This window comes from Luteibacter sp. SG786 (assembly GCF_011759605.1).
Lineage (GTDB): Bacteria > Pseudomonadota > Gammaproteobacteria > Xanthomonadales > Rhodanobacteraceae > Luteibacter.
In genome coordinates this window covers 1-114,738 of record NZ_JAAOYX010000003.1, presented here as the reverse complement: position 1 = coordinate 114,738, position 114,738 = coordinate 1, and the positions used below count along the sequence as shown (strand labels likewise).

Here is a 114,738-nt window from a genome sequence, read left to right as displayed (position 1 = left end):
GCTTTCCCGTATCCGCCTAGGGTGACCACGCCATCGTGAAACCGGGGTGGAGAGCGATGCGTCGACCGGCAACGAACAGGCGTTGCCGGCGGCCGATCAAGGCCTCTTAGGCAAATTCAGCCCAGGCGTCAGCGTTTGCGGCCTTGCCGGTATCGACGGAACGCTGACCGAACTTCAGGTCGTGCGTGGTGCGCTCGGACTCCGTGCGTGCCTGCCGTACCTTCCCGTTGTCGTCCACGGTGAAGAACGCCACCTGGTTGTGCAGGGACGCCGCCTGGTCCTGCATCGACTTCGCGGCCGCCGCGGCTTCCTCGACGAGGGCCGCGTTTTCCTGCGTGACCTGGTCGATCTGTGCGATGGCGAGGTTGACCTGATCCACGCCCGACGATTGTTCCGCACTGGCTGCAGCGATTTCCGCGACGATGTCGGTCACCTTCTTGACGCTGTCGACGATGTCGCGCAGCGCAAGCGACGACTGCTGAACCAGCGCGGTGCCGGCTTCGACACGCTCGCCGCTTTCGTGGATGAGCCCCTTGATTTCCCGCGACGCGGCGGCGCTGGACTGCGCCAACCGGCGAACTTCCGCCGCCACCACGGCGAACCCGCGGCCCTGCTCTCCGGCGCGTGCCGCCTCCACCGCCGCGTTGAGCGCGAGCAGGTTGGTCTGGAAGGCGATGTCGTCGATGAGCCCCACGATGTCGCCGATGCGCCGGCTGGAATCGCCGATCTGCTGCATGGCGTCCATGGCCTGCGCGACCACGGCGCCACCCTTTTCCGCTTCCCCGCGCGCATGCCGCGACAAGCGGTCGGCCGCCAGGGCGTTGTCCGCGTTCTGGCGGACGGTAGCGGTCATTTCTTCCATCGACGCCGCCGTTTCCTCGAGACTGGAGGCCTGTTCCTGCGTGCGCTGCGACAGATCGTCGTTACCGCGTGCGATCTCGCCCGACGTGGTGGAGACGACGTGCGCACCCTCCTGCACTTCGGTAACGATGGATGCCAGCGTGGCGCGCATGCGCTCGAGCGAACCCAGCACGCTTTCGGATGCATGGGCCGCCGAGGCGTCCGCGCGCAGGTCGCCCCCGGCGATGCGGCTGGCGATCGCCATGGCATCGCGCGGCTCGCCACCCAGCGTGGCGCGAATGCTGCTCATCGAAAACCACACGATGAAGAGCGCCAGCAGGGCGATGAGGCCCGACTTCAGGAGGTTCGACTTCAACTGCGCTTCGAAGCTGGCGTCGATCTCCTGGAAGTACGCGCCGGAGGCGAAGTGCAGGTCCCAGGGCTTGTACCAGACGGAGTAGCTGATCTTGTCGCGCAGCTCTTTTGTCTTCGGCATGATCTGCGTGTAACGCGTCATGCCATGGCCGTCTTTTGTGTCCGCAACCATCATGGCTTCGTAATGGTGAAAGCCCTTGCCGTCGACATCGTTGCGGATGTCCTTGCCGATATCGCTATGGCGCAGCGGGTGGACGCGCATGCGCAAATCGGAATCGAACGCGAAGACATAGCCCGAGCCGTCGTCCCAGCGCATCGATTCGATATGCTGGAACGCCTCGGCCTTTGCCTTGTCCACGCTCATTTCGCCTTTTTCGGCTCGCACGCGGTAACTGTCGGCAATGGCCACCGCCGCCGCCACGTGCTGCGCCAGCGACTCTTGAAGCCGCTGCATCTGCATCCGGCGGCTTTCCACGCCGGACATGACCGTCTGTGCCACCAGGCCCAGCACGACCACAGTCATGACCATCCACACACGCGTATTGAGCCGCGTGCGGCCGAACCAATTCGTTACAGCCGACATTACCGTCACCCTCGTGTTGCCCCCGTGTGACTGTATCGGCAGCGATCAGCAAGACTTTACGAAGCCCCGTTTCACGGCGTGAAGAGCGTGTGCCGCCCCGCGCCCAGGATCCTCGTCGGCAGGCCTGGCAGAGTGACCGTGGCCTCGGCGCCTACCGGAACGATAACGTCCGCCCTCACCCTCCCGGCCGCTCTCCGCCATGCCACCGACGCTTCGCCATACGGCGTCATGACGGCGGCCGAGGCGTGGTCGAGGAAGGACGTGAAGGCCGGACGCACCTCGAAACGGCGCCAACCGGGCTCCAGAGGACGGAGCCCCGCCACATCGCCGTACAGCCAGTCATCGACCGTGCCGAGAAAATAATGCCCCCGCGACCGCGAAGCCAGTTTCCAGTGCTCCCAGAGGCTGGTGGCACCGTTGGCGCGCCAGAACCCCCAGCTGGGGAATGTCGTCTGCGTTGCCACGGCCCACGCCTCAGCCGCGTGGCCGGTGGCGGTCAGCACCGGAAGGATGATCTTCGTCGCCAGCGCACCCGTGTCCAGGTGATCGCCCCGCGCCTTCACATCCGCCGCGACGCCCGCAGCCACCTTGCTCCTCAGCTCGTCCGGCACGAGGCCGAAGGCGAGCGCCAGCAAGTTGTGCGCCTGTCTGTAACCCTTGTCGCCTTCGCCGCGATAACGGCCCGCTTCGCGATCGAGGAAGCACGCATTGAATGCCTCGCGCACGGCGTCCGCACGCTTGTCGAACCACGCTGCGCGCCCGGCGTTGCCCGTGAGCCGCAACATGTCGGCCGTGCGGCGCTCCATGCCGTACAGGTACGCAGTGGCGGCCACGTGTTTGTCCTCGGGTGCGTTTTCGCCGGCGGGGTCCGTCTCCGGGCTTACCCAGTCGCCGAGTTCCGTATCGGCGATGCCGCCGGGCGAGCGTGCATCCTCCATGGCCACGTAGCGGTCGATGCCGGCGATGTGTTCCTCCATGGGTTGCCTGTCGCCCGTCGCCATCCACAACGACCAGGGAATGAACACATAGGCGGAATGCCAGGTGGGGGCGCGGACATCGCCCCAACCGGGGTTCGGGGCGATCAGCAGCGGGGCGCCTTCGGCATTGCGTGCGTCGGAAATATCGCGCAGCCATTTGGCGAACAGACGTCCGGCGTCGAAGTTGCGAAGGAACATGTCCGCGCCGAGCATGCCGTCGCCCGTCCAACCGTTCTTTTCGTACATCGGCGTGTCGGTCGGAATGCCGTGCAGGTTGTTGAGCATGGTGTCCACGGCGGCCGCATGGATCCAGTCGAGTAGCGCGTTGGAACTCTCGAAGCGCCCCGTGACGGCCACATCGGTATGCACCGCCTGCGCCGTCACCGCTGCCGGCGACGGTTTCCCGCCCGGCCAGCCTTCCACTTGCACGTAGCGGAAGCCCTTGTACGAGAAACGGGGGTGCCAGCGCAGCGGGCGCCCCGCCAAGGTGAGCCTGTCCGTCTGGAATCCATCCTTGAAGTAGTGATGCTCGTCGCGTGCGTCCACCGTGCCGTCGGGCAACAGCTTCTCGCCATACCGGGCCACGATCGTGCTGCCCGCCGGACCATCCACATCGAACGTCGCCCACCCGGCAATGACCCGCGGGAAGGCGAACACGTAGACGCCCGGCCGCGGTTCGGTCACCGCCACGGGCGCGAACGACGCCACCACGCGGATCGGCTGCTCGGTCTGCGCCACCAGGCTGCCACGGGGAGCGGGAAGTTCGCTGGCCGCTTTCCACACCTGCGGGTTCGCGAATCGCGCATCGTAGGTTTCGCCGCCGTAGAGGTCGTCGCGGCGCGTCGGCCCTTCCGCCACGCGCCAACTGGTGTCGGTGCCGATCGTCTGGACGCGGCCGTTCGCATATTCGATGCGCAACAACGCGCGCACTCGCGGCCGTCCATGCCATGGCGCGCGCTCCCAATGCCACACGTCGCGGTTGGTGAGCCCATAGAAGCCGCGCCCGAGTTCTGCCGCCAGCACGTGCTCGCCGGTATCGAGTTTCACTTCGGTGCCCATCACTTCGACACGCTTGTCGTAATCGGTGAAGCCCGGCGACAGCACCGCGTCGCTTACCGGCTTTCCGTCGATCGACATATCGGCGTAGCCGCCGGCCGTGACGTAGAGCATGGCACGCGTCACCGTGTCGTCCACGCGGAAGGACTTCCGCAAGATCGGTGCCGGCAGTGAGTCGTCTCCCTTGCCTATCCAGCGCGCCGCCGACCATCCACCGGCGTCGAGCGCGGTGTCGAAGCGGGACGACGTGGCGGCCTCGCCTGCGGAGGTTCGCACGTCTGCCCGCCATTCGTAGCGTTCGCCGGGCAGCAAGGCGGGGCCGCCGTACGCGATGTCGAACGAACGCGCACTGTCGACCCATCCGCTGTCCCAGACGATGGTGCCGCGTCGCGACACGGCGATCCGATAGCCGGTCTGCCGCGTGCCGTTCGCGTCGTCGTGCACGATCCATGAAAAGCGTGGCCGGGCCACGTCGACGTAGGTCGGCGCATCCGCATGTTCCACACGAGGGGTATCGACGGACACGGAGGCGTTGGCGAGTGCCGGAACGAGACAGAGCGCAGCGACGAGAACGAGGCGGTGTGCGGTCAAGGGAGCGGCCCTGGCTTCGGCAAGAACCTCCGAGCATACCCGTGCCCGCCACGGAAGATGATCGCAGCGCTTCCCCGACGTGACATGACGTGGACGGCGCATGGACGCGCCCCTTCGTAAACAGGAAGGCCTCCTCCCCCCACGCGAGAACTCCCCATGGCCAATGCCGTCGAGAAAGACCCCTATGCCATGCGCGATCCGCGCACGCAGTATCCTCAGCCCGAATTCGCCAAGCAGCCGCAGCCGGCACCCGGCCTGGCGAAGGAGATGGTGCCGAAGCCCGACCACGGCGAAACGAGCTATCGCGGCAACGGCCGCCTGAAGGGCCGCAAGGCGCTGGTGACCGGCGGCGACTCCGGTATCGGCCGCGCGGCCGCGATCGCCTTTGCGCGCGAAGGCGCCGACGTGGTGATCAATTACCTTCCGTCCGAGCAGAAGGATGCCGATGAGGTCATCGCCTTGCTCAAGGGCGAAGGCCGCAAGATCGTCGGCATTCCCGGCGATCTGAAGGACGAAGCGTTCTGCAATGAACTGGTGGCCAGGGCGGTGAAGGAACTGGGCGGACTGGACATCCTCGCCAACGTCGCGGGGCGCCAGCAGTTCGCCAAGTCCATCGACGAACTGGACAGCGAGTCGTTCGAGGCGACCTTCCGCACCAATGTCTTCGCGCTGTTCTGGCTGAGCAAGGCGGCTCTGGCGCACATGCCCCCGGGCGCCGCTATCGTGAATACGGCCTCGATCCAGGCGTACGAGCCATCGGACATCCTGCTGGACTACGCCCCCACCAAGGCGGCCATCGTGGCGTTCACGAAATCGCTGGCGAAGCAGGTTGCCGAAAAAGGCATCCGGGTGAACGCCGTGGCTCCAGGCCCGGTCTGGACGCCGTTGCAGCCGAGCGGCGGCCAGCCGCAGGAAAAGGTGGTGGAGTTCGGGAAGAACGTGCCGCTGGGCCGTCCCGGCCAGCCGGTGGAATGCGCGCCGGTGTACGTGTTGCTGGCCAGCCAGGAAGCCAGCTTCATCACCGGCGAAACTTATGGCGTCACGGGTGGGCACATGCTCCCGTGACGCGGTGCGCTATCGCCGGTCTTCAACGACCGGCGATGCGCCCTATCGCGTGCATCAGGTCGGCGACGCCGTACGGCTTCACGATGACCTCCGTGCGTTCGTCGCGCTGCACGCCGTTCGCCGTGTGATCGCCGGTGGCGTAGAGCACAGGCAGACCGGGCTGCGCTTCCCGCAACTTCGCGGCCACCTCGACACCGTTCATGCCGGGCAGGCCCACATCGGCAAGGAGCACGTCTATTTCCTGCGCTTCATGCAGGCGAAGGGCCTCCTTGCCGTCCGCGGCTTCGAAGGCCACATGGCCCCGGCTTTCCAGCATCTCGCTGATCGACATGCGGATCAGCGTGTCGTCTTCCACCACCAGCACTCGCAGCGGGCGCGCTGCAGGCGGGCCCGGAACCGCGGCCAAGACATTGGCGGCCTTCCTCTCTTTCTCCGCAAGCACATGGCGAATGCGGCGAGCGAGCTGGTCGCGTGTATACGGCTTGCTCAGGAGCTCCACACCCTCGTCCAGGCGACCGCCATGCACGATGGCGTTTTCGGTATAGCCGGAGGTGAAGAGCACGGCGATGCCCGGCTGCCGTTCCACGGCCTTGCGGGCCAATTCCGGGCTGCGCAGCGAGCCAGGCATCACCACATCGGTGAACAGCACGTCGATGGCGATGCCGCTCTCGATGATCGACAGCGCGCTGGCCGCGTCGCGCGCCTTCAGCACCCGGTACCCGAGGTCGCTGAGCATGCTCACCACGGTGTCGCGCACGGCGTCGTCGTCTTCCACCACCAGCACGGTCTCGTCGCCGCCACGGAGGTCTTCATTCTCGACGTCCACGATCCGGTCTTCGCTCTGCGTCGATCGCGGCAGGTAGAGCTTCACCGTCGTGCCATGCCCGGGCTCGCTGTAGATCTTCACATGGCCGCCCGACTGCTTCACGAAGCCATAGACCATGGAAAGGCCCAGACCCGTGCCCTGCCCTTCGGGTTTCGTCGTGAAGAACGGCTCGAATACCTGGTCGATGATCTCCGGCGGGATGCCGGTTCCGGTATCGGTGACCGCGATCATCACGTACTGGCCCGGCCGGAGGTCGCCATGCGCCGAAGCGTAAGCCGAATCGAGCAAGGCGTTGCCGGCCTCGATGGTCAGCCTGCCCCGGCCTTCCATCGCGTCGCGGGCATTGATGGCGAGGTTCAGCAGCGCGTTTTCCACATTGCTGATGTCCACCAGCGTGTTCCACAAGCCGCCCGCGATGACGGTTTCCACTTCGATCTCTTCACCGAGCGTGCGGCGCAGCAGGTCGTCCATCTCGCGCACGAAACGGCCGATGTTCACCACCTTGGGCGCCAGGGGCTGCCGGCGCCCGAAGGCCAGCAGCTGGGCGGCGAGCTTCGAGCCACGGGTCACACCGGCCATGGCATTGGCGAGGCGCCGCTCGGCGCGCGGATTTCCAGCCACGTCGGCAGCGAGCAACTGGAGGTTGCCGCTGATGACCTGGAGCAGGTTGTTGAAGTCGTGGGCCACGCCGCCGGTAAGCTTGCCGATGGCGTCCATCTTCTGCGCCTGGCGCAGCTGGTCCTGGGTCAACCCCGCGGCGAATTCGACGGTAACGTCGCCCTTCGTGGCGGATGGCTCGGTGGAAGGTGGCAGCATCGGCCTCAAAGATGATGTTCAGTAAGGCACGGATTCTATCGTCGGACCGGCGCCCACTTTGTGTAGACGGCCTTCACGAAGCGTCGACACCCCGGTAGCGGCACGGTCGATCAGTCACTTGCACGGATCACTACATATGGCGTTGACCGCGCCTCTCGAGACCTATATCGTGTGTCGCGCTGGTGTCCGGAGAGGCGCGACTGCCCGTCGGACTTAATAGGGAATCCGGTGAAAATCCGGAACTGCCCCGCAGCGGTAAGTGGAAACGACCCCGTTCAATGCACTGGCCCTCCGCGGCTGGGAAGCGACGGGTAGGCAAGGCCTCCGGGCCCCGTCCACGAGTCCGAAGACCTGCCAGCAATCGGTGCCTTGTCGGCAGCGATTGCAGTGACGGCTTCCGCGGGGAGGCACGTCGCGGACCGGAGCCGCCCAGCGCGCTCCGTCCCGGCCCGTCCCGTGTTGCCGTCGCTTCGAGCCCCGTCCGAGGGAACGGGAGTTTGAACCTGGCCCCGGGGCACGCCACTCATGACCACGATGGATTCCGCAGCGCACGAGCGCACCGCGACGGCCGATGCCGTCATCACCCCTACCGCCGTCGCGACGAACGGGACACCTCCCGCCGCCGGCTACCACAACGACCCGCCGCCAGCCTTCGCCCTGACCCCGCCACACAATCCGGGCCAGATGCGCGTGACCAAGCGCAACGGCGGGCACGAGATCGTCGACGTGAACAAGATCGTGCGCGCGGTGACGCGCAGCGCCGATGGCCTCTACGCGGTCGATCCGATGCGCGTGGCGCTCAAGACGATCGGCGGGCTCTACGACGGCGCCAGCACGCAGGAACTGGACCAGCTCTCCATCCGCACTGCCGCGGCGCTGACCGCCGAGGAGCCGGAATACGGCCAGCTCGCCGCCCGGCTGCTCGCAGCCTTCATCGACAAGGAAGTGTCGGGGCAGGACATCCATTCCTTCTCGCAGTCGATCGCCACCGGGTTCGAACTGGGTATCCTCAACGACCGCCTGCGCGACTTCGTGCAGGTGAACGCGCGCAAGCTCAACGATGCGATCGACCTGACCGCATCGCGCCGTTTCGAGTACTTCGGGCTGCGCACGGTGTACGACCGCTACCTCCTTCGCCATCCGACGAAGCGTTTCGTGATCGAGACACCGCAGTACTTCTTCATGCGCATCGCCTGCGCGCTCGGTGGGAACGATGTGGCCGAGACGCTGGAGCTGTACCGCATGCTCTCTTCGCTGGAGTACCTGGCCAGCTCGCCGACGCTGTTCAACGCCGGCACGTCGCACGAGCAGCTGTCGTCGTGCTTCCTCCTGGATTCCCCGCAGGACGCCCTGGAATCGATCTACGCGAAGTACGGCGACGTGGCGCAACTGTCGAAGTTCGCCGGTGGCATCGGCCTCGCGTACTCGCGCATCCGCTCGCGCGGCTCCCTGATCAAGGGCACCAACGGGCACTCCAACGGCCTGGTGCCGTGGCTGAAGACGCTCGACGCTTCCGTGGCTGCCGTGAACCAGGGCGGAAAGCGCAAAGGCGCGGCCTGCGTGTACCTCGAATCCTGGCACGCGGACATCGAGGAATTCCTCGAACTGCGCGAGAACACCGGCGACGATGCGCGCCGCACGCATAATCTGAACCTCGCGAACTGGGTGCCCGACCTGTTCATGCGCCGCGTGGAAGCGGACGGCGACTGGTCGCTGTTCGATCCCAAGATCGTGCCGCACTTCGTGGACACCTGGGGCCCCGCGTTCGATGCCGCCTACGAGAAGGCAGAGGCCGACGGTCTGGCCGCGAAGACGATCAAGGCCCGCGAACTCTACGCGCGCATGCTGCGTTCGCTGGCCCAGACCGGCAACGGCTGGATGACCTTCAAGGACCGTTCGAACGCCACCAGCAACCAGACGGCGCTGCCGAAGAACGTGATCCACCTGTCGAACCTGTGCACCGAGATCCTCGAGGTGACCAACGAGAACGAGACGGCGGTGTGCAATCTCGGTTCGATCAATCTCGCCCGGCACGTGGTGGATGGACAGTTCGACTACGAAAAGCTTGCCACGACCGTGCGCACCGCGGTGCGCCAGCTCAACCGCGTGATCGACCTGAACTTCTATCCCATCGCGACGGCGAAGACGGCGAACATGAAGTGGCGCCCGGTGGGCCTTGGCGTCATGGGCCTGCAGGACGTGTTCTTCAAGCTGCGCCTGCCTTTCGACTCGGACGAGGCGCGCGCCCTGTCCACGCGGATCGCGGAAGAGATCTACTTCCACGCGCTGTCGATGTCCAACGAGATCGCGGAGCGTGACGGCCCGCACCCCGGTTTCGACGAAAGCCGCGCGGCAAACGGCGAACTCCAGTTCGACTACTGGCCCGCTGCGACACCCACCGGCAAGGACGACCGCTGGGCCCAACTGCGCGAGAAGATCAAGGCCAAGGGCCTGCGCAATTCGTTGCTGATCGCCATCGCGCCCACGGCCACCATCGCCTCCATCGCCGGCTGCTACGAGTGCATCGAGCCGCAGGTGTCCAACCTGTTCAAGCGCGAGACGCTGTCGGGCGACTTCCTGGTGGTGAACCGCTACCTCGTGGAAGAACTGAAGACGCTGGGCCTGTGGACGTCGGAGATCCGCGACCAGATCAAGCTGGCCGAAGGTTCGGTGCAGGGCATTTCGGTCATCCCCGCCGAACTGCGCAGTGTGTACCGCACCACCTGGGAACTGCCGCAGAAGGCGCTGATCGATCTCGCCGCGGCCCGCGGCGCCTACATCGACCAGAGCCAGTCGCTCAACCTGTTCATGGAGAACCCGAACATCGGGCAGCTTTCCTCGATGTACATGTATGCCTGGAAGGCGGGCATCAAGACTACGTACTACCTGCGCTCGCGCCCGGCCACGCGCATCGCGAAGACCACGGTGAGTTCGTCGGCCGCAGCGCCGACGCCGGTGGCACCGGTCGTCGACGCACAGGAACAGGCCGAGGCGGCCGTGTTCTGCTCGCTCGAGAACCCCGAGTACTGCGAAGCCTGCCAGTAACCGACCTGTAGGAGCGCGCGCAGGGCGCGCTCCTACCGAACCGATCTTAAGAGGTAATGCGATGTCCGTTTCTCCCGTCACCCGCGACACCCACATTCTCGACCCCGGCTTCGAGCTCACCCTGCGGCCGATGAAGTACCCGCAGTTCTACGAGATGTACCGCGCCGCCATCCGCAATACGTGGACGGTGGAAGAAGTGGATTTCTCGCTGGACGTGACCGACCTGAAAGCGAAGATGTCGGACGCGGACCGCCACCTGATCCATCGGCTCGTGGCGTTCTTCGCCACCGGCGACACCATCGTGTCGAACAACCTGGTGCTGAACCTGTACCAGCACGTGAACTCGCCGGAGGCGCGCATGTTCCTGTCGCGCCAGCTGTACGAGGAAGCGCTGCACGTGCAGTTCTATCTCACCCTGCTGGACACCTATATCCCCGAGCCTGCCGAGCGGAACAAGGCGTTCGCCGCCATCGAGAGCATTCCTTCGATCCGCCAGAAGGGCGAGTTCTGCTTCAAGTGGATCGACTCGATCCAGAACCTCAACCGCCTGGAAACGCGCGAGCACCGCCGGCAGTTCCTGCTCAACCTGATCTGCTTCGCCGCCTGCATCGAGGGACTGTTCTTCTTCGCCGCGTTCGCCTATGTCTATTACCTCCGTTCCCGTGGGCTGCTGCATGGCCTTGCCTCGGGCACCAACTGGGTGTTCCGCGACGAGTCGGGCCACATGGCGTTCGCGTTCGAGGTGGTGCGCACCGTGCGCGAGCAGGAACCCGACCTGTTCGACGCCGACATGCGCATGCAGGTAGAGGCCATGCTGGAAGACGCCATCGCCTGCGAGACGCAGTTCGCCCAGGACGTGCTGTCCGGCGGCGTGGCCGGCCTCTCCGTCGCCGACATGCGCCAGTACCTGGAGTACTGCGCCGACCAGCGCCTGGTGCAGCTGGACATGCCGAAGAAGTACGGCGCGAAGAACCCGTTCGACTTCATGGACCTGCAGGACGTGCAGGAACTCACCAACTTCTTCGAGCGCCGCGTGTCCTCGTACCAGGTGGGCGTGCAGGGAGAGGTAGCGTTCGATCAGGCGTTCTGAGCCCCGTGGCGCCCGGAGCGGTAGAATGGGCGCCATCATGACCGACAACGCCCCCATGCTCCCCATCGCCCGCCCGACCGAGGCTCGTGTCCTCGAGATCGTCTTTCCCGACCACACCAACCACCTCGGCACGCTGTTCGGCGGCCAGGCGCTGGCATGGATGGACAAGGCGGCCTTCCTCGCCGCCTCGCGCTACTCGCGCAAGGTGGTGGTCACGGCACGTTCCGAACAGGTGGATTTCCACGTCCCGGTACGGAAGGGCCAGATGGTGGAGCTGGTCGCCACGGTGGTATCGGTGGGGCGCACGTCGATGAAGGTCGACGTCGCCATGTTCACCGAGGAACTCCTGACCGGTGCCCGCGAGCTCTGCACACGCGGCACCTTCACGATGATCGCCCTCGACAGCGACCTGAAGCCGACCCCGGTGGATTCCGCCCCCCAGGCTTGAGCCGCCCCTGTAGCAGCGGCCATGGCGGCGAGGCAACGGTCCAAGCCGCCGCTGCGTGCCCGCTGTTGACTTAGAGCGCACTCGAAGGCGTAGGCTTTCGGTATGCCCGAGTCCAAGACCATTGCCGAGGCCGCCCTCGCCACCGGCCTCACGACGCACACACTGCGTTATTACGAACAGATCGGCCTCATCGACCCGGTACCGCGGCGTGGCGGACAGCGGGTCTATGGCGAAGCCGAGATGCGGTTCATCCACTTCGTGCTGAAGCTGCGCTGCACGGGAATGTCCATGCGCGACATTCAGGAGTACGTGCGCCTGCGGCGCCTGGGCGAAACGCCCGAAAGCATTCGCGAACGCGGCGACCTGCTGGCCAGGCACGCCACGAAGCTGCGCGCGCAACTGGTGGACCTGACCGAGACGATCGCGCGGCTCGACGAGAAGATCGCGCTCTATCGCTCGATCTACCCGGACGAACCCCTCCCCTCCCCCGCCGAACCGCCCGTCGCGGTGGCGCCGGCGGCCACCCCCTCGAACCGAAGGAAACACGCATGATCACCCGCAAACTCGGCAAGCATGGCCCCGAGGTTTCCATCCTCGGCCTCGGCTGCATGGGCATGAGCGAGTTCTACGGCGCAGGCGACGAAAAGGAATCGGTCGCCACGCTCGAACGCGCGCTGGAGCTCGGCATCACCTTCTGGGACACCTCCGACGCCTATGGACCGCACACGAACGAGGAACTGCTGGGGCGCACCTTGCAGGGCCGGCGAGACAAGGTGTTCCTCGCGACGAAGTTCGGCATCGTTCGCGATCCCAACGACCCGATGAAGCGCGGCATCAGCGGTCGTCCGGAATACGTGCGCGAGTCCGTCGAGGGCAGTCTCCGCCGCCTGAAGACCGATTACATCGACCTCTACTACCAGCACCGCGTGGATCGCACGGTTCCGATCGAGGAGACGGTGGGCGCGATGGCCCGCCTTGTCGAGGAAGGCAAGGTGCGCCACCTGGGCCTTTCCGAGGCATCCGCGGAATCGATTCGCAAGGCGGCACGCGTCCATCCGATTACCGCATTGCAAAGCGAATACTCGTTGTGGACCCGCGATCCGGAAACCACGGGCACGCTCGCGGCCTGCCGGGAGAACGGCGTGGCGCTCGTGGCGTATAGCCCCCTGGGCCGTGGCTTCCTCACCGGCGCGATCACGAAACCCGACGACTTCGCCGAAGACGATTACCGTCGCGTGAACCCACGCTTCACCGGCGAGAATTTCGCGAAGAACCTCGCCATCGTCGACAAGGTGAAGAAGTTCGCGTCGGACAAGGGCTGCACGCCCGGACAGCTGGCCCTCGCCTGGGTCATCGCCAAGGGCGACGACATCGTGCCGATCCCAGGTACGAAGCGGGTGAAGTATCTGGAGGAAAACGCTGGCGCGGTGGACGTGAAGCTCAGTGCTGCCGAGCTGGCCGATATCGATGCCGTGTTCCCGCCGGACGCCGCCGCCGGCGATCGGTACGCCGCGAACATGATGGGCTCGCTCAACGCGTAAGTCCTTGTCGGCGTAAGGCCTTATAATGGCGGTTTGTTCGCAGCAGCAAACCGCCATGTCGTCCCCTGAACATTCGCCGCTGGGCAAGTCCACCGTCTACGCCGACCGCTACGACGCCGGGCTGCTCTTTCCCATTCCGCGCCAAGGCAAGCGGGACGAGATCGGTGTCTCCGGCGCCGCCCTCCCGTTCCACGGCGTCGACATCTGGAACGGCTACGAGCTTTCGTGGCTCGACGCACGCGGCAAGCCCGTGGTGGCCGTGGCGGAATTCCGGTTTCCGGCGGGCACGCCGAACATCGTCGAGTCGAAGTCCTTCAAGCTCTACCTGAACGGCTTTGCACAAGAACGAATCGCCCATGCTGAGCTCGTGCGCGACACGCTGGTTCGCGACCTCTCCGCCGCCGCCGGCGGTCCGGTCGCCGTGACGCTTCGCTCCCCGGGGGAACTGGACGGCACCGTGCTCGGCGAACCGGAGGGCATCCTCCTCGACGCGCTGGAACTCGACGTCGACAGCTACGGCCCGCCCAGGCCCGACTTCCTCGGTACGCACGAAGGCCATGTGCGCGAGGTGCTGGTATCCCACCTGCTGCGTTCCAATTGCCCGGTCACGGGCCAGCCGGACTGGGGCAGCGTGCAGATCGCCTACACGGGCCGTCCGATGGACCGCGAAGGGCTCTTGCGCTACCTCGTCTCGTTCCGCGAGCACAGCGAATTTCACGAACAGTGTGTCGAACGCATTTTCATGGACGTGAGCGCGCGCTGCGCGCCCGAGGCGCTGTCGGTGTACGCACGCTATACGCGCCGTGGCGGCCTGGACATCAATCCGTTCCGTAGCACCGATCCGGCGTCCGTCCCCGGAAACCCGCGCGGAGCGCGGCAATGATGAACGAGGTGTTCATGCGCTCTTCATTGGTCTTGCCTTTAGTTGTGTAGCCTGTACCCTGCGGCGGCCGAGGGGGTTGCCCCTCCAACGCCTCGTTAGAACCCGACAAGCCATCCCGGAATCCAGAACATGAAGCTTTCCTTCCGCTCGTCCGCTCTCTGCACGGCCACCGTGGCCGGTCTGCTGGTCCTTACCGCCTGCGGCAAGAAGGAAGAGCAGCAGAACACCGCGCCCGCCGCCGCCTCCACGGCGCCGACGGCTCCCGCCGCGGCCCCCACGGCCACGGCTCCGGCCGCGACCGGCACCGCCGCTGCCGCCGCCACGCCGGCCGCACCCGCTCCTGCCGCGCAGCCGGCCGCCGCCCCGGCCGCTCCTGCCGTCGCCGACACGCTGAAGGTCGGTTCCGTCACGCTGGGCAGCGCCGTCGGTAGCGACAAGAAGGTGTCGAAGGAAAAGACCACCTTCTCCCCGACCGAGAAGACGATCTACGCCTCCGTAGCCACCGAAGGCACCACGGCCGGCGCCACGCTGAACGCCAAGTGGACCTACCAGGACGGCGAGACCACCACCACCGTGAGCGACATCAGCCAGTCGATCAGCACCGACGGCCCGGCGGTCACCACGTTCAAGATCCAGAATCCGAACGAATGGCCGGAAGGCAAGTACAAGGTCACCGTCTCGCTTAACGGCCAGGCCGTGGGCAACGAGGCCTTCGAGATCAAGAAAAAGTAAGGCCTTTCCAGGTCGACCGGGAAGGGCGCGGCGCGAGCCGCGCCCTTCTTCGTTGGGCAGTCCGAAGGAACGACGCTGCTAGAATCGGCCCCGACATGCTCATCGTGACCCGCTCCATCGCCATCCCCGACGCCGAACTGGTCGAACGCTTCACGCGTGCCGACGGGCCCGGCGGCCAGCACGTGAACCGCACGGAAAGCGCGGTGGAACTCCGCTTCGACGTCGCCGGATCGCCTTCGCTGCCCGACGACGTTCGCGCCCGGCTGCTCGCACGCCGCGACCGCCGCATGACCGACGCTGGCGTGCTCGTCATCCAGGCCCGTCGTTTCCGTGACCAGGCACGCAACCGGGAAGACGCCCGCGAACGCCTCGCCGACGTGCTGCGCGAAGGCACCGTGGTGGCCAGGAAGCGGGTGGCGACGAAACCCACGCGCGCGTCGAAGGAGCGCCGCCTGGCAGGCAAGGCCCAGCGCTCGCAGACGAAGAAGACGCGCTCGCGCGACTGGAGCCGGGAGTGAGTGCCGCTCCGCCGCCACTCCCCCCGCAGGCGCCATCACTGCCGGACTCGTGGTGGAAAAGCTTCTGCCGCTGGGCCATCGGCCTCAGCGGCTGGCGTGTCGTCGGCAACCTCCCCGACCTGCCGAAACTCATCCTGATCGGCGCGCCGCACTCGTCATACTGGGACGGCGTGTGGGGGCTGCTCATGAAATCCGCCCTGGGGCTCGATCTCGGCGTGATGATCAAGCGCGAGGTGCTCAACGGCCCCTTCGGGCCGATCGTCCGCCGCCTCGGCATGATCCCCATTGATCGCTCGGCGGCCACCAACGTGGTCGACCAGATGGTGGCCCGCTTCGCGAGCCACGAAAAGATGTGGCTGGGCATCACACCCGAGGGCACGCGCAAACCCGTGCAGCAGTGGAAGTCCGGCTTCCTGCGCATCGCGCGCGCCTCAGGCATCCCCATCCAGCCGATCTTCATCGACTACCCGACGAAGACCTTCACGGTAGGCCCGCTAGTGAACGCAGGCGACGACCCCGACGCCGACATGGCGCGCATCCGCGCCATGTTCAGCGGGTACCGCGGCAAGCATCGTGGTGTCTGACGAGGCGACCTGATGTTGCCGCGGCCTGCAAAGGAACGGTCAGCCTAGCCCTCGCCTGTGACGGATCGAGTACGTGCTCGTCGTTTGGTACATGTTCACTGCGAGAATTCGATACGAGCCCGGCCCAAGATCGGCGATATGCGACGAAATTCCGCTAGTCAGATTCTGCCAGGTGCCATCGACCAGTCTTCGAACACGTATTGAAGCGCCCGTAGCCGATGCCGTGAACGAGCTATGGCAGGTGGTATTCCAAGTGAAGACTTCCTTCGTCTCACCGCCCTGCAAACGTTCTTCGGCAGACCGCGGGAGAAGCCTGCAATTGACACCCATCTGCCGACGCAATGCGAGATTTCACCGCCCGCTCTATGGCCCCGTCTCCGACTGAACGCGGCCTTCCGGCAAGACATGCTGACGTCCCTATGTGTAACGGAGACGAGTATGCATATCGAGACCGGTACGATTGCGAGATCGCCTAGTGCGTCAACGCCCGGCTGGCGCCTTCAGAAGGAACGACCGAACGCATTCGGTTACCGCGACAACCCTATCGAGCGTGGCCGGCCGTCCGAGGTCGAGAAAGACCTGCCCGACCAGATACGTGGGCGGCTAAGGAACACCGACATCCACGCGATTGAATCCAGGCAACTTCACGACCTGGCCGCCAACCTCTTTTGGGAGGGCTACATATCCGAGGATGCGTTCGTCGAGCTCGCCATCTACGCGTATGACCACGCTGGAACACTGGACTTGTCGACCTGGCTCGATCGCGCACGCACGACCATCAAGGACCCCGGCTTCGCTCAATACCGTTGTGCCATTCGCATTTACGAAGCCACGATCGACGCTGTCGAAGGCCTCAGTGGACTGGTGGACTACTTGAGCGGACGCCTGTTGGACGCCCAGGCCTGATCACCGCTCCGAGTGCCCCGGCTCGTCGTAATCGCGATGCGTCAGCAATCCCGGACGGATGAGGTCGATGAAGGCGCGGGCCTCGGGGCTGAGGAACTTGCCCTTGCGCATGACGACGCCGTAGCTGCGTTGCGGAAAGTAGCGGCGCAGGTTGCGCACGACGAGCCGCTGCTTGTCCGCTTCCGTGATGCAGATGCCGGTGACGATGGAGATGCCGAGGCCCATCGCCACGTACTGCTTGATGACATCCCACCCGCCGACCTCGATGGCCACGGTATACGGCACGTGCCTCTGCTGGAACACCATGTCGACAAGGCGAAACGTGGTGAGGCGCTGAGGCGGCAGGATCAGACCATAGGGGGAAAGGTCTTCGAGGTGGATGTCGTCCTTGGCCGCCAGCGGGTGATCGGGCGGCATGATCAGCATCGGGTCGTAGTGGTAGACCGGCGCCCAGGCAATGTCCTGCGGAACGTCGAGCATCGAGCCGATGGCGATGTCGGCTTCGTCCGCGCGCAGTAGCGCCAGCCCGTCTTTCCCGGTGACATTCGCCAGCTGAAGGTGCACCGACGGGTAGCGCTCGCGATAGGCCTTCACCAGGTCCGGCAGCAGGTATTGGATCGTCGAGGAACCCGCGGCCACCGTGAGCTTGCCGCCCTGCCGTCCTCGCGTCTTCTCGTGGAACTCGCGGTCGAGGTTTTCGAAGCCCTCCACCAACGGCCGCGCGATCTCGTAGAGCGCTTCGCCCGCGTCGGTAAGTGTGACGCGGCGCCGCGTCCGCTCGAGCAGTGGCGCCCCCAGTTCCCGCTCCAGCGCCTTCAACTGCAGGCTCACCGAGGGCTGAGACAGGAATAGCGCTTCCGCCGCCCGGCTCAACGTGCCCAGTCGGGTCACATAGACGAAGGCGCGAAGCTGTTTGAGGCGATTGCCCTTGTAGTAGAACCGCCCGCTGTCCTCTGCAGAGGCACTGCGGCGGGGCGCTGTGGCCTCTTTAGACGCTCGATTCAGCTTTCGCGCGGGCACGGCAACTCCGTGGAATCAATAATTTACTTCAACTATTAATTTTGTTAATACATTTCTTTGAAACACATGCTTTGTCAAAAGCATAGCTCCCGGCCTAGCGTGGACGCCACACCCGTACCGGAGCACGTTTCATGGCCGTTCCCCAGAGTGCGCTCGACCCGACGTCCGGCGTCCGCCTCCACGCGGACAGCGAGGCCTACCGGGACATCCTGACGCCCGGCGCGCTTTCCTTCGTGGCCGGTCTGCACCGGCGCTTCGACTCGCGCCGTCGCGACCTGCTCGCGGAACGAGTGACGCGCCAGCAGCGCTACGACGCCGGCGAGCTGCCTGACTTCCGCGCCGACACCGTCGCCATCCGCGAAGGCGACTGGATCGTCGCCCCGATCCCCGCCGCACTGCAGGACCGCCGCGTGGAGATCACGGGCCCCGTCGAACGCAAGATGATCATCAACGCGCTGAACTCGGGTGCGAAGGTGTTCATGGCCGACTTCGAGGATTCCAGCGCCCCGACCTGGGCCAACCAGATCGACGGCCAGCGCAATCTGCGCGATGCCGTGGACGGCAGCATCGAATTCACGAGCGGCGAAGGAAAGGTGTACCGCGTTGGCGCCAACCCCGCCGTGCTGGTCGTTCGACCGCGTGGGTGGCACCTGCCGGAGCGCCACGTGACCGTCGACGGCGAGGTGGCGTCGGGCGCGCTGGTCGACTTCGGCTTGTTCGCTTTCCACAACGCCGCGGCGTTGCACGCACGGGATCGCGGGCCGTATTTCTACCTGCCGAAACTCCAGTCCATGGAGGAAGCGTCGCTCTGGAACGACGTCATGTCGCATGCCGAGTCGGCGCTTGGTCTGCCGAACGGCACGATGAAGGCCACCGTGCTCATCGAAACACTGCCCGCCGTATTCCAGATGCACGAGATCCTGCATGCGCTGCGCGACCGCGCCGTAGGCCTCAACTGCGGCCGCTGGGATTACATCTTCTCGTATCTCAAGACGTTCCGTGCCCACTCCGACCGCCTGCTCCCGGAGCGCGGCCAGGTGACGATGAACGTACCCTTCCTGAAGGCCTATTCGGAACTCCTGATCCGCACGTGCCACTGCCGAGGTGCGTTCGCCATGGGCGGCATGGCGGCGCAGATCCCCATCAAGGGCGACGAGGAAGCGAATGCCGCGGCCATGGCAAAGGTGCGCGCCGACAAGCTACGCGAAGTCACCGCGGGCCACGACGGCACCTGGGTGGCGCATCCCGCGCTGGTGCCCGTGGCACAGGCGGTCTTCGACCAGCACATGCCGACGCCGAACCAGCTCCATGTGTCGCGCGACGACGTCGAGGTTTCGCGCGACGCTCTGATCGCGCCGGCGATCGGCACGATCACGCGGCAGGGCTTCGACAACAATGTCGAGGTGTGCCTCCGCTACACGGCCGCGTGGCTCGACGGCCTCGGCTGCGTGCCGATCCACCACCTGATGGAGGACGCAGCCACGGCCGAGATCGCGCGCGCGCAGCTTTGGCAGTGGCTACACCACGGCCCGCTGGAATTCAGCGACCACGCGGACGTGAATTTCGCCCTGTTCGACCAGGCCCTCGCCGCCCATTGCCACCGCTTGCGCGAGAGCGGGCATCCGGGTGCGCGCCGTGCCGACGAAGCCGCCGCCCTCATCGCCGCGCTGACCCACGCCGACGAACTTCGCGACTTCCTCACCCTTCCCGCCTACGAACACCTGTCCTGACCCATCGGAGCCACGACCATGAAGATGCACACCGCCGAACAGATCGCGCTGGACTGGAAGAACAACGAACGCTGGAATGGCATACAGCGGCCTTACACCGCCGAGGACGTGGTGCGCCTGCGCGGCACCGTGCCGGTGGAGCACACGCTCGCTCGCCGCGGTGCCGAGCGCCTGTGGCGATCGCTCCAGGACAAGCCTTACGTCAACGCACTGGGTGCACTGACAGGCAATCAGGCGATGCAGCAGGTGAAGGCCGGCCTCGAGGCCATCTACCTGTCCGGCTGGCAGGTCGCGGCCGACGCGAACACGGCCGGCACGATGTATCCCGACCAGTCGCTGTATCCGGTCGACTCCGTGCCGAATGTCGTGCGCAAGATCAACAAGACCCTGCTGCGCGCAGACCAGATCCATCACGCGGAAGGCAAGGACGGCATCGACTGGCTGGTGCCCATCGTCGCCGATGCGGAAGCCGGTTTCGGCGGCGTGCTCAACGCCTACGAGCTGATGTCGCACATGATCGAGGCCGGAGCTGCCGGCGTTCATTTCGAAGACCAGCTCGCCAGCGCGAAGAAATGCGGCCACATGGGTGGCAAGGTGCTGGTGCCGACGCAGGAAGCGGTGCAGAAGCTCGTGGCCGCCCGCCTCGCCGCGGACGTAGCCGGCGTGCCGACGTTGATCGTCGCCCGCACCGACGCCATGGGTGCGGGGCTGGTGACCTCGGATGTGGACGATGCCGACAAGCCCTTCCTTACCGGCAAGCGCACCGTCGAAGGCTTCCACGAGTCGCGCCAGGGCATCGAGCAGGCCATCGCGCGTGGCCTCGCCTACGCACCGTATGCCGACCTGATCTGGTGCGAAACCGCCACGCCCGACATGGAGCAGGCGCGCCGTTTCGCCGAAGCCATCCATGCGAAATTCCCCGGGAAGAAGCTCGCATACAACTGTTCCCCGAGCTTCAACTGGAAGAAGAACCTCGACGAAACCACCATCGCGGAATTCCAGAAGCGGTTGGGCGCGATGGGGTACGCCTTCCAGTTCATCACCCTCGCCGGCTTCCATGCGCTCAACTACTCCATGTTCCAGCTTGCCCGCGGCTATCGCGACCGGCAGATGGCCGCATACGTGGAACTCCAGGAAGCGGAATTCGCGGCCGAGAAGGACGGCTACACCGCAGCGAAGCACCAACGCGAGGTTGGCACGGGCTACTTCGACACGGTGAACCAGGTCATCGCCGGCTCCTTGAGCTCGCTCTCGGCATTGAGCGGTTCCACGGAGGAGCAGCAGTTCCATCCGGCGTCGGCCGCCTGACGGAATGCACGGCGGCCCTCGCGAGCACGCGATCGCGGGCGGCAGACAAAGGAAATCGGCCAGCGCCATGGAAGGCGGGCCGATGCGCGGGAACGGGTGAAGCGCCGCTGGAAGAAGGCCGGGCCCCGGTGCTGGAGCGGGGGGAGGGAGGGGTATCCAGCACCGGGACGGGGCGGGCAGCCCATTAAGAGAACCGCCTGGTACAGAATTCTCCGCTCGCCCCCTCTATTTGTCAACTACTCAGTACATGAAATAAGTATTAACTCTCTGGAGGAAGGTCGACGCCCGCTTGCGCGATGTGGCGCCCTCCCTTGGAACTATGCAAGCTTGGGGCCTACTTGTTGCTCGGAAACCGGCCGTGAACACACCCGCCTTCGTGGATTTGCCATTGGAGCGGGCCCGCAGCATCGTCCAAGATGCGCGCTCGCATCGCACGCCGTCGCCTCACGTGACGACCTTCTTCGATCCCACCACCTTTACCGCCAGCCACGTGGTGCGCGATCCACAGTCTTCGGCGTGCGCCATCATCGACAGCGTGCTCGATTTCGACATGGCCTCGGGCCGTACCGCTACGGATTCGTCCTCGGTGTTGGTCCGGTACGTTCGGGACGAAGGCCTGGAAGTCCAGTGGTTGCTGGAAACACACGCGCATGCCGATCATCTGTCGGCCGCACCGTGGTTACAGGCGCAAGTCGGTGGAAAACTCGCCATCGGCGAGCACATCACCATCGTGCAGGACACCTTCGGCAAGGTCTTCAATGCCGGCACAACGTTCAAGCACGACGGCAGCCAGTTCGATCGTCTCTTCGCCGATGGTGCCTCCTTCACCATCGGTGGCCTGCAGGCCACCGCGTTGTACGTGCCCGGTCATACGCCGGCATGCGTGGCCTACGTGATCGGGGATGCGGTATTCCCCGGCGATACGCTGTTCATGCCGGACTACGGCACCGCGCGTTGCGACTTCCCCGGGGGCTCGGCACGTCAGCTCTACCATTCCATCCAGCGGCTGCTTGCGCTGCCGGACGAGACGCGGGTATTCCTCTGCCACGACTACAAGGCCGCCGGCCGCGACCAGTTCGCGTGGGAAACCACCATAAGCGCCGAGCGAACCGCCAACGTGCACGTACACGAAGGCGTGACCGAGGACATGTTCGTCGAAATGCGTGAGAAGCGGGACGCGACACTCCCCGTGCCCAGGCTGTTGCTGCCATCGGTGCAGGTGAACATGCGTGCGGGCCACCTGCCCGAACCGGAAGACAACGGGGTGCGCTACCTGAAGCTGCCGGTGGATATGCTATGACTCTTCCCACGCTGGCGTGGTACTGGCCACTCCTTGGAGGCGCGATGATCGGTACGGCAGCAGGCGCCTATCTGGTGCTGGCCGGCCGCATCGCAGGCATCTCCGGAATGATTGCCGGTGCCCTGGGTCTTCAGAAAGGTGGCGCACAAGGGCTGTCCGCCTTGTTCCTGGCCGGCTTGTTCCTCACTTCAGGCGTGGCGCTCGCGATCAAGCCCGTTCCGCTTCCCTCGCTCGCGGGTGGAGACACGCTGCTGTTGGTTCTCGCCGGGTTGCTGGTCGGCTATGGAACACGCCTCGGTTCCGGCTGTACCAGCGGACATGGCGTCTGTGGCCTGGGAAGGCTTTCGCCTCGCTCCATGGTTGCCACGGTCGTGTTCATGCTTGCTGGCATGGCCTCCGTTGCGCTGATACGAACGATCGCCGGAGTTGGGCGATGATCCGGCTGGTAGCGTTCCTGTGCGGCTCACTGTTCGGGCTTGGCCTGGTCGTTTCGGACATGGCCAACCCCGCTCGCGTGCTCGCCTTCCTTGACGTCACGGGCGCCTGGGATCCCTCGTTGGCCCTGGTGATGGCTGGCGCGCTCGTCCCCTCGGCAGCCGCGTATCGCTGGGTGCGAGCGCGCAATGCAACCTTGTTTGCCGGAGTGCTGCACCTTCCGCAAAGACAGCGGATCGACTGGAGCCTCATCGTCGGCGCTGCGATATTCGGCATCGGCTGGGGCCTGGCTGGCGTATGCCCGGGCCCAGCCGTCGCCCTCCTGGCAACGGGTCAGCCGTTTGCCATCGTCTTCATGGCCGCGATGCTGACCGGCATGCTGCTCTACCGGCAACACGGCACGGCGCGACCCATCATGCCGGAATCCCCTCGGCCACGGGATCGAGACGAAACCGCGAGCTGAAGGAACTCAGCATGACAATGTCACGGGCCGGATCGGACGTTCGATTCCGCCCGTGCAGCATGCGGTTGTTGTCGATCAGGACGAAGTCGCCGGTCTGCCAGCGGATGCCACGGGTGAGCGACCGCGCCACCTGTTTCAGGTCGTCGAGCACGGCCGGAGGGATCTCGCTGCCGTCTTCCCAGGTCACCAGGGTACTGAAGGAACCGTCGGCCTCGTCGTCCGTCGGCTTCTTGTAGGCATCGGTGAACATGTTCTGGCATACCCGCATCCTGCCGGTGTCGCCTATCGGCTGCACGGACGGTGCGACGAACTCGAACACCACCCTGTTTCCGGATGCTTCCGTCACGCGGAAGTCCTGCGTCCGACTGAGTGCCCCGACCACGTCCGGCCCCACCAGCGAACCGACCGTCTCGTTCTTGCTGAGGATCGCTTCGAATGCATCGGGCGGAACGAAATTGCGATACCTCACCCGTCGGGCCTTGAGCATATCCTGTGTTTCCGGACGCAGCCGCTCGAAAATGGCCGCCCCATCGGCCAGCAACGTTTCGCCGCCCGTGCCCTCGGAAGCCGCTTTCCGACAATAGAACCACAACAGGTCGGGCCTCAGCGGGCTGTTGCCGTATTCGAAATGGAGGCTCAGGCCCGCCTGTCCTACCGTGACGGTCTGCAGTTCGTTGCGGTCGCTGGCGGGCTTGCGGTCGCCGAACGGCGATACGAGAAACCCACGGCTGAAGCGGGAGGCGACGTCGTAGAACCCATCCGCGTCGAGCCCGAAGCCACGGAACAGGATGGCCCCGTGTGAGGCGAGGTTGTCCCATATCTCGTCGTCCGGTATGTCCGCCGCGCTGCGCCCCTGGCTGTGGAGCAGCAGCGGACGATCGTTGATGGTCTGGCTCATGGCGATTCTCCTGGATGCTTTACGGTTACGCGTAGCCGATGGAAGCCAACAGCTCGCAACGGCGTTCCACCACTTCGGAAAGGCTGTCGCCTTTCAGCACCGCCTTGAACTTGCCGTCGGCGCAATGAAGGCTGCGCTCCCTGCCCTCCTCCGCCACGAAGAATTCGACCAGCCAGGGCAGTTCGCCCAGCCGGCCGGCGTCGATGTCGAGGGACACCCCGTGCGGCACGAGCAGCCACGACGTTTCCGCGCGGCGCATGGAAGGCAGTTCGACGGGCCTGCCGCACTGGGCGAGGAAGGCCGCGCGATACAGATTGATTCCGTAGGCCTCTTCGAGCGCCCGCACAATGCCGATACCGCCGGGCCTGCTGGCGATTTCGCAGAAGACCATCTCCGTATCGGAATAGAACATCTCCAAGTGGAACGCGCCGTCCTGAAACGAGGGCAACAGCTGGAACACCTCGCGCATGGCGCGCTCGGCCCTGGCGTTGAGCCGCGCGTCATGGGAGAACTCGCTGCCGACGTATTTGAAGTCGGTGAAGGACAGGCAGAAGTTGATGTACTTGGAAACGACGAAGAAACGCACCTCGCCCCCAACGATCAGCCCGTCGACATGCAGCATGGGCAGGTCGACGAACGACTCCAGCATCTCGTCCTGTGCCACCTCCCCCATGGCCTCGAGGTTCTCGGCGATGGTCACCTCCATGCCGCCGGAGCCGAGGATCGGCTTTTTGACAACGCGTCCGCCACTCGCGTCGCCGAAGACGGCGGCCATGTCCTTGCGCTGGATGGGCGACCAATAACGGGGCAAGGTGAAATGCTCCGCCGTTTTCAGGAATTCCTTCATGAAGAACTTGTTGCGAAACGCACGTGCGCTCATGAACGACTGCCCGACGACGCCCAGCGCTTCGCGGATCTTCGCCGCGACGAGGATGTACTGCTCGTCCACGCAGACCACCCGTGCCACTTGGCCTGCCAGCCCGTCGGCTTCCAGCCTTTCCACAACACACCCGACCGTCATCTCGTCGACGATCAGCAGCGACATCAGCCCATCGCTTTGCACGTTGACCGCGGCGCCCACGGGCTTCACCACGTAAAGATGCGGCGTCGCCGGAAGCCGGAGCGGCTCCGCTCCGGCGATGAAAAGAACCACGTCCTTCATCACGCGGCCCCTCGCAGGCCGTCGTCCTCGAGATGTTCGAGATAACGCCGCCGTATGCGTGCCTCCTCGCCTTCCGAGGAGGCCATCGACGCCTTGAGGATCGCCGTCATGGTGAGCCTTCCGATTTCCACCGCCGACAGGGTTTCGACCTGACCGCGCGTGAGGGCGCCGCCCAGCTTCTCCACGAATGTATCGGGCCGGTTCTTGACGCGTGCCCCGAGGACGGAAGACCAGTCAGGGGACCGGGCATAGGCGGCGATATTGCTCCGGTCGACGAAATCGAAGCTGACCGAGATCGAACGCTCGACTGTCCTCACATGGTGCGCCCACCCCGTGCCCACGAAGAGGACCTGCCCCTCCGTCAGTTCCGCGGTCCAGGCCACGGCCTCGTCGCAGGTGGGGAAATCCTCGCGGTTCGGGCGCTCGGGATCCATGTATCCCACCACCGGGTTGTACACATGGCGATGGTCCGCGGGCGAATAGAGCGTGGCTCGCTTGCGTCCCTGCAACTGGGCTATCAGGGCGATGGTCCCGTTGTTGTCCACGTGCAGCGGCGTCAGCGAGCCAGGAAGGCTAACCAGCAACCACAAATGATTGAACAGGGAGTAGTAGTACGGCAGCGCGTGGTTCCAGGTTTCGATGGGCGCCGGCACGAGCGGTCGGAACTCGTCGAAGGTGGGATCCGTCGCGGTATGGACGAAGCGCAAGGTTCCGCAGTACAGGGGGAGTCCTCTCTGCACGAACTCGTCGTACGAACCTTCCAACCAGCGACCCTCGAAAAGCTCCTTCGCCCGGTCCGGAGCGCGAATGTAGTCGAGGTAGCGCGCGAAGTCCGTTTCCACGCTGACCAGACCGTCGTTCCGGTTCGTTATGAAATTAGGCGCCTTCGCAAAGGCGGAGAGGTGACCGAGGCGCTGCTCGAGATAATCGACGTCCTGCCAGCGGCGGTAGCCCGGCCAGTCCTGGATGTATCCGGAAACGACCCATGGGCTCTCGTGCAGGAGGTCGGGATTCTTCGCGAAGAGCCCTGCGAAGTCTTCGGCCGATACGGTGGGAATGTCCTTCTGTTTCATGCGAGCGCTCCGTCTATCGCGGGTAAGGAATGTGGAACCCTGGCGCGCACCAGCGCCGAGAGCACTTCGGCGGCGGCGCGGCTGGTCATGGCCTCGTAATCGAGCAACGGATTCACCTCCATCACGTCCGCCCCGACGATGCGGCGGCTGCGCGCCACGCTTCGGACCATGCTGCACAGCGTGTCGAGATCCAGGCCTCCGGGAACCGGATGGCCGGTACCGGGCGCCGTGCAGGGATCGAGCACGTCGATGTCGATGGATACGTAAACCGGCCGCTCGCCTTCCAGCCAGGAGGAAGGAATGGAAGGTGCATGACCTGGCGACGCCGGTCGAACCACCTCGAGCGCGGGCCATTGCAGCGATTCGTCGAAATACGTGATGCCGCGGTGGCCCACGACCAGCAGGCGGCCGACGTGCGGAAGCGAGGCGATCCGGCGCAGCACCTGTTTGTGGTTGTGCCAGTCCGCACCGTGCCATGGGCAGAAGTCGGTGTGTGCGTCGAACCAGACGATGTCGAAAGTGCCGGCGCGGTCGAGTGCCGACACGGCCGCATACGACACGGCGTGATCGCCGCCAAGCACGAGCGGCATGGCGCCCTGGCCCGCTATCCGGCGCACCCGCTCACCCGTGCGCTCGACGATCTCGGCCCAATCCGCCCCGTCGAATACATCCACGTCGCCAAGGTCGTGGCCGGCCACGTCTCGCAACGGCATGGCCGCGCTAGATCGGCGAATGGCTTCCGGGCCTGCACGCGTTCCCGATACATAGGCGTTGCCGAAGTCGCTCGGTACACCGACCACCCCCACATCGCCGGGTCCCAGCGACGTGGCATCGCCTCGCGGCCAGCCGAACAGCCCGTGCTCGCTCATACCGGATCCTTCGCAGCGCCGAGCGCCGTCAGCAACAGGTGCAAGGCCGTCATGGCTACGCCACCCCAGCAGGCTACGCCGGGATCGGCGCCGCACAGATCCACGGAAACGATGCGGTAACTGCGACCGATGGCCAGGAGCAACGCGTGAATCTCCGCATAGGTATGCGACGGCAACGAAGGGCTATCGGATGCCTTCGCAAGCGAGTCGATATCGATACCCACGTGCACGCGCCTCCGTTCCTGCGGCAGAACCTGTGACGTCGGCATCGCCGCCACGGCACCGTCGACAGCGACGCGAACGTAACGTTGTGCCCCGTCGATACCGTCCCCCTGCATGACCGCCGGTATGACGTCGACATAGCGTTCCACGTTCGGCAGCGACAGCGCGTGCCCCGGCAGCGATTCGGCCGTCAGGCGGGGAGCGTCGAACGCACGCGGTTCGCGTGGCGCCCGCCCGATGCGCATCACGTCAAGGGGGCCGGCGCGTTGGGCCAGCTCAATGACCGGATATGCCGTGGACGCATCGCCGCCGATCGACACGGGCAGCGCACCGTCGCGCGTGACTGTGGCGAGAACCTCGCTGGCTCGCGCGAAGACCGCGGCGTGCCGTTCGCCGTGGTTCACGACGATGTCGCCGGCATCCGCCAGCGAGACGCCCGTCAGCACGGGGCAGCGGCGATCCGCGTCGAACCAGCCGAGCGGACGCCCGGTGAGCCGGTCCAACCCGTAGAGGATCTGCAACGAGGCCTCGCGCAGCGCGGACGGCCCGCGGCGGGCACCTGCGGCCGTGTACGAACCGAAGTCCCAGGGCATGCCGAGGAAGACTATGTCCGCCTGCGCGGCGCGCAACTTCTGTGCCGGCGCGTCGAACATGCGAACGGGCGGATCCCACACGACACGCGCGGGGGGAACCGCCGCGCTGCCGGGCGTGGCGAGAAAACCCTTGGCCGCCAACTGGGCCATGGCACGCATCGCCGGTGCGGTGGGGTCGCTCGTTCCGCATACCTCGTGCGGACTCGTCGCCGTCGCGAAACGAAGAAGCAGGCGATGGAGCGAGCGTGGAATGCGGAGGCGCGTGCCATCGGACGAGAGAAAGATCGTGGCGGCCGAATCGTCCAGCTGCTCCACGGACATCCAGGGTGACAACACCAGGGGGACGTCGGGCGAGAAACTTGCGTCGGTATCCATCATGACGTTCAGGCGACCACGGTCGACCGGCCGCCGACGGCATGCAGCAGGCGCTCCTTCACCTGCCGCGACGTCGGGGAAAGCTCGGCCGCCAGGGCGGCGCGCAGTACGCAGGCCATCAGCTCCCGTCCAAGGTCGCACACGTCGCCATCGTCCAGGCGGCTTAGCACGTCGTCATCCTGCACGCGGCTGCGCACCAGGTCCGCATGCTTCCTCGCGAAAAGACCCAACTCCGAGCACCAGTCCATCGACGCGGCATAGGCGTCGATGTTCAGGCCGTTGACGATGTCGAAGCTGACGGTGATCGAGTCCGATCGTGTCACCACGTGGTGTGCCCAGTCCGGACCCCATACGAGGAGCTCGCCCGGGGCGAGCGAGCCTTTCCACGGTTGCGCCTCGCGCCACGTGGGAAAGTTCTCCTCGTCGGGATGCAAGGGGTCGAGATATCCCACCGCGGGATTGTGGAAATGGCGCTTGTCCTTCGGGGCAAAGAGGATCGCCTCCTTGTTTCCTTCGATCTGCGCGAGGTACGCGATGACCGCGTTGTTGTCCTGATGTAGCGGCGTCAGCGCGCCTGCCCGGCTCACATACAGCCACACATGGTTGCCGGACTGGTAGTAGTACGGAATGTGATCGTTGTAGACGGGAAGTCCGCCGGGCACGAGTGGCGAGATGTCGGCGAGCACCGGCTCTTTCGCATGCCTGACCAACTGGAGGTTGCCGCAGTACAGCGGCAGGTCCAGTTCCCGCAGGAGGGCGGGATCGCCCTTCGTCCAGCGGCCTTCGAAAAGCCCTTCGAGCTTTTCGGGATGACGCACATAGTCGAGGTAGGTGGCGAAATCCGTCTGCACCTGGCACATGCGCGAATGCGTGTTGGTGACGAACTGCGGCGCGCCTGCCGTTACCGGCAGATGGCCGAACAATTGCGAGAGCGTGTCGAGATTCCGCCAGCGCCGGTAAGCGGGCCATGTCTCCACGAACCCGGTGACATGGCATGGATGCTGTGCGAGGACGTCCGGGGTCTTTTCGATCAGCGCCGTGAACTCGTCGAGGGTAAAACTCGGGATCTTCCTGGCTTCCATGGGCCCACTCCAGTCTCGGTTCTCAAAGTCCATCCGCAATCGTCCACAGGAGCCTTGCTGCGATGGCGCTGGTGATGTCGTCGACGTCCAGCCGGGGATTCACTTCCACGACATCGGCCCCGACCACCCTGCGTGCGCCAACGATTGCCGCGAGAAATTCGCGCACCGTCGACGGCTCCATGCCATCCGGCACCGGCGCACTGGTGCCGGGCGCGTGGAAGGGGTCGATCGCATCGATATCGATCGACACGTACCAGTCCAGGTCGTGGGGCATGAGTTCGAGCAGTTCGGCGGTCGTCAGGTACCGTGCCGCTTCGGAGGTCACCACGGTGGCCTTGTCGCCCAGGTGCCGCTCGTCGCCCGCCGTAAGGCCGCGATACCCGATCTGCAGCACCCGTTTGACGCCTGGCAGTGTTTCGATACGGCGCAACACCTGTTTGTGACTGTGGCCCTGCCCTTCCACCCACGGGCTGAAATCGGTATGCGCATCGAACCAGACGACACCGATATCGCGCCGCTGCTGGAGGACCGACACCGGCGCGAAGGTGATCGAGTGGTCTCCGCCGATGATCAGTGGCCGGAAGCCGCCGTCCACGGCCTCGCACGTCGCCTCGGCAAGCCTTGACAGCACTGTCTCAGGATCCGCAGCACGGCACCCCGGCACGTCGCCGGCATCGACGCCTGCTCCCCGCGGCACCGGAAGCAGGCGGGCCGCCCTGCGCACCGACGCAGGGCCGCGAGCCGCGCCTCGCGACACGCCATTGCCGTGGTCGGCAGGTACGCCGATCACACAGAAGCCGCTGCCTCGGCCGGCCGTCGAAGCCGAACCCCAGCCGAACAACGTCGGATGCGCCCCTCCGTCCATCAGGCCACCCTCCGCAGGGTCGCCACATGCAGTGCCTGCAATGCGAGGTGGCAGGCGACGATCGCCACGACGGGCCCCAGCGGTGCCGACGGATCGAGCCCCGCAATCACGACACCGACGATGCGATGCCGGCCGCCGATGGTGTGGATGGCGTCGCGCACCTCGCGCAACGACATGCCCTTGCCCGAAGGCGGGGTCGAAACGTCGACCACACCCATGTCGATGGAGAGGAGCACGCGTTCCGCGATCGGCAGGTGCGCGACGAGATCGCCGGGATCGCCGGCGCGAAGTCGGGTCGCGGTGACTTCGGTGACCCCGGGCGGGGGTGCATACCCCGAAGCCTCCCGCAGCCCTGCGGTGACCACGGAGCGTACGCCGGCAACATGGGTCATGGCACGAGCCACGTCGTACACGGTGACCGACTCGCCCTCGCGCTCCGCAGCCGCGCCTCCCGCGGCAAAGTGGACGACGGACAGCGGATGCCGCCCGGCACAGCATGTGGCGACTGCATGGCTCACCGACGCGTCGCCCGCAAGGACGAGGGGCACGCCATCGACCGGCAGCAACTCGTCCAGTGTTTCGACGACACGCTCGAACACCGCACGCTGCGGTTCGCCGTGGACCCATGGGATATCGTCGGCATCGGCGATGCGCACGCCTTCGAGGATCCGTACGCCCGAGCCGGCGTCGAACCAGCCGGCCGGCTGTCGTGCGTCGAAGTCCACCATGTACGTGTAGTCCAGCGATTTCTGCCGGATGGCCAGCAGTCCTTCGCGGCCGTTTTCCGGGCCGCCCAGGTCGTACGGCACGCCAAGCACCACGACATCCGCACGCGCGCCGGATGCCGAGTACGACGGTGCATTGCAGAAGCGGAAGGGAGCCGGCCGCCGCCTCGGCTTCTCGGCCGGACGTTCCACCTCGACATCCCACAGCAGCCCATGCTCCACCAGTGCCCGCACACGTGCGGCCGCGCGCCCCTCGTCCGAACGGCCGAAGACGTCGGAGACGGTGCGTGGCACGTCGAACCGGGAGAGCATGCGGAAAGCGGCTATCGACACCTTGGCCCGAGCGCCCGTGGCGGTATTCACGACGACCGCGTGCGCGTCGTCGTGCGCCTCCAACATCAGATGCGGCGCGACGACGTAGCGCCTTTCGACGACGGATCCGCCTGCCGGTCGCTCGCTGACATCGCATTGCAACATGTCACGCCCCCTCCGCCACGGCCCGCGCCACGCGACGAAGACGACCGAGCATCCGACCGAGCGCCTTGCCGATATTCCAGAAGGTGAAGCCGGCGCCGAGGATGACAAGGATGCGCCAGCCCGTTTCGGCGACGGCATGAAGTACGTTCGACCACGTGGCGTCGGACGCGAGTTTGCTCCACGTCTCGTGAGCGAATTGCGGCAGGTTGGTCAGCACACTGAGCACGACCACGACGAACATCGTCTTCATGACATAGGCGATGAAGAGCGTCCCGAGGATGGTGTAGACCGCCAGCACACGCTTGGCCATCGGCTTCAACGTGCTTCGGCTCGTATGCGCACGCGGATGAAGGATCCGTTCGATCAGATCCTGCCACCATATCTCCTGCTGCTTCCGCAGGTTCACGATGCCGAAGAGATCGCTGACGAGCCAGTAGCCGTCCATGCGAAGGAATGGGTTGAAGGTGTTGGCGATGGATAGGTCGACGAAGATGAAGCCGAACAGGAAGATGGGATTGTTTGTCGCCAGATAGCCGATCAGCAGCGCGAAGAGCGCAAACGACTCGAAGTACACGCCGCCGATATCGACGATCGCCCGGTGTTTCCTTGGTAACTTCCAGGCATCCGAAACGTTCGTCCACAGAACGGTGTAGATCAGGTACACGCCCCATCCGATCGTCATGTTGCGGCAGCCGAAATGGGCGGCGGCGGTGGCGTGGCCGAATTCATGGCAGATGGTGGCGAGCGTGGAGATCAGCATGAGCAAGAGCACGCTGGCGATGCCAAGCTCGCCGAACTCGAAGTGCTGCCCTCGGAAGAGGAACCCGTACACGACCACGTGCATGGCCACGAACCCGACGAGGCCGAGGATCATCGCCGCGGGCCGGTAGAGAAAGGAAAGGCTCCGGGCCACCGGCTCGACGAGGCTCGACCGTATGATGGGGAGCTTCACGTGCAGGAAGGCCTTGTCGGACTGGCTGCTGGTGGCGCATCGCGGATCCTGGTCCGCGCGGATCACGATGCCCTTGGGCACCAGCGATTCCGTCACCAGGCGGGTCAGCCACGACTTATCCCTTTCGGGGCGATGCTTGTCGATGAACGACTGGATCGCCGCATCGGTATCGCGCTGTCCGTCAAATTCGCGCGCAAGCGCCATATAGTCGGCCGGCAGCGCGAAGCGCACTTCGCCGGCCCCACCCGCCCGGGGTATGAGGCACAGCTTCATGGGTTTCCCGGCATCCGAATCGAAGTCCGAGACTTCCAGGAGCGGGTTGATGACATGCGGGATGTCGTGGGTCATGTCGATGCTTGCCGGTGGAATGGGGCCAGGACAGTCGGGCTGCCTGGCCCCATCGTCATGCTCGGACCCCGCCGCTCTCGTCGAGTGGCGGGAAAAAAGTCACGACCTGCTGGATCAGCCGCCCGTCGGCTGGCTGGTCTTGTTGCAGCGGCCGTTACAGCGATCGGCGAGTTCGAGACGGTCTTCGAGTTCGATGATCTCGAATTCGTCGATGAGCAGTTCGCCGTTGTTGCTTTCGATGTTCGTATTCATGACGGATTTCTCCATGAGATGGGTCGTTGGTTTCGGAACACGAAAGCCGCGCCGGCGCCGGCACGCCCTTCGCTAACGCGAGGCCGCTCAGGCGCTCGTCGGCTTGCTCTGGCCGTCACAACGGCCGTTGCAGCGACCGGCGAGTTCAAGACGATCTTCCAGTTCGATGATCTCGAACTCGTCGATCAACAACGATTCGTTGCTGTGCTCGGTGCTATTGGTCACGTCGATTTCCTTTTGATGTTCCAATGAAGGCGACGGGCGAGCCGGCGCCGCGTGATGTGCGTGGTTTTCCACATCGCCGCCCCGCACATCGCAGGCGGCAATACCGATCCCTTGCGCCTCAGGCGGCCGACAACGACGCGTCGTGGAGGAGCGAGAGGCCCCCGCGCGACGCCAGCACACAGAGGAATCGCCAGACGCTGGCGCGACGCGCCGTGCCGAGTCCGTCCAGCCAATCGCGCGTGATGCCACGGCCCGCATCCTGGAGGAGGTCGGCGAACTCGCCTTCGTCCTCGGGCAGCCGGTAGCACTTCATGGAGTGCACGTCGACGAACACGCGCTCTCCGCGACTGGTAAGCGGCATGACCCGCGACAGGTCGAGCACGGCCCTTCCATGACGGTCGAGCACGGACGCCAGTCGCGCCTCCGCCACCGACAGCGGTTCCTCGTCGATTCCGCGCGGCAGCCTCCACTGATGGAACAGGTCGCCGCCGCACCACTCGCCCGCGGCATGCAACAGGGTTTCGGCCAGCACCCGGTAAAGACCGTGAACGGTGGCCTCCACGAAGTCCGTCGCTTCGTCACCGGTAAGCGGACGCCCAGGGTCCGCTACAGGGAAGACATGGCAAACCCGCTCCCCGTCGACGGTGGTGGCGACGACGGGAATGATGGGAGCGCCAAACCTCGCCGCCATGGCGATCAGTCCGTTCTTCACGCGAGCTTCGGTGCCGAGCATGTTCACGACGGACCGCCGATCGCCGCCACGGGGGCCGTCGAGTCCGGTGTTGCCGTCGATCGTGGACAGCACGCAGCCCCCACGCGCCAGGTGTCGCGCAAGCGCGAGCGAACCCGCCGCCTCTTCGACGCACACGTGCCGGAAGCACGTCCAGAGGGCGGCCTCGGGGCGGTCCAGGCGTGCCGACTCATAGTTGCCATAGGCATCCCGCGCCAGCGGCACCATGATCGGTATGCCGGCATGGGCGAGGTCCGAGGGGATGTCGCGCATATAGCCGAGGTGGAACGTCGCGATGATGGCGCCGCGTCCCCGAGCGAGGAGGCCTTTCACCGCATCGACCGGCAGTCGCTGCAGCCGCGGCGGTGGCGGTGTCACGTCCAGCTTCGACAGGTAGTGGTGGTGGTATTCCCAGCCGAGCCACAACTTGCTGATGGCCGCCTCGCGAGCGAGGCGCAGCACGGCCTCAGGTGCCATGTGCTCACCCAGCAGCGCCATGAGGTTCATGCGATACGAACGAAGCCCGTAGTGGGCAAGGTCGTCGTCGCTCAAGGCCAGAAGCCTCGCATGCACCTCCGACGGGTCGGCATCGTCGGAGGAAAGCAGGTCGTTCACCTGCCATACCGCGGGCGGCACCTGCGCCATCCTATCGTGGCCGTCGATGCGCGGCACGGCGCTCACGGCACGGGCTCCATTGCCGCGGCGGCCGCCTGCCGCTGGGTCGACTCGAAGTAGGCCACCATCTCCTGCTTCGCCGTGCGCCGGATGCCCGGGCAGGGTCGCTCACCCGAATCGATGCGGATCTTGGGGCAGTGCACGCCCTGGCACGCCGCGAGCATGTGGCAACTCTGGCATCCGGAGTCCCGCTCGAAGGCCGGCTCGGTCCACAAAGCCATCTTGTCGACGTCGAGATCGAGCGTGCCATCGGCCTTCAGCGTGCCCACGATGTTGTGGTCGGCCTTGTCGAGGTCGATAGTGCATTTCATGAGATCGCCGTGCGCACCGACGATGAAGTTGTACGGCCGCGCCGCGTAACACACTTCCTCGCCGGCACCGAGTCCGGGTTGCCATCCGCCGGTAACGTTGAGGCCCAGCGACCGCGCGAGCGCCGTCACTTTCGTGCGCACGGCCTGCGACTCGTCCACGCCGCATACGGCGAGGTTGGCATCGTTGGCACCGCCCCACTGGCCCACCGAGTGGAACGCCAGCACGAACCGGTCGTCGTTCGCGAAGCGCTCCTGCAGCATCGGCAGGAAGGCTTCCAGGCCCGGCGAGTTCTCCTTGTCGAAGTTCACGCGGATGACGACGGTGAAGCGGTCCGGCCGCTCGGCCAGGCGGCAGAGGTTGTGGAAGATCGTATCGAACGTCTTGCCGCCGTCCCGCGCGCCGCGATGGCGGTCGTGGTCCTCGGGCAGCCCGTCGAGGGTGATCTGGAAGTCGTTGATCCTGGCGGCCAGTAACCGGTCGGCCACGTCGTCGGTCAACAGGTAACCGTTGGTGGTCATGTGGGTGTGGTAGCGGAGTCCGGCCTCGTCCGCGATCTGGGTGAAGAACGGCCCCAGGTCGTCGATGGCCTCCATGCCGTACAACGGTTCGCCGCCGAACCAGGAAACACTGAGTTCCTTCAACGCACCGAGCCGGCTCCGCACAAGATTCTTGATGCCTTCACGCACCTCGGGGAGCATCGTCCCCCGGCGGAAATCCTCGTAACAGTAGGTACAGCGAAAGTTGCAGTCTTCCGAGGCAAGAAGGATCAGTTCGAGGCGATCGGTGCGGTGGTTCTCGGTGCCGAACGCATACTGCACGCGGCGCAGCTCGTCCGTCGCCATCGGCACGAGAAACCCGCGGTCGACGAGGTAGCGGCTTATCTTGCGGCCTTCGTCGGCGTCGGTCTTCTGGCTGATCAGTGCCCGCACCGCGTCGTGCTGTTCCGGGCGAAAGGCGTTCATGGAACCGCTGTAGGTATTCCACAACAGCAGCCATCCTTCTTCGGTGGTGGCCTGCACGTTGAAGCGCGAAGGCTTCAGTCGGATGGGCGGCTTCCTGGCAGAAGTGCCAATCGGCTCTTCGATCAGGCGAATGGGAATGCGGTCCAGCGGTGACTTAGAGAGAACGTCGCTATTCGTACCCACAACAACCTCCAATGTCCTGTGCACAAGAACGATGGCGCATTGAGGATCGCCCGGCCGCGGTACATTCCCGCGGCAGGTGTCCCATCCGGTGGATCCGGCATGGCTATGGAATTCACTGCGCGATGCCCCCGGCATCGCGTTTCACCCTTTACATCGAACGTATCGCGCTGGCCGGCTCGACTCGAGCCGCGCGTCGCGCGGGAACGAATGTCGAAGCCTGGCTCAAGGCAAGCACGCACACGACGCCGAGGAGCACGTCGGTCACGGGCAGGCGATCCATTTCATAGCGCTTGATGAGCGCGAAATTCAGGCCGACCGCAAGCACGATGCCCAGTACGGCGCCGGAGCCCACGATCAGGAGATTCTCGACCTGGAAATAACCGAGGATGTCGCGGCGCCGCGCACCGAGTGCGCGCCGAATGCCGATCTGCCGTTCGCGCTGATCGACCCAGAAGCTGGTGAGCCCGAACACCCCGGCCGCCGTCACGCACAGCAGGATCAGCGATACGCCGCCCATCAGCATGGCCATGCCGATGTCGGCCCGGTAGGCATCGTGACGGATGTCCGCGTAGCTCTGGATGCCGTCCTCCGCAATCACGCGCTGGCTGTTCGCCTGGTATAGCGCATCCGGCGCGGCACGCATCGCGGCGGCCAGACGGCCGGGTTTCGCCCTTACCGCGTATCGCGAGAACGTGGAATTCAGGCGCGTGGGCACGAGCACGGAGCTATAGGCAAAGCTGGTACTGAACGCGTTGGTACCCGGTGTCTGCAGCCTATCCACGATGCCGACGATCGACGCGGGCGCGCCGCCTCCGTCGAGGTAGACATTCTTGCCGAGGGCGCCGCCATCGGGGAAAAGCCGCCGGGCAATCTCCTGGCTGACGATGATCCGCGACGGCGTATTCGCGTCGCCCAGCGCCTTGTGCTCGACGTCAGCGGCTGTAAAAGCGCGACCCGCCACCAGCTTCACGCCGAGCGTCGGCAGGACGTTCTCGTCCGTGAAATAGAAACTGGCCTGGAGGTTCGCCTTGGGCTGATCGGGAGCAAGGCCGATGCCGCCGTTCCACGCCGCGGAGTTCAGCAAGGGCAGGGAATTGATCGGGGTAACCGATGCGACGTCCGGAAGCGCACGCAGCACGGCCAGATCTTCGCGCTGCATCGTGTCGAGGCGCTCTATAGCGTCCTTCCCATCCGCGTCGCCCTCGCTCACCCATTGCTGGGTGACCAGGAAGAGCCCGTCTTCGTCCAGTCCCGTGGCCCGCGCGATGCGTTCGATGCGTCCACCGATGATGAAGACCGAGTTGCAGACGATCGCCAGGGTCAGGGCGATCTGCAGCACGATGAGTGCGACACCGGCCTTATGTCGACGCAATGCGGAGATCATGGGATGCATGGTCATGTCACCGCCTCACTGCGATTTCAGCTGCCAGGTGGGCTGCACCAGCGTTGCCCGGAAGGTCGGATAGAGCCCGGCGAGCAAGGTGGATACCAACGCAAGCAGCAGAGTGAGCAACAGGAGGGCGAGGTCGACACGCGCAAGCGAAGCGATGTCGGCAGGCAGGAGCCAATGGACACACGCGACGCCCAACCCGGTCAGGGCCAGCCCGAGCAACCCGCCGGCGATGCCGATCATGCCGGCCTCGGTGAGAAACTGCGCATAGATCGCACCGCGTGGAGCACCGATGGCGCGGCGGACGCCGATCTCTCCGCTCCTGCGCAGGAACTTGGCCAGTAGCAGGCCCGAGGTGTTCACCAGACAGACGATGAGGAGACCGAGAGCGACCAGCAGGGAGACGCCCGTGTCCGCGGGTACGACGTGCTGGGCATCGAGCCATGCGGGGATGTCGCGCAGGCGGTTGTTGGGTGCCCATGTCGTCGCGCCGCTGTCCTGAAGCTGCCGCGCGTAGCCGTCGAGATAGGCGCGATAGGAGCGGACGGCGTCCGCGTCGTCGAGCTGGACGAGATAGGAAATCCAGACGCACGTGGATTCCTTCAGTCCCGCGATGCCCCCTTCGCTCGGACTCTTGCTGCACCCCGTGTTACCCGTGCTGGCCATGCCCGCGCCGACCGCCGTTTCGAACGGAAGGAACACATCTTCGCGGGTGGTGGTGAAGCCACCGGTGTTGACGATGTCGAAGAACCGCGGCTGCGGATCCCAATGGGCCAGCACACCGACGATGCGGTAACTCTTCCCCGCCACCTGCAACGTTTCCCCGACGCTGTTGCGCCCCTGGAAAAGCCGCCGATTGAGTGTGTCTCCGATGACGACGACATTCGCCCGCCGTTCGTCGTCCTGCCTGCTCCAGCCGGAACCGAAAGCGAACGGCACCTCCAGCATCGGAAAGAAATCGCTGCTTACCGCATGCCCGTCCACATTCACGGGATGGCTTCCGGCTCGCGTCGACTGCACGGCGGGTGACACCTTGTAGATGGCGGCCTGCATCGAACCGCGATGCTCGTTCAACAACGAGGTGGCGGTGCGATAGTCGAGCGCGGCAGGCGGCTCGCCGTCCTTTCCCCGCTCCGCCGGGCCCCACACATCCACCTGGGGAACGAAAAGACGGTGCGACTTCCACGGGATGGGGTCGCCGGAAACCGCGCGAAAGACGGAGAACGTCGTCATCGAAGCGGCCACACCGAAACCGATCGCGAGCACCATGAGCGCCGTCAACCCCGGACTGCGCCGAAAGCTACGTAAAGCAAGTTCCAGATAATAGGAAAACAAGCCCCGCCCCCTTGCCGTCATTGGCAATGCCGCTCACGAACCGTTGCATCGAAGGATGCACGGTACTGCCCGTCGTCACTTCGGACGCCACGCTTGCGGACCGCACTCGATGGCGATGGGCGAGTGTCGCGCTCATCGCGTGCCATCGCGGCCGCTTTGCGTGATGGGGGTTGTCTATAAGGGCGAGCACAACAGCGTGTCAATACGAAATTGCCCTGCGTCGCTCACATCGTAATTTCCTCGACGATGTCTGTGGTGCGCGTCACGATTCCGTTTCAGCGTCTTACGCTTGCAGCCAGCGTATCGAGCGTCGATGTGTAAGACCATCCTATGTAGGGGAACACCTACAAACGATTAAGTTCTGCCTTACACCATTTCGGCAACAGCGCAGGAAATCGCGACCTACCGATGAACGCGAATCCACATGCGAAGACATTCGTTACGTCCGCCGTTGCCGAAAATGCGCCTGACTTCGGCATCTCAGAACCGCCGGTAATGCAGCGCTTCTGCAAGATGCGGTTGCTCCACGCACCCTGCCCCGCCTTCGAGATCGGCGATGGTGCGCGCCACGCGCAGGATGCGGTGGTAGGCGCGAGCGGATGCACCGAGCTTGTCGAGTGCCTCCTGTAGCCAGTCGCGCTCCGCTGCGGGGAGTGCGCAGTCGCGTTCGAGGTTCACGACACTGAGTTCCGCGTTCGCCTGCCCCGCACGGAGCAGGGCCTTCTCGCGTGCGGCAATCACGCGCTGGCGCACCGTGGTGCTGTCGTCGTCGCGCGGGCCCCGCCCGGCGGAGAGTTCCGTGATCGGAACCCGGGGCACTTGCACGCAAAGATCGATGCGGTCCAGCAACGGCCCCGAGATGCGCGTGCGATAACGCAGCACCTGGTCCGGCGTGCAACGGCATTCGTGCAGGGGATCGCCCGCGTAGCCGCACGGGCATGGATTCATGGCCGCGACGAGCTGGAACTCCGCGGGAAACGTGGACTGCCGTGCGGCGCGTGAGATGACGATTTGTCCGGACTCCAACGGCTCGCGCAGCACTTCCAGTACGTGCCGGCTGAATTCCGGAAGCTCATCGAGGAAGAGCACGCCGTTGTGGGCCAGAGAGATCTCGCCGGGCCGCGGTGACGATCCGCCGCCGACCAGTGCAACGCCCGATGCCGTGTGGTGCGGCGCTCGGAACGGGCGGCGGCGCCAGCAGCGGGGGTCGATGTCCTCGCCGGACAGCGAACGGATGGCGCAGCTTTCCAGCGCCTCGGTTTCCGTCATCGGCGGCAGGATGCCAGGCAGGCGTTCCGCGAGCATGGTCTTGCCGGTGCCCGGCGGGCCTATCAGGAGCAGGTGGTGTCCGCCCGCGGCGGCGATCTCCAGTGCGCGCCGCGCCTGGAACTGGCCGCGGATGTCGTGCATGTCGGGGCCGCAGGCCGGCATGGCGTAGAAGTCGGCCGCCTCGGGACCGACAAGCTCGGCCTGCCCACGCAACCAGGCGCAGACCTCGGCCAGGCTGTCCGCCAGCAGCACGTCGCCCTCGCCGATCAGCGAGGCTTCGGCCGCGTTGGCGCGCGGCACCACGATGCGGCGGCCGCTGCGCCGCGCACGGATGAGAGCGGGAAGAATGCCGGGCACCGCCCTCAATTCGCCGGAGAGCGCCAGTTCCCCAAGGAATTCGCAATCGTCCAGCCGCTCGCGGGGCACCTGCGACCCGGCGGCGAGGATGCCGAGGGCAATGGCGAGGTCGAATCGCCCGCCGTCCTTCGGCAGTTCGGCCGGGGCCAGGTTCACCGTGACGCGGCGGTTCGGATATTCGAAGGCGGTGTTCTGGATGGCGACGCGGACACGGTCGCGCGCCTCGCGAACCGCCGCTTCAGGCAGGCCCACGATGGATGTGGAAGGCAGCCCACCGGAGAGGTGTACCTCGACGACCACCTGCGGCGCCGCGACACCTTCCTGAGCGCGCGAGAGGGTGACGGCGAGGCTCATGACGGCCGGTATCGTAACCGGTAACGGAATTCGATTACCGGGCCGGGATCACGGTCCTTGCTGGATCCGGTCTGCACACGCACTCCTTGCGCTCTCGGGAAAATAACCGCCCCCGACCGCTCTCGGGGTGAGGGTGACGGATCGGGGGCGGTCCCGGGACGTGTGAACGACCTACTGGCCGCGTTGCGCCGCGCTCATTTCGAGATCGGCAAGGCGCTTTTCCAGGAGTTCGAGCCGTTCGCGCGTGCGCGCCAGAACCTGGCTCTGAACATCGAATTCTTCGCGGGTTACGAGATCGAGGCGGCGGAGTCCTTGCGCCAGAATATCTTTGAAGTTGGCGTGCAGATCCTCACGCGCTTGCGCCAACCCTGGCGGAACCAACGATGCCAACCGCTGTGCGAGTTGATCGATACCCTGCACATCCATCTTGCGCACCTCGATGTCGTGAATGAATTCTATGTATTCGAATTGTAGGCGCTATAGGCCTACGCCCACACATTGTGTAGGGGTTTTCCTACAGACCCCCGTATGGAGACGGCGGGACCCGGATGGCACAATGGCTGTCCGCGCGTCGCGCACGAGGAGTAATACATGAAGCTGGTGGTCGCCATCATCAAGCCTTTCAAGCTGGACGACGTCCGCGAAGCCCTTGCCGATGTAGGGGTACAGGGGGTGACGGTGACGGAAGTGAAGGGCTTCGGGCGACAGAAAGGCCACACCGAGCTGTATCGGGGTGCCGAATACGTGGTCGACTTCCTGCCCAAGATCAAGCTGGAGGTGGCCGTGGCCGACGACCAGATCGAACGGGTGGTCGAGGCGATCCAGCAGGCCGCACGCACGGGCAAGATCGGCGACGGCAAGATCTTCGTAAGCCCGCTCGAGCAAGTCATCCGCATCCGCACCGGCGAACTGGACAACGACGCCCTCTGAACGGGCGCCTGCCGCTCAGGCAGCCTGCAAGGCCCGCTTGTAGCGGCGGTGGTGCAGGAGGATCCCTGCGTAATAGACCAGGTAATAGCCGACGGTAAGGCCGACGATCGCCATCGTCAGGGGGCTGTTGCCCGGCCCGGGGCCCTGGGTGGCTGCGGCGCCGCCCGCCATGGCCGGCGCCAGCATCAGGAAACGCCAGGCCAGGCGGCCGACCAGCAACGCGGTCAGCGCGCCGCCCATCCAGGGGTTGGGCACGTAGCAATCCGCGCCGTCGCCGCCCAGTTCGAACCGCGTGAGGCGCAGGCCGAGCAGCGCCGCCAGCGCGCCGCCGGCCAGCACGCCACCGAGGGCACCCTCGGCAAGGCGGATGTTCTGCAGGCCCGACAGCATCATCAGGCCTATGAGGACAGCGAAGATCGCCACGCGGACCGTCATCCGCCGGGTGCGGATGGGCTGCCGGCCGAAGCTGCCGCGTACCCGGCGATACACGGCGAAGGCCATCAACGGGGCGGCGAACACGAAGGAAAGGGCGGACGGAGCCAGCATGGCGAAACCTCTTGGGGTCGGTCGCTAGGAATGACTCCTAGGTTAGCGACACGGCGCGCCCGTTCGAGGGGCGGTTGTGATCCATCGCGGGTGACGCCTGTCACCCGCCCCGTTCACGACTTGGCCTTGCCCTGATTGGCGACGGCGGCCATCTTGGCCTCGATTTCGGCCTGATCGCCCAGGTAGTAGTGCTTCACCGGACGCAACTCGGCGTCGAACTCGTACACCAGCGGTATGCCGTTGGGGATGTTCAGCTCGGCGATGTCGTCGTCGGAAATGCCGTCGAAGAACTTGACCAGGGCACGCATCGAATTGCCGTGGGCGGCCATCAACACGTTGTTCCCCGCACGGATGGCCGGCGCCAGCACCTCGTGCCAGTACGGCAGCACGCGTTCCACCGTGTCCTTCAGGCATTCCGTCAGCGGCACGGCGATACCCTTGTAGCGGTCGTCGTCCGCGAAGGCCTTCGCGCCCGGTTCGAGGGCCGGCGGTGGCGTGTCGTAGCTGCGGCGCCAGATGTGCACCTGCTCGTTACCGTATTTCGCGGCGGTCTCGGCCTTGTTGAGGCCGGTAAGCGCGCCGTAGTGCCGCTCGTTGAGACGCCAGTCGGTCACCACCGGAATCCACATCAGGTCCATTTCGTCCTGCACGTGCCAGAGCGTGCGCACGGCGCGCTTCAGGTACGAGGTGTGGGCCAGATCGAAGGTGAAGCCGGCCTCCTTCAGGAGGCGCCCGGCTTCGCGGGCCTCGGCCACGCCTTGCTCGCTGAGGTCGACGTCGGCCCAGCCGCTGAAGCGGTTTTCGAGGTTCCAGGCCGACTGGCCGTGGCGGATCATCACGAGCTTGTACATGGCGGTAGGGCGCGGGCAGGGAAAAGGGGATGGTGGAGCGTCTTGGCGGGCGAGGTCAACATTGCTGCGGGAGTCGGCCGCCTTTGGCGGCCTGTAAGTCGCGGCCTGCGGCCGCTGCGAACCGTAAGGGAAACCCACTTACGGTTCACAAGCGCCGCCAGGCGCGCTCCCAGCGGCCGCAGGCCGCGACTCACTCAAATGCCCCTGCCGTCAGTCACGCTAAACCTATGCCGCTTTGGGTGCATCCTAAGGGCTCAATCCACCGCGGAGTCCCGCAATGCGTCGTACGCTCCTTTCTCTCTTCATCGCCTTCTCCGTCGCCGGCGCGGCCGTCGCCCAGGAGGACGTCAGCAAGGTCAACGGCAGCGCCACGGTGGACGCCGGGCAGCGCGCCGGGGACGTGCACACCGTCAATGGCTCCGTGCGCGTCGGCGACCGTGCCGTTGTGCAGAAGGCCAGCACGGTGAACGGTTCGGTCGAGATCGGCGAAGGCGCCACGGCCACCGGTGTCAAGACGGTCAACGGCGCGGTCACCCTGAACGACAAGGCCCGTGTATCCGGCGATGTGGAAAACGTAAACGGCAGGGTGCGCCTCGACGAGGGTGCGGACGTCGGCGGGCACCTCCACAACGTCAACGGCGAGATCCAGCTGGAGCGCGCGCATGTGGGCGGCGGCATCGAAACCACCAACGCCGACGTCACCATCGGCGAGGGCTCGAAGGTCGAGGGCGGGCTGCTCGTCAAGAAGCCGGGCTGGGGCCTCTTCGGCAATCACAACGATCGCGTGCCGAAGATCGTCATCGGCCCGCATGCCGTCGTGCAGGGCACGCTCACCTTCGAACGCGACGTGGAACTCTACGTCAGCGATTCGGCCACGGTCGGCAAGATCGAAGGCGCCACGCCGAAGAAATTCTCCGGCGCGACGCCCTGAGACAAATAAATCGGGGGGCCGATCAAACCCAGTCGCGCGGCTTCAGGTACTCCTGGAGCCGCGCTTCCGCGCTGTCCGCTTCCGGCGAATAGCCATACTCGAAGCGCACGCGGGGCGGCAGGCTCATCAGGATGGATTCGGTGCGGCCACCGGACTGCAGGCCGAACAGCGTGCCGCGGTCGTACACCAGATTGAATTCCACGTAGCGGCCACGGCGATACAGCTGGAATTCGCGCTCGCGTTCGCCGTACGGCATGTCACGGCGCCGTTCGACGATGGGCAGGTAAGCGTCGAGGAACCCCTCGCCGACGTCGCGCATGAAGTTCATGCAGCGCTCGAAGCCGCCTTCGTTGAGGTCGTCGTAGAACAGCCCGCCCACGCCGCGGGTCTCGCCACGATGCTTCAGGTAGAAGTATTCGTCGCACCAGTGCTTGTACCGCGCGTATACATCGTCGCCATAGGGCTGGCAGAGATCCCTCGCCACCGTGTGCCAATGGCGCACGTCGTCGTCGAAGGGATAGAAGGGCGTGAGGTCGAACCCACCACCGAACCACCAGACCGGATCGCTGCCTTCCTTCAACGCCTCGAAGTAGCGCACGTTGGCATGAGTGGTCGGGATGTACGGGTTGCGTGGATGCAGCACCAGCGACACGCCGGTGGCGATGAAACTGCCCCCGACCAGATCCGGACGGTGGGCCGTGGCGCTGGGCGGAAGCGGCGACCCCGTCACGTACGAGAAGTTGACCCCGCCCTGCTCGAAGACACCGCCATCGCGCAGTACGCGCGTTCTTCCGCCACCCCCGGCCGGCCGGGTCCACGCGTCTTCCTCGAAGCGTGCCACTCCGTCCGCCAACTCGACAGCCGCGCAGATGCGATCCTGCAAACCACGCAGGAACGAGGCGGCGAGTTCGGCTTGCTCGGACATGACGCATCCTTCAATAAGAGTGGACGCCCAAGCTTAGCAAGCACAACGAAGGGACGCCCGCGACGAAGCGGCGCGCCCTCAGGAGATGCGGGTGGCCATGCGCCGGTTGCCGGTCAAGGCCGCCCAGCGCATGCCGGTGTCGATCCACATGAGGTAGCCCGCCTCCATCAGCAGACGAGTGACGTAACGCCGGCCGAGCGGCAGACGCTCTTCGGCGGCGAGCGGCTCGGCGTCGAAGCCGAGGCGCCGGGCAAGGTAGAGGCAGCGGGCCAGATGGTAGCGGCTGGTCACCAGCCACACGGGCGGAAGCGCGGCGTCGCTGCGCTCCCGCAACAACTCGCGCGCGTGGCGCAGGTTTTCGAGGGAATCGACGGAAGCCTGTTCCAGTTGCAGCGGCACGGTTTCCGGCCACCCTTCGGCCTGTAGCCAGCGGCGGCCGGCCTCGGCCTCGCTGATGGATCCACCGCTGTAGCCGCCAAGAACGAGCACGCGATCCGCGAAACCGGCGAAGGCATCTGCGCGACCCCTGGCGAGCCTTCCGACGAAATCGGCTTCAGGCCGGTCGCTTACGAGACGGCGGCCGAATATCAGCATGGCGCGCCGGCCGGCGGCGCGCGCCGGTGCGCGCGCGGCAAGCCAGTACACGCGCCCCAGGTGCGCCGCATAGACCAGCCCGAGGCTGGCGGCGAACACCACGGCGGTGACGAAGGCCGCGACGAGGATGTCGCGATCGCTCAGGTAACGCCAGACGCCACGGCGGAGGATTTTCGGAGCGCGCAGACCGGACATGGAAGCATCCTCAAGGACGGCAGTATCGCCTGAACGTGTCGTGCGTGGCATTACGCCGTTCACGAGACGCTGCGGATCAAAAAGGATAGGCTCGCCGCATGCCTCATCTCATGACACCGTTAGCCATCAGCGCGTACACCGCCACCTCCGCCCTCGGCCGGGGCCTGCAAGCCCACGCCGACGCACTCGCCTCGTCGCGTGGCGGCCTCGTTCCGAACGATTTCAGTACCGCGCCGCTCGACTGCTGGATCGGGCGCGTTGCCGGCGTGGAGGACGAGCCGCTTCCACCCGAACTGGCGGAGTGGGATTGTCGCAACAACCGGCTTGCCTGGATCGCCCTGCGCCAGGACGGTTTCGCCGACGCGGTGCGCGCGGCACGCGAGCGCTATGGATCGGCACGCATCGCGGTGCTGCTGGGCACATCCACGGCCAGCATCGGCGCCACCGAGGAGGGGTATCGCCGGCTCGACCACGGCAGCATGCCCGCGGACCTTCATCGCCCTGTGCTGCATACCCCCCATTCGCTCGCAAGCTTCGTCGCGGCGGCTTTCGAACTCGATGGCCCGTGCCTCACGGTGGCCACGGCGTGCTCCTCCAGCGCCAAGGTGTTCGCGAACGCGGAACGCATGATCCGCCTCGGCCTCATCGACGCGGCGATCGTCGGCGGCACCGACAGCCTCTGCGACAGCGTGCTGTTCGGATTCAACTCGCTCGAACTCGTATCGCCCGAACCCTGCCGTCCTTTCGACGCCGGGCGCAACGGCATCTCGATCGGCGAGGCCGCGGGCTTCGCCATCCTCGAACGCATCGAAGCGGCGAAGGACGCCCCGCTGCTCATCGGCTACGGCGAGGCCAGCGACGCGCACCACATGTCCACGCCCCACCCCGAAGGCCTCGGCGCGGAACTCGCGCTGCGCGACGCGCTGGCCCGTGCGGGCATCGAGCCGGGCGACGTCGACTACATCAACCTGCATGGCACCGCGAGCCAGAAGAACGACGAAGTGGAAGCCGCGCTCGTCGCGCGCACCTTCCCCCCGACCACTCGGGCCAGTTCGACCAAGGGATTCACCGGCCACACCCTGGGCGCGGCCGGCGTACTGGAGGCCGCCATCACGCTGCTCGCCATGCGCGAGCGCCAGGTGCCGGCAAACCTCGGCGCGACCACGCCCGATCCCCTCTGCGGTCCGCAGATGGCGTGGCGTCCGGAGCCCGCGGAGATCCGCATCGCCCTCAGCAACTCCTTCGGATTCGGCGGCAACAACGCGTGCCTTGCCTTCGCCCGCGCGGAGCAACGCGCATGAGCCCCGCCCTGTCGGTCTGGATCAGCGGCATCGGTCTCTGGGCGCCCGGCGCCGGTGACTGGCATGCCTTCCGCGACATCGTCGCCGGCGGCGCCGCCCCGGGCGAAACCACGCGCCCGGTGGCCGAGGTGCTGCCGCCGAACGAGCGCCGCCGTGCCCCGGAAAGCGTGCTGCTCGCGGCGGCGGTCGCCGGCCAGGCCGTGCGGATGAGCGGTCGCGACGCCGCCACGTTGCCGTGCGTGTTCGCCTCCGCGCACGGCGACCAGGTCATCACCGACTACATGTGCGAGACCCTGGCCACCGCACCGCGCGAACTCTCGCCGACGAAGTTCCACAACTCGGTGCACAACGCGCCCGCGGGCTACTGGACGATAGCCACCGGATGCCATGCGGCCTCCAGCGCCGTGTCGGGCGGCGAGGAAGCCTTCGGCGCCGGGCTGCTGGAGGCTGCCACGCTCGCCGTGGCCGACGATCGCGACGTGCTGCTCGCAAGCTACGACATCGCCGGTACCGGACCGCTGGGAAGCATGACGAGCACTACCGGCCCGTTCGCCGTCGCGCTCGTCCTCTCGCCGCGTGCCGAGGGTGCCGCTGTGCGCCTGGACATCACGCCGGAGCGAGGCAACAGCGGCAGCGATCCCATGGGCGACGGCTGGTTGGACGGCCTGTCGGCAAGCAATCCCTCCGCCCGGGCCGTGCCGCTGATGCGTGCCCTGGCACTGACCCGGCCGGCGGCCTTGCGCATAGCCGCCGCGCGCGGCCTCGACCTGCACATCGACATGGGAGTCGCCGCATGAGCGCCGCCACGCCGCGCTATTGCATCCTCATTCCCTGCCTCAACGAGGAGCGCGCCATCGGTCGCGTGGTAAGCGAAGCGCTTGCGCTTGGCCTGCCGGTGATCGTGGTGGACGACGGTTCCGACGACCGCACTCCAGACATCGTGGGCACCATGCCCGCTACCCTGCTCCGCCACGACAGGCGCCGGGGCAAGGGCGAGGCCCTGCGCACGGGTTTCCGCGAAGCACGCCGCATGGGGTACGACGCCGTCGTGACCATGGACGGCGACGGTCAGCACCTCGCCGCCGACATTCCCGCCATCGTCGCCGCCGGCGAACGCTATCCCGGCTCCATCGTGATCGGCGCGCGCCTGCTCGACCGCGAACAGCAGCCGAACGGCCGCCGCCGCGCCAACGCCGTCGCCGACTGGGGCATTTCCTGGGCCTGCGCCCTTCCCATCGCCGATACGCAGAGCGGGCAGCGGCTGTATCCGCGGGAAATCCTCGACCTGGCGGATATCCCCGCCGAACATTTCGTCTTCGAAGCGGCCGTGTTGATCACGGCATGTCGGGAACGCGGCATCGGCGTGGTCTCGGTGCCCATCGCATCGCGCTACCAGGGGGAGTTCCGGCTCAGCCACTTCAGCCCCGTGCGCGACGTGACGCGGATCACCCTCTATACGATCGGCAGGATCTTCCACTATGGGAGCGTCCTCGCCAGTTATCGGCGATCGCGAGCGCGACCCACGATCGTGGAAGACCGCGCGACGGCAAGCCTGGCCGTAAACTGATCAGAAGCACACGAGGGGTGGAACCGATGGATCGCAAGCCGCACGACGCCGTCATCCTTGGCGGGGGCCTGGCCGGGCTCACGCTCGCCATGCAGCTCAAGGGGGCCTACCCCGACATGGACATCGTCGTGCTCGAACGGCAGGCCAGACCGCTGCCCGAGGCGGCGCACAAGGTCGGCGAATCCACCGTCGAGATCGCCGCGCACTACTTCGGCGACACGCTCGGCCTCCTGCCCCACCTGGAAGAAGCCCACATCCGCAAGTTCGGCTTCCGGTTCTTCTTTTCCGAAGGCTGCGACCGGCTCGAAGACGTCACCGAACTCGGCGTGAGTGCCGTACTGCCCACACCGAGCTACCAGATCGACCGCGGCATTCTCGAAAACTTCCTCGGCGACGAAGCACGCCGCCGCGGTATCGATTTCCGCGAAGGCGTCACCGTGCGCGGATTCGACATCGGCACCGACGACAATCTGCACACCGTGCGTTTCGCCAGCAACGAAGGCGATGCAAGCCTGCAGGCCCGCTGGTTGCTGGACGCATCCGGCCGCGCCGGCCTGATGCGCCGCAAGCTCGACCTCACCCGCGACAACGGCCACCACGCCAACGCTGTGTGGTTCCGCATCGGCGAGCGGCTGGCGATCGACGACTGGTGCGACGACCCCGAATGGAAAGACCGTTGCCATCCGCCCGAACGCTGGCGGTCGACGAACCATCTCGTGGGTCCGGGCTACTGGGTCTGGCTGATTCCGCTTTCGTCCGGCGCCCATTCGGTCGGCATCGTGGCCGATGCACAGATGCACCCGCTGGAGGGCATGAAAACCTTCGAGCGCGCGCTCGCATGGCTGGAAGAACACCAGCCCGTGGTCGCCCGGCACGTAGCCAGCCAACGCGAAAAGCTGCTCGACTTTGCCTTCTTCCGCCATTTCTCGTACGGCTGCGCGAGGATGTTCTCTTCCGACCGCTGGGCGCTCACCGGCGAAGCGGGCGCGTTCCTCGACCCGTTCTACTCGCCGGGCAGCGACTTCATCGCCATCGCCAACACCTACATCACGCTGCTGGTCGGGTTGGACCGGCGCGGTGAGGCCGTGGCCCCCTATGCGCGCCACTACGAACGGATGTTCTTCTCGTTCTACGAAGGCACGCTGCGCATGTATCGCGGGCAGTACAACCTGTTCGGCGATCCGGAAGTGTTGCCGGTGAAGGTGATCTGGGACTACGCCTACTATTGGGGCGTGCTATGCCAGATCGTGTTCCAGGATCGCCTGGGCGACGCGGCCTTCGTCACGCGCATGGCGCCGGAACTCGCGGAATCTGCCGAGTTGAACACGACCATGCAGACGTTCTTCCAGCGCTGGCACGCGGTGTCCGAACGGCGAAACGGCCGGAACATGATGGACCAGCGCGACCTTACCTGGTTCGCCGAAATGAACGCCACACTGCACGACAGCCTCAACGACGACACGCTTGCCCTTCGCCTGCGCAACAACGTACGCATGATGAAGGCACTCGCGTCCAGCATCGTGGAACAGGCGGCGGCCGACCATCCGTCCGTGGTCGAAGGCTACGAGCACCTGATGCAAGGCGAAGAACGGCTGGAGTTGTTCGCCCGGGTGGCGTGACCGCGAAGCGTCTCGATCCCTGAGACGGCACCGGCGGAGAATGTCTCCGTCGGCCCGGAGGGGCCGGTCAGGCTCCTCATCAGTCACCCTTTCCCGCTGCCCCTCCGGGCCGTCGATCACATCTGCGGATGGATGACGGCCGCACGGCCCGAGGCGATCTCGCGCCCTTCGTGGCAAATGCGGAACAGGTACTGGGCGCCGGCATCGTCCGCCAGCAGGCACTCGGCGTGGACATCCAGGGTGCCGGCAAGCGTGTCCACGCGCTCGACGGAAAGCTTCACGCCGCGCAGGCTCACCAGCATGCCCGGCCGCGGTTCCGTGCGGCCTTCGTTGCGCGCACGCAACGCGCCGTGCACTGCCATGGCCTGGGCGCCATATTCGGCAAGGTGCACCGCATGCAGCCCGTGCTCGCCGCGCAAGGGGTGCGAGCGCAGCACGTGGCTCGTGCTCACCGCGTGGATCGTCGAGGCGTCCCACGCCAGCACCCCATCGAGGAGGCACATGTCCCCTGCATGCGGCACGAGGTCAATGAAGTCGGTCTTGGCGAGCATGGGGAGCCATGAGAATCGATAGGCAGAAGTGGAAGCCGACACCCAAGGCCACGGTGAGGCCGATGGCGCGCAATACCGGGATCGACGACCAGGCGAGCATGCCGAACACAAGCAACGCGGCGATGACGCACACCACCGTGGCATGCAACGTACGCCGCTGCTCGGCCGGATCGCCCGTGTCGCGCTCGAAGAAAAGCGCGTAATGCAGGCCCAGACCCGCGGCGAGGATCAACGCCACGAGGTGGAAAAGCGACACGGGAATGCCCGCCATGCGCTCCACCGCCAGCACGAGGAAGGTAGCGAGCGTCATCGGCGCCAGCACGTGCCACGCGCGGCGGAAACTTCGCAGCGCCAGGGTGATCGTGACGAACAGGAGCAGCGTGGCCGCCAGCACCGCGTGCAAGATGCGCGTGCGGTAGGCGGCGACGAGCGACTCCGACGCCTCCTTCAGGTCCAGCAATCGCGCGCTGGGATCGGCCGACGCCACCGCGGCAGCCACCGCGGCCGCATCGTGCACGCCGCTCAGCGTCGACAATCCGACCCAATGGTCTCCCCGTGCCGAGAGCATCGCGGCGAGGCGCTGGCCCAACGGCGATCGCGCGAACATCTCCGGTGTCAGCAACGGCGCGGTGCGCGCGGTTTCCACATCGTCGACGAACGGAGCGAAGAGGTCCTTGCGGAACGGAAGGCCCCGAAGCGCCGCTGTCAGCGCGGCATCGAGCGTGGGACGGTCGGGCAGTTTCGCCTGGCGCGCACGCTGCGTCGCCAGATCGGGCAGGTAGATGGACGGCAGCTCGAAACCGTCCAGCGCCTTTGCGACCACCTGTTCGCGCAGGCGCGGCTCCAGCTTTGCCGATGCCGTCAACACGGCGTCCGCTGTCTTCGCCTGCACTACCAGGAGGTAACGCACGTCGGGCGCGCCGAGTTCGCCACGCAAGCGCGCGTCGGTCATCAGCAGGTCGCGCGGCAGGGGCGTGAGCGCCGAAAGATCGTTCTGCCAGAAGGGTCCGGGCGCGAAGGCGATCATCGCCACCACGGCGGCGGCGATAGGAATCGGCAACCAGCGCGGACGCGGCAGGGCATCCAGCCACGTGCGGAAGGCGGCCAGGCCAGGCATGCCGGCAACATCGCGGGCATGCTCCGGCAACAGGTAGGGCAGTGCGTAGCGGGTGCTGAAGCCCGCGGCCAGCAGGCCCGTGATCGTGAACACCGCCAGTTGCTTCAGACCGCCGACGCCGGACGCATAGAAGGCAAGGTAGGCGATGCACGCCGAGGCGATGGCCGTGAGCAGCAGAGGCCATAACCCACGCACGCTCGCGACGGCGGACTCGCCTTCCCGGCGATGGCTGAGCAGGCGGATCGGATATTCCTGCGCTACGCCGAGCAGGGTAAAGCCGAAGGCCAGCGTGATCCCGTGCACTTCGGGAAAGCAGACCGTCAGCATCGCGATGCCGGCCAGTCCGCCCGTCGCCACGGGCAAGGCACCTAGCAGGAGACTGCTCACGCTCCGGTAGGCGGCCAGCATCAGCACGATGAAGCCGATGGTCGAGATACGGCCGATCCAGTCGGCCTCGTCCCGCGTCTGCGCGTTCACCATCACCGTGAAATAGCCCGGTCCGGTGATCGTGAGGTGCGAGCCGCCGCTGCCCGGCAAGGCGGCGAACGCCGCCCGCAATTGCCCGATGGCCTGCTCCTGCGCACCGGGGTCGAAACCCGCACCGCGCGTCTGCGCCAGCAACAAGGCCTCACCGCGCGAAGAGAACCACACGCCTTCACGGATCTCCGGCGAGCGCACGGGCGTCCAGCGCTCGGCGAGCTTCAGCGTCTCAAGCGTGGGATCGCGCGGCAGCAGACCCTTCAGCAACGTGGCCGCCGGCGAACCCAGGTCGTCGAGGCGTTGCTGTAGCTGGTCGGCGAGGTAGGCCTCGTCGAACGACTCCGTATCCAGCGTCGGCGAGAGGAGGTAGCGGTAAGGCAGCAGCGCGCTGTCGAGCATGCCGACGTCGAAGTCGCCGTTCACCACCTGGGTGAACGCGGGGTCCTTGCGCAGCGCCTGCGCCAGCCCGCGGCTGAGCGAGGCCTTCGCGGCGTCGTCGCCGCCGTCGATGGCCACGAGCAGCAGGCGCGAGCCAGGGCCCTCGCCCACCTGCTCCATGAGCAGTTTCTGATCGGGTGTCGTGGGCGCCGGCATGAAACTGCGAAGGTCGGTGCCGACCTTCAGCTGCGTGGCGACCAGCACTCCGAGTAACGCGAGGACGGCGATCCAGGCGACGAGCAGACCCAGGCGCGCGCCCCTCACATCGCGCCGCCGCACTGCGCGATGAGGCCCTCGCGGGTGGGTTCCGCCGGCATCTTCGCGGCAAGGTCGCCCAGGAGGTCGATCGAGGTGTCGCCGTCGCTTTCGTCCATGCGCATGCAGCGGGCGAGCTGGCCGGTGCCGTAGACGTGGATGCCGGCAATCTGCTTCGCGATGCGGGCGTCGCGCGGGGTCAGCGTAAGGCGCCAGCGGTCGGCATCGCGGCCGAGCGTGACATCGAACGACTGGCCGAGGCGCGACGGGTCGCCCGCCAGGAGGGCGACGAAGCTGTCGAGGAGCACCTGCAGCTGCGGCGCTCGCTTCAGCGAGAAGCTGCGCGGCTTTTTGCCTTCGCGTTCCTGGGTCACCTCGCCGTCGGCGATGGTCGACACCTCCTTCGTGGGCGACTCGACGCGACGTTCCAGGCGGTCGCCGCCGAGCCAGGCCAGTTCGCCCGACACCACCAGCGGCTTATCCAGTACGCGCATGAAACGCGCTTCCGCGAACGGCGTGCGTGCAGGGGCCGGACGATTGAGGCTGGCGATCAGTGCGTTCGCGTCGTCCGCGTCAGGCGTCGGAGTGGCGAGGCAGGTGAGCGGCAGCAGCAGGCTCGTCAGCAGGGCCAGTTTCTTGCCAGAAGTCATAGAAATTGAACCAGTTGAAGGGATAAAGGCGGGCGTAATGCTCCACCCGGGCAGCGTACCTTGCCACGAGGGCTTCGAGCATGGCCGCGCGCTGACCGCGCGGAATGTCGATACCGTCGGAAAATGCCTCGAAGATCAGCCGGTAACGGTTGCCGCCGAGATAAATGCCCATGCACAGCACCACGGGAATCTTCAGCGCCGCCGCCAGCAGCCAGGGCCCGGCCGGAAACGGCGCGGGTTTGCCCAGGAACGGCACCCGGCACATGGTCTCGTTGCGGTGCCCCCGGTCGGCAAGGAGGGCCACCATGCCGCCCTGGGCGGCGCCTTCGGCCATGGCGAGCGCCACGGAGGCGCCACCGCGCGAGGCGTCGATGACCGCCGCGCCCACGTCGGGCGCAAGCGCCTCGAGCACCGCCGTGAGGGCCGGCGTCTTCTGTTTGTCGAGCACCACGCGCAGCGGAACGTCGGGACGGCGGCCACCCAGGGCGCGCAGCGCCTCGAAACTGCCCTGGTGGGAACCGACCAGCAGCACGCCGCGGCCTGCGTCGATGCAACGATCCAGCGCATCGAGGCCTTCCACCTCGACGACGAAGTCGCGTTCGCCGCGCGCCAGGAAGAAGAGGCGGTCGAGCAGCGTGGCAGCGAACATGTGGATGTGCCGGAACACGTCGTACGCCGTCACCGGCCGATGCAACACGCGGGCGAGGTAGGCACGCGAAGCGGCGCGTTCGTCGCGCCGGCGCAGGAAGAAATAGAAGGCGATGGGGTACAGGAGCACGCGCGCCACACCGCGCCCGAGGCGCAGGGCGATCGTACGGATCAGCCATATGGCGAACCAGCCGCCGCCCTCGCGCTGTTGCCAATGGCTCATGCGGCCTCCAGCGTGCCGCGCAGCAGCGTGTCGCCGCCCCGGCGCACCGTGAAACGGAACCGCGAATCGCCCGAGGCAACGAGTTCCAGCTCGGCGTCCTCATCGGGCAGGAGCGGCGCGACGAACTTCGCATCCACCACCTGGCGCACGGCAAGCCCTCGCCACGCCCGCAGGGCCTCGGCCGCGGCCTCCAGCAGCAGGACGCCGGCCACGATGGGCCGGCCGGGGAAATGGCCGGCAAAGCTCGGGTGCGCCCCCGCGAAACGCAGCGGACGCACGCAGGACGCGTGGTCGGATTCGGTCATCGACATCTCCGGGCGAAGCAAACCACGCCCTGGGAAAGTGCGGCCTGAACGGCGATCAGGCGGCGGCGCGATGCTGTTCGATATGCTCCGACAGCGTTCGCAGGCTCGTGAAGATGGTGCGATTGTCGGGATTGTCGGACTTCAGCTGGAAGCCGTAGCGCTTGGAGACGGCCAGCGCGATCTCCAGGGCATCGATGGAGTCGAGACCCAGATCGCCACCGAAAAGCGGGGCTTCCGGGTCGATTTCGTGGGGTTTCACCGATTCGAGGTTGAGGCTGGTGACGATGAGTTCGGCCAGTTCTTTTTGTGCTGCGGTCTGCGTTGCCATTGATGTTTCCAGGTCCTGGATATTCCTGCCTCCCCCCGGATGGCAGCGGCCGCGGAGTTTATCACAGGGGTCTTAGCGCCAGCTTCGCGGCCGTTCAGGCGGATGTATGCGGATCGTTCACGCCGCGCCGCGGGAACGGGACGATATGATGGCCCGACTGCGTTTGACGGAAGACTCGATGCTCCCAGGAAGCGAAATGCGCGAGGCCGCGCGCCAGACCACCCATACCGCGCCGAGCGTCGGTTACGTGCCGGGAACGGCGGCGCTTTCACCTTCCACGCTCGCCGCATTCGGATTCGGCACCCCCGGGCCGGGGCCGGACGATCCGCGCTGGTTACGTGTGGCGCTGGCGCCCTTGGGCGCGCCGACAAGCGAAATATGGGAGGTGAACGGCGAGGTGGTCGCGGGACGCGAGGGTGAGTTGCGCTGGTCTCGCGGTGGCGGCTGGCTGTTCGCCGCCGTGGAATGCCATGAAGAAGACCACGGCGGCACGGAGGGCGCGGCGCGTCACGCCTACCGCCTGCTGTCGGGATTCGTCGCCGGGGCGACGGAGCAGCACGTGCAGCGGATATGGAATTACCTCGGCGCGATCAACGAGGGCAAGGACGACGACGAGCGCTACAAGCACTTCTGCACGGGGCGCATCGGCGGCATGGGCGACGTGTTCGCGCAGGGTTTTCCCGCGGCGACCGCCATCGGCCACCATGCGGACCCTGGCCTTCTGCAGGTCTACCTGCTCGCCACCGATCGCCCGGGGACGCGCGTTGAAAATCCCCGCCAGGTGAGCGCCTGGCGCTATCCGCGCCAATACGGCCGCACACCGCCCAGTTTCGCCCGCGCCACACTGCTACCGGCCGGCGACGCACTCGCCATCTCGGGTACCGCGGCGGTGGTGGGCCATGCGTCCGCGCACGCCGGCGACATCGAGGCCCAGCTGGCCGAGACGCAGCGGAACCTCGACGCCCTGCTCGCCGCCGGCGGCATCGCCGGCGGATTCGGTGCCTCGGCGCCGCTGAAGGCCTACGTGCGCCACCCCGAGCATGCCGATGCCGTCCGGGCATTCGCGGAAAAACACTTCCCGGACGCACCGCTCGTCCTGCTGCACGGCGACATCTGCCGCGCCGAGCTGCTCGTCGAGATCGACGGCTGGCGCTATCGCGCCTGATCCGGTTTATGCGGGGGCTTCGTCGGGCGGTGCCAGCCCTCGATCGTCGTCTGCCGTGCCCGGGAAAGGGTCAACTCGCCGGCGGGCGCGTCCTTCGTGATCACCGAGCCCGCGCCGATGGTGGCGCCGGCACGAAGCGTCACGGGCGCCACCAGCGAGCTGTTGGAGCCGACGAAGACACCGTCCTCGATCGTGGTGCGGCTCTTGTTCACGCCGTCGTAGTTGCACGTGATGGTGCCCGCGCCGATGTTGACCTTGCTGCCTATCACCGTGTCGCCGAGGTAGGTGAGGTGGTTCGCTTTCGAGCCCTGCGCGATGGTCGCATTCTTCGTTTCGACGAAGTTGCCGATGTGCACGCCTTCGGCGAGGTCGGTGCCAGGGCGCAGGCGCGCGAACGGGCCGATCGTGCAGGGGCCATGGGTGACCACGCCGTCGAGATCGCAATGGGCTAGCACCACCGTGCCCGCGGCCAGCCTCGCGTTGCGCACGCGGGTGAAGGGGCCGATGCGCACGTCATCGCCCAGGGTCACTTCTCCCTCGAAGATCACGTTCACGTCCACCTCGACGTCGCGCCCGGCGGTCACCGTGCCGCGCACGTCGAGCCGGCGCGGGTCGGCCATGCGTACGCCTGCCAGGGCGAGTTCCCGCGCGCTGCGCTCGCGGAACAGGGCTTCCAGGTCGGCGAGCTGCCATGGATCGTTCGCCCCCGACGCCTCGGTGGCCTCGCAATCCACGCAGGCGGCCGGCATGCCTTCTCCCGCGGCCATTTCGAAAATGTCGGTGAGGTAGTACTCGCCTTGCGCGTTGTCGTTGCCCAGTCGCCGCGTCCAGTCCAGCAGCCTGGTGGCGTCGGCGGCGACGATCCCGGTGTTCACCAGATCGATGGCACGCTGCGCCGCGCTGGCGTCCTTTTCCTCGGCGATGTGGCGCACGTGACCCGCGGCGTCCAGCACCACGCGGCCATAGCCCTTCGGGTCGGCCAGCCGCGTGGCCAGCATCGACAGGCCCTCGCCGGCGGACACCAGGGTCGAGAGCGTGGCTGCCCGGATGAGCGGCACATCGCCGTAGAGCACGAGCACCCGGCCTTCGAGCCCGCCGTTCGCCTCCATCGCTTCCAGCGCCGTGCGCACGGCATGGCCGGTGCCCAGGCGCTCGCGCTGTTCGATCCAGTCGAGGGAGGCGTCGCCGGCGAAGGCCTGCCGCACCTGTTCGCCGTTGTGGCCGTACACCACGTGGATGCCCGCGGGCCCGAGCGACCGGGCCGCGTCGATCACGTGGGCCAGCAGCGGCCGCCCGGCGAGGGGCATCAGCACCTTTGCCTTCGCGGACTTCATCCGTTTGCCCTCGCCGGCGGCGAGGATGAGGACATGGAGAGGTGTGGCGGTCATGGATTCGGCAGCCTGCCTTGAGCGAGGGGCGCACTTTCGCGCGTTTGCCCCGCCCTGCCAAGTCGGCTACTCGTCCTTAGGCCGCTCGGTCAGGTGCTCCAGACTGGGCTTGTACGCTTCCACGAACGCGTTGCGCAGAATGCCCAGGATGGCCTCCACCGGCGAAACGTTCCTGTCACCGATCGTGCCCGAGATCGGTACGCGCGTGGCGAACTGGTCCTTGGACTGGTTCTTGAAGATCTTGGTGACGCCCTCCGCCACGGCCTCGTACGCGAGCTTGAGCGGATTCTTCTTTTCCTGCTCCACGTCCTGCTTCCAACTGAAGATCTTCAGTCCGTGGAACAGCGGCTTCGCATATCCCTCCAGACGACGGTCGCGCGCTTGCAGTTCCATGAAGAAGTCGCCTTCGCCGCCGGCGAAATCCAGCCCGCTGTAGGCACGCGCGAGATCGTTGGCCTTCACCAGCTTGATGTTGCGAACGCTGAGTTCGTAGCGGAAGTCGCCGGTCTCTTCCAGCGGATCGAACTCCGCGCGCGTTTCCAGCGGAGCGTCGCCCAGCACCTTGGCCGTGGCGTGCATGTGCGCCACGCGCGAGCCACCCTCGCCCTGCACGTTGGTGAGGTTCGTGGCGGTGCCGTTCACCTCGGTCATCTTCAGGTCCACCTTGGGACTGGAGACGAAATTGTGGAAGGTGACCGTGCCGTTCATGACGTTCAACTCTTCGATACGGGTCGGCACCAGTGCGCGCAACTGCGCACGCCAATCCACGCCCTTACCCGTCTGTGTGTCGCCCTCGCCGCGACCGTCGACGAAGTTCAGCACCGGCTCGTAGAAATCCACCTTGCCGCGCAGGCGACCGCGCGAGAGGGCCCGCCAGCTCAGCGAAATATCGGCCCGTGCCGTGTCGAAGAACGGCACGGGCACCTTGCCGTCCACCTTCTGGATCGTAAGGCGATCGATCGAGTAAGCCCCGCGCCACAGATGGATGTCGATGTCGGCGATATGGCCCGAATACGCACCCATGCGGGACAGCCGGCCGTTGAGGTAATCGAGCACGACATAAGGCAGCGCGATGCGGCCGACGATCAACACGACGGCAATGACACCAATGATCCAGAAGCTTCGACGGTAACGGGTTCGCATGGGGGACACCGTGGGCGGACTGGACGAGTGTGACGGCCGGGTGGTCGTCATTTCATGAATTCGGAAGTCTGGACATCCAAAGTCCTAGGAAAATGGTTCCAGACGAAAGTGTTGACAGCCGTTGACCAACCGACATACCTTCGACGACATGACGCAGCGCAACACCCATGGCCGCTTTGCCCTGAACCGACTTACGTCGGTTACCGGCAAGCTGCGTCTCGGCAGCGGCCTCCTTCTTATTAGCCTTGTACTTATTACCTGCGGAGGTGCGGGCTGAGGGCAAGTGTCCAGGTGAAATAAGAAGCAAACCTGAAGACTCCCAAAGAACCCCGCACCCGGTAACGGATGCGGGGTTTTTTATTGCCCGGCCCGCCTCATTCACGAGCGGAGCCAGACATGAATCCAGCAAACCAGGGCAGCACCGACGCCGTCGACAGCGACGTAGCCGGCCGCGTGCGCATCTTCGACACCACCTTGCGCGACGGCGAGCAGGCCCCCGGCTTCTCGATGGACCGGCGCGCCAAGCTGCGCATGGCCCATGCCCTGGAGGAACTCGGCGTCGACATCATCGAAGCCGGGTTCCCACAAGCCTCTCCCGACGATTTTGCCGCCGTGGCCGAGATCGCGAGGACGCTGAAAGCACCCACGATCGCCGCACTGGCCCGATGTCAGGATGCCGACATCGACAGTGCGGGCAAGGCGCTGCAAGGCGCCAGGCATTCACGGATACACCTGTTCCTCTCCACCTCCCCCCTGCATCGCGAGCACAAGCTCGGCAAGAGCCGGCAGGAAGTCATCGACATCGCCGCCTCCGCCATCCGGCGCGCCAAGGCCCTGGTCCACGAAGTCGAGTTCTCCGCCGAAGACGCCCTCCGCACCGAACCCGACTTCCTCGCCGAAGTCTTCTCCGTCGCCGTCGAAGCCGGCGCCTGCGTGCTCAACGCCCCCGACACCGTCGGCTACGTCACCCCGTCCGAGATCCACACCATGTTCACCTACCTGCGCCAGCACGTGCGCGGAGCGGACAAGGTGATGTTCTCGGCCCATTGCCACGACGATCTGGGCATGGCCGTCGCGAACAGTCTGGCCGCCATCTCCGCGGGCGCGCGGCAGGTGGAATGCACCATCAACGGCATCGGCGAACGCGCCGGCAACGCCGCGCTGGAAGAAGTGGTGATGGCGCTGCACACACGCCAGCCGCTGTTTGGCGTGGAGACCGGCATCGTCACGCAACGCCTGTTCCCCACCTCGCGACTGCTCGCCGAGGTCACGGGCCAGCCCGTGCCGCGCAACAAGGCCATCGTGGGCGACAACGCCTTCGCGCACGAGTCGGGCATCCATCAGCACGGCATGCTGAAGCATCGCGGCACCTACGAAATCATGCGGCCGCAGGACGTCGGGGCGAAAACCTCCCTGGTGCTCGGCAAGCATTCCGGCCGCCACGCGCTGCGCCAGCGCCTCGAGGAACTGGAGTTCGAGGTGGACGAAGCCACGCTCGACGCCGTCTTCGAGAGTTTCAAAACCCTTACAGACAGACAGCGCTCGATCACAAACGATGACCTCGTCGCGCTGATGGACAAACACCAGAACCCCCACCACACCGCCGCCGTCGCGGTCGAGTCCTGAAGGAGCACCCATGGAAGCCCCGACCCATCTCTGGCACAACGGCCGCATCAAGGCCTGGGCCGACGCCACCGTTCATGTGGGCGCGCATGCGCTGCACTATGGCTCCTCCGTATTCGAAGGCGTGCGCGTGTATGCCACGCCGGACGGCCCGCGCTACTTCCGCCTGGAGGAACACACCGAGCGCCTGTTCCATTCGGCGCGCGTGTATGACCTCTCGATGCCTTACGACGCCGCGACGATCAACCGCGCATGCCGCGAGGTCATCGTCGCCAACGGGCTGAAGTCGGCCTACGTCCGCCCCATCGTGTTCCGCAGCGGCTTCACTTTCAGCCTCGCGCCGTCGCTCGACACGGCAGTGGACGTCGCCGTCATCGCCCTGCCCTGGGGCGCCTATCACGGCGCCGATGCCATCGAGAAAGGCGTGGATGTGTGCGTGTCGTCCTGGAACCGCGCGGCGCCGAACACCTATCCCAGCGGCGCGAAGGCGGGCGGCAACTACCTCAACAGCCAGCTCATCGCGCGCGAAGCGGTGAACGGCGGCTACGCCGAAGGCATCGCCCTGGGCACCGACGGCCTGCTGAGCGAGGGTGCGGGAGAAAACCTCTTCGTGGTGCGCAAGGGCGTGATCCACACGCCCCCGGCCGCGTCGTCCATCCTCTGCGGCATCACCCGCGACACCGTGCTGACGCTCGCACGCGAACGCGGTTACGACGTGGTGGAGCAATCCCTGCCCCGCGAAATGCTGTACTTCGCCGACGAGGTCTTCATGACCGGTACGGCCGCGGAAGTCACCGCCGTGCGCTCGGTGGATCGCAAGCCGGTCGGCTCGGGCCACCCCGGTCCCATCACACGGCAATTGCAGCAGGACTTCTTCGGCCTGTTCGACGGCCGCACGGAGGACCGCTGGGGTTGGCTCACGCCTGTCGAGGAAGCTGCCGCCGGGAGGGCCGCCGCATGACGCCGCGCACCCTCTTCGACAAGCTGTGGGACGCCCACCAGGTCAAGGCCGAGACCGAGAGCACGCCGGGCGTGCTGTACATCGACCTGCACATGGTGCACGAGGTCACCTCGCCGCAGGCGTTCGACGAGCTTCGCGCCCGCGGACTGAAAGTGCGCCGCCCCGACCGCACGCTGGCCACGCTGGACCATTCCACGCCCACGCTGCCGCCGGACGCCGACGGCAAGCGCCCTTATTACACGCAGGAAGCCGAGGCGCAGGTTGCCCGGCTCGAAGCGAACGTCCGCGAATTCGGCATCGATCTCATGGGCTGGGACAGCCCGCAGCGCGGCATCGTGCACGTGGCGGGTCCCGAGGTAGGCGCGACGCAGCCGGGCATGACCATCGTCTGCGGCGACAGCCACACCGCCACGCACGGCGCCTTCGGTGCGCTGGCGTTCGGCATCGGCACCACCGAGGTCGGCCATGTACTGGCTACGCAGTGCCTGCTCCAGCGCAAGCCGAAGTCGTTCGCCATCCATGTCGACGGTGCACTGCAACCCGGCGTCACGGCGAAGGACCTGATCCTGCACATCATCGGCACGATCGGCATCGGTGGCGGTACCGGCCACGTGCTGGAGTACACCGGCGAGGCCATCCGCGCCATGTCGATGGAAGAGCGCATGACGGTGTGCAACATGTCCATCGAGGCCGGTGCTCGCGCAGGACTCATCGCGCCGGACGAAACCACGTTCGCGTGGCTGGCCGGGCGCGAGCGCGTGCCGAAGGGCCAGGCCTGGGAGCGCGCGGTCGCCCACTGGCGCACGCTTCCCACCGACGAGGGCGCCACATACGACCGCGAAGTCCGCATCGACGCCTCGTCGATCGAGCCGTCGGTCACCTATGGCACGCATCCCGGCATGGTGGTGCCTATCCATGCGCCGGTGCCTGCCGCCGCAGACGCCGTGGAGCAGCGCGCCCTCGACTACATGAAGGTCACCGCAGGCAAGCCGATGGCCGGCGAGGCCGTGGACGTCGTGTTCATCGGCAGCTGTACCAATGGTCGCCTGTCCGACCTGCGCGCCGCGGCCGGCATCCTGCGCGGCCGCCGCGTCGCCGGCGGCGTGCGCATGCTCGTGGTGCCCGGTTCCGAACAGGTGCGCCGCGAGGCCGAACGCGAAGGGCTGCACGAGGTTTTCCGCGCAGCGGGCGCCGAGTGGCGCGAGCCGGGTTGCTCGATGTGCATCGCCATGAACGGCGACCTCGCGCAGCCGGGCCAGCTCGTGGTCGCCACCAGCAACCGCAACTTCGAAGGCCGCCAGGGCAAGGGCGCACGCACCGTGCTGGCCAGTCCCCTCGTCGCCGCCGCCTCGGCCGTCGCCGGCCGCGTGGCCGATCCCCGCGAATACATGAACCAGGAAGCCGCCGCATGAGCACCACCAGCCGCCCGCTCGCCTACGTGCACTCCCGCACGGCGGTGCTGCGCAACGAAAACATCGACACCGACCGGATCATCCCGGCCCGTTTCCTCACCACCACCGAGCGCACGGGCCTGGGCAAGCACTGCTTCGAGGACTGGCGCTACGCCGCCGACGGCAGCGACGATCCTGCGTTTCCGCTCAACCAGCCGCAGGCGCGCGGTTGCAGCATCCTCGTGGCGGGCCGCAACTTCGGCTGCGGCTCGTCGCGCGAGCACGCGCCCTGGGCCCTGCTCGATTACGGCATTCGCGCGGTCATCTCCAGCGAGATCGCGGACATCTTCCGCGGCAACGCCCTGAAGAACGGTCTGGTCGCCATCGTGATAAGCGAAGCCGAGCATCGCTGGTTGATGGACAACCCCGGCGTGGAACTGCGCATCGACATCGCCGAAGGCACCATCCGCCTGCCCGACGGTGGCGTGGTCCGCTTCGACCTCGATGCCTTCTCACGGCATTGCCTGCTCAACGGCGTCGATCAGTTGGGCTTCCTCCTGCAGCAGCAGGCCGACATCGCGGCCTACGAACAGCGGACGGAGGAAGCGGCATGAAAGCTTCGATCGTCGTACTGCCCGGTGACGGCATCGGTCCCGAAGTGGCCTCCGCTGGCGTAGCGGTGTTGCGCGAAGTAGCGCAGCGCTTCGGCCACGATTTCGCCTTTGCCGAACACGCCATCGGTGGCGATGCCATCGATCGTTTCGGCGATCCGCTGCCGCCGGTGACGCGGGAAGCCCTGCTCGCGGCCGACGCGGTGCTGCTCGGCGCCGTGGGCGGGCCCAAATGGTCCGACCCGAACGCCCCGGTGCGCCCGGAACAGGGGCTGCTGGCGATGCGCAAGCTGCTCGGCGTGTTTGCCAACGTACGCCCGCTGAAGCTGCACCCTCGTACTGCCGCGTTGTCGCCTTTGAAGGCCGAGCGCACGAAGGGCGTGGATCTCGTGTTCATCCGCGAGCTCACCGGCGGCATCTATTTCGGTGCGAAAACCCGCAGCGACAACGATGCCACCGACGAATGCCGCTACAGCGTGGAAGAGGTGGAGCGCGTGGTCCGCCACGCCTTCGACCTGGCACGCACGCGCCGTCGCAAGGTCACCTCGGTGGACAAGGCGAACGTGCTCGAAACCTCTCGCCTGTGGCGCTCGGTCGCCACGCGCGTGGCCGCCGATTACCCGGACGTCGAACTGGAGCACCAGCTCGTCGACTCCATGGCGATGCACCTGCTCACCCGCCCGGCGGACTACGACGTGATCGTGACCGAGAACATGTTCGGCGACATCCTCACCGACGAAGCCTCGGTCCTGGCCGGTTCCCTCGGCCTGTCGCCGTCGGCATCCATCGGTGGCCCCGGCGCCGGTGTGTACGAACCCATCCACGGTTCGGCACCCGACATCGCCGGGCAGGCGCTCGCCAACCCGCTCGGCACCATCCTCTCCGCGGCGATGCTGCTGCGTCATTCGCTCGGCCTCGCCGACGAAGCGGCGGTCGTCGAAGCGGCCGTCGATCACGTGCTGGAGCACGCCAACCTCACCCGCGACCTGGGCGGCAGCGCCACCACGCATGCCGTCACGCGCGCCGTCCTCGATGCCTGTGCCGCCAAAGCGGAGGAAGCCGCATGAACGCGAAAAAGATCCCCATCCGCACGCTGCGCAGCGATGCGATCAAGACCGGACCGGACCGTGCCCCGGCACGAGCGATGCTGCGTGCTACCGGACTCGACGACGAAGCCATCGCCCGGCCGATGGTCGCCATCGTGCATAGCTGGTCGAACGTCTCGCCGTGCAACCTCAACCTGCGCGAGCTGGCGGAGGCCGCTGCCGAAGGTGTGCGCGCCGCGGGCGGCACGCCGGTGGAGTTCAACACCATCGCCGTGACCGACGGCATCGCCATGGGTACGCCGGGCATGCGGTCGTCCCTGGTGAGCCGCGAGATCATCACCGATTCCATCGAGCTCGCCGTCGACGGCCACTGCCTCGACGCGATGGTGGTGCTGTGCGGCTGCGACAAGACCATTCCGGCCGCCGCGATGGCGCTGGCCCGGCTGAACATCCCGGGTGTTGCGCTCTACGGCGGCAGCATCGCGCACGGCAGCCGCAACGGCTGCCCGATCACGGTGCAGGAGGTGTTCGAAGCCGTGGGCGCGCATGGCGCGGGCAAGATTGACGACGCCGAACTCGACGACGTGGAGCGCCACGCGTGCCCGGGTGCGGGTGCCTGCGGCGGCCAGTTCACCGCCAACACCATGGCGATGGTGCTGACCACGCTGGGCTTGACGCCGGTAGGTCTCAACGATATTCCCGCCACCGATCCGGCGAAGCGCGACGCGGCATACCGCTGCGGTGAACTGGCCATGGCCTGCCTGGAGGCCAACCGGCGTCCCCGCGACGTGATGACCCGCGCCGCCTTCGACAATGCCGCGCGCATGGTCGCGGCGACCGCCGGCTCCACCAACGCGGTGTTGCACCTCCTGGCCATCGCCAACGAAGCGCGCGTGCCTTTGTCCATAGAGGACTTCGAGCCCGCGTCCGCCCGCACGCCGGTCATTGCCGATCTGAAACCCGGCGGCCGCTTCAGCGCGGTGGAACTCACCGCTGCCGGCGGCACCGCCATCGTGGCACGCGAGTTGCGCGAAGCCGGCCTCATCGCCGACACGCAGACCGTCACGGGCCGCAGCCTGTTCGCCGAACTGGATGCCGCGCCTCCGGCAACCGGGGGACAACAGGTGGTGCGTCCCGTCGCCCACCCGTTCAAGCCGCGCGGTGGCTACAGCATCCTCTACGGCAACCTCTCGCCCGAAGGCTGCATCCTCAAGCTCGCAGGGCATGGCCGCACCAGCCATGCGGGGCCGGCGCGCGTGTTCGAGAGCGAGGAAGAGGCATTCGCCGCCGTGCAGGCCGGCCGCATCCGCGCGGGCGACGTCATGGTGATTCGCAACGAAGGGCCGGCCGGCGGTCCCGGGATGCGCGAGATGCTGGCGGTTACCGCCGCGCTGGTCGGCCGGGGCCTCGGCGACGATGTGGCACTCATTACCGACGGCCGCTTCAGCGGCGCCACGCATGGGTTCATGGTGGGACACGTCGCGCCGGAGGCGGCGCGCGGCGGCCCCATCGGCCTCCTCCGCGAAGGCGACGCGGTGTTCATCGACGCCACCACGCGCGAACTGCGCACCGACGCCGACCTGGCTTCGCGTCGTGCGGCATGGCGACCGACGGCGCCCAAGGTGACGCGCGGCGTTCTCGCCAAGTACGCCCGCCTCGTGGGTTCCGCGGCGGAAGGCGCCGTCACGCAAGCGTTCGACGACGCACCCGCCGTCGCGACGCGGACACGCCGCGAATTCGAAGACGAAGACCTCACCCAGGAGCTGATCGGCAACTGACCCCAACTGTGGGAGCCGCCATGGCGGCGAGAAGCCAACGGACGAATGTGGCCGTGAGGTCTCCTCCCTCGCCGCTATAGCGGCTCCTACATGACATCGCACATACCTTCCTAACGGAGACACCCCATGACCGATACCCAAGCCACCACCGCCCCGTTGCAGAACGCCCGCATTGCCGTGCTCGGCTACGGCAGCCAGGGCCGTGCCCACGCGCTCAACCTGAAAGATTCCGGCCTCGACGTCGTGGTCGGCCTGCGCCCGGGCGGCCCTTCGTGGCGACGCGCCTACCTCGACGGCTTCGCCGTTGCCGAGCCGGCCGATGCGGTGCGCGGCGCCGATCTCGTCGCGGTGCTCACCCCGGACATGACCCAGCCGGGCATCTACAAGGACGCCATCGAAGGCAACATGAAGCCGGGCGCCACCTTGCTGTTCGCGCATGGCTTCAACGTGCACTTCGGCCAGATCCAGCCGCGCACCGACATCGACGTGGTACTCGTGGCACCGAAGGGACCGGGTGCCCTGGTGCGTCGCGAATATGAAATCGGCCGCGGCGTGCCCTGCCTGTATGCCGTGCACCAGGACGCCACCGGCAAGGCGACCGAACGCGCCACGGCGTACGCGGCTGGCATCGGTGGCGCGCGCGCCATGCTGATCGAGACGGACTTCAAGGAAGAGACCGAAACCGATCTGTTCGGCGAGCAGGCCGTGCTCTGTGGCGGAGCCTCGGAACTGGTCATCAAGGGCTTCGAAACCCTGGTCGAAGCAGGCTACCGTCCGGAGATCGCCTATTACGAGGTGATGCACGAACTGAAGCTGATCGTCGACCTCTTCTACGAGGGCGGCATCGCGCGGATGCTCGAGTTCATTTCCGAAACCGCGCAATACGGTGACTACACTCGCGGTCCGCGGATCGTCGACGCGGACACCAAGGAACGCATGAAGGCGGTACTCAAGGAAATCCAGGACGGCACCTTCGCGCGCGAATGGACGGCCGAATACAACGCCGGCCTGCCGAACTACAAGGCATACAAGCAACGCGACCTCGAACATCCGATCGAAAAGGTGGGCGCGAAGCTGCGTGCGCGCATGCCCTGGCTCGCCGCGAACCAGCCGAAGCCCGCGCCGGAACCAGAGCCTGCAAAGGCTCCTTAACCGCCACGGAGCTTATTGTGTGGGAGCCGCTCAGCGGCGATGGGTGCTCGCGGCAAGCTTGCCCGCTGCCGCGGGATCGCCGCTGAAGCGGCTCCCACATAAAGCAACCGACGTCAAAGCCTTCCAGGCAAGGCAACTTCCTCAGCGCTTGAAGGGAATATAAACATCGTGAACGCCCAACTGGACACCGTCGGCGACATTAGCCCCACGTCGCCCCATCCCCTGGCCGGCCAGTCCCTGACCGGCGCCGACATCGTCGTGCAGGTGCTCGCCGACGAAGGCCTTGATGTCCTCTTCGGTTACTCCGGCGGTGCCATCCTTCCTGTGTATGACGCCGTCTTCCGCTACAACGGCGCGCATACGCGCGACGATGGCAGCGAGCCGATGCCGTTGATCGTTCCCGCCAACGAGCAGGGCGCCTGCTTCATGGCGGCAGGTTATGCGCGCGCGTCCGGACGTGTGGGCGTGGCGTTGGTTACCTCCGGTCCCGGTGCCACGAACGCGGTCACGCCCGTGAGGGATTCCATGGCCGATTCCATCCCGCTGGTGGTCATCTGCGGCCAGGTGCCCACCGCCGCAATCGGCACCGACGCATTCCAGGAAGCCCCGATCAGCACGATCATGGGCTCGTGCGCCAAGCATGTGTTCCTCGTCACCGATCCTTCCTCGCTGGAGGCCACCTTGCGCACGGCGTTTCACATCGCCCGCAGCGGTCGCCCCGGCCCGGTTGTCATCGACATTCCCAAGGACGTGCAGAACGCGGTGTCGATCTTCCACGGCAGCCACGAACTGCCCGTGCGCGGCTACCGTTCGCGCCTGCATGCCGTCGAATCGGCGACCATCCCCGACGACGAGTGCGCGCGGCTCTTCGATCTCCTGGGCCAGGCGAAGCGCCCCCTGATCTATGCCGGCGGCGGCGTCGTTTCCTCCGGCGCGGCCGAGGCCCTGCGCGACTTCGCACACGAGTTTGGCGTTCCGGTGGTGACCACCCTGATGGGGATCGGCGGCTTCGATACTACGGACCCGCTCGCGCTGAACATGCTCGGCATGCACGGCGCAGCGTATGCCAACTACGCCATGGACGACTGCGATTTCGTGCTCGCCCTGGGCGCCCGCTTCGATGACAGGGTGGTGGGCGTTCCGGACAAGTTCGCGCCACGTGCCCGTGCCATCGCGCAGATCGACATTGATCCGGCGGAAATCGGAAAGGTGAAGGCCGTGGACTGGCACCATGTGGGTACGCTGGACCAGTCGCTCGATCGTCTGACCACGTATGGACGAACGAAGGGTATCCGCGGCGATTACGCGGCGTGGCATGCGCATGTCGCCGCCCTGAAATCCCATCACGCGATGGATTTCTGCCGTGACGGCACGAGCATCCAGCCGTGCGCGGTTATCGAGGCCATCAACCGTATCACCGACGGCCGGGCCGTGATCAGCACGGGCGTCGGACAGCACCAGATGTGGGCCGCGCAATACTTCGACTTCCGCGAGCCGCGCCTCTGGCTCACTTCCGGATCCATGGGCACGATGGGCTTCGGCTTGCCGGCCGCGATCGGCGCGCAGTTCGCACGTCCCGACCGCATCGTCATCGACGTGGACGGCGACGCCAGCATCCGCATGAATATCGGCGAGCTGGAAACTGTCACCACCTACAATCTGCCGGTGAAGGTGGTGGTGCTGAACAACAGTGGCGACGGCATGGTGCGCCAGTGGCAGAAACTATTCTTCAAGGGGCGTTTCTCCGCATCGGACAAGAGCCTGCACAAGAAGGACTTCGTGCGCGCCGCCGAGGCGGACGGCTTTCCCTGGGCGCGTCGCCTCGACAACCCTGCCGATATCGACAGCGTCGTCGCCGATTTCCTGGCCTTCGAGGGCCCGGCCTTCCTGGAAGTGGTGATCGACCCCGACGCCGGCGTGTATCCGATGGTGGGCCCCGGCGCCAGCTACGCGGAAATGATCACCGGCGACTGGATACCCAGCCGCGAGCGCCCCGTGGCCCGGGCCGCCGCCGAACCAACGGGAATGTTCTGACGATGCGCCACCTGATCTCCATGCTGTTGCAGAACGAAGCCGGCGCGCTGGCCCGCGTCGCCGGCTTGTTCGCCTCGCGCGGTTACAACATCGAATCGCTGCTTGTCGCGCCTACGCGGGATGCCGACGTTTCGAGGCTCACCCTGGTGGTCGACGTGGACGAGGCTGCCGTCGAGCAGATCGTGAAGCAGTCCGCAAAGCTCGTCGACGTGATCGAGATCGCGGACCTCGGTGGCAGCGACGCAACGGCGCAAGCGTCCCTCGCTGCCTTCCAGGCGGCGCTGCGGCACGCGGACGACATCGTGGAACGCGTGCGGGGCGACGCGGCTTACCAGACCTTGTAGACCTGCCCGGTCTGGCGACCCTCGACCGACCGGGAAAACGCCAGCGCCGCGCGCGCCGCCGGTACCGGTTCGAAGCCGCGGAAGAACGGTCCGTAGCTTCCCATCGACTCCGCGAGAACATTCGGGCTTACAGCATTGATGCGGATGCCACGAGGCAGTTCGATGGCAGCCGCGCGCACGAAGGCCTCGACGGCACCGTTCACCAGGCTCGCACATGCCCCGGCGACGATAGGCTGCTCCGTGAGGATGCCAGTGATGAGGGTGAAGGAACCTCCGTCGCGCAGGCGTGGCGTACCCGCTTGCACCAGCCGGACCTGGCCCATGAGCTTGTCCTGCACGCCCGCCATGTACTTCGCTTCATCGAGGTCCGCCAGCGGTGCGAACGGGACCTTGCCTGCGGTGCACACCACGGCGTCGAGATCGCCCACGTCGCGGAACATCGTCTCGACGCTTCCGGCATCGCGCAGGTCCACGCGCACGTCGCCATGCGAACGTCCCGCGCGGACGATGTCGTGACGTGCACCGAGCTCCTCGGCCACGGCCTGGCCCAGCGTGCCGCCGGCACCGATGATCAGGATCTTCATGATCGCTTCCTTTGGTTTGCAGCCGGCAAGGATACGCCGCAGGGCACGAACGGGCGATGCGGCGTTTTCGGCTCACCCTGGCTTTACGGCGCGTACCCGGCTGCTTCACCTTGCCGTGCCTAGGTTGGACTCCACCCCGCAAGACCACGGAGCCCCCCATGCCGTATACACCGACCAATCCGCAGCCGCCGATCGCCGAACCCGGCAAGAATCGCCCCGAGGGCGAAATTCGCCAGCCCGGACACTACAAACCCGAGCGCGATGCCGACCCGGAGCCGCCGGTGGACGACGATCCGATCGAACCGCTGGAGCGCTGAACGCAAGGCGGGGCGACGTCGTCGCCCCGCATCGTCGTCCGTGCCGCGACCGCTGGGCTAGACTTCGCGGATGAGCCCCACGCCCCGCAAATCGCCCACCCGTCGCAAGAACCCCTCGACAAACCGCAAGCCCTCGGTAGCAGCGCCCGCACGTCCCGCCGATGCGTCGACCACTGCCGAGCGCGTGCTGGCCTTTCTGCTGCGCGGCCTGCCGGCGTCACGCCGCGAAAAGATCCATGCCTACCTCGTGCTCACTCGCATGGATCGTCCCATTGGGGCCCTGCTCCTCCTGTGGCCAACCTGGTGGGCCCTATGGCTGGCAGCGAAGGACTTTCCGCCCATCGGGCCCCTGGTGATCTTCACCCTCGGCGTGTTCGCCATGCGTTCCGCCGGATGCGCCATCAACGACTACGCCGACCGCAAGCTCGACCCCCAGGTGAGCCGCACGGCGGGACGACCGATCGCCAGCGGCAGGGTCAGTCCCCGCGAGGCGCTCTACGTCTTCGCGGCCCTGCTCGCGTTCTCCTTCGTGCTCGTGCTCTTCACCAATCGCCTCACCATCCTGCTGTCGTTCGCGGGCGCGGCCCTTGCGGCCCTCTATCCCTTCAGCAAGCGCTACACGAACTTGCCGCAGGTCGTGCTGGGTGCGGCGTTCGGATGGTCGATCCCGATGGCTTTCGCAGCGGTCACCGATACGGTGCCCCCGCTGGCATGGTTGCTGTTCATCGGCAATATCCTCTGGTCGGTGATCTACGACACCGAATACGCCATGGTCGACCGCGAGGAAGACATCAAGGCGGGCGCGAAATCCACGGCCATCCTGTTCGCCGACGCCGATCTGGTCATCGTGGGGGTGCTCATGGGCACCTTTCTGCTCACCATGCTGCTTGTGGGTACGCGTGCCGCACTGGCGTGGCCGTACTGGATCGCGCTGGCGGCGACCACCGGCCTCTTCGCCTACCAGCAGTGGATCATGCGCGACCGTGAGCGCGCCGCCTGCCTTGCCGCCTTCCGTCACAACAACTGGGTGGGTCTCGCCCTCTGGCTCGGCATCGTGCTCGCTCTCGCCTTGTGACAGTCGTCACGGCGTGAGCGGCCGATGACCATTTGCCTCGATTGAAATAGGGCCGTCATGAAAGTTCAGCGTTCCCGTCATCGCTAACGAATAAGTTCCTGCGGGTCGCGGACCCACGGAGTGGCCGCGGGCCGCCGCAAGCTTGCGTGGTCCGAGGGGAGGGTTCGCGCAGCCCTTTCCCCGGAAGACCATCGACATGCGTGACACCCTGCTCAGCCGCGCCGTGCGCGCGGCCCTCCTCGGCGCGTTCCTCGTTCCCGCCGCGGCCTATGCCCAGGACAGCAACCCCGAAAAGAAGACCACCGACCTCGACAATGTCGTCGTCACCGCGCGCTCGGGCGTGGAGACACGCACCAAGGCGGAAACGAGTTACTCCATCACCACCATCGACGAGGACCGCCTGCGCATGCAGGCGCCCACCAGCGTCACCGAGGCGGTGAAGTCGGTGCCCGGTTTCTGGGTGGAGTCGTCCGGCGGCGAGGCATCGGGCAACATCCGCGCGCGCGGCATTCCGGTGGACGGCTACGGCTCGGTCACCCTGCTCGAAGACGGCATTCCGGTACAGCACGACCCCGCGCTCGGCTATCTCAATGCCGACCAGGCGTTCCGACTCGACGAAACGATCGAGCGCGTCGAGGTCGTCCGCGGCGGCCCCTCGTCGGTGTTCTATTCCAACGCGCCTGCCGGTGCCATCAACTTCATTCCCCGCAAGGTTGGCGACACGCCCGAAGGCCTGGTGAAGTACACGGTGGGCAATTATTCGCTGAATCGCCTGGACTTCTGGTACGGCACGCCCGTGGGTGGCGGCTGGAAGCTCGGCGTGGGCGGCTTCTGGCGGGTGGACGACGGCGTGCGGCGCCCGCAGTACCACGCGGACGACGGCGGCCAGCTGCGTGCCACCCTGTCCAGGGAGCTCGAGCACGGCGACATCAGTTTCGACGTCAAGCACATGGACGACAAGGTGGCGCTCTACCTCGGCATTCCGATGCGCACCAATGCCAACGGCGACATCCGCGCGGTGCCGGGCTTCAACGGCAACTACGGCACGCTTGCGGGCCCGGAAACGAAACACCTCCTCATGCGGGAGGGCAACGGAGGCCTGTACGACTTCGACAATACCGAAGGCACGCACGTCAAGCGCACGCAAGTGTCGTTCAAGTTCGACCATGACCTCGGCGACGACTGGAAGCTGGCCGAATCCATGCGGTACAGCACCACCGACACGCAGCGCAACGGTGTGTTCCCGAACGCATTGCAAAGCGCCAGTTCGTTCCTTGCCCAGGATGCCAAGCGCCTGTCTGCCATCCCGGGCGCCACGGCGCTCCAGTTCCGGTATGTGGACAACCCGTCGCAGGTATTCAACGTGGCCAACCAGAACGGCAACGGCCTTGTGGTGACCGAGGGACTGCGCGGCGTGACGTTGCCGGTGGACGAGTTCATCAACGACACACGCGTGCTGCGCAAGTTCGAGTTCGGCGAGCAGAGCCACGACGTCACGTTCGGCTACTACCACGCGAACTTCCAGCAGGATTTCGACCGCTACTCGTCCACCGTGCTGACCGATGCCACGAACAATGCCCGCCTGCTCGACCTCGTGGGCGTGGATGCCAACGGCAATGTCCTTGGTTCGCTGACCGACCACGGCTTCTACCGTTACGGCTACGAATGGGAACACGCGAGCGGCAAGTCGAATACCAACGCCTTCTATGCATCCGACGAATGGCAGGTGACGCCGGAGCTGCGCATCGATGGCGGCCTTCGCTACGAAAAGGTGAACGTGAAGGGCTTCACCGAAGGCAAGCAGACGGTGAACCTCGGCGGCTCACCCGCGGCGGCAACGGTGCTCACGGGTAACGGTGTAATGACGCACTACGACCAGTCGTTCGACAAGACCGGCTGGACCCTCGGCGCGAACTGGCAGTTCTCGCCGCGCCAGGGATTGTTCGCGCGCTGGACCTCGGCGTTCCGCCTGCCAAACCTCAGCACCTACATCACGAACCCGACGGCCACGCCGCTGCTGCAAACCATGGACCTGGCCGAGACGGGCTGGAAATACAGCGACCGCTTCGTTGATCTGTACGCGACCGCGTTCTACACGAAGTACGACAACGTCAGCTTCACCAACAACGTCTTCGACCGCAACGGCAACACGTCCACGCCGCAGACGGGCTACGCCACCACCAAGACCTATGGTCTGGAACTCGAGGGCACGTTCTATCCCAGCAAGTGGTTCGACGTGCAGTTCAACGCCACCCTGCAGGACCCGAAGTACAAGGGCCTGAGCTACACCGATGTGGTCGCGAATGCACCGGTGCTTCGTGACTACGACGACAACCAGCTGATCCGTGTGCCCAAGGTCAGCTATCGCATCGTGCCGGGCGTGAACCTGCTCGAAGGCCGCCTGCGCGTGCAGGTGTCGTATGAGCATGAAGGCAAGCGCTATGTCGACACGGCGAACTCAGTGGTGCTGCCGTCGTACCACGTGGTCGGCGCCAGCGCCCGCTACGACGCCACCCAGCAACTGTCGCTGTTCCTTTACGCCGACAACATCACGAACTCGCTCGGTCTCACCGAGGGCAACCCCCGAGCCGGCGAGCTGGCGAGCTCGGATGCGGGAGCCAATACCTTTATCGCCCGGCCGCTGCTCGGCCGCTCGTTCCGTCTCGCCGCGATGTACCGTTTCTGATGCGCGCCCTACTCGGTTTCGCACTCGCGTGTCTGACCGCCGTGGCCGCTGCGGCGGAGCGTGCGCCGGACCTGGTCCTTCGTGGCGAACTCAGCGGTGCCGACCAGCACACATACCGGGAGGTTCCGTTCGACGTGCCAGCGGGTACGTCGCGGATCACGGTGGATGTCGATTACACCGGACGCGAAGACAAGACGGTGATGGACCTCGGCCTGCTCGGCCCCGGGCCGTTCGAGGCCCAGGACGGCTTCCGCGGCTGGAGTGGCGGCAGCAAGCACCGCTTCACCGTGTCGGCCACGGATGCCACGGCTTCTTTCCTGCCGGGGGCCATCCAGCCGGGCCGGTGGCGTCTTCTCTTCGGCATACCGAACATTCGCGCCGCCTCGCACGCCACTTATACGGCCAAGGTGTGGTTCTCGCACGAGGATGAGGGCTTCGGGCCGGAGCATGGGCTGACCGCACCGTTGGCGACGGAAGATCGCTGGTATCGCGGCGACCTGCACATGCATTCGGCGCATAGCGACGGCGGTTGCCTCAATCTGTCCAGGACCGCGAAGGTGCCGTGCCCGCTGTTCTTCACCGTGGCCTCGGCGGCGAAGCGCGGGCTGGACTTCATCGCCCCGTCCGACCACAACACCATGTCGCAGGTGTCGGAGTTGCGCGAGTTGCAACCGTACTTTGACACGATGCTGTTGATTACCGCCCGCGAGATCACCACGTTCGAAGGCCATGCCAACCTGTTCGGCGTGTCCCGCACCGTGGATTTCCGCGTGGGAAGCAAGGCGGTACCGGACTGGAACGCGTTGCTTGCCGATGTCGCCCGCGCGCACGGCGTCATTTCGATCAATCATCCCAACCGTCCCAATGACGAAACCTGCATGGGTTGCGGGTTCACGCCGAAGAGCCCTGTGGACATGCGCGGGTTCCAGGCGATCGAGGCGGTCAATGGCACGGACACCGAGCGTCCCGAAACCGGCATTCCCTTCTGGGAAAAGCAGTTGAACGCCGGCCTGCGCGTCACGGCCATCGGCGGCAGCGACAGCCACATCGGCACGGACGATCCGCGCGACGCCCTCGCCGGGACCATCGGCACGCCCACCACGGTGGTGCATGCGCGGGAGCTTTCCATGGAGGGCATCCTCGACGGCATCCGCGCGGGACATGTCTTCGTGGACGTGGAGGGAACACACGACCGCTCGCTCGATGTCCTCGCGAGCACGGGCGCAGCCAGAGCGGGCATGGGCGATGCACTCCAGGTGGCGAATGGCGCCACGATGCATGTCGTCGCGCGCACGGCCGCGGTGGAGGGACGGCATGTCGTCGTCACCGTGGATGGCAAGCCACTGGCTTCCGCGGAGAAGCCGATTCCGGCCAATGGCGAGGTTTCGTTCGACTGGACCGGCGACGGCAAACGTCATTGGCTGCGCGTAGACGTGCGCTCGCCGCAGGGCAAGCTTCTGATCCTGGGTAATCCTGTCTACGTGAATCACTGAGGCGCAAGTCGCTGGATTCCCGCCTTCGCGGGAACGACGGTAGGTCAGGCTTCGGCACCGGCACCCTCACCCACGTCGCCCCTGCGAAGGCAGGGGCCCAGCGACTTTCGACACGCCCCGTTGCCCCGGCGAGGGCGTTCGCGCCAGCGCCCACACATCGACGCGTGCGACCCCCGCGGCAAGAAGCACCCGCGCGCATTCCGCCAGCGTCGCGCCGGTCGTCATCACGTCGTCGACAATGGCCACGTGCTTCTGCACGGGTACGCGCTTCACCGCAAAAGCCGCACGGACGTTCGTCGCACGCGCGGCCGCGTCCAGTTCGGTCTGCGCCCCGGTGGCGCGCGCACGGCCGAGCACGTCGTGTGCCAGCGGCAGTCCCAGGTGCCTCGCCAGCGACCGGGCCAGCTCCTGTGCCTGGTTGTATCCGCGCTGGCGCAACCGGCTCACATGCAGCGGCACCGGCACGAGCAACCCGGGCATGACGGGCGGCACGCCCGAAGACAACCAGCAGGTGGCCAGCACACGCCCCGCGGCGAGGCTTCCGGAAAACTTGAAGCGGCTTTCGAGAGCGTCCAGCGGCCACGCATAGACAAAGGGAACCCACACATCGTGCCATGGCGGCGGCTTCGTCTGGCACTGCCCGCACAGGGGCGTAGTGGCTGGCAAGGGGAGCGCACAGCGACTGCAACTCACGACATTGGTTACCAGGGATCGACGACAGCCGTCGCACAACTCACGGCTACCGCTGCCGGGCCCCTCACAGACGATGCAGCGCGGCGGCAGGACGAAACGCCCTGCCGCCGCCAGCCAGGCCTTGAACGGGGACACACGTACGAGTCGGCGGGGCTCCCCCACGGCAGGCAGGTTGCCAATGCTGCGGCGTCCATCGCTCATGGGAAACCCTCCTTCGGAAACACCTCCGTACCCATCCTGGTACGCCTATGGCAACGAAGCGACAGGACGCTCAACCGCTGCTGCCGCCGCGTAGCCGTTTCGGCCACCAGCCTTCGCACGATACAGCGCGTCATCGGCACGTCGCACCAGGCCTTCCGCGTCGAGTTCACTGGAGGTAGCGATGCCAATGCTCACCGTCACGCGCTGATCGATGCCGAGATCGAACGCCAGCGCGGCTTCGTACACCGATCGGTTCATGCGACGCGCAACGACTTGTGCTCCATCCTCCGCCGTATTGGGCAGAAGCACCACGAATTCTTCGCCGCCGTAGCGTGCGATGAAGTCAGCGGGGCGACGAAGGGTACCCGCGAGAAGGCGGGCCACCGCTTTCAACGCCGCGTCCCCGTCAAGATGGCCACGACTGTCATTGAATATCTTGAACCTGTCAACGTCGATCATGAGTGCACTGACCGGCTTATGCTCGCGCATGGACTCGCGAAGCCGCTCCCGCAAGGCGCTCTCGAAGGCACGGCGATTCGGAATGCCCGTCAATTCATCCAGGAGAGACACGCGCTCTACCGCGGCAAGTGCCTCCGCGAGACGGTCGCGCGTAGCCGCGAACCAGAATTGGGTCTGCACCACGCGAATCACGTAAGTCAGCATGGCCAGTGCCAGCACGATTTGCCCGAGCACACCCTGCGACCCGCGAACCCCAACGCTCAGCGCAAATATCGCGGCAAGCAGTATGCCCGGAGCGAAGCTGGCTGCGAGACGTCGAGCCCAGATGCGATCGGCCAGTTCGAACGTGCCCGGGTTTCGATTGCCATGAAGAAGGCAGATCAGAAACATGAAGACCAAGGTCGGTAGCGCATCGGCAATGGCTCCAACGATCACCGATCCGGTCAGTTGCTCGACGTGATTGTGCAAGGCAGAAGCCAATGCATAGGCCCCCAGAAAGATCGTCACCGTACGGAACGACCGGTACTCACGCTCGTCCGTGGCCGCCAGCAAGCGAACCAGGAATGCCATGAACAGGAGCACGTTTTCCGCGTCGAAGGCGAGTGCGACCCACGGCTCGTATTGGCTCCTCAGGAATCCGCGGTCGTCCTGCAGGTCTCGCACGCCCAGATAGCAAAGGATCACGAGCAGGATGAGAAGCGCGCCGTCCACCAGACGACGTGACGTCGTCGTGGGTTCGTCGCGCGTCGCAACCGCGGCATAAAGCAGCGGCAGCCCATAGCTGACGAAATAGACATAGGTCGATATCAGGTTCTGTTCGGCATCGGAGTTGGCAATCGCATTCCCCATGCCGATCACCCATAAACCGAGCCCCAGGGCGAGACAGAAAACGGTGCGTCGATCGAAGGCGGACGTGCGCGAATAACCGAGGGCCGTCGCGCTCGCCATGAGCGCAGCCAAAAGCATGAGGTAATACGCCAATTCGGGCATTTGACGCCCGACGACCCAGGGCAAGCCGAATTGGACAATGGGAGGCACGAGCAGCAGCGCTCCGTAACCCACGTAGCGACGCGTTCCAAGACCGGATTCCATAGACGCCCCCGCCCCTTTCACTTGAGCCATCCTGCCACGGTCGACCGTGGCTGGACCGTCGTCGTCAGCCATGCTTGAACGGGGACGCATCCATGCGCCAGGAATGGGCCTCAGTCGCGCCGATACATGGCCGCGTCGACGATCGACCAGAGATGGATGATCCAGCCGAGCCAGATCACCCACAGCACCGCGGCGAGCACAAACATGATCAACGCCTTGAACACCCGCCCCTGCACCAACTGCCCCAGGCCGGGGATGAAGAAACTGCAGATCGCGGCAAGCACGTTGCCGGTGCTGCCTTGTCCGTCGCTCATGCGTGCACCTCCTCGGGATATCGCGCCTCCATCCTACGGCACGCGATGGCCCCGCACTGTAAACCTGAAGATCATCGTTAAGGTTGACAGTACGACAACGGGTTTTCACACTCGCGGCTTCGCCACGGGATAACCGCCATGACCGCAGCCCTTCGCCACGACTGGTCCAGAGAGGAAGTCGAGCGCCTTTTCGCCTTACCGTTCAACGACCTGCTGTTCCAGGCCCAGACCATCCACCGGCAGTACCACGACCCCAATGCCGTGCAGGTCTCGACCCTGCTCTCGATCAAGACCGGTGGGTGTCCCGAGGATTGTGCCTACTGTCCGCAGGCCGCCCGCTACGCCACCGGGGTGAAGGCCGAGAAGTTGATGAGCGTGGAGGCCGTGCTCGCCAAGGCACAGGCCGCCAAGGATGCGGGGGCAAGCCGTTTCTGCATGGGTGCCGCATGGCGTTCGCCGAAGGACCGCGACGTGGCGAAGGTGGCCAAAATCGTCAGTGCGGTGAAGTCGCTGGGACTGCAGACGTGCGCCACGCTGGGTATGCTCACCCAGCCGCAGGCCGACACGCTCAAGGCGGCCGGGCTGGACTTCTACAACCACAATCTGGACACGTCGCCCGACTTCTACGGCGAGATCATCCACACGCGCGAATACCAGGACCGTCTCGACACGCTGGAACACGTGCGCGAGGCCGGCCTGAGAACCTGCTGCGGCGGCATCGTCGGCATGGGCGAGTCGCGTGCCCAGCGCGCCGGGCTGCTCGCCACGCTGGCCAACCTGCCGGAACATCCGGAATCGGTGCCCATCAACCGTCTGGTGCAGGTGGCGGGAACGCCGCTGGCCGGCACCGAGGCCCTCGATCCTTTTGAGTTCGTGCGCAGCATCGCCGTGGCGCGCATTCTGATGCCCGCATCGGTGGTGCGCCTGTCGGCCGGACGCGAGACGATGGACGATGCCTTGCAGGCGCTGTGTTTCGCTGCCGGCGCCAATTCCATCTTCTACGGTGAAAAGCTGCTGACGACCGGCAACCCCGACGTGGAGCACGACCGCCGCCTCTTCGAGCGGCTCGGTCTGAAGCCGATGGACGTGGAGGTCGAGCCCGGCACGGTGCACGCCGATATCGTGGAACCGGCCGAGGCGTGAACCGGCCGGATCTCCTCGCCCGCCTGGAAAGCGCACGCGCTGCGCGGGAACAGGCGGGACTGCTCCGGCGCGCGCGCGTCTGCGACGCCCTTGGCGCACGGCGCATCGTGCGCGGCCGCGCGCTGGTGGACTTCTGCGGCAACGACTACCTCGGCCTCGCGGGACACCGTGACCTTGTCGCGGCGCTTTCGCGCACGGCGGCCGCGGAAGGCGTCGGCACGGGTGCGGCACACCTGGTGTCGGGCCACCGCGGCGAGCACGCGGCGCTGGAGGAGGAACTGGCCGAATGGACGGGGCGCGAGCGCGCGTTGCTGTTTTCCACCGGCGTCATGGCGAACCTGGGCGCGATGCAGGCGCTGCTCGGTGCGGGCGCGATGCCGGTGCCGGGGCGCGCTTCGACCCTGTGCGTGCAGGACCGACTGAATCACGCAAGCCTGATCGACGGCGCGCAACTGGCGGGCGCCGAACTGCGGCGTTACCCCCACGCCGACGCGGAAGGCGCGGCCCGGCAGCTCGACGCGCGCCCGGAACTTCCCGCCGTGGTCGCCACCGACGGCGTGTTCAGCATGGACGGCGATGTCGCGCCGCTCCCGGCCCTGGCCGCGGTGTGCCGCGCGCGCGGCGCACTTCTCTACGTGGACGACGCGCACGGCCTGGGCGTGCTGGGCGTGCAGGGCGCGGGATCCGTGAGTGCCGCCGGGCTGAGCACGGGCGACGTGCCCGTTCTGATGGGCACCCTGGGCAAGGCGCTCGGCTGCGCGGGCGCGTTCCTCGCCGGCGACGCCGCCGTGATCGAGGGCATCGCCCAGTTCGCGCGCACTTACGTGTACACCACGGCGATGCCCGCGGCGCTGGCGGCAGCCACGCGGGCCGCCCTGCGCCTGGTCCGCTTCGATCGCGAGGGGCGGCGGGAGAAACTGGCGGCCAATATCGCCCGCTTCCGCACCGGAGCGGCCCACCTGGGGCTGCCGCTCATGCCTTCCGCCACGCCGATCCAGCCGATGCCCATGGGCACGGCCGCCGCGGCCGTCGCCGCAGCCGCAGCGCTGGAAGACGCCGGGTTCCTGGTGGTGGCCATCCGGCCGCCCACGGTTCCCCAGGGCAGCGCCCGCCTGCGCATCACGCTCTCGGCGCAGCACACGCCGGACCGGATCGACGCCCTGCTGGATGCCCTGGCGCGCCTGCCCCGTCCTGTGGAAAGCGCGGTCGTATAATGGACGGTCGCACTACCCGAGCCAGCCCATGACGATCCTCAATATCTCCGCCTACAAGTTCGTCGGGCTCGACGACCTCGAAAGCCTGCGGGCGCGGATCGTCGAGCGCTGCGAGGCGTTGGCCTTGAAAGGCACGGTGCTGCTCGCCCCGGAAGGCATCAACCTGTTCCTCGCGGCACCGCGCGGTGCGGTGGAGGCCTTCCTCGTCTGGCTGCGCGAGGATCCTCGTTTCGCCGACATCGTGCCCAAGGAAAGCCTTTCGGACGAGGCGCCGTTCGCACGCATGCGCGTACGCCTGAAGAAGGAAATCATCACGATGCGGGCGCCGGCCATACGGCCCGCCGAAGGCCGCGCGCCGCACGTGCTGCCCACCGATCTGCGGCGTTGGCTAGACCAGGGCCACGACGACGCCGGCCGGCCCGTGGTGCTGCTCGACACGCGCAACGACTACGAAGTGGCCGCGGGCACGTTCGAGAACACGGTGGCCTACGGGCTTTCCAGCTTCACCGGCTTTCCCGCCGCCGTGGCCGCCGATCGCGAGCGCTTCGAAGGCAAGACGGTGGTCTCGTTCTGCACCGGGGGCATCCGCTGCGAGAAGGCCGCGATCCACATGCGCGAGATCGGCATCGACAACGTGTTCCAGCTCGAAGGCGGCATCCTCAAGTATTTCGAGGAAGTGGGCGGCGCGCATTGGCGTGGCGACTGCTTCGTATTCGACGGGCGGGGCGCGCTCGATCCCACCCTCGCGCCGAGCGACGTGGCATGAGCGGGCTGCACATCGAAACGCACGGCAGCGGTCCGGTGCCGCTGGTGATGATCCATGGCTGGGCCATGCACGGCGGCATCCTCGCTCCCCTCGTCGAAGCACTGGCGGACCGCTGCACGATGTACGTCGTGGATCTGCCCGGCCACGGCTATTCCTGCCAGTCCTCCATTCCGCTCGAACCGCAGGCGTGTGCGCGCGCCATCGCCGATGCGACCCCTCCGGCCGTCTGGCTTGGCTGGTCGCTGGGCGGTCTTGTCGCGATGACGGCCGCGCTCGACGTGCCGGACGCCGTGCGCGCTGTCGTACCGGTCTGCGCCACGCCGCGTTTCATACGTGGCGACGACTGGCCGTACGGCAACGACGCGACCATGGTGCGCCAGCTGGCCGCGGACCTGGAGGCGGACTACAAGGCCACGGTGGAACGCTTCATCGCGCTCGAGGCCATGGGCAGCGCGGACCCTCGCGCCGAGGCCCGACGCCTGAAGGAGGAAGCCTTCGCGCGCGGCGAACCCGATCCCCGCGTGCTCATGGAAGGCCTTCGCCTCCTAGAGAGCGCCGATCTGCGTTCGCGCCTTCCCGACATCGATCGGCCTAGTCTCTGGGTGGCCGGCCGACGCGATCGCATCGTGCATCCAGAGGCGATGCGCTGGTCCGCCGAGGCCGCCGACGGGCACTTCGAGGAAATCGCGCACGCCGGGCACGCCCCCTTCATCGGACACGCCGCCGTCGTGGCGGACGTCCTGCACCGGTTCATCGACACACGATCATGAGCGACTTCCATTTCGACCGACGCCAGGTTCGCCGCAACTTCGGTCGCGCCGCCGGCACCTACGAAAAGCACGACGCGCTCCAGCGCGAGGTGCAATCGACGCTTGTCGAACGGCTCGACATCTACGAACAGGAGCCGCAGGTCGTACTCGATGTCGGCGCCGGCACGGGCCGCGGCAGCGCCGCGCTGAAGAAGCGCTACCCCAAGGCGCAGGTGATCGCCATGGATCTCGCGCTGCCGATGCTGCGGCAAGCGAAACATCACGCCGGCTGGTTGAAGCCCTTCGGGCGCGTCGCTGCCGATGCCTACACGCTGCCCGTGCCGGATCACAGTGTGGACCTGCTCTTCTCGAACCTCTGTTTCCAGTGGTGCGAAGATCTTCCTCGTCTGTTCGCCGAATGCGCTCGCGTGCTCAAGCCCGGCGGACTGCTCACGTTCTCCACGTTCGGACCGGACACACTGAAAGAACTGCGCGCCGCATGGGCCGAAGCGGACCAGCAGGCGCACGTGGCCCGATTCCTCGACATGCACGACGTGGGCGACGCGATGCTGGCGCAGGGATTGAAAGATCCCGTGCTGTTCGCGGAGCGCTACACCCTCACGTACCCGACACCTCGCGCATTGCTCGACGAGTTGAAGGGGCTGGGCGCGAACAACGCGGATGCCGACCGCCCGCGCGGGCTCACCGGCAAAACGCATTACCGCCGCATGATCGATGCATATGAGGCCATGCGCAGCGACGGCGTCATTCCATCGACGTGGGAAGTTGTCACGGCCCACGCCTGGGGCCCGCCCGCCGGCCAGTCGCGCCGCGAAGGCAGTGGCGAGATAGCCAGTTTTCCGATCGAGAACCTGCGCGGTTCGCGGCGGAAGACGCCGTTCTAGCGCTAACTACAACAAGGCCGCCAGCGCATGCGCATCGCGCGGCGCCTTCACTTTCATGTCGTTGTCGAAATAGACGTAGACATCGCGCGACGTCCGCTTGGGCGGCGCGGACCGAGAGATGCGAGGATCCTTCGCGGGCTGCGCGCCACGGCGCCAGGCGCGGATGCGCCGCGCCCAATCGTGCAATGCATCGTCGCTGTAACCGCTGGCGTAGAGCTTCTTGTCGCCGTGCAGGCGCACGTAGACGAAGGGCGCGGTGACGTCGAAGTAACGGGGAAACTTGCCGGCCGTGTCGGCCACCACGAACGCCACGCCGTACTTGCGCAGCAGTGTGACGAAAGCCGGATCCACGAAGCTTTCGTGGCGGATCTCCACCGCATGGCGAAGCCGGTGGCTACGCCCCACGTCGAGGTACGCCTTCCGTTTCAAGTGGGTGTCGTGCCTCCGCCCCAGGGCGGCCGCCGCCATCGTCGTGCGCGGAAGCATGGCGAGGAACGCCTCGAACACCTGTGGGTCGAAACGAAAGTTCGGCGGGAATTGCCAAAGCATGGGGCCGAGTTTCTCGCGCAGCGCCAGCACGCCTGAAGCGAAAAAGTTCGCCATCGGTTTCTCGATGTCGCGCAGGCGCTTGTTGTGCGTGATGAAGCGCGGCCCCTTCACCGCGAAGACAAAGCCACGCGGCGTGTCCTCGTACCATGAAAGATAGCTCTCCGGCCGTTGCAACGAGTAGAACGAGCCGTTGAGCTCGATCGTCGGGAACTCGCGCGACGCAAAGGACAGCTCGTCTTTCTGGACGAGATCCCTGGGATAGAAGACGCCACGCCAGGGGCTGTAGCGCCAGCCGGATATGCCGATCCGTGTCGTTGCCATGGGCCCATGGCAACGCGTTGGCGGTGCAGCCGCGGTGAACGTGGCGTCAGCGGCGACGAAAGCATTCGCACGCGTGGTCGTCGACCAGCCCGGCGGACTGCATCATGGCGTAGCAGATGGCGGTACCGGCGAAACGAAAGCCCCGTTTGCGCAGGACCGCGCTCAAGCGATCGGACGCCTCGTCGAACATGGGCATGGGGTCGCTGTCGTGGCGGGTGTTCACCTTTGGCACGCCGCCGACGAACGACCATAGGAACGCAGAGAAGGAGCCCTCCTCCGCGACGATACGAGCGACGAGCCGGGCATTGGTCCGTATGGCCTCGATCTTCAGCCGGTTACGAATGACGGCACGATCGGCCAGCACCGTCGCCATCTCGGCGTCGCTCATGGCCGCGACGGCGGCGATATCGAAGCCATGAAACGCGCGGCGAAACGCGTCGCGCTTGGTAAGGACGATGCGCCAGGCCAAACCGGCCTGCACGCCTCTCAATGCCAGCGTCTCGAAGAGGAGACGATCGTCGTGAACGGGCACACCCCACTCGGTGTCGTGATAGACGCGTTCCGCGTCGTTCTGCTCGGCCCATGCGCAGCGCATAGCCACCTCGCGAACTTCCCTGAAGGACGAGCGAGGTTACAGTCCGGTCTTTTTCGGCGGTGTCCGCTGGCGGCGTGGCCTCATGTGCGCATGCGTGCGGCCGCTGCATCGTAAGCCGCTGTCATCCGGGTTGGGCGCCACCCACAGGTATGCGTCACCACGGCAAGGCATCGAGGTCGACGTTGCCACCCGTAAGGACGGCGCCGACGCGGCGGCCGGCAAAGGCTCGCGGATAGCGCAGCACGGCGGCCAGCACGGTGGCGCTCGACACTTCGACGACGATCCGCAATTCGCTCCACAACAACTTCATGGCTGCAATCGCTTCCGCGTCGCTCACCCGCAGCACCCGGACACCATGATCGCGCAGCGCGTGGAAGTTGGGCTCGCCGATCAGGGTACGCAGGCCGTCGCAGATCGTATCGGCAACGAACGGGCCGACACGCTCATCGGCCTCGAGCGAGCGGGCGGCGTCGTCCGCGCCTTCGGGCTCTGCGCCGAAGAGGGCGATGCCGGGGTCGATGCCATGCGCAGCGATGGAGCACCCGGAAGCAAGACCGCCGCCGCCGACGGGAAAGAGCACCGTGTCGAGACCGGGCGCCTGACGGAAGAGTTCGGGAACCAGCGTGCCCTGCCCCGCCATGACGCGTGGGTCGGCGTAGGGATGCACCAGCGTCGCGCCGGTGTTCGCCTGGATCTCGGCCGCCGCCGCCTCGCGCGCCGCTGTGGTGGGCGCGCAGCGGTGCACGGTGGCGCCGGCGGCGAGGATCGCATCGACCTTCGCCTTTACTGCGCCGTCCGGCACGACCACGTGCGCGGGAATGCCGCGCGTACGCGCGGCCATCGCGAGCGCGTTGCCGTGGTTGCCCGACGAATGGGTGACGACGCCACCGGCGGCTTCATCCTCGCCCAGCGACCACACCGCATTGGTGGCACCGCGGAACTTGAAGGCGCCGCCGCGTTGCAGGTTTTCGCACTTGAACACGATCGGCGTACCGACGAGTTCGTCGATGCGGTCGCTGCGCAGTACGGGCGTCACCGTGGCATACGGCGCGATGCGTGCCGCGGCATCGCGGATGTCGGCGAAGCTGGGCAGAGGATTCAACGGTCGAACTCCACGCCGCAGATGAAGCGGCGTTCCTCGCCGACGGGCAGCGTCACGAGGGGCGTGCAGTCGTCGCGATTGAAGGCGTCCGCCATGCATTCCATCGGCTCGAGGGCCACCGACTTGCGCGCATCGCGCTCGGCCGTGTCCGAGGTGAACACGAGCATGACACCCTTCTCCTGCCATACCGCGATGCCGATACCGCTTTTGGGATCGCGCAGACGCGTGCGGGCGCGGCCGTCGGCATCGAGCTGGAGGTCGGTGTACGTGTTGTTCAGGGCAAGGTCGCCGATCGGCCGCGGCTTGCGGAAATCGAGACTCGCATCGGCCTTGTCCAGCGCCTTCCAGGCACGTGTGCCGGGCAAGGGAATGAAGTCTTCGCCGGTGGCGATGACGGTGTCGGCCGGCACCTGCAACTCCCATCCCTCGATGGGATTGTCGGAGAGCCGGAAGTACGGGTGCCAGCCGAAGAAAGCGGGAGCGGCGTGGTCGCCGACGTTTCGCGTTCTGGATTCCACCGTCAGGCCCTTGTCGTCGAGCGTGAAGGTGACCGCCACGTCGAGCGAGAACGGATAGCCCGGATTCGTCTCCGGACGAATCGCGCGGGTGAACAGCGTGACCGAGGCGTGGTCGTCGTCGGCATGTTCCCGCTGGACGTCGAACGTCACGGCGCGCACGAAACCGTGACGGATCGCCCGGTCGGCACCGACGGCACCCGGCTGCAAATCGTAGGATTTTCCTTCAAACGTATAGCGCGCGTCATTCACGCGGTTGGCGAACGGCGCCATGATCGCGAAGCGCGATCCCTTGTGCCCGAGCAGTTCTTTCTCGTCGCGGAAGCCGTCGGCGATGTCGCGACGCGCCTCCGGGGAACACGTGACGATGGAGAGCACGGTGGCGCCGCGGCGGGCGATGCGAACCTCGCGGTCCGCGTCCGCGTCGACGAGCACCACCAGTTCCTGGGCGCCCAGGGACGAACGCGCAACGGTGAAGCGAGACATGATGTCTTCCTTTTGACGGATTCGGACGCATGTTAGCCTGCTTGGGACCAAACGACGTGTGCAGCCATGAGCGACCGCTCCGACACCCCCACCTCCGTCATCCGCCTCTCCGAGTACCGCCCCCCGGCGTGGTCGGTGGAGCACGTCGACCTCGCGTTCGACCTGGGCATCGACCGTACCGAGGTCGCCGCCACACTGGAGATGGTGCGCCAGGCCGATGAGCCGGTCCGGCTGGACGGCGAAGGGCTTGAGCTGCTCGAACTCTCGGTCAACGGGCGGCGTCTCGGTGAGGGCGAATACATCCTCGCCAACGGCGTTCTCGAAGTGGCGGTGGAAGGCGATCGCTGCACGATCGCCACGCGCGTCGCCATCCGCCCGGCGGAAAACACCGCGCTCGAGGGGCTCTACCTTTCCGGCAGCCGCGACAACGGCTTCCTGCTCACCCAGTGCGAGGCCGAGGGTTTCCGCCACATCACCTTTTTCCCCGACCGCCCCGACGTCCTTTCGCGTTACACGGTGACGCTCCGCGCCGACAGGCAGCGCTTCCCCGTGTTGCTGGCGGGCGGGAATCCCGACGGCGCGGGCGAACTCGACGGCGGCCGCCATTGGGCGCGTTTCGTCGACCCGCACCCGAAACCCAGCTACCTCTTCGCCGTGGTGGCCGGCCGGCTCGAACGGATCAGCCACGACTACACCACCGCGGACGGCCGGGCCGTGGCGCTGCATATCTGGGCCGAACCCGATGCCATAGGTCGCTGCGGTTATGCGATGGACTCGCTGATCCGTTCGATGCAATGGGACGAACGCGTTTACGGAAGAAATTACGATCTGGACGTCTTCCATGTCGTCGCCACGCACGACTTCAACATGGGCGCGATGGAGAACAAGGGGCTCAACATCTTCAACGCGAAGTACCTGCTGGCCGATCCCGATTCGAGCACCGACGACGAGTACCGGCACGTGGAAGCCGTGGTGGCGCACGAATATTTCCACAACTGGAGCGGCAACCGCGTCACCTGCAGGGACTGGTTCCAGCTCAGTCTCAAGGAAGGGCTCACCGTCTTCCGCGAACAGAGCTTTTCCGCGGACATGAATTCGGTGCCGCTGAAGCGCATCGAAGACGTCGCCCTGCTCCGCCGCGCGCAGTTTCCGGAAGACGCCGGCCCGCTGTCGCATCCGGTACGGCCGTCGCAGTACAGCGAGATCAACAACTTCTACACCGCCACGGTCTACGAAAAGGGCTCCGAACTGGTCCGCATGCTTGCCGGCCACCTCGGCCCGGGCGGCTTCCGCAAGGGCATGGACCTGTACTTCGACCGGCACGACGGACAGGCCGCCACGATCGAGGATTTTCTTGCAGCGCTCGGCGAAGCGAATGGCATCGACCTGTCGTCCTATCTCGCCTGGTACGGGCAGGCCGGCACGCCGCGTCTCACTGCGGAGGGTCGCTTCGACCCGGCGCAGCGTCGCTATCGGCTTACCTTGCGCCAGCGCACGCCGGCCACAGCCGGTCAGCCCACCAAGCAGCCGCTACCCATTCCGGTCCGGCTGTCGTTGTTCGACCGCGACGGCCATGCCCTGCCCCTGCGCCTCGAAGGTGAAAGCACGAGTGGCGGCACGGAACGTACGGTGGTCCTCGATACGGCGGACCGCAGCTTCGTATTCGAAGACGTGGGCGCCGCGCCGGTACCCTCGCTGCTGCGCGGTTTCTCGGCGCCCGTCATCCTGGAAAGCGACTATCAGCCGGACGAACTGGCGATCCTGCTCCGCCACGATGCGGACGGCTTCAATCGCTGGGAAGCCGGCCAGCAGCTCGCGGGACTGGCCTACGACGACTGCCGGGAAGGAAACGCCGGCGGCTCCGCCCTGGCGGCGTGGACCGGGGCCCTGGCGGATATCTTCGCCGAGGGCCGGCTGGACGATGCGTTGCTTGCCGAACTGCTTACGCCGCCCGGCGAAATCGAGCTCGTCGAGCGCCAGCCGGAACGCGATCCGGAGCGCATCCGCGACGCGCGCCAGGCCATGCTCCGCGATCTGGCCGGGCGTATCGGCGTGGCGGCGCTGCGCGAGCGCTACGAGTCGCTTCGCGCCGCGTCCGGCGCGGCGCTCGATGCCGCGAGCCAGGCGCGCCGGCAGCTGAAACGCCGCGTGCTCGACCTGCTCGCCCTGGTCGACCCGGACGGCACGAGAGAGCGGGCTCTTGCCCAATACGAAGAGGCGCCGGCGATGACCGACCGCCTGGCGGCCCTCACCACGCTCGCCACCTATGCACCCTCCGCCGCCGAGGCGCCCATCGCGCATTTCCGCCAGCGCTACGACGGCAACGCATTGGCGCTGGACAAGTGGTTCGCCATGCAGGCGCTCCTGCCCGGCGCCGACGCGCTGGCGCGAGTGCAGGCGCTGGAAGACGATCCGGCGTTCACGCTCAAGAACCCGAACCGCGTGCAGTCGCTGCTGGGCAGCTTCGCACGGGCGAACCCCACCGGGTTCCATCGCGCGGACGGCGCGTCCTATCGCTGGCTGGCCGACCGGCTGGTGGCCATCGACGCGCTCAACCCCCAGGTCGCGGCAAGGGTGGCCACCGCCTTCAACGGCTGGAAGCGGCTCGAACCGGCGCGGCGGGAAGCGGCACATGCCTCCGTTGCTGCGCTAGCCGCGCGGACGGATCTCTCGCGCGACCTCACCGACATCCTGGCAAGGGTCGCTCTTGGCTAGTGCCTTTCGAGGAAAAAACTGACGCACTGCGTCACCAATTGCCGAAATACAGCACGTTCTTGACGCAAAAGTCACACATGGTTCATTCGGACAGTGTAGTGTTGGCATCAACAAAGAAAGCCGCGGTCGAGGCCGCGGCTCTTTGTGCCAGTCATTCGGTTTCTGGCGCCCGGCAGCACGGTCATCCTGGATTCCCCCTGTTCCTGAGACCGCCGGGCGCCAGATCTCATTCTCCGAACCGAACGGGGCGTCCTTGCCCGCATTCCGCTTCCTTCTTCCGGCACTCGGCCAAACCCCTGTGTTCGGTCTCGGCGCGCGGGTGATCGCGCAGCGTCTGCCCGGAAGAAGTGCACGCATAAGCAAGCACGAGCCATGCCACCGGTTGGTTGCGTAAGGGCGTAAAATCGCCCATCCGGCATCCCAAGCCCATTCATGCCCATGTTGCACAACGAAACCTACGACGTGATCGTGGTCGGTGGCGGTCACGCCGGCACGGAGGCCGCCCTGGCCTCGGCGCGGGCCGGCGCCCGCACGCTCCTGCTCAGCCACAACATCGAAACCATCGGCCAGATGAGCTGCAATCCGGCCATCGGCGGCATCGGCAAGGGGCATCTGGTCAAGGAAATCGACGCTCTCGGCGGCGCCATGGGCGTGGCCGCGGATCGTGCGGGCATCCAGTGGCGCACGCTCAATGCCTCCAAGGGGCCGGCCGTCCGTGCCACCCGTTGCCAGGCCGACCGCGCGCTGTACAAGGCCGCCATCCGATCGATGGTGGAAACCCAGCCGAACCTCGTGCTCTTCCAGCAGGCCGTGGACGACCTCATCCTCGTCGGCGGCCGCGTAGCGGGCGTGCGCACCCAGATGGGCCTGGACTTCCATGCGCCGGCGGTGGTGCTCACGGCGGGCACCTTCCTCGCCGGCAAGATCCATATCGGCCCCGCGCAATACGCGGGTGGCCGCGCCGGCGACCCGCCCGCGTCCACCCTCGCCGCCAGGCTCCGCGAGTTGCCCGTGGCCGCCGACCGCCTGAAGACCGGCACGCCGCCGCGCATCGACAGCCGCAGCATCGACTTCTCGGTGCTGGACGAGCAACCCGGCGACGACCCGATGCCGCACTTCTCGTTCATGGGGTCCGCCGCGGACCATCCGCGCCAGGTGAGCTGCTGGATCACCCATACCACCGAGGCGACACACGAACTCATTCGCGGCTCGCTCGACCGGTCGCCGCTCTACAGCGGCCAGATCGAAGGTGTGGGTCCGCGCTATTGTCCCTCGATCGAGGACAAGGTCGTTCGCTTCGCCGACAAGACCTCGCACCAGATCTTCGTGGAGCCCGAAGGTCTGGACACCTTCGAGATCTACCCCAACGGCATTTCCACGTCCCTGCCTTTCGACGTGCAGTACGCGCTGGTCCGCTCCATCCCCGGTTTCGAACAGGCGCACATCACTCGCCCCGGCTACGCCATCGAGTACGACTACTTCGATCCGCGCGGCTTGCAGCCCTGGCTGGAAACCAAGGCCATTCCCGGCCTTTACTTCGCGGGACAGATCAACGGCACCACGGGATACGAGGAAGCCGGCGCGCAAGGCCTTATCGCCGGCATGAACGCGGCGCTGGCCGTGCGCGGCGACGCGCCCTGGTATCCCGGGCGCGACGAGGCCTACATCGGCGTGCTCATCGACGACCTCACCACGAACGGCACGATCGAGCCCTACCGCATGTTCACCTCGCGCGCCGAATACCGGCTGCACCTGCGCGAGGACAACGCCGACCTCCGATTGACGCCGCAGGGCTACGCCCGAGGCGTGGTCTCCGAGGCACGCTTCCGCCGGCTCGAGACCAAGCGGGACGCTGCCGAACGCGAGAGCGCTCGCCTCAAAGGCCTATGGGCAGCTCCCACGAATGCGCTCGGCGCAACCATCGAACGCTCGCTCGGCATCGCCGTGAGTCGGGAGACGCACGCGCTCGACCTGCTGCGCCGCCCGGGCATGGATTACACGACGCTCACCGCCGTCCCTGAGCTGGGGCCGCCGGTCGACGACGCCGAAGTGGCCACCCAGGTCGAGGTGCAGGCGAAATATGCCGGCTACCTCGAGCGCCAGCGCGAGGAAATCGACCGCCAGCGCCGTCATGAGGCCACCGCCATTCCCGAAGGCTTCGATTACGACCGCGTGCGTGGCCTGTCGGCGGAAGTGCTGCTCAAGCTGAAGCGGTCGCAGCCCGCCACCATCGGCCAGGCCTCGCGCATCAGCGGCGTGACCCCGGCCGCCATCTCGCTGCTGCTGGTGCACCTGAAGCGCCGCGCCGCGTAGGAGCGCACGGGGGCGCGGTCCTACACGGCTTTGCGGCCCATCTGGCATCATTTGGGCATTGAGCGAGCGGAAGGAACACCATGCAGGTCTGGATCGGACGGAACGGCGAGCGCTTCGGCCCTTACGAAGAAAGCGAAGTCCGGCAGTGGCTGCGCGACGGCACCTGCCGCCCGGAGGAGCTGGGCTGGTACGAAGGCATGACCGACTGGCGTCCGCTGGGTGAGCTGTTCCCGGACGAACGACCGGCGCCGGGCGCCGTGCCGCCCACGCCGCCGCCCCCACCGCCCTTCATGGGCGTCACCGAATCGGCGGAACCGGAATACGCCGGGTTCTGGCTGCGCTTCGGCGCCTGGGTCATCGACTACCTGATCCTCATGGTGCCGTTCACGGCGATCAGCCTTGCCATGGGGCTGGGCGCGGCGATGACCACCCTCCTCAGCCGCATCGAAAACGACCAGACGGCGGCGATCACCGCTTACGCCACCGCTGTGCAGCCGATCACGTACGTGCTGCTGGTCATCGGCTTCGCCTACTACGTGTTCTTCGAAAGCTCGAAGTGGCAAGCCACGCCCGGCAAGATGGCGGTGGGCATCCGCGTGACCGATGTCGAAGGCCGCCGCCTCACCGTGGCGCGTGCCGCGGGGCGCAACGCCGTGCGCCTCGTCAACGCGTTTACTGTGCTCATCCCCATGGTGTTCTACATCACCGCCGCGTTCACCCAGCGCAAGCAGGGCGTGCATGACCTGCTGGCCAGCACCTACGTGCTGACGGGGCGCGCGGACAGCACGGCGGCCGTACCGGCAGCCGACACCCGTCCCGGCGGCCGCTTCGACGCCTGAGTCCGCAGGGAGGCTCCTCCGTCGCTTGCTATCATCGGCGGCCCGGCCCAAAGGCCGGTCGGCAGAGCAAGCGACAGGAAACCCATGCAGAGCATCGAACAACGTATTGCCCAGGACATCGCCGCCAAGCCCGAACAGGTGCGCGCGGCGGTGGAGCTCCTCGACGGCGGCGCCACCGTGCCGTTCATCGCGCGCTACCGCAAGGAAGTCACCGGGGGCCTCGACGACACCCAGCTGCGCCTGCTCGAAGAGCGCCTGCGCTACCTGCGCGAACTCGAAGACCGCCGCGCCGCGATCCTGGACAGCATCGCCGAACAGGGCAAGATGACCGACGCCCTCCGCGCCGACATCCTCGCCGCGGACACGAAGGCTCGGCTCGAAGACCTTTACCTGCCCTATAAGCCCAAGCGCCGCACAAAAGCGCAGATCGCGCGCGAAGCCGGCCTGGAACCCCTCGCGCTGACCCTGCGCGACGATCCGACCCAAAACCCGGAAACCGTTGCCGCCGGCTACGTGGACGCCGAGAAAGGCGTCGCCGACACGAAGGCCGCGCTCGACGGCGCCCGCGCCATCCTCATGGAAACGATCTCCGAAGACGCCGCACTGGTGGGCGAACTGCGCGACTGGCTTTGGGAAAAGGGACAGATTCGCGCCACCGTCGTCGCCGGAAAGGAAAACGAGGGCGCGAAGTTCCGCGACTACTTCGACCACATGGAGCCGGTGGCGAAGATTCCGTCGCATCGCCTGCTGGCGCTGATGCGCGCCCGCAACGAAGGCATCCTCGAGATCGACCTGAACCCCGGCGCCGACGCCGAGCAGGGCCATGCCGAGGGCGAAGGCCGCGTGGCCGCGCGTGCCGGGATCGTCGACCGTGGCCGCCCTGCCGACGCGTGGCTGCGCGAGACCGTTCGCCTCACGTGGCGGGTGAAGCTGCACCTGCACCTTACTCTGGACCTCTTCGGTCGCGTGCGCGAAGGGGCCGAGGACGAAGCCATCCGTGTGTTCGGCGAGAACCTCAAGGACCTGCTGCTCGCCGCTCCGGCGGGGGCGAAAACCGTCATGGGCCTCGACCCCGGCATTCGCACCGGCTGCAAGATCGCCATCGTGGATGCTACGGGCAAGCTGCTCGCCTACGACACCATCTACCCGCACGAACCGCGCAACCAGTGGGACCAGTCCATCGCTCGTATCGCGCAGTTGTCGAAACAGCACGGGGTGAACCTCGTCGCCATCGGCAACGGCACGGCCTCGCGGGAAACGGACAAGCTGGTGGGCGAAGTCATTCGCAAGCATCCGGACCTGGGACTGTCCAAGGTCGTGGTGAGCGAAGCGGGCGCCTCCGTCTATTCGGCCTCGGAACTCGCCGCCAGGGAATTCCCCGATCTCGACGTGTCGATCCGTGGCGCCGTGTCGATCGCGCGGCGTCTGCAAGACCCCCTGGCCGAGCTGGTGAAGATCGAACCGAAGGCCATCGGCGTGGGCCAGTACCAGCATGACGTGAACCAGGTAAAGCTGGCACGCGCGCTGGATGCCCGCGTCGAAGACTGCGTAAACGCCGTGGGTGTCGACGTGAACACGGCATCCGCCCCGTTGCTCGCGCGCGTGGCTGGACTGTCGTCCAGCGTGGCGGAGAACGTGGTGAAGCACCGCGACGCGAACGGCCCCTTTCCCAGCCGCAAGGATCTGCTCAAGGTTCCCCGGCTGGGCGACAAGGCCTTCGAACAGTGCGCGGGCTTCCTGCGCATCACCGGCGGCAGCAATCCCCTGGACGCGAGCAGCGTGCATCCCGAGGCCTACCCTGTCGTGGAGCGCATCCTCAAGCAGTGCGGGCGCGAAGTGAAACAGGTCATCGGCGACACCGCATTTCTGCGCGGCCTCAAGGCGGAGGCATTCACCGACGACACCTTCGGCCTGCCCACCGTGCGGGACATCCTCAAGGAACTGGAAAAGCCCGGCCGCGATCCGCGACCCGAATTCGTCGCACCCAGCTTCGCGGAAGGCGTCGAAGACCTGAAGGACCTCAAGGTGGGCATGGTGCTGGAAGGGCGCGTGACCAACGTGGCGGCCTTTGGCGCCTTCGTGGACATCGGCGTGCATCAGGACGGCCTCGTCCACGTCTCGGCCCTGTCGCACACCTTCGTGAAGGACCCCCGCGACGCGGTGAAAGCCGGCGACATCGTCAAGGTGAAGGTCATGGAGGTCGACCTGCCACGCAAGCGCATCGCCCTCAGCATGCGCCTGGATGACGTGCCGGGCGAGGCGCGCGGCGGCCGTCCCGGAGGCCAGCGCGACGACGCCTCCGCGGGTGGCAACCGCCGCGGCGGCGCCCAGGGCGGCCGTGGGCAGCAAGCCCCGAAGTCCACGCCGGTTCCGGCCAACAGCGCCTTCGCCGACGCGCTGTCGCGTGCGATGAAGAAATAACTCAAGCCAGCTGGCGTGACAGCGCTGGCGAATCCCCTCCGTAAGGGAGGGGATTCGCCGACATCCTTCTTCCTCATGGCCTGCTACCGCAGCGCAGCATGCGCCGCCGTATGGCTTCGATTACCGTAACGTTTCTCTAACGCCCCACACGGAGTGTCCACATGCGAATTCGTCATCTTGCCGGTGCCATCGGTGCCGCCCTTCTCTTCAGTGCCGGGGCGCACGCCGACGGATACCAGCAGGTCGTTTCCTTCGGCGACAGCCTCAGCGACAACGGCAACGTCGCCCTGCTTTCCGGTTCTCCGGTAATCACCCGCTTCACCACGAACCCGGGCACGGTTGCCGTCGAGAACATCGCCAGGCACTTCAACCTCACGCTGGCCCCGTCGCTCCAGGGCGGCACCGACTACGCCTTCGGCGGCGCGCGCGCAGCGATCGCGAACCCGGTGCCCGCCACGTCCACACAGATTCAGCAGTACCTCGCCGCGAATGGCGGCAAGGCCAACCCGAACGCCCTGTACACGATGTGGGTCGGCGCCAACGACCTGCTCGCGGCCGCGCAGAACCCCGCCACGGCGCAGGTCACGGTGGCTACCGCCGCGACCAACGAAGTCGGTCAGATCAAGGCACTGCAAGCTGCCGGCGCGAAGACCATCGTGGTCTTCAACCTCCCCGACGTGGGCAAGACGCCGGCCGCCATGTCGCAGGGCGCCGCCGCCTCGGCCGGCATCACGCAGCTGACGCAGGTCTACAACGGCGTGCTCAGCGGCGGCTTGGCCTCGGCCAACCGGGGCATCGTGCCCATCGACACGTATGCCCTGCTCAACGAAGTGATCGCCAGCCCGAGCACCTACGGCTTCACCAACGTCACCGTGCCGGCCTGCACCACGGCCAGCTCGATCACCTGCTCGCCCGCGACGTTGCGCGACCCGAATGCCGCCGGCACCTACCTGTTCGCCGACGGCATCCACCCGACCACCGCGGCGCACGCGCTGCTGGGTCAGTACGCCATCTCGGTGATCACGGCGCCCCAGCAGATCTCGCTGCTCGGCGAAGCGGGCCTGGCGTCCAATGCCGCCCACGTGCGCACGCTGCGCAACCAGATGATGGCCGATAACTTCGGTGCCGACTCGCGCTTCTTCGCGGCAGTCGATTACGGCCAGCAGAAGTTCAAGAACACCGACACCTCGCCCAAGACCGACAGCGACAACGTCAACCTGACCCTCGGTGCCGATGCGCGCGTGAACGACCACGTGTCGGTCGGCGTCGCGCTGGGTATCGCCCAGTCGAAGGCCGACTTCCAGGGCGGTGGCGGCTACAAGATGCAGGACATCGCCGGCTCGGGCTACGCGTTCTATCACAACGGCGGCGGTTACTTCGGCGGCTTCGCCAGCTTCGGCCAGCTGAGCTTCACCGACATCGACCGCCGCATCGACCTTGGCACGGCCCGCCGCACCGAAACCGGCAAGACGGACGGCTCGCATGTCGGTGGCGGCCTCAGTGGCGGCTGGTGGTTCGGTGGCGAAACGCTGAAGACGGGCCCGTTCGTGTCGGTGGAGTGGGAGCAGCTTCGCGTGTTCGGTTACACCGAACGCAGCGACACCAGCACGGCCATGCGCTTCGACAAGCAGATTCGCAATTCGCGCATCGAGACCGCCGGCTGGCGCCTGCAGGGCGCATGGCAGTCGGGCGACACGTTGCTTCGCCCCTTCGCCGAAGTGGCTTATAACCACGACGGCCGCGCGGACGACCGTTATGTCACCGCGGGCCTCACCAACATGGCTGGCCAGTTCACCGTCCAGGGCTTCTCGCCCGACAAGACCTGGGTCACCGCCGACCTCGGCGTCACCGCCGACTTCAACCGCAGCTGGAGCGGCTGGGTCAGCTACAGCGGCCGGTTCGGCGACGACACGCAGCGTTACAACGGTCTGAACCTGGGTGTGAAGCTGGCGTTCTGATCCGGTCGAGCGATACGCTCGATCAGTCGCAAGGCGCTGGGTCCCTGCTTTCGCAGGGACGACGACTGGTGGCGATAAGCCCCACCCGTCATTCCTGTGAAGGCAGGAATCCAGCGCCCCAGTCCGGGACAAACGACGACGCTCCATCAAAAAAAACGCCGGCATGTGCCGGCGTTTTTTTGGCTCAGGAATGGACGGCTTTACTTCTTGCCGCCACCCTTCGCATACATCGCCTCGGCCTGCTTCTTCAGGCTGTTCGCGTCATCGTCGGACAGCACGTCGACCTTGCCGCCGGCTTCGTTCTGCTTCAGTACCAGCTCGCCGGCGTCGTTCCAGCCCGCGCGCTCGATCGAGTTCGGCTTGGCGTCCTTGCTCGACTTCTTCTCCTGCACGATGACCCACGGCTTGCCGTTCTTGTAGGCGTAGTTCGTGGAGGTGAAACCCTTGTCGCCGTAATCGACCAGTTCGATGACGAACTGGACGTCGTTGCCCTTCTTGAAGATCTGCCAGCCGCGCGACTCGCCTTCCTTCAGCGCGGTGCCCTGGGTGACCTTCATGCCGCCGATGTTCTTCTTGAGGCTGTTGTAACCGGCCAGTTCCTTCTCGCCCGGCGTGGCTTCGCCGACAAGCTGGATGGTGACGGCGTTCTTCGCGCCCTTGGTCAGCACCGGTGTCTTCAGCGGCGAGGAATAGTGGCGCTCGCCGTCCTGCAGCGATACGTCGACGATGTACATGTCGTTCGGATTCACGTCCGACGCGTTGAAGTCGAGCTGGAACGACTGCGGCATGGTGACCGGCGCGATCGTCTTGCTGGCGAGCGGCTGCGAACCTTCGGCCGACACGTCGACCAGCTTGAGTTCGAGCTTCGCGTCCGGGCTCAACTGGGCGCCGGCGTCGCGCAGGCTGACGGTGCCGGTGACGGCATTGGCCGGCGCGGCGTTGGCATTATCGGAGCCCGCCGGGCCCGCAGCCTGCTGGCCATTGGTGTCGGAGCCGCCGCTGCAACCGGCGAGGGCCGCCATGGCGGCCACGGATGCGAGCGACAAGAGAATCCTGCGCATGGTCGAACCTCGTTACGGAACGGAATGGTCGTGGGTCACGGAAGATACGCGTGCGCATGGCGCACCGGGCCTCCGGGGGGAACTTGTGAGCATACCGGCAAATAGGCGTTTCGAAAAGTCAAGTGACGAACTAGACACGAAAGCGCATTTCGTCGTCCTCGGCTAGCTGGCAGTCAGACTTGCCGGAAACGTGCCATCTTACGGATTTCCAAGGAATTCGCAAAAAAAACGCCACCCGAAGGTGGCGCTTCTTTCTGGGCGGGCGCCGGGCCCGAAGGGGCCCGGTGCCTGCCGGCAGCCGACTACCGTGGATCAGTAGTCGTAGGTGACGCCGAAGCGGACCGAACGCGGGGTCTGGTACGTCAGCGCACGGCGGTACTGCTCGTTCGGAGCGTTCGACACGCCATAGTACGGATACGACTGGGTCTTCTGCTGCTCGTTGAAGAGATTGAACACTTCGACGCTGAAGGCCAGCTTGTGGTCGGCGAAGGCCGGGCGGTACTCCGAGCTGACCGAGACGGTATGCGTCATCGGCAGGCGGCTGCCCTTGCCCGGAGGCGACGGCTGACCGGCGCACCAGTGGTACGACTCGACACCGTAACCCGCATCGACCTCGTCCGGACCGAAACCGCCGTAGCAGTTGCGCGGCGCACCCGACACGATGGCGATGTTACCCGCGACCATCCATTCCGGAGTGATCTGGTAAGCGCCGTAAGCCTTCAGCGCGTGGGTGTGATCGTTGGCGAGGTCGCCGTTCGAATACACCATCAGCGGAGCATTGTCCCAGGCCTGAGTGACAGACGGGTTGCTGCGGGTACCGGCATCGGTATCCACCTGACCTTCGCTGTTACCGTAGAGGCGCGAGTAGGTGTAGCTGACGGTACCCCACCAGTTGCCGTCGCCCTTCTGACGGTCGAGGTGCAGCTCGGCCGCGTAGTAGTGACGCTTCAGGTGCGGGAATCCGAGGTCCTTGTTGGACAGCGAGATCGAGTCGTAGCCGCCTGCAGCATTCTGCACCTGGAAGGTGTTCGCGCGACCCGGGTTGAACAGGTAGCAGCCGATGGCGTCCCAGTTCTGCGTCGAGGTGTCGTAACCGGCAGCCGTGAAGGCGTCCTGCACGCGACCCGAGTCGCAGTAGTCGTCGATCGCGTTACCCAGCTTGCGGTAGGTCAGCTTGGCACCGTAGGTCCAGTTCGTGCCGAGGGTCTTGTCGAAGCCGGCAATGAACTCATCCTGGTACTCGGCCTTCACACCCTTGGCCGTGACGGTCTTCGGATCCGGCTGCTGGCCGTACTCGTTGTTCGTCGACACTTCCGCACCCAGACCGCGCACGGTGTTGAGCGGCGTGAGACCAGTCGGGTAACCCGTGGCCGGGTCGATACCGGAGTACGCGAAGTAGCGGTTCGTGTAGTACGAACCCGAAGCCGCGCGCAGTGCCGGCGACGCCGGGAGAGCGAGGTAATAACGACCGGCGTTGGCGTACACCTTGAAGGTGCTGTCGCCGTACACGTCCCAGGTACCGCCAAGGCGCGGAGCCCACTGCGGCTTGGTCTGGGTGATGTAAGCCTGACCGCCGGCGTTGTAGTTGGTGAACTGGTCGTTACGCAGGCCGAGCGACAGCAGGATGTTGTCGGTGACCTGCCACTTGTCTTCCACGTACTGCGCGCGCTGCTTCACGCGAACGCTGCCCGACGTGGTGATGCGGTACTGCGAAACGTAATACGTCTGGCCCGGGAGGGGATCCACGAGGCCGCCCGCGATCGTGCCGGAGTCGGAGACGCGGCCGTAAGCCCAGGAGTAGCCGGCGTTACCGTAGATGTAGCTACCGTCGTCGTTGTCCTGCGTGTTCTGGTTGTCGATACCGGCCGACAGGGTGTGGTTACCCACGACCCAGGACAGGTCGAGGCGGTAGTTCGTGCCCTTGCTCTCGTGCTTCGGATTGTCGATGTCGCGCAGGTTCTGCGCGTTGCCGATACCGCCGGCCACGCCACCGTTCAGCGCGGGGTTCTGGTTACCCGGCGTGGTGATGTAGATGAGGTCCGGATCGGTCAGAGCCGGCTGGGTGTAGAACGCCGTCTTCTGCTTGCCGTACTGGGCGGTCAAGGTCAGGGTGTCGGTGATGTAGCTGGTGTACTTGGCCAGCCACATCGTCTGCTTGGTGTTCTCGATCGTGGCAGCGTTGCGATACTCCTGGCGGGTCTTCGTATCGTTGTCGTAGCCGTAGATGCCACCGGAGTATTCATCCTTGTACGACGCACCCGTCAGTTCGAGGATGTTGTTGTCGTTGATGTTCCAGTCGATCTTGCCATACAGCTTCGGATCGTCGTAACGGTAGTTGGTCACCTGGGTGGTGGGCACCGAACCGACGTTCGTACCTTCGCGACGCGCGCCTTCGACAGCGACGAACGCGAACAGCTTGTCCTTGATCAGCGGGCCGCCGGCGTAGGCCGAAGCAACCGCTTCCCAATCCTTGTTGTCACGACGGTACTGGTAGAGGTCGCCCTGGTCGGCCGAGCCCTTCGGGTAATTGATGTTGCGCGGGTCGGCCTTCGCCCACTTCGGGGTGAAGAGCAGCTGACCGCCGAAGTGGAAGTCATTCGTACCGCGACGGCCCACGACGTTGATCACGCCACCGGCCGAACGGCCGTACTGGGCGCCGTAGCCGCCGGTCAGGATTTCCTGCTGATCGATCGCGCCGTACGGCAGCACGATACCGCCGTAACCGTTGATCGGATCGGTCGTGTTCATGCCGTTGACGTAGTAGGCGTTTTCATTGACCGACGAGCCGGCGAACGAAATGAGGCCCTGGCCCGTCGGGCTCGCGATACCCGTGCCGGTGGCGCCGGCGGTCACGCCCGGAGCCAGCAGCGCGATGGCTTCGGCGCTACGACCCAGCGGCAACTGCTTCAGCTGGGTCTGAGTGATGACGGTGCGGGAATCGACGGACGAAACGTCGATCGGCGGCAGTGCCGTGCCGACGACGGTCACGCCTTCCAGGTTCGACGCGTTAGCAGCTGCAGCCGGCGCGGTGAACGACACTTCGGTACCGGCGTTGACGCGCAGTTCGACGTTGTCGCGCGAGTCGACGGTGGCGCCGTCCTTCATGAGGCTGACTTTGTAGCTACCGAGCGGCAGGTTGCCGAAGGTGTAGCGGCCATTCTCACCGACGGTGGTGGAACGGGTCACACCAGTCTGGCTGGTAATCTGAACGGTTTCACCGGGCTGAGCCGAGCCGAAGAGGCTACCGGTGGTGGCCTGGGCGAACACGGAACCCGTGAGGCCCATGCCCATCGCGAGCGCAAGCGCCAGCGAGGAACGACGCAGGACGGATGCCTGCCGGATGCTGCGAGAACTCATTGCAAATCTCCCCAGATCAGCCCGAACCGGGCCTGAAAACGAGCAAAGCCGGCCGAAGCCGGAAAAAAGTGGCCTGTTCGAACGCATGTGCGGGGATTGCCTTCGCCCTATCTCTCTCCCAGAGAGGTGCGTCGCCCCGTTGACTTGCTTCCGATAAGCCCTGACTCGCTGGTCGAATCTTCCCGCCAAGTCCGTGGGGAAGGGGTCGTCCAGAGTCGTCGATGCCGAATCTAGGCGTACGCCGAGGCCCATGTCAACAAATTATTTACATGGGAACGGCGCTTTTTCTTACGTTTTAGGCGGCGATTGCCTCTTGCAACCGCAGGAATTCTGGGGAATTTCGCTTACAACTGAAACAGTTCCGTAAAAAAAGCGCCCCCGGCCGGGAGGCAGGGGGCGATCTGGGGAGGCATATTGCCTTTGCCACCGGAGCCATCCCTTGCTCCGGCGACCTTCTCTTGTTGTAGATGTTCTTGCTGACCGACCTATCAGAAGTCGTAGGTGATACCGAAACGAGCGTAGCGGGGCGTCGTCTGATAGAGCGGCACGCCATAACGCGGGTTCGGATCGTCCGCGAATTCGCGGATGGGATAGGTCTGAGTGGCCTTGCGCTGATTCAGCAGGTTGAACACCGTCACGTTGAAAGCCAGCTTGCTGTCGGCCCAGACCGGGCGATACTCGATCGCGCCCGTGACGATGTAGGTCCACGGGTTGTGGCCCGCCTTGCCAGGAGGCGACGGCTGCCCTGCGCACCAGTGGTAGTACGAGCCATAACCGAGGTTCGGATTGGTCTCGTCCGGACCGAAGTAGCCGAGGCAGCTCTTCGGAGCGCCCGACGAGATCAAGGTGTTGGCCGAGACCATCCATTCCGGGGCGATCTGGTACGAGCCATAGATCTTGAACTGGTGCTTGCGGCTGTTGGCCAACTCGCCATTCGCATACTGCATGACCTCGGCGTAATCCCAGTCGACCGTGGCGGACACGGTGTCCTGACGAATGTCCGAACGCACCTGGCCTTCCGAGTTGCCGTAGCTCTTCGAGTACAGGTAGTCGAAGCGGACCTGGTACTTGCCGTCCCAGGCGTGGTCGAGATACAGGTTCAGGCCGTAGTAGTTGCGCTTGCTGTGCGGGAACCCGAAGTCCTCATTGTTCATGTCGACCTTGTAGTAGCCGCCATTGACGTTGGGAATGAGGAAGGTATTCGCACGACCCGGATTGAACAGGTAGCTGCCCTGGATGTCGCCGATGGTGTCCGGATCGATGCCCAGGCGGTCCATCTTGCGCAGGATCGCATCGGAATCGCCCACATCGTCGATCGCGTTACGCAGCTTGCGCACGGTGGCCTTGGCACCGTAAGTCCACTTGTCGGTCAGCATCGCGTCGAAACCAAGGATGAATTCATCCTGGTACTCGGACTTGATGTTCGTGCCGGCGGCGGTCTTCGGATCGCGCGGAATGCCGTATTCGCGGTTGGCCGAGATCGGGCCGCCCGTGCTGCTGAAGATCGGCGTCAGGCCCTGAGGAATACCGTTGCCGTCGATGCCGGTGTAGTTGAAGTACTCACGCGTGTACAGCGAAGCACCGGCGGAACGCAGCGCGACGGATGCCGGCAGCGCGAGGAAGTAGCGGCCCGCGTTGGCGTAGATCTTCAGGCTGGAATCGCCGTTCACGTCCCACGTGGCACCGAGGCGCGGCGCCCACTGCGGCTTCTTGAGGCGGAGGTACGGTTCACCGTTCTGGTTGTAGTTGGTGAACTGGTCATTGCGCAGACCAAGCTTCAGCAACCAGCGGTCGTTCACCTGCCACGAGTCTTCGATGTACTGCGCGCGCTGCGTCGTGCGCACCGAGGCGGCGGTGCTGTAGACATAGCGAGCGACGTAGTAGCCGTTGCCTCCCGGCGGCGCTACATAAGCGGCGTCGGTCGGCGATTTGCCGATGATCGGCGTACCCGGCTTGCCCACGCCGTATTCCCAGGCGTATCCCGGACCCGACGTCGTAATGCCGTCGTTCTGATCGGATACCTTCTGGTTGTCGATACCGGCGGTGACCGTGTGATCGCCGATGTGGTAGCTCAGGTCGATGCGAAGGTTGGTATTGGTGGACTTGTGACGGGGATCGGCGATCTGGGCGGACGGGTTGGCATTGCTGATCGGCGAACCGCCATTGAGCGCGGGATCCTGCCTCGTCGGCTGGAGGATCGACGGCAGATCCGTTCCAGCCGCCGTCGCGGTGTAATACGTGCCCTTCATCTTGCCGTAGAGCGCGGTAAGGGTCAGGTCGTCGGTGATGTAGCTGGTGAACTTGGCGGAGTAGACGTCAGCGCCGGACTTGTTCTGCGGTGCGCCGGCAGTGTCCTTGCTCACGAATGCACCGCGTGTGCGCGTGGCGTAGTCATAGTCGAAGATCGAGGCGTCGTAGTCCTGCTTGTTCGAGGCGCCCGTCAGTTCGAGGATATTGCTGTCGTTGATGTTCCAGTCGATCTTTCCGTAGTACTTCGGATTGCGATAGCTCTGCTTGTAGACGAACGGCGCATTGACGTTCGTGATCTGCGAGCCCTCGCGGCGCTCCTGTTCGGCGGCCAGGAACACGTACAACGTGTCCTTGATGAGCGGACCGCCAGCGTAGGCCGAGTACGTCGTACGCCACGTCTTGTCCGTGTCGTTGCGATCGAATATTTCACCGGCCTCCGAACCGACCTTGCGGTAGTAGTTCATCGGCGAGGCTTTCGTTCCTTTCGGCTCCCACAGAACCTGAGCGCCAAAATGCCACTCGTTCGAACCACGCTTACCCACCTGGCTGAGTACGCCACCCGACGAACGACCGTAGGCCGCGCCGTAGCCACCAGCGAGAATTTCCTGCTGATCAATGGCGCCGTAAGGCAAGCTGATGCCGCCGAAACCGCTCAGCGGGTCGGTCGTGTTGAAACCGTTGATGTAGTACGCATTCTCGGTAACGGCGCTACCGGCGATGGAAACGAGCGGGTTACCGGTCGGGCCAGTAAAGAACGAGCTGCCGGCAACGGCGCCCGGGGCAAGCAGCGCAATCGCTTCGGCGGTACGGGCGAGCGGCAACTTCGCAAGCTGCTGCGACGTAATGACTGTACGCGAGTCGACCGAGCTCACGTCGATCGAAGGCAAGGCGTTCGCAGAGACGGTCACGCCTTCCAGGCTGGCGGCTTCACCGGACGCAGCTGCACCGCCAAATCCTACCTCCGTACCCGCACCCACACGAAGGGTGACGTTGGACCGCGAATCGACGGCGGCGCCGTCACGGTTCAGCGTGACCTTGTAGTTGCCCAGGGGCAATTGGCCGATGGTGTACCGGCCATCGGGGCTGACGGTGGCGGTACGGGTGACGCCCGTATCGCTGGTGGCGGTGACTGTCTGGCCTGCGCCGGCGGGCACCTGGCCGAAGATCGAACCGGTGGTCGCCTGCGCGAACACGGCACCGGAAACGGTGCCCAGGCTGATCGCAAGGGCCAGTGCGCTCCGGCGGCCCAGCGAATTGGCGCGGTAATGACGTGAACTCATGAATTGCTCTCCCCGTGAAAAGCCGCTGCCGCAGAAAAATGCGGAATGGCGGCAAGCCGAGCCCGCCCCGCAACGCGGGGGGCGGCTCGTAGCCTGGTCTTGGAATCTGTTACTACAAACAACGGGATCCACGAAACCATCCCGCCCCCGGAACCTCACCGTGTAGGTGATTGCCTACAGATATACGCAAGGCGTCATGTTCCCGCAATATGAAAAACTCACAGGTTTTTTACCTGTCTCAGCAATAACTTGCTCGACAATATCGCGCCTCAAAGCTGTGAATTTTCTGTACTTACGAGCACTTACGTCGTCGCCGAAACGTGACTTCCGGCCTATATGGGACTTTTGCCTAGGAAACGTTCCTAGTAGGAATGTGCGCTCTCCCACGCGTTTTCCTAACGAGTTCGTTCATTTGCCACGATCGATGGGCCGATGAAAGGCTTCCGAAGGCAAGCTCCTGTACACCGAACTCCGGGCTCGCGCGTTGAGCGCTCATCGCCGGGGGGCGGTCATCTGAAAAACGAGGTTGCATTCGCATGAACGAAAACTCACGGGGAACCGTCCTGGCCGAGGCCTCGCGAGGCGGGCTGGACACCATCCAAACGGATGCCGCGGTCGCACCTTCTTCGTTCGCCAGTCGCGTTCGCGCTGTCATCAAGATGTCGGGAAGCGTCAGCGAGATCGCTCGCCGCTGCGGATTCTCCGAAGGCGTGGTGCGCAGCTGGCGCGACGGCAATACTGATCCTTCCCGCGGCCGCTGCGTCACCATGGCCAAGACGCTGGGCCTTTCCCTGGTCTGGCTGGCCGCCGGTGAGGGACCGATGATGCTCGACGGCTCCAGCGAAGACCCGGTATCGAGGAACGGTCGAACCAGCGACACCACGGCTGGCCGCGAAGCGGCGGCCGACCGGAGCACGGCACTGGACCCGAACCGGCTCGCGGCGGCGATGAAGCTGCTGCAGTCCGATATCGAAATGACGGGCAGCCGGTTCTCGCCGGTGCGCCATGCCGACCTTGTCGCGGAGATGTATTCGATCCTCGCCCGCTCTGGCGAGGCCGACTACGCGGACCGCATGGTGGCCTTCCGCCGCACCCTCGTATCGCGGATACAGGACGACCAAGGCGTGGCGGCCTGATTCCTGGCCGGGCCTTCGCACCGCGAAGGCCCGGGGGTTTCAGAGGCGGGAGATGTCCGCGATGGCGCCGAAGCTGGCCTTCAGCTGCGCCAGCAGCGCGAGGCGGTTGGCGCGCACCGCGGGATTCTCGGCGTTGACCAGCACGTCGTCGAAGAAGCGGTCCACCGGCGCCTGCAGCGCCGACAGGCGCGCCAGAGCGCCCGTATAGTCCCCTCGTCCCAGCAACGCGTCCGTGTCCGCGCGCGCCGCGTCGAGCGCGGCATGCAGGTCGCGCTCCGCATCCAATTCGAAATGGGCGGGATCGACGCGGCCTTCGACGGGCGCGGCGCCCGCTTCCTCGGCCTGCTTGCGCAGGATGTTCGCCACGCGCTTGTTCGCGGCAGCCAGACTCGCCGCTTCGGCGCGCCGCGCGAACTCGGCCACGGCGCGCAGGCGGCGGTCGAAGTCCGGAAGCGTGGCGGGCGCCACGGCAAGCACGGACTCGAACTGATCGGCCGAATATCCCTGGTCGGCGTAATAACCGCGGAGGCGCTCGAGGACGAACGCATGCACCTCGTCGCCCAGCCCGCTGCGGCGTGCGCCGATGTCGACCTGCGGCGCCTTGCCGTCCTTTCCGGGCTTCACGCCGGCGACCAGGGCGGCTTCCGGCACGAGCTCGAACGCTTCGGAAAGCGCGGCGCGCAGGTCGATGTCCAGGCCGCCTTCGATGAGCGTACGGGCAAGGCCGAGAGCGGCGCGGCGCAGCGCGAATGGATCTTTGTTGCCGCTGGGCTTCAGGCCCACGGCGAAGATGCCGGCAAGGGTATCGAGGCGCTCGGCCACCGCCAGAACCCTTCCCACGGCGCCGCCGGCGATGGCGTCGCCGCCGAAACGCGGCTGGTAGAAGCTGTCGAGCGCATCGGCCACATCGGCGGGGATGCCCTGCCGCGTGGCGTAATAGCGACCCATCACGCCCTGCAATTCGGGAAATTCGCCGACCATGCGGGTGAGCAGGTCGCACTTGGCGAGGGCGGCCGCGTGTGTCGCCTGGGCCGCATCCACACCCACGCGATTGGCGATCACCCGTGCCAGTTCGGCCACGCGCACCGTCTTGTCCCACAGGCTACCCAGCGATTGCTGATAGGTAACCGCCTTGAGGCCTTCCTGGTAGTCGGCCAGAGGCGTCTTCAGGTCCTCGTCCCAGAAGAACTTCGCATCGGCGAAACGCGGACGGATGACGCGCTCATAACCCTTGCGGATCTCCGCCGGGTCGCGACTTTCGATATTGGCGACGCCGATGAAGTGCTCGGTAAGCCGGCCTTCGGCGTCGAACACGGGCACGAACTTCTGGTTCGTCTCCATCGTGGTCACCAGTGCTTCCGGTGGCACATCGAGGAATTCGCGCTCGAACGTGCAGGCGATCGCGACGGGCCACTCGGTGAGGTTGGCGATCTCGTCGAGCAGGCCGTCGGATAGCCGTGGCGTGCCGCCCGTGGCCACGCGGGCCACTTCCTCGCGGATCCGCTGCCGGCGCGCCGCCGGATCGGCGATCACATGCGCATGGCGCAGGGCGTCGAGCCAGCTGTCGGCGTCGGCGACATGCACGGGCTTCGGATGGTGGAAGCGATGGCCGATGGTGAGGCGGCCGCTCTTCAGGCCGAGCACTTCACCGTCGACGATATCCGCGCCGTGCAGCATCAGCAGGCTGTGCACGGGACGCACGAACGTGTCGTCGCGGTCGCCCCAGCGCATCGCCTTCGGAATCGGCAGTGCCTTCAGCGCCTCGGCGACGATCTCCGGCAGCAACGCCGCGGTGGGCTGGCCAGGCTTCACCGCCCGGAACACGAACCACGCGCCCTTGTCGGTCTCGAGCTTTTCGAGCGCCGTCACGTCGACGCCGCAGGATTGCGCGAACCCGATCAGCGCCTTGGCGGGTTGACCGTCCGCGCCGAGGCCGGCGGATACCGCAGGACCGCGGCGCTCGACCGTCTGCTCGGGCTGGGCCACTGCCACATCCCGAATATGCACGGCCAGCCGCCGCGGGGAAGCGTAAGTTTTCGCCGAAGCATAGTCCGCAGTGATGCCGCGTTTCTCGAGGCCTTCGACGATACCGCGTGCGAATGCGCCGGCAAGATCGTCGAGCGCCTTGGGCGGCAGCTCCTCGGTGCCCAGTTCGATGAGCAATGGCAATCGCTTGTCAGCCATGGACGGCCTCCTTGTCTTTCTTCAGGCCGGGAAAACCGAGTTTCTCGCGCTGCGCCACATAGGCCTCCGCGACACTGCGGGCCAGCGTGCGCACACGCAGGATGTAGCGCTGGCGCTCCGTGACACTGATGGCGCGGCGCGCGTCGAGCAGGTTGAACGCATGGCTGGCCTTGCACACCTGCTCGTAGGCCGGCAGCGGCAGGCCCGCGGCGATCAGTTTCCCGGCCTCGCCTTCGCAGACATCGAACCAGTGGAACAGCTCGGCCACATTGGCGTGCTCGAAGTTATAGGTGCTCTGCTCCACCTCGTTCTGGTGGAACACGTCGCCGTAGGTCACCACGCCGTGCGGCGCGTGCGTCCAGACGATGTCGTAGATGCTGTCCACGTTCTGCAGGTACATCACCAGGCGCTCGAGGCCGTAGGTGATCTCGCCTGTGACGGGCCGGCATTCCAGGCCGCCGGCCTGCTGGAAGTAGGTGAACTGGGTGACCTCCATGCCGTTCAGCCAGACCTCCCAGCCCAGCCCCCACGCACCCAGCGTGGGCGACTCCCAGTTGTCCTCGACGAAGCGCAGGTCGTGCACCAGAGGGTCGATGCCCAGCGCCTTGAGCGAGCCGATGTACCGTTCGAGGATGTCGTCCGGATTCGGTTTCAGCACCACCTGGTACTGGTAGTAGTGCTGCAGGCGGTTGGGGTTGTCGCCGTAGCGACCATCCGTAGGCCTCCGGCAGGGCTGCACGTAGGCGGCCGCCCAGGGTTCCGGACCGAGGGAGCGGAGGAAAGTGGCCGGGTGAAACGTACCCGCGCCGACTTCGGTATCGAGCGGCTGGACCAGCACGCACCCCTGCTCCGCCCAATAGCGGTTCAGGGTCTGGATCACGTCTTGGAAGGTGGGCGCGGACATGGTTCCCGGGTCCTTGAGAAAGCGGGCTAGTATAGCGGCGTGGCATCAACACAGGGTCGCAGCAGATGGCAGTGAATCCGCAACCCGGCGCGCTCCTCGGGCGCCGCGGACGGCTGGAACTCGACGAGGTGCTCGCCTCGCTCGTGGTGGACGGCTATCTCTCCGGCGAAGACGCGAAGCGCGTACGCATGGGGTCGCGGAGCGGCAAATCGGCCATCGAACTGCACCCCATGGTGCTGGTGGCCAACGCCAAGATCGAGAACCGCCGCGACCCCGGCCGCCCGCTGAGCCTGGAAACCCTGATGGAGTGGCTGGCCGGCAAGGCCGGCCTGCCCTACCTCAAGATCGACCCGATGAAGGTCAACGTGGCCCAGGCCACGCAGGCGGTCAGCAGCGCCTATGCCCAGCGCCACCGCATCCTGCCCGTCGCGGCATCGCCGATGGAGGTCACGTTCGCCACGGCGGAGCCTTTCGATACGGGCTGGGCGAACGACCTTGCCCACATGCTCCGTCGCGACGTGCGCCGCGTGGTGTCGAATCCGGTCGACATCAACCGCTACCTGCTCGAGTTCTATGGCGTGCAGCGTTCCATCCAGTTGGCCCAGGACGCGAAGGGCAGCGAGCCGTCGAAGATCATCAACTTCGAACAGCTCGTCGAGCTCGGAAAGGCAGGCGAAGTGGGCGCGGACGACCGGCACGTCGTGCACATCGTCGACTGGCTCCTGCAGTATGCGTTCGAGCAACGCGCGTCCGATATCCACCTCGAACCCCGTCGCGACGCCGGGCAGATGCGTTTCCGCATCGACGGCGTGATGCAGAAGGTGTTCGAACTGCCGCCCCCGGTGATGACCGCGGTGACGGCGCGCGTGAAGATTCTCTCGCGCATGGACGTCGCCGAGAAGCGCCGACCGCAGGACGGCCGCATCAAGACACGCTCGGCCGGCGGGCGCGAGGTGGAGCTTCGCATTTCCACCATGCCGACAGCCTTCGGCGAGAAGGTGGTCATGCGCATCTTCGATCCCGACCTCGTCATGAAGGATTTCGCGCAGCTCGGGTTCTCCGCCGAGGAAGACCGCATCTGGCGCGGCATGGTGGAGCGTCCGCACGGCATCGTGCTGGTAACCGGCCCTACCGGCTCGGGAAAGACCACCACGCTGTATTCCACGCTGAAGCACCTGGCGCGGCCGGAACTCAACGTCTGCACCGTCGAAGACCCGATCGAAATGGTGTCGCCCGACCTCAACCAGATGCAGGTGCAGCCGTCCATCGACCTGGATTTCGCCGCGGGGGTACGCACGCTGCTGCGCCAGGACCCGGACATCATCATGATCGGCGAGATCCGCGACCTGGAAACCGCGCAGATGGCGGTGCAGGCGTCGCTGACGGGACACCTCGTGCTGTCCACGCTGCACACGAACGATTCGCCCAGCGCCGTCACCCGTCTGCTCGACCTCGGTGTACCCCATTACCTCATCCAGTCCACGCTGGCGGGCGTGGTCGCGCAACGCCTGGTGCGGACGCTCTGCCCGCACTGCAAGACACCTTCGGAGCAGGATCCCGACGAGTGGCGCGTGCTCACCCACGGATGGAACGTTCCGCTGCCCGAACAGGTGTTCACGGCCGTCGGCTGCCTCGAATGCCGGAAAACCGGGTTCCTCGGCCGCACCGGCGTCTACGAAATGATGCCGATGTCGGGCCGCCTCCGTTCGCTGATCTCTGCCGAGCTCGACCTCGGCCGATTCGGCAGCGAAGCCCTGCGCGAAGGCATGAAACCCCTGCGCATTTCGGCGGCGATGCAGGTCGCTGCCGGCCTCACCACTGTCAGCGAAGTGCTCAACGTGCTTCCTCCGACCGATATCGACGAAAGCACCGCACCATGAAGCCCGTTCTCATCATCCGCACCGGCCGCGCGCCGGACACCATCAGCCAGCGCCACGGCGACTTTCCCCGTTGGTTCCGCCTGGGCCTGCGCCTGCGCGAGACACGACTCCACGTGGTCGACGTGGAACAGGGCGACAGCCTTCCGGACCCGGACGATTGCGCCGGCGCGGTCATTACCGGCTCCGCGTCGATGGTGACCGAGAAGCTGCCGTGGAGCGAGCGCACCGCCGGATGGATCCGGAACGCCATGGACATCGACCTGCCGATGCTCGGTGTCTGCTACGGCCACCAGTTGATGTCGCACGCGCTCGGCGGCCGGGTGGATTACCTGCCCGGGGGGCGCGAGATGGGCACGCTGCGCATCGACACGCATCCCGAGGCGACCAGCGACGCCCTGGGCTCGACATTGCCTGCAACGTTCCATGCGCATGCAACGCACGAGCAGAGTGTGCTGGAGCTGCCTCCCGGCACGGTGGTGCTGGCGCGGTCCGCGCGCGATCCGCACCACCTCGTGCGCTATGGCAGGCACGCCGTGAGCACGCAGTTCCATCCGGAATTCTCTGCCGGGGTGATGCGCGCCTACATCCAACGCAAGCGCGATGCGCTAGGCCGGGAGGGCCATTCTCCGGACGCGCTGTTGGCGGAGGTCGTGCCGACGCCACATGCGACTCGACTGCTGCGGGGCTTCGTGCGCGAACACCTGATGGCGCGGCGCGAGTTGTCAGCCGCGTAAACGGCGCGCAATTGCTCCCCGCGAGAACAGCGCGAACACGATACCGAAGAGGAAACCGCCGATGTGGGTCCACCACACAACGGCACCGTAACTCGCGCCCGCATAACTGAAGAGCAACTGCACGAGCGCCCAGATGCCGATGAGCACGAATGCCGGCACCCGCACGAATTCGAGATAAAGGCCGAGCGGCAATACCAGGCCCAGCTTCGCGCGAGGGAAGAGCGTGACGTAGGCGCCCACCACCGCCGACACGGCGCCGCTGCAGCCGATGATCGCCACCTTCACTCCGGTGAGGGAAATGGCGCCGATGAGGTTGGCCACCACGCCACCCAGCAGGAAGAGCAGCAGGAACCGGGGCGAGCCCAGGCTCCTTTCCGCCGGCAGGCTGAAGATCACAAGGAAGAGCAGGTTACTCAGCAGGTGCAGCCACCCCGCATGGATGAAGGTGGCGGTGAACAGGCGCAGCAGCGCCGGGTCGCTCACCTGTTGCCATAACGGCAGGCCGGTTCCGAACAGGTGTGCGGGCACGGTGCCCCAGTGCAGCATGATCGACTTGCGCTCAGTGGGGCTGGTGAGCGCAAGGGCGACGAAGCACACCACGCACACGATCACCACGAGCATCGTCGCCCAGCACAGCCGGGAACGCCGGCGGGTATCGACTTGGACGAACATGCTCAGGGAACGCCGCGCGCGAGATGCGGGCCATCGGCTTCCAGTGACGACAGCGCGAACATGGTCTCCGGCCCCACTACGCCGTCGGCGGCGATGCCGAAGCGTTGCTGCAGGGCGCGCACGCGCGTCTCGACCGAGCCGTCGAAGGTGGCCGGCTGTGCCGCCGCGCCGCCGACCGGTGCCGGCAGACGGGCAAGGATCCATGCGAGACCTTCGCCCCTGTCCCCGCGCGAAAGCTTGGCGGGCATGGCGGGATCCACGCGGAAAACGGCGTAGAACCGGCCATTCCACACGTGCTGGAAGGCATCGCGGGTAAGTTCCACGTATTTGCCGCCGAGGTACAGGCGCACGTTCTCGTCCCCGGCGCCGACCAGGAGCACCTGCTGCTTCGCATTCGCGTCGTCGAGTTCGAGCACCAACGGCCTGTCGAAGCGGCGGAGCTGGTCGAGGGAACCCCGGCCGCTGACACAGGCAAAGCCCGCGAAAATGGTGGCGTCGCAGTTGATCGCATTCGCGACCGAGGTTTCCTTCGACGTCACCTGCCAACGAGCCAGCAGTTCGCCCCATACGCGCACCTTGCCGACCTCGGGCTCGGGCAGGGCATCGTGAAACTTGGCCAGCGCCTGTTCGGGGCTGACGGTGACAAGGTTTTTGGGTCGTGAGGGACTATGGCCGGTGAGGAACCAGGTGATGGCGCCGCCGACGAAGAGGATGGCGATCATGGCGCCGATAGCGAGAATCGGCCGGCGAAACCGCCGCAGCCAGTAGCGTGCATGTTGCGGCAGCGCCTCGCGAACCACGAAACCGAGCGCGCGCTCACCGATGGACTTCTCGCCCCGCTCCGCTGCGCGCTCCAGCGCGCGGTGAGCCAGTGTATTGAGGCGCCGGGGGTTGCCCTTGCCGTCGTCGCGCAGACTGCGCAGGCCAAGCCTGCTGAACGGCATCTGCGTCGTACCCGCTACATGCAAGCGGTGGCGAACGTAGCGCTCGCTCTCCTCGGCATTGAGGGGGTTCAGGGGCAACCGGCTGCGGATACGCGCCACCAGCGCCGGTGCGCCGGCCTCGGCGAAACGCTCGCTCAGCGAGGGCTCGCCGGCCAGCACGATATGGAACGGCGCACCCGCCTTCTCGCACGCGACGAAGAGCCGGTTGACGATGGCGAGGTCGGCGTCGGACAAGGCTTCCGCGTCGTCCAGGATCCAGAGGAAGCGATGGCTCACGTGATGGGTCAGCCGCCCGAGGCCCGCGGCAAGCCCGTCCACCAGGTGATCCTCGGTGTTAGCGTCGGCGCTCAGGGGGAGCGGTAAGCCAAAGCCGGCATAGAGCGCTCGCAGCCACGCCACAGTCTCCAGCGCGTAGTCGCCGGCACCCTGCCGCACCGCGCGCACCCCGTGAGTCGCTGCATCGGCCTCGATGAGCATGCAGAGCAGCGTCTTGCCGATGCCCCGTTCACCCGTGACCAGCGTGACGCTCGAGGATGTGGCGCCGACTTCGTATTCGACCTGCGCCAGGATCTCCCGTTCCCGCGGAAACAGACACGCGAAACGCGGATCCGGTGCGTCGCCGAAGGGCGGTTCGCGAAGTCCGAAAGTCTGAAGATACATGGGCCTACTGTAGCCGATCGGCCGGAAGCGGGTGTGCCGGCAGGCGGAAACCGGATAAGAAAAAACCCGGCCTCAATGAGACCGGGTTTTTAGGATAAAGCCCCTGGCGGTGACCTGTTGCAGTGCGTGCCCGTTGGGCACCACAGCAAAGAAAAAACCCGGCCTCAATGAGACCGGGTTTTTAGGATAAAGCCCCTGGCGGTGACCTACTCTTGCATGGCTTGAGCCACACTACCATCGGCGCATGCGCGTTTCACTTCTGAG

96 protein-coding genes, 1 pseudogene and 1 riboswitch are annotated in these 114,738 nt (G+C 66.1%); of the genes and pseudogenes, 49 read left to right on the top strand and 48 right to left on the bottom strand.

Going from position 1 to position 114,738, the window contains the following annotated elements; translation table 11 throughout:
* Window positions 1–106 precede the first annotated feature (106 nt).
* Window positions 107–1,798, bottom strand: coding sequence for a methyl-accepting chemotaxis protein (locus tag FHS47_RS16435; protein WP_167030572.1), 1,692 nt, complete (start codon window positions 1,796–1,798; stop codon window positions 107–109).
* A 71-nt stretch (window positions 1,799–1,869) separates the two neighbouring features.
* Complete coding sequence (locus tag FHS47_RS16430; protein ID WP_167030569.1) at window positions 1,870–4,422, bottom strand: alpha-L-rhamnosidase; 2,553 nt, start codon at window positions 4,420–4,422, stop codon at window positions 1,870–1,872.
* 156 nt (window positions 4,423–4,578) lie between these two features.
* On the opposite strand from FHS47_RS16430, the gene FHS47_RS16425 reads away from it, so the two are divergent.
* Complete coding sequence (locus FHS47_RS16425; RefSeq protein WP_167030566.1) at window positions 4,579–5,487, top strand: SDR family oxidoreductase; 909 nt, start codon at window positions 4,579–4,581, stop codon at window positions 5,485–5,487.
* A 22-nt stretch (window positions 5,488–5,509) separates the two neighbouring features.
* Here FHS47_RS16425 and FHS47_RS16420 read toward each other — a convergent pair whose 3' ends face one another.
* Window positions 5,510–7,129: a response regulator gene (locus FHS47_RS16420; RefSeq protein ID WP_167030563.1), complete on the bottom strand. Its 1,620-nt coding sequence runs from the start codon at window positions 7,127–7,129 to the stop codon at window positions 5,510–5,512.
* A gap of 163 nt (window positions 7,130–7,292) precedes the next feature.
* A riboswitch (cobalamin riboswitch) is annotated at window positions 7,293–7,503 on the top strand.
* Window positions 7,504–7,654: 151 nt separating this feature from the next.
* Here FHS47_RS16420 and FHS47_RS16415 point away from each other — a divergent pair.
* The 10 genes from FHS47_RS16415 to FHS47_RS16370 all read left to right on the top strand — a co-directional run bounded on the left by FHS47_RS16415 (window position 7,655) and on the right by FHS47_RS16370 (window position 16,876).
* Window positions 7,655–10,174, top strand: a complete 2,520-nt coding sequence (locus FHS47_RS16415; RefSeq protein WP_167030560.1) for a ribonucleoside-diphosphate reductase subunit alpha — start codon at window positions 7,655–7,657, stop codon at window positions 10,172–10,174.
* Between the two features lie 61 nt (window positions 10,175–10,235).
* Entirely contained in the window at window positions 10,236–11,264 is a 1,029-nt protein-coding gene (locus FHS47_RS16410; RefSeq protein ID WP_167030557.1) for a ribonucleotide-diphosphate reductase subunit beta, read from the top strand.
* Window positions 11,265–11,319: 55 nt separating this feature from the next.
* Window positions 11,320–11,712 (top strand): acyl-CoA thioesterase, encoded by a 393-nt coding sequence (locus FHS47_RS16405; RefSeq protein WP_167032275.1) that lies wholly within the window; start codon window positions 11,320–11,322, stop codon window positions 11,710–11,712.
* A gap of 102 nt (window positions 11,713–11,814) precedes the next feature.
* Entirely contained in the window at window positions 11,815–12,264 is a 450-nt protein-coding gene (locus FHS47_RS16400; RefSeq protein ID WP_167030554.1) for a MerR family transcriptional regulator, read from the top strand.
* Window positions 12,261–13,253, top strand: a complete 993-nt coding sequence (locus tag FHS47_RS16395; RefSeq protein WP_167030551.1) for an aldo/keto reductase — start codon at window positions 12,261–12,263, stop codon at window positions 13,251–13,253. Before FHS47_RS16400 ends, FHS47_RS16395 begins: the two co-directional genes overlap by 4 nt.
* Window positions 13,254–13,308: 55 nt before the next feature.
* Window positions 13,309–14,136, top strand: coding sequence for an NADPH-dependent 7-cyano-7-deazaguanine reductase QueF (gene queF, locus FHS47_RS16390; protein ID WP_167030548.1), 828 nt, complete (start codon window positions 13,309–13,311; stop codon window positions 14,134–14,136).
* Window positions 14,137–14,265: 129 nt separating this feature from the next.
* Window positions 14,266–14,868: a hypothetical protein gene (locus FHS47_RS16385; protein WP_167030545.1), complete on the top strand. Its 603-nt coding sequence runs from the start codon at window positions 14,266–14,268 to the stop codon at window positions 14,866–14,868.
* Between the two features lie 95 nt (window positions 14,869–14,963).
* Window positions 14,964–15,386 (top strand): alternative ribosome rescue aminoacyl-tRNA hydrolase ArfB, encoded by a 423-nt coding sequence (gene arfB, locus FHS47_RS16380; protein ID WP_167030542.1) that lies wholly within the window; start codon window positions 14,964–14,966, stop codon window positions 15,384–15,386.
* The gene (locus FHS47_RS16375; protein WP_167030539.1) at window positions 15,383–15,970 is read left to right on the top strand and encodes a 1-acyl-sn-glycerol-3-phosphate acyltransferase; all 588 of its coding nucleotides are present in this window, start codon (window positions 15,383–15,385) and stop codon (window positions 15,968–15,970) included. The genes arfB and FHS47_RS16375 overlap by 4 nt, the downstream gene beginning before the upstream one ends.
* Before the next feature lie 438 nt (window positions 15,971–16,408).
* Complete coding sequence (locus FHS47_RS16370; RefSeq protein ID WP_167030536.1) at window positions 16,409–16,876, top strand: hypothetical protein; 468 nt, start codon at window positions 16,409–16,411, stop codon at window positions 16,874–16,876.
* Here FHS47_RS16370 and FHS47_RS16365 read toward each other — a convergent pair whose 3' ends face one another.
* On the bottom strand, window positions 16,877–17,881 hold the full coding sequence (locus FHS47_RS16365; protein ID WP_247741517.1) for a LysR family transcriptional regulator: 1,005 nt from the start codon (window positions 17,879–17,881) through the stop codon (window positions 16,877–16,879).
* A gap of 146 nt (window positions 17,882–18,027) precedes the next feature.
* Here FHS47_RS16365 and aceB point away from each other — a divergent pair, with 146 nt between their 5' ends.
* From aceB to FHS47_RS16340, 5 genes are all read left to right on the top strand, one after another.
* Window positions 18,028–19,626, top strand: a complete 1,599-nt coding sequence (gene aceB / locus FHS47_RS16360) for a malate synthase A (RefSeq protein WP_167030530.1) — start codon at window positions 18,028–18,030, stop codon at window positions 19,624–19,626.
* An 18-nt stretch (window positions 19,627–19,644) separates the two neighbouring features.
* A complete protein-coding gene (gene aceA / locus FHS47_RS16355) occupies window positions 19,645–20,934 on the top strand; it encodes an isocitrate lyase (protein WP_167030526.1) in 1,290 nt (429 codons plus the stop codon).
* Between the two features lie 388 nt (window positions 20,935–21,322).
* A complete protein-coding gene (locus tag FHS47_RS16350) occupies window positions 21,323–22,234 on the top strand; it encodes an MBL fold metallo-hydrolase (RefSeq protein WP_247741516.1) in 912 nt (303 codons plus the stop codon).
* Complete coding sequence (locus FHS47_RS16345) at window positions 22,231–22,671, top strand: YeeE/YedE family protein (protein ID WP_167030520.1); 441 nt, start codon at window positions 22,231–22,233, stop codon at window positions 22,669–22,671. Before FHS47_RS16350 ends, FHS47_RS16345 begins: the two co-directional genes overlap by 4 nt.
* A complete protein-coding gene (locus FHS47_RS16340) occupies window positions 22,668–23,132 on the top strand; it encodes a YeeE/YedE family protein (protein WP_167030517.1) in 465 nt (154 codons plus the stop codon). The genes FHS47_RS16345 and FHS47_RS16340 overlap by 4 nt, the downstream gene beginning before the upstream one ends.
* On the opposite strand, the gene FHS47_RS16335 is transcribed toward FHS47_RS16340, so the two are convergent.
* From FHS47_RS16335 to FHS47_RS16255, 17 genes are all read right to left on the bottom strand, one after another.
* On the bottom strand, window positions 23,083–24,030 hold the full coding sequence (locus FHS47_RS16335) for a TauD/TfdA family dioxygenase (RefSeq protein ID WP_167030514.1): 948 nt from the start codon (window positions 24,028–24,030) through the stop codon (window positions 23,083–23,085). The genes FHS47_RS16340 and FHS47_RS16335 overlap by 50 nt on opposite strands.
* A gap of 25 nt (window positions 24,031–24,055) precedes the next feature.
* On the bottom strand, window positions 24,056–25,192 hold the full coding sequence (locus tag FHS47_RS16330) for an ATP-grasp domain-containing protein (RefSeq protein WP_167030511.1): 1,137 nt from the start codon (window positions 25,190–25,192) through the stop codon (window positions 24,056–24,058).
* Window positions 25,192–26,265: a cupin-like domain-containing protein gene (locus FHS47_RS16325; protein WP_167030508.1), complete on the bottom strand. Its 1,074-nt coding sequence runs from the start codon at window positions 26,263–26,265 to the stop codon at window positions 25,192–25,194. The genes FHS47_RS16330 and FHS47_RS16325 overlap by 1 nt, the downstream gene beginning before the upstream one ends.
* Window positions 26,262–27,134, bottom strand: a complete 873-nt coding sequence (locus FHS47_RS16320) for an arginase family protein (protein ID WP_167030506.1) — start codon at window positions 27,132–27,134, stop codon at window positions 26,262–26,264. Before FHS47_RS16320 ends, FHS47_RS16325 begins: the two co-directional genes overlap by 4 nt.
* A complete protein-coding gene (locus FHS47_RS16315; protein WP_167030503.1) occupies window positions 27,131–28,327 on the bottom strand; it encodes an arginase family protein in 1,197 nt (398 codons plus the stop codon). Before FHS47_RS16315 ends, FHS47_RS16320 begins: the two co-directional genes overlap by 4 nt.
* Window positions 28,328–28,332: 5 nt before the next feature.
* Window positions 28,333–29,406, bottom strand: a complete 1,074-nt coding sequence (locus FHS47_RS16310; RefSeq protein WP_167030501.1) for a cupin-like domain-containing protein — start codon at window positions 29,404–29,406, stop codon at window positions 28,333–28,335.
* A 22-nt stretch (window positions 29,407–29,428) separates the two neighbouring features.
* Window positions 29,429–30,271 (bottom strand): arginase family protein, encoded by an 843-nt coding sequence (locus tag FHS47_RS16305; protein ID WP_167030499.1) that lies wholly within the window; start codon window positions 30,269–30,271, stop codon window positions 29,429–29,431.
* Window positions 30,271–31,473 carry an arginase family protein gene (locus FHS47_RS16300; RefSeq protein ID WP_167030496.1) on the bottom strand — a complete coding sequence of 401 codons (1,203 nt, stop codon included), beginning with the start codon at window positions 31,471–31,473 and terminating at the stop codon, window positions 30,271–30,273. The genes FHS47_RS16305 and FHS47_RS16300 overlap by 1 nt, the downstream gene beginning before the upstream one ends.
* A gap of 1 nt (window position 31,474) precedes the next feature.
* Window positions 31,475–32,773, bottom strand: a complete 1,299-nt coding sequence (locus tag FHS47_RS16295; protein WP_167030493.1) for a hypothetical protein — start codon at window positions 32,771–32,773, stop codon at window positions 31,475–31,477.
* Window positions 32,774–32,887: 114 nt separating this feature from the next.
* On the bottom strand, window positions 32,888–33,025 hold the full coding sequence (locus tag FHS47_RS16290; RefSeq protein WP_167030490.1) for a hypothetical protein: 138 nt from the start codon (window positions 33,023–33,025) through the stop codon (window positions 32,888–32,890).
* An 87-nt stretch (window positions 33,026–33,112) separates the two neighbouring features.
* Complete coding sequence (locus FHS47_RS16285) at window positions 33,113–33,250, bottom strand: hypothetical protein (RefSeq protein ID WP_167030487.1); 138 nt, start codon at window positions 33,248–33,250, stop codon at window positions 33,113–33,115.
* Between the two features lie 118 nt (window positions 33,251–33,368).
* Window positions 33,369–34,661: a hypothetical protein gene (locus FHS47_RS16280; protein ID WP_167030484.1), complete on the bottom strand. Its 1,293-nt coding sequence runs from the start codon at window positions 34,659–34,661 to the stop codon at window positions 33,369–33,371.
* On the bottom strand, window positions 34,658–36,112 hold the full coding sequence (locus FHS47_RS16275) for a radical SAM protein (RefSeq protein ID WP_208382093.1): 1,455 nt from the start codon (window positions 36,110–36,112) through the stop codon (window positions 34,658–34,660). Before FHS47_RS16275 ends, FHS47_RS16280 begins: the two co-directional genes overlap by 4 nt.
* Before the next feature lie 148 nt (window positions 36,113–36,260).
* On the bottom strand, window positions 36,261–37,511 hold the full coding sequence (locus FHS47_RS16270; protein ID WP_167030482.1) for an FtsX-like permease family protein: 1,251 nt from the start codon (window positions 37,509–37,511) through the stop codon (window positions 36,261–36,263).
* A 9-nt stretch (window positions 37,512–37,520) separates the two neighbouring features.
* Window positions 37,521–38,837 carry an ABC transporter permease gene (locus tag FHS47_RS16265; RefSeq protein ID WP_167030479.1) on the bottom strand — a complete coding sequence of 439 codons (1,317 nt, stop codon included), beginning with the start codon at window positions 38,835–38,837 and terminating at the stop codon, window positions 37,521–37,523.
* Window positions 38,838–39,317: 480 nt separating this feature from the next.
* A complete protein-coding gene (locus FHS47_RS16260; RefSeq protein WP_167030476.1) occupies window positions 39,318–40,817 on the bottom strand; it encodes a YifB family Mg chelatase-like AAA ATPase in 1,500 nt (499 codons plus the stop codon).
* A gap of 171 nt (window positions 40,818–40,988) precedes the next feature.
* Window positions 40,989–41,243, bottom strand: a complete 255-nt coding sequence (locus FHS47_RS16255) for an accessory factor UbiK family protein (RefSeq protein WP_167032269.1) — start codon at window positions 41,241–41,243, stop codon at window positions 40,989–40,991.
* Window positions 41,244–41,408: 165 nt separating this feature from the next.
* Here FHS47_RS16255 and glnK point away from each other — a divergent pair, with 165 nt between their 5' ends.
* Window positions 41,409–41,747 (top strand): P-II family nitrogen regulator, encoded by a 339-nt coding sequence (gene glnK / locus FHS47_RS16250; protein ID WP_166699925.1) that lies wholly within the window; start codon window positions 41,409–41,411, stop codon window positions 41,745–41,747.
* A gap of 15 nt (window positions 41,748–41,762) precedes the next feature.
* Here the strand turns inward: glnK and FHS47_RS16245 are convergent, their stop codons facing one another.
* Together FHS47_RS16245 and gpmA are read right to left on the bottom strand one after the other, a co-directional pair.
* Window positions 41,763–42,293 (bottom strand): DUF1453 domain-containing protein, encoded by a 531-nt coding sequence (locus FHS47_RS16245; RefSeq protein ID WP_167030473.1) that lies wholly within the window; start codon window positions 42,291–42,293, stop codon window positions 41,763–41,765.
* A 113-nt stretch (window positions 42,294–42,406) separates the two neighbouring features.
* Window positions 42,407–43,144 (bottom strand): 2,3-diphosphoglycerate-dependent phosphoglycerate mutase, encoded by a 738-nt coding sequence (gene gpmA / locus FHS47_RS16240; protein WP_167030470.1) that lies wholly within the window; start codon window positions 43,142–43,144, stop codon window positions 42,407–42,409.
* A gap of 277 nt (window positions 43,145–43,421) precedes the next feature.
* Here gpmA and FHS47_RS16235 point away from each other — a divergent pair, with 277 nt between their 5' ends.
* On the top strand, window positions 43,422–44,075 hold the full coding sequence (locus tag FHS47_RS16235; protein ID WP_167030467.1) for a hypothetical protein: 654 nt from the start codon (window positions 43,422–43,424) through the stop codon (window positions 44,073–44,075).
* Window positions 44,076–44,097: 22 nt separating this feature from the next.
* On the opposite strand, the gene hemF is transcribed toward FHS47_RS16235, so the two are convergent.
* Both hemF and FHS47_RS16225 read right to left on the bottom strand, forming a co-directional pair.
* Window positions 44,098–45,000 (bottom strand): oxygen-dependent coproporphyrinogen oxidase, encoded by a 903-nt coding sequence (gene hemF, locus FHS47_RS16230; protein WP_167030463.1) that lies wholly within the window; start codon window positions 44,998–45,000, stop codon window positions 44,098–44,100.
* A gap of 78 nt (window positions 45,001–45,078) precedes the next feature.
* The gene (locus tag FHS47_RS16225) at window positions 45,079–45,789 is read right to left on the bottom strand and encodes a YdcF family protein (protein ID WP_167030460.1); all 711 of its coding nucleotides are present in this window, start codon (window positions 45,787–45,789) and stop codon (window positions 45,079–45,081) included.
* Between the two features lie 98 nt (window positions 45,790–45,887).
* On the opposite strand from FHS47_RS16225, the gene FHS47_RS16220 reads away from it, so the two are divergent.
* From FHS47_RS16220 to FHS47_RS16205, 4 genes are read left to right on the top strand one after another with little or no spacing between them, the layout of a single operon-like run.
* Window positions 45,888–47,090, top strand: coding sequence for a beta-ketoacyl-[acyl-carrier-protein] synthase family protein (locus FHS47_RS16220; RefSeq protein ID WP_208382090.1), 1,203 nt, complete (start codon window positions 45,888–45,890; stop codon window positions 47,088–47,090).
* A complete protein-coding gene (locus tag FHS47_RS16215) occupies window positions 47,087–47,887 on the top strand; it encodes a beta-ketoacyl synthase chain length factor (protein ID WP_167030457.1) in 801 nt (266 codons plus the stop codon). Before FHS47_RS16220 ends, FHS47_RS16215 begins: the two co-directional genes overlap by 4 nt.
* A complete protein-coding gene (locus tag FHS47_RS16210) occupies window positions 47,884–48,657 on the top strand; it encodes a glycosyltransferase family 2 protein (protein ID WP_167030454.1) in 774 nt (257 codons plus the stop codon). The genes FHS47_RS16215 and FHS47_RS16210 overlap by 4 nt, the downstream gene beginning before the upstream one ends.
* 26 nt (window positions 48,658–48,683) lie before the next feature.
* Window positions 48,684–50,276 (top strand): tryptophan 7-halogenase, encoded by a 1,593-nt coding sequence (locus FHS47_RS16205; protein WP_167030451.1) that lies wholly within the window; start codon window positions 48,684–48,686, stop codon window positions 50,274–50,276.
* A 116-nt stretch (window positions 50,277–50,392) separates the two neighbouring features.
* Here FHS47_RS16205 and FHS47_RS16200 read toward each other — a convergent pair whose 3' ends face one another.
* The 6 genes from FHS47_RS16200 to FHS47_RS16175 are packed head-to-tail and all read right to left on the bottom strand — an operon-like array spanning window position 50,393 to window position 55,271.
* A complete protein-coding gene (locus tag FHS47_RS16200) occupies window positions 50,393–50,827 on the bottom strand; it encodes a phosphotransferase (protein ID WP_167030448.1) in 435 nt (144 codons plus the stop codon).
* Entirely contained in the window at window positions 50,802–53,126 is a 2,325-nt protein-coding gene (locus FHS47_RS16195; protein ID WP_208382089.1) for an MMPL family transporter, read from the bottom strand. The genes FHS47_RS16200 and FHS47_RS16195 overlap by 26 nt, the downstream gene beginning before the upstream one ends.
* Window positions 53,123–53,767, bottom strand: a complete 645-nt coding sequence (locus FHS47_RS16190) for a LolA-related protein (protein ID WP_208382088.1) — start codon at window positions 53,765–53,767, stop codon at window positions 53,123–53,125. The genes FHS47_RS16195 and FHS47_RS16190 overlap by 4 nt, the downstream gene beginning before the upstream one ends.
* Entirely contained in the window at window positions 53,691–54,638 is a 948-nt protein-coding gene (locus FHS47_RS16185; protein WP_167030445.1) for an acyltransferase, read from the bottom strand. The genes FHS47_RS16190 and FHS47_RS16185 overlap by 77 nt, the downstream gene beginning before the upstream one ends.
* Window positions 54,635–54,943 (bottom strand): hydroxymyristoyl-ACP dehydratase, encoded by a 309-nt coding sequence (locus FHS47_RS16180; RefSeq protein ID WP_167030442.1) that lies wholly within the window; start codon window positions 54,941–54,943, stop codon window positions 54,635–54,637. Before FHS47_RS16180 ends, FHS47_RS16185 begins: the two co-directional genes overlap by 4 nt.
* Before the next feature lie 55 nt (window positions 54,944–54,998).
* Window positions 54,999–55,271 carry a phosphopantetheine-binding protein gene (locus FHS47_RS16175; RefSeq protein WP_167030439.1) on the bottom strand — a complete coding sequence of 91 codons (273 nt, stop codon included), beginning with the start codon at window positions 55,269–55,271 and terminating at the stop codon, window positions 54,999–55,001.
* A 178-nt stretch (window positions 55,272–55,449) separates the two neighbouring features.
* Here FHS47_RS16175 and FHS47_RS16170 point away from each other — a divergent pair, with 178 nt between their 5' ends.
* The gene (locus FHS47_RS16170; protein ID WP_208382087.1) at window positions 55,450–56,436 is read left to right on the top strand and encodes a hypothetical protein; all 987 of its coding nucleotides are present in this window, start codon (window positions 55,450–55,452) and stop codon (window positions 56,434–56,436) included.
* Here the strand turns inward: FHS47_RS16170 and glmU are convergent.
* Both glmU and FHS47_RS16160 read right to left on the bottom strand, forming a co-directional pair.
* Entirely contained in the window at window positions 56,424–57,824 is a 1,401-nt protein-coding gene (glmU, locus tag FHS47_RS16165; RefSeq protein WP_167030436.1) for a bifunctional UDP-N-acetylglucosamine diphosphorylase/glucosamine-1-phosphate N-acetyltransferase GlmU, read from the bottom strand. The two genes, FHS47_RS16170 and glmU, sit on opposite strands and share 13 nt — an antisense overlap.
* 66 nt (window positions 57,825–57,890) lie before the next feature.
* Window positions 57,891–58,967: a DUF748 domain-containing protein gene (locus tag FHS47_RS16160; RefSeq protein WP_167030433.1), complete on the bottom strand. Its 1,077-nt coding sequence runs from the start codon at window positions 58,965–58,967 to the stop codon at window positions 57,891–57,893.
* Window positions 58,968–59,363: 396 nt separating this feature from the next.
* On the opposite strand from FHS47_RS16160, the pseudogene FHS47_RS16155 reads away from it, so the two are divergent.
* The 9 genes and pseudogenes from FHS47_RS16155 to ilvN all read left to right on the top strand — a co-directional run.
* A pseudogene (locus tag FHS47_RS16155) lies at window positions 59,364–60,539 on the top strand (2-isopropylmalate synthase); the annotation flags it as partial.
* A 64-nt stretch (window positions 60,540–60,603) separates the two neighbouring features.
* Window positions 60,604–61,551: a branched-chain amino acid transaminase gene (locus tag FHS47_RS16150; protein ID WP_167030427.1), complete on the top strand. Its 948-nt coding sequence runs from the start codon at window positions 60,604–60,606 to the stop codon at window positions 61,549–61,551.
* The gene (leuC, locus tag FHS47_RS16145; RefSeq protein ID WP_167030424.1) at window positions 61,548–62,963 is read left to right on the top strand and encodes a 3-isopropylmalate dehydratase large subunit; all 1,416 of its coding nucleotides are present in this window, start codon (window positions 61,548–61,550) and stop codon (window positions 62,961–62,963) included. The genes FHS47_RS16150 and leuC overlap by 4 nt, the downstream gene beginning before the upstream one ends.
* Window positions 62,960–63,556 carry a 3-isopropylmalate dehydratase small subunit gene (gene leuD / locus FHS47_RS16140; RefSeq protein WP_167030421.1) on the top strand — a complete coding sequence of 199 codons (597 nt, stop codon included), beginning with the start codon at window positions 62,960–62,962 and terminating at the stop codon, window positions 63,554–63,556. Before leuC ends, leuD begins: the two co-directional genes overlap by 4 nt.
* Window positions 63,553–64,620: a 3-isopropylmalate dehydrogenase gene (gene leuB / locus FHS47_RS16135; RefSeq protein WP_167030418.1), complete on the top strand. Its 1,068-nt coding sequence runs from the start codon at window positions 63,553–63,555 to the stop codon at window positions 64,618–64,620. Before leuD ends, leuB begins: the two co-directional genes overlap by 4 nt.
* Window positions 64,621–64,646: 26 nt before the next feature.
* Window positions 64,647–66,377, top strand: coding sequence for a dihydroxy-acid dehydratase (gene ilvD, locus FHS47_RS16130; RefSeq protein ID WP_167032252.1), 1,731 nt, complete (start codon window positions 64,647–64,649; stop codon window positions 66,375–66,377).
* Window positions 66,378–66,503: 126 nt separating this feature from the next.
* Complete coding sequence (gene ilvC / locus FHS47_RS16125) at window positions 66,504–67,529, top strand: ketol-acid reductoisomerase (protein WP_167030415.1); 1,026 nt, start codon at window positions 66,504–66,506, stop codon at window positions 67,527–67,529.
* Window positions 67,530–67,697: 168 nt separating this feature from the next.
* On the top strand, window positions 67,698–69,563 hold the full coding sequence (ilvB, locus tag FHS47_RS16120) for a biosynthetic-type acetolactate synthase large subunit (protein WP_208382085.1): 1,866 nt from the start codon (window positions 67,698–67,700) through the stop codon (window positions 69,561–69,563).
* Window positions 69,564–69,565: 2 nt separating this feature from the next.
* Complete coding sequence (ilvN, locus tag FHS47_RS16115; RefSeq protein WP_167030412.1) at window positions 69,566–69,907, top strand: acetolactate synthase small subunit; 342 nt, start codon at window positions 69,566–69,568, stop codon at window positions 69,905–69,907.
* Here the strand turns inward: ilvN and FHS47_RS16110 are convergent.
* Complete coding sequence (locus tag FHS47_RS16110; protein WP_167030410.1) at window positions 69,892–70,491, bottom strand: short chain dehydrogenase; 600 nt, start codon at window positions 70,489–70,491, stop codon at window positions 69,892–69,894. The genes ilvN and FHS47_RS16110 overlap by 16 nt on opposite strands.
* 158 nt (window positions 70,492–70,649) lie before the next feature.
* Here FHS47_RS16110 and FHS47_RS16105 point away from each other — a divergent pair, with 158 nt between their 5' ends.
* The 4 genes from FHS47_RS16105 to FHS47_RS16090 all read left to right on the top strand — a co-directional run bounded on the left by FHS47_RS16105 (window position 70,650) and on the right by FHS47_RS16090 (window position 76,062).
* Complete coding sequence (locus tag FHS47_RS16105) at window positions 70,650–70,808, top strand: hypothetical protein (protein WP_167030407.1); 159 nt, start codon at window positions 70,650–70,652, stop codon at window positions 70,806–70,808.
* Window positions 70,809–70,878: 70 nt separating this feature from the next.
* Complete coding sequence (gene ubiA, locus FHS47_RS16100) at window positions 70,879–71,883, top strand: 4-hydroxybenzoate octaprenyltransferase (protein ID WP_167030404.1); 1,005 nt, start codon at window positions 70,879–70,881, stop codon at window positions 71,881–71,883.
* 196 nt (window positions 71,884–72,079) lie between these two features.
* Entirely contained in the window at window positions 72,080–74,569 is a 2,490-nt protein-coding gene (locus FHS47_RS16095; RefSeq protein ID WP_167030401.1) for a TonB-dependent receptor, read from the top strand.
* Window positions 74,569–76,062, top strand: a complete 1,494-nt coding sequence (locus FHS47_RS16090; protein ID WP_167030398.1) for a CehA/McbA family metallohydrolase — start codon at window positions 74,569–74,571, stop codon at window positions 76,060–76,062. Before FHS47_RS16095 ends, FHS47_RS16090 begins: the two co-directional genes overlap by 1 nt.
* Before the next feature lie 66 nt (window positions 76,063–76,128).
* Here FHS47_RS16090 and FHS47_RS16085 read toward each other — a convergent pair whose 3' ends face one another.
* From FHS47_RS16085 to FHS47_RS16075, 3 genes are read right to left on the bottom strand one after another with little or no spacing between them, the layout of a single operon-like run.
* A complete protein-coding gene (locus FHS47_RS16085; RefSeq protein WP_167030395.1) occupies window positions 76,129–76,956 on the bottom strand; it encodes a ComF family protein in 828 nt (275 codons plus the stop codon).
* 45 nt (window positions 76,957–77,001) lie between these two features.
* Window positions 77,002–78,579: a GGDEF domain-containing protein gene (locus FHS47_RS16080; protein WP_167030392.1), complete on the bottom strand. Its 1,578-nt coding sequence runs from the start codon at window positions 78,577–78,579 to the stop codon at window positions 77,002–77,004.
* 38 nt (window positions 78,580–78,617) lie between these two features.
* Window positions 78,618–78,821: a hypothetical protein gene (locus FHS47_RS16075; RefSeq protein ID WP_167030377.1), complete on the bottom strand. Its 204-nt coding sequence runs from the start codon at window positions 78,819–78,821 to the stop codon at window positions 78,618–78,620.
* A 138-nt stretch (window positions 78,822–78,959) separates the two neighbouring features.
* Between FHS47_RS16075 and bioB the strand changes: the two genes are divergently transcribed.
* Genes bioB through bioC form a run of 5 tightly spaced genes read left to right on the top strand, consistent with a single transcriptional unit; the run spans window position 78,960 to window position 83,598 of the window.
* Window positions 78,960–79,964 carry a biotin synthase BioB gene (gene bioB, locus FHS47_RS16070; RefSeq protein WP_167030374.1) on the top strand — a complete coding sequence of 335 codons (1,005 nt, stop codon included), beginning with the start codon at window positions 78,960–78,962 and terminating at the stop codon, window positions 79,962–79,964.
* Window positions 79,961–81,178, top strand: a complete 1,218-nt coding sequence (locus tag FHS47_RS16065; RefSeq protein ID WP_167030371.1) for an 8-amino-7-oxononanoate synthase — start codon at window positions 79,961–79,963, stop codon at window positions 81,176–81,178. Before bioB ends, FHS47_RS16065 begins: the two co-directional genes overlap by 4 nt.
* Window positions 81,179–81,206: 28 nt before the next feature.
* Complete coding sequence (locus FHS47_RS16060; RefSeq protein ID WP_167030367.1) at window positions 81,207–81,944, top strand: sulfurtransferase; 738 nt, start codon at window positions 81,207–81,209, stop codon at window positions 81,942–81,944.
* Complete coding sequence (bioH, locus tag FHS47_RS16055) at window positions 81,941–82,714, top strand: pimeloyl-ACP methyl ester esterase BioH (RefSeq protein ID WP_167030364.1); 774 nt, start codon at window positions 81,941–81,943, stop codon at window positions 82,712–82,714. Before FHS47_RS16060 ends, bioH begins: the two co-directional genes overlap by 4 nt.
* Window positions 82,711–83,598, top strand: coding sequence for a malonyl-ACP O-methyltransferase BioC (bioC, locus tag FHS47_RS16050; protein ID WP_167030361.1), 888 nt, complete (start codon window positions 82,711–82,713; stop codon window positions 83,596–83,598). Before bioH ends, bioC begins: the two co-directional genes overlap by 4 nt.
* Before the next feature lie 6 nt (window positions 83,599–83,604).
* On the opposite strand, the gene FHS47_RS16045 is transcribed toward bioC, so the two are convergent.
* The 4 genes from FHS47_RS16045 to FHS47_RS16030 all read right to left on the bottom strand — a co-directional run bounded on the left by FHS47_RS16045 (window position 83,605) and on the right by FHS47_RS16030 (window position 87,166).
* Window positions 83,605–84,468, bottom strand: coding sequence for a DUF72 domain-containing protein (locus tag FHS47_RS16045; protein ID WP_167030359.1), 864 nt, complete (start codon window positions 84,466–84,468; stop codon window positions 83,605–83,607).
* A gap of 46 nt (window positions 84,469–84,514) precedes the next feature.
* On the bottom strand, window positions 84,515–85,063 hold the full coding sequence (locus FHS47_RS16040; RefSeq protein ID WP_167030356.1) for a DNA-3-methyladenine glycosylase I: 549 nt from the start codon (window positions 85,061–85,063) through the stop codon (window positions 84,515–84,517).
* Window positions 85,064–85,217: 154 nt separating this feature from the next.
* The gene (locus FHS47_RS16035; protein ID WP_167030353.1) at window positions 85,218–86,165 is read right to left on the bottom strand and encodes a pyridoxal-phosphate dependent enzyme; all 948 of its coding nucleotides are present in this window, start codon (window positions 86,163–86,165) and stop codon (window positions 85,218–85,220) included.
* Entirely contained in the window at window positions 86,162–87,166 is a 1,005-nt protein-coding gene (locus tag FHS47_RS16030; protein ID WP_167030350.1) for an aldose epimerase, read from the bottom strand. The genes FHS47_RS16035 and FHS47_RS16030 overlap by 4 nt, the downstream gene beginning before the upstream one ends.
* A gap of 66 nt (window positions 87,167–87,232) precedes the next feature.
* Between FHS47_RS16030 and pepN the strand changes: the two genes are divergently transcribed.
* The 5 genes from pepN (at window position 87,233) to FHS47_RS16005 (ending at window position 97,412) form a co-directional block, all read left to right on the top strand.
* Window positions 87,233–89,881 carry an aminopeptidase N gene (gene pepN / locus FHS47_RS16025; protein WP_167030347.1) on the top strand — a complete coding sequence of 883 codons (2,649 nt, stop codon included), beginning with the start codon at window positions 87,233–87,235 and terminating at the stop codon, window positions 89,879–89,881.
* 432 nt (window positions 89,882–90,313) lie between these two features.
* Window positions 90,314–92,194, top strand: a complete 1,881-nt coding sequence (gene mnmG, locus FHS47_RS16020) for a tRNA uridine-5-carboxymethylaminomethyl(34) synthesis enzyme MnmG (protein WP_282097587.1) — start codon at window positions 90,314–90,316, stop codon at window positions 92,192–92,194.
* Between the two features lie 80 nt (window positions 92,195–92,274).
* Window positions 92,275–93,033 carry an RDD family protein gene (locus tag FHS47_RS16015; protein ID WP_167030345.1) on the top strand — a complete coding sequence of 253 codons (759 nt, stop codon included), beginning with the start codon at window positions 92,275–92,277 and terminating at the stop codon, window positions 93,031–93,033.
* An 84-nt stretch (window positions 93,034–93,117) separates the two neighbouring features.
* Complete coding sequence (locus tag FHS47_RS16010; RefSeq protein ID WP_167030342.1) at window positions 93,118–95,454, top strand: Tex family protein; 2,337 nt, start codon at window positions 93,118–93,120, stop codon at window positions 95,452–95,454.
* Window positions 95,455–95,615: 161 nt separating this feature from the next.
* Window positions 95,616–97,412, top strand: a complete 1,797-nt coding sequence (locus FHS47_RS16005; protein ID WP_167030339.1) for an autotransporter domain-containing protein — start codon at window positions 95,616–95,618, stop codon at window positions 97,410–97,412.
* Between the two features lie 200 nt (window positions 97,413–97,612).
* On the opposite strand, the gene FHS47_RS16000 is transcribed toward FHS47_RS16005, so the two are convergent.
* The 3 genes from FHS47_RS16000 to FHS47_RS15990 form a co-directional block, all read right to left on the bottom strand.
* Entirely contained in the window at window positions 97,613–98,473 is an 861-nt protein-coding gene (locus FHS47_RS16000) for a DUF1481 domain-containing protein (RefSeq protein WP_167030335.1), read from the bottom strand.
* 312 nt (window positions 98,474–98,785) lie between these two features.
* The gene (locus tag FHS47_RS15995) at window positions 98,786–101,830 is read right to left on the bottom strand and encodes a TonB-dependent receptor (RefSeq protein WP_167030331.1); all 3,045 of its coding nucleotides are present in this window, start codon (window positions 101,828–101,830) and stop codon (window positions 98,786–98,788) included.
* 488 nt (window positions 101,831–102,318) lie between these two features.
* Window positions 102,319–105,360: a TonB-dependent receptor gene (locus FHS47_RS15990; protein WP_167030328.1), complete on the bottom strand. Its 3,042-nt coding sequence runs from the start codon at window positions 105,358–105,360 to the stop codon at window positions 102,319–102,321.
* A gap of 536 nt (window positions 105,361–105,896) precedes the next feature.
* Here FHS47_RS15990 and FHS47_RS15985 point away from each other — a divergent pair.
* Entirely contained in the window at window positions 105,897–106,496 is a 600-nt protein-coding gene (locus tag FHS47_RS15985; RefSeq protein WP_167030324.1) for a helix-turn-helix transcriptional regulator, read from the top strand.
* Window positions 106,497–106,535: 39 nt separating this feature from the next.
* On the opposite strand, the gene glyS is transcribed toward FHS47_RS15985, so the two are convergent.
* Complete coding sequence (glyS, locus tag FHS47_RS15980; RefSeq protein WP_167030323.1) at window positions 106,536–108,680, bottom strand: glycine--tRNA ligase subunit beta; 2,145 nt, start codon at window positions 108,678–108,680, stop codon at window positions 106,536–106,538.
* A complete protein-coding gene (gene glyQ / locus FHS47_RS15975; RefSeq protein WP_167030320.1) occupies window positions 108,673–109,584 on the bottom strand; it encodes a glycine--tRNA ligase subunit alpha in 912 nt (303 codons plus the stop codon). Before glyQ ends, glyS begins: the two co-directional genes overlap by 8 nt.
* Before the next feature lie 65 nt (window positions 109,585–109,649).
* Here glyQ and FHS47_RS15970 point away from each other — a divergent pair, with 65 nt between their 5' ends.
* Both FHS47_RS15970 and FHS47_RS15965 read left to right on the top strand, forming a co-directional pair.
* Window positions 109,650–111,464, top strand: a complete 1,815-nt coding sequence (locus FHS47_RS15970; RefSeq protein ID WP_167030317.1) for a GspE/PulE family protein — start codon at window positions 109,650–109,652, stop codon at window positions 111,462–111,464.
* On the top strand, window positions 111,461–112,198 hold the full coding sequence (locus tag FHS47_RS15965) for a glutamine amidotransferase (RefSeq protein ID WP_167030314.1): 738 nt from the start codon (window positions 111,461–111,463) through the stop codon (window positions 112,196–112,198). The genes FHS47_RS15970 and FHS47_RS15965 overlap by 4 nt, the downstream gene beginning before the upstream one ends.
* Here the strand turns inward: FHS47_RS15965 and FHS47_RS15960 are convergent.
* Both FHS47_RS15960 and FHS47_RS15955 read right to left on the bottom strand, forming a co-directional pair.
* On the bottom strand, window positions 112,187–112,870 hold the full coding sequence (locus tag FHS47_RS15960) for a rhomboid family intramembrane serine protease (protein ID WP_167030311.1): 684 nt from the start codon (window positions 112,868–112,870) through the stop codon (window positions 112,187–112,189). The genes FHS47_RS15965 and FHS47_RS15960 overlap by 12 nt on opposite strands.
* A gap of 2 nt (window positions 112,871–112,872) precedes the next feature.
* Complete coding sequence (locus tag FHS47_RS15955; protein ID WP_167030308.1) at window positions 112,873–114,474, bottom strand: ExeA family protein; 1,602 nt, start codon at window positions 114,472–114,474, stop codon at window positions 112,873–112,875.
* Between the last annotated feature and the right edge of the window lie 264 nt (window positions 114,475–114,738).

What these genes read in the sequence shown, in the direction of transcription:
- FHS47_RS16435 (WP_167030572.1), bottom strand. Translation starts at nt 1,798, where the DNA reads ATGTCGGCTGTAACGAATTGGTTCGGCCGCACGCGGCTCAATACGCGT.
- FHS47_RS16425 (WP_167030566.1), top strand. Translation starts at nt 4,579, where the DNA reads ATGGCCAATGCCGTCGAGAAAGACCCCTATGCCATGCGCGATCCGCGC.
- FHS47_RS16420 (WP_167030563.1), bottom strand. Translation starts at nt 7,129, where the DNA reads ATGCTGCCACCTTCCACCGAGCCATCCGCCACGAAGGGCGACGTTACC.
- FHS47_RS16415 (WP_167030560.1), top strand. Translation starts at nt 7,655, where the DNA reads ATGACCACGATGGATTCCGCAGCGCACGAGCGCACCGCGACGGCCGAT.
- FHS47_RS16410 (WP_167030557.1), top strand. Translation starts at nt 10,236, where the DNA reads ATGTCCGTTTCTCCCGTCACCCGCGACACCCACATTCTCGACCCCGGC.
- FHS47_RS16405 (WP_167032275.1), top strand. Translation starts at nt 11,320, where the DNA reads ATGCTCCCCATCGCCCGCCCGACCGAGGCTCGTGTCCTCGAGATCGTC.
- FHS47_RS16400 (WP_167030554.1), top strand. Translation starts at nt 11,815, where the DNA reads ATGCCCGAGTCCAAGACCATTGCCGAGGCCGCCCTCGCCACCGGCCTC.
- FHS47_RS16395 (WP_167030551.1), top strand. Translation starts at nt 12,261, where the DNA reads ATGATCACCCGCAAACTCGGCAAGCATGGCCCCGAGGTTTCCATCCTC.
- queF (WP_167030548.1), top strand. Translation starts at nt 13,309, where the DNA reads ATGTCGTCCCCTGAACATTCGCCGCTGGGCAAGTCCACCGTCTACGCC.
- FHS47_RS16385 (WP_167030545.1), top strand. Translation starts at nt 14,266, where the DNA reads ATGAAGCTTTCCTTCCGCTCGTCCGCTCTCTGCACGGCCACCGTGGCC.
- arfB (WP_167030542.1), top strand. Translation starts at nt 14,964, where the DNA reads ATGCTCATCGTGACCCGCTCCATCGCCATCCCCGACGCCGAACTGGTC.
- FHS47_RS16370 (WP_167030536.1), top strand. Translation starts at nt 16,409, where the DNA reads ATGCATATCGAGACCGGTACGATTGCGAGATCGCCTAGTGCGTCAACG.
- aceB (WP_167030530.1), top strand. Translation starts at nt 18,028, where the DNA reads ATGGCCGTTCCCCAGAGTGCGCTCGACCCGACGTCCGGCGTCCGCCTC.
- aceA (WP_167030526.1), top strand. Translation starts at nt 19,645, where the DNA reads ATGAAGATGCACACCGCCGAACAGATCGCGCTGGACTGGAAGAACAAC.
- FHS47_RS16345 (WP_167030520.1), top strand. Translation starts at nt 22,231, where the DNA reads ATGACTCTTCCCACGCTGGCGTGGTACTGGCCACTCCTTGGAGGCGCG.
- FHS47_RS16340 (WP_167030517.1), top strand. Translation starts at nt 22,668, where the DNA reads ATGATCCGGCTGGTAGCGTTCCTGTGCGGCTCACTGTTCGGGCTTGGC.
- FHS47_RS16335 (WP_167030514.1), bottom strand. Translation starts at nt 24,030, where the DNA reads ATGAGCCAGACCATCAACGATCGTCCGCTGCTGCTCCACAGCCAGGGG.
- FHS47_RS16330 (WP_167030511.1), bottom strand. Translation starts at nt 25,192, where the DNA reads ATGAAGGACGTGGTTCTTTTCATCGCCGGAGCGGAGCCGCTCCGGCTT.
- FHS47_RS16325 (WP_167030508.1), bottom strand. Translation starts at nt 26,265, where the DNA reads ATGAAACAGAAGGACATTCCCACCGTATCGGCCGAAGACTTCGCAGGG.
- FHS47_RS16320 (WP_167030506.1), bottom strand. Translation starts at nt 27,134, where the DNA reads ATGAGCGAGCACGGGCTGTTCGGCTGGCCGCGAGGCGATGCCACGTCG.
- FHS47_RS16315 (WP_167030503.1), bottom strand. Translation starts at nt 28,327, where the DNA reads ATGATGGATACCGACGCAAGTTTCTCGCCCGACGTCCCCCTGGTGTTG.
- FHS47_RS16310 (WP_167030501.1), bottom strand. Translation starts at nt 29,406, where the DNA reads ATGGAAGCCAGGAAGATCCCGAGTTTTACCCTCGACGAGTTCACGGCG.
- FHS47_RS16305 (WP_167030499.1), bottom strand. Translation starts at nt 30,271, where the DNA reads ATGGACGGAGGGGCGCATCCGACGTTGTTCGGCTGGGGTTCGGCTTCG.
- FHS47_RS16300 (WP_167030496.1), bottom strand. Translation starts at nt 31,473, where the DNA reads ATGTTGCAATGCGATGTCAGCGAGCGACCGGCAGGCGGATCCGTCGTC.
- FHS47_RS16295 (WP_167030493.1), bottom strand. Translation starts at nt 32,773, where the DNA reads ATGACCCACGACATCCCGCATGTCATCAACCCGCTCCTGGAAGTCTCG.
- FHS47_RS16290 (WP_167030490.1), bottom strand. Translation starts at nt 33,025, where the DNA reads ATGAATACGAACATCGAAAGCAACAACGGCGAACTGCTCATCGACGAA.
- FHS47_RS16270 (WP_167030482.1), bottom strand. Translation starts at nt 37,511, where the DNA reads ATGACCATGCATCCCATGATCTCCGCATTGCGTCGACATAAGGCCGGT.
- FHS47_RS16260 (WP_167030476.1), bottom strand. Translation starts at nt 40,817, where the DNA reads ATGAGCCTCGCCGTCACCCTCTCGCGCGCTCAGGAAGGTGTCGCGGCG.
- FHS47_RS16255 (WP_167032269.1), bottom strand. Translation starts at nt 41,243, where the DNA reads ATGGATGTGCAGGGTATCGATCAACTCGCACAGCGGTTGGCATCGTTG.
- glnK (WP_166699925.1), top strand. Translation starts at nt 41,409, where the DNA reads ATGAAGCTGGTGGTCGCCATCATCAAGCCTTTCAAGCTGGACGACGTC.
- FHS47_RS16245 (WP_167030473.1), bottom strand. Translation starts at nt 42,293, where the DNA reads ATGCTGGCTCCGTCCGCCCTTTCCTTCGTGTTCGCCGCCCCGTTGATG.
- gpmA (WP_167030470.1), bottom strand. Translation starts at nt 43,144, where the DNA reads ATGTACAAGCTCGTGATGATCCGCCACGGCCAGTCGGCCTGGAACCTC.
- FHS47_RS16235 (WP_167030467.1), top strand. Translation starts at nt 43,422, where the DNA reads ATGCGTCGTACGCTCCTTTCTCTCTTCATCGCCTTCTCCGTCGCCGGC.
- hemF (WP_167030463.1), bottom strand. Translation starts at nt 45,000, where the DNA reads ATGTCCGAGCAAGCCGAACTCGCCGCCTCGTTCCTGCGTGGTTTGCAG.
- FHS47_RS16225 (WP_167030460.1), bottom strand. Translation starts at nt 45,789, where the DNA reads ATGTCCGGTCTGCGCGCTCCGAAAATCCTCCGCCGTGGCGTCTGGCGT.
- FHS47_RS16220 (WP_208382090.1), top strand. Translation starts at nt 45,888, where the DNA reads ATGCCTCATCTCATGACACCGTTAGCCATCAGCGCGTACACCGCCACC.
- FHS47_RS16215 (WP_167030457.1), top strand. Translation starts at nt 47,087, where the DNA reads ATGAGCCCCGCCCTGTCGGTCTGGATCAGCGGCATCGGTCTCTGGGCG.
- FHS47_RS16210 (WP_167030454.1), top strand. Translation starts at nt 47,884, where the DNA reads ATGAGCGCCGCCACGCCGCGCTATTGCATCCTCATTCCCTGCCTCAAC.
- FHS47_RS16205 (WP_167030451.1), top strand. Translation starts at nt 48,684, where the DNA reads ATGGATCGCAAGCCGCACGACGCCGTCATCCTTGGCGGGGGCCTGGCC.
- FHS47_RS16200 (WP_167030448.1), bottom strand. Translation starts at nt 50,827, where the DNA reads ATGCTCGCCAAGACCGACTTCATTGACCTCGTGCCGCATGCAGGGGAC.
- FHS47_RS16190 (WP_208382088.1), bottom strand. Translation starts at nt 53,767, where the DNA reads ATGACTTCTGGCAAGAAACTGGCCCTGCTGACGAGCCTGCTGCTGCCG.
- FHS47_RS16185 (WP_167030445.1), bottom strand. Translation starts at nt 54,638, where the DNA reads ATGAGCCATTGGCAACAGCGCGAGGGCGGCGGCTGGTTCGCCATATGG.
- FHS47_RS16180 (WP_167030442.1), bottom strand. Translation starts at nt 54,943, where the DNA reads ATGACCGAATCCGACCACGCGTCCTGCGTGCGTCCGCTGCGTTTCGCG.
- FHS47_RS16175 (WP_167030439.1), bottom strand. Translation starts at nt 55,271, where the DNA reads ATGGCAACGCAGACCGCAGCACAAAAAGAACTGGCCGAACTCATCGTC.
- FHS47_RS16170 (WP_208382087.1), top strand. Translation starts at nt 55,450, where the DNA reads ATGCTCCCAGGAAGCGAAATGCGCGAGGCCGCGCGCCAGACCACCCAT.
- glmU (WP_167030436.1), bottom strand. Translation starts at nt 57,824, where the DNA reads ATGACCGCCACACCTCTCCATGTCCTCATCCTCGCCGCCGGCGAGGGC.
- FHS47_RS16160 (WP_167030433.1), bottom strand. Translation starts at nt 58,967, where the DNA reads ATGCGAACCCGTTACCGTCGAAGCTTCTGGATCATTGGTGTCATTGCC.
- FHS47_RS16150 (WP_167030427.1), top strand. Translation starts at nt 60,604, where the DNA reads ATGGAAGCCCCGACCCATCTCTGGCACAACGGCCGCATCAAGGCCTGG.
- leuC (WP_167030424.1), top strand. Translation starts at nt 61,548, where the DNA reads ATGACGCCGCGCACCCTCTTCGACAAGCTGTGGGACGCCCACCAGGTC.
- leuD (WP_167030421.1), top strand. Translation starts at nt 62,960, where the DNA reads ATGAGCACCACCAGCCGCCCGCTCGCCTACGTGCACTCCCGCACGGCG.
- leuB (WP_167030418.1), top strand. Translation starts at nt 63,553, where the DNA reads ATGAAAGCTTCGATCGTCGTACTGCCCGGTGACGGCATCGGTCCCGAA.
- ilvC (WP_167030415.1), top strand. Translation starts at nt 66,504, where the DNA reads ATGACCGATACCCAAGCCACCACCGCCCCGTTGCAGAACGCCCGCATT.
- ilvN (WP_167030412.1), top strand. Translation starts at nt 69,566, where the DNA reads ATGCGCCACCTGATCTCCATGCTGTTGCAGAACGAAGCCGGCGCGCTG.
- FHS47_RS16110 (WP_167030410.1), bottom strand. Translation starts at nt 70,491, where the DNA reads ATGAAGATCCTGATCATCGGTGCCGGCGGCACGCTGGGCCAGGCCGTG.
- FHS47_RS16105 (WP_167030407.1), top strand. Translation starts at nt 70,650, where the DNA reads ATGCCGTATACACCGACCAATCCGCAGCCGCCGATCGCCGAACCCGGC.
- ubiA (WP_167030404.1), top strand. Translation starts at nt 70,879, where the DNA reads ATGAGCCCCACGCCCCGCAAATCGCCCACCCGTCGCAAGAACCCCTCG.
- FHS47_RS16095 (WP_167030401.1), top strand. Translation starts at nt 72,080, where the DNA reads ATGCGTGACACCCTGCTCAGCCGCGCCGTGCGCGCGGCCCTCCTCGGC.
- FHS47_RS16090 (WP_167030398.1), top strand. Translation starts at nt 74,569, where the DNA reads ATGCGCGCCCTACTCGGTTTCGCACTCGCGTGTCTGACCGCCGTGGCC.
- FHS47_RS16085 (WP_167030395.1), bottom strand. Translation starts at nt 76,956, where the DNA reads ATGAGCGATGGACGCCGCAGCATTGGCAACCTGCCTGCCGTGGGGGAG.
- FHS47_RS16080 (WP_167030392.1), bottom strand. Translation starts at nt 78,579, where the DNA reads ATGGCTGACGACGACGGTCCAGCCACGGTCGACCGTGGCAGGATGGCT.
- FHS47_RS16075 (WP_167030377.1), bottom strand. Translation starts at nt 78,821, where the DNA reads ATGAGCGACGGACAAGGCAGCACCGGCAACGTGCTTGCCGCGATCTGC.
- bioB (WP_167030374.1), top strand. Translation starts at nt 78,960, where the DNA reads ATGACCGCAGCCCTTCGCCACGACTGGTCCAGAGAGGAAGTCGAGCGC.
- FHS47_RS16060 (WP_167030367.1), top strand. Translation starts at nt 81,207, where the DNA reads ATGACGATCCTCAATATCTCCGCCTACAAGTTCGTCGGGCTCGACGAC.
- bioH (WP_167030364.1), top strand. Translation starts at nt 81,941, where the DNA reads ATGAGCGGGCTGCACATCGAAACGCACGGCAGCGGTCCGGTGCCGCTG.
- bioC (WP_167030361.1), top strand. Translation starts at nt 82,711, where the DNA reads ATGAGCGACTTCCATTTCGACCGACGCCAGGTTCGCCGCAACTTCGGT.
- FHS47_RS16045 (WP_167030359.1), bottom strand. Translation starts at nt 84,468, where the DNA reads ATGGCAACGACACGGATCGGCATATCCGGCTGGCGCTACAGCCCCTGG.
- FHS47_RS16040 (WP_167030356.1), bottom strand. Translation starts at nt 85,063, where the DNA reads ATGCGCTGCGCATGGGCCGAGCAGAACGACGCGGAACGCGTCTATCAC.
- FHS47_RS16030 (WP_167030350.1), bottom strand. Translation starts at nt 87,166, where the DNA reads ATGTCTCGCTTCACCGTTGCGCGTTCGTCCCTGGGCGCCCAGGAACTG.
- pepN (WP_167030347.1), top strand. Translation starts at nt 87,233, where the DNA reads ATGAGCGACCGCTCCGACACCCCCACCTCCGTCATCCGCCTCTCCGAG.
- mnmG (WP_282097587.1), top strand. Translation starts at nt 90,314, where the DNA reads ATGCCCATGTTGCACAACGAAACCTACGACGTGATCGTGGTCGGTGGC.
- FHS47_RS16015 (WP_167030345.1), top strand. Translation starts at nt 92,275, where the DNA reads ATGCAGGTCTGGATCGGACGGAACGGCGAGCGCTTCGGCCCTTACGAA.
- FHS47_RS16010 (WP_167030342.1), top strand. Translation starts at nt 93,118, where the DNA reads ATGCAGAGCATCGAACAACGTATTGCCCAGGACATCGCCGCCAAGCCC.
- FHS47_RS16005 (WP_167030339.1), top strand. Translation starts at nt 95,616, where the DNA reads ATGCGAATTCGTCATCTTGCCGGTGCCATCGGTGCCGCCCTTCTCTTC.
- FHS47_RS16000 (WP_167030335.1), bottom strand. Translation starts at nt 98,473, where the DNA reads ATGCGCAGGATTCTCTTGTCGCTCGCATCCGTGGCCGCCATGGCGGCC.
- FHS47_RS15995 (WP_167030331.1), bottom strand. Translation starts at nt 101,830, where the DNA reads ATGAGTTCTCGCAGCATCCGGCAGGCATCCGTCCTGCGTCGTTCCTCG.
- FHS47_RS15990 (WP_167030328.1), bottom strand. Translation starts at nt 105,360, where the DNA reads ATGAGTTCACGTCATTACCGCGCCAATTCGCTGGGCCGCCGGAGCGCA.
- FHS47_RS15985 (WP_167030324.1), top strand. Translation starts at nt 105,897, where the DNA reads ATGAACGAAAACTCACGGGGAACCGTCCTGGCCGAGGCCTCGCGAGGC.
- glyS (WP_167030323.1), bottom strand. Translation starts at nt 108,680, where the DNA reads ATGGCTGACAAGCGATTGCCATTGCTCATCGAACTGGGCACCGAGGAG.
- glyQ (WP_167030320.1), bottom strand. Translation starts at nt 109,584, where the DNA reads ATGTCCGCGCCCACCTTCCAAGACGTGATCCAGACCCTGAACCGCTAT.
- FHS47_RS15970 (WP_167030317.1), top strand. Translation starts at nt 109,650, where the DNA reads ATGGCAGTGAATCCGCAACCCGGCGCGCTCCTCGGGCGCCGCGGACGG.
- FHS47_RS15965 (WP_167030314.1), top strand. Translation starts at nt 111,461, where the DNA reads ATGAAGCCCGTTCTCATCATCCGCACCGGCCGCGCGCCGGACACCATC.
- FHS47_RS15960 (WP_167030311.1), bottom strand. Translation starts at nt 112,870, where the DNA reads ATGTTCGTCCAAGTCGATACCCGCCGGCGTTCCCGGCTGTGCTGGGCG.
- FHS47_RS15955 (WP_167030308.1), bottom strand. Translation starts at nt 114,474, where the DNA reads ATGTATCTTCAGACTTTCGGACTTCGCGAACCGCCCTTCGGCGACGCA.